The following is a 115343-nucleotide window of genomic DNA, read 5'->3' as shown; positions in this document are numbered from 1 at the left end:
TCAGCACGGTATGGTTCAATTGACCGGTCCAGAAATCAGCTTGCAACTGGTTATCAACGGCAAATTCACCGGTTGTCTGTCGCTCGATTTGCGGGCGACGGGTCATGGTGCGGTTATCGGCGAGTAAATCCATAAAGACCAGATATTTATAGTCTTGTTTGTTATAGCTGTAGCGCAGATTCTGGCGGAATTTTAAGGTGTCATTGATGTAATGCTCAAGCGAATAACCAACAGAAGTTTGTTCACGCTCAGACTGATCAAATGAGGGGTCACTGACATTAAAATCATAGGGAATTTTGCCGTAGGCAGTGCCAAACACTGTGCCCGTTGCGGGTAAGAAGTTACGCGAACCGGCTTTTGGCTCTTTCTGATAACTGGTCAGTAAAGTAAAGGTGGTGTCTTCGTTCGGGATAAAGGTTAACGCAGGCGCAATCGCAAAACGTTCCTGTTTAAAGGAATTAACCGCATCATCCTGAGTTCTGCCAATGCCATTCAGGCGATAAAGCACTTTGCCTTCATCATCCACTGCACCGCCAAAGTCGAAAGCGGCTTCTGCCAAGCTGTTATTACCCGCACCGACCTGAACTTTATGAATGCTTTCTGCGGTCGGGCGCTTGCTAACCATATTGATTAAACCGCCTGGGTTGACCTGACCGTACAGCACGGAGGCAGGGCCACGTACCACCTCAATCCGTTCCAACAACCAAGGGTCAATTTGCCCCCCACGACGTGCGCCACCCAATGAGTTATAGCTCAAACCATCAAGAAAACGCGGTGCGTAACCAAAACCACGAATGATAACTTCATCATTCATATTAGAGCCGCCCCGATACTCGGGTACGACGCCTGCGGTGTAGCGCAGAGCTTGTGCGACAGAGGTTGCACCTTGGTCTTGTATTTGCTGAGCGGTAATAACAGAAACTGACTGTGGTGTGCGGATTAGCGGGGTATCGGTCTTGGTGCCGGTGGAGCTATTTTTAGCAACGAAACCATCATCTTGTTGCCCGCTGCCCGTTTGGGCAACCACCACCAGCTTATCTTCTTTCGACGCAGTGGCTTCTTTAGCGGTGGTCGCTGCGGAAGCTTGAAGGGAAGGCAATAATATTAATGCTGAGGTGAATAATAAGGTCTTTGATTTGCAGCTTGCCCGAAATGGCAATTTTGTTGATCTCTTCTTGCCAGAAGTTTCAAACATGATTTATCCCTATCTAGAAACACAAAAATATACCCTCGGAAACTATTGGGTATAGGTCTGATTTAATGAGTTATATAAAAGATTTCTAGCCATTCAATCATTAGCCGCACCACACCGCGCCCATGCCAAATGCGACAAGAGAGTGACACCCCAGAAAGAATGCGCACTATGTTATTGCAAATAATAATTGTTCTCAATAGAATTCGTATTCTCATAAGAATCGCGTATGTATTAGCTTTCTTTTTAGTCGTTACGGGACAGGTATTCGCGCGAATAGCCGCGAATAGACTTGGGCAGTAAAATTAAGAGGGTTGAGTGTGGGCACGACAAATGAATATCCGGCGAGCCAGCGTCTGCTAGCGGATCCTTTAGCCGGTAGTGACTCATGGTGGCAGCAGGTCGCGCAGTGGGGGACACCGTTGGTGGAGCCGCTCGCGGCTGGCAATGTAAAACTGACTTTCCTTTGGCGCGACCGACAGGGAAAGGCGCACGACTCTGTTTACCGTCGGGTCTATATCGACGTCAATGGACTGACAGATCACCACAGCCCGAATCCTGAAACTCTCCAGCGCTTGGGCCAAACAGATGTTTGGTATTGGCAGGCGGAAGTGGAATCTGATTTTCGTGCCAGTTATTGCTTTATTCCCGCTACCGCAGCGCAATGCTTAAATTTGCCCGAAGGTAGTGCACCAGAGCGGCGTCAGGCGCAGCGCGATTGGTGGATATCAATGTTGGATCTGGCAGAAAACGATCCATTAAATCTCACCGCGGCTCATTGCAGTTATCGTGGCATGCCGCTTTCTGCGGTACATCTCGCCGATGCATTGCCACAGACGGCTTGGCAACAGGTTGATACGGGCAAAATGCTGCCTACCGACTCAAAACGGCTACAACGCATCACTTGGAACAGCCCGCGATTAGGTAACAGCCGCAATGTGTGGATTTATCACACTGTGGGTGATGAAAGTCTTGGCAATGCCCGTTTTGATGCGGACGCGGTAGCAGAAAGGCCGTTGGCTATTTTGCTCGATGGTCAGTATTGGGCGCAGGGGCAGACGGTGTTTGGCGTGTTGGATAAAGAAACGACCGCTGGCCGCTTACCCCCGAGTGTATATGTGTTGATTGATATCATTGATCAGCCCCATCGCTCGGCAGAATTGCCCTGCAATCAAGAATTTTGGCTCGCGCTGCAAACAGAATTACTGCCACAAGTTGCCTTGTTGCAACCCTTCACTGAAAAAGCCTCTCGCACGGTTGTTGCTGGGCAAAGCTATGGTGGTCTGGCTTCGTTATATGCCGGATTACATTGGCCTGCGCGTTTTGGCTGTGTATTAAGCCAATCCGGTTCTTTCTGGTGGCCAGACGTCGATAATTTCACCGCATTGTCGGCGGGGACGGCTGAACATCAGGGGTGGCTGACAGAGCAGGTATACCAAGGTTTGGGAGCGGGTCATCCATTGGCTATTTTTATGGAGGCCGGCCGCCGTGAAGATGTGATTTATCAAGTCAATGAAACCATGAGTGAGGCGCTGCGTCAGGCTGGGCATCGGTTGCACTATCGTATTTATTCCGGTGGTCACGATGCACTGTGTTGGCGTGGTGGATTGATTGATGGATTGCACTGTTTATTAGGTTCCACTCACTAAATACAAGGACGTCATCGCATGAGTCATGAAGCGCAAGTTAACCCCCTTTGATAACGAAGAATTACCCTTCTTAGTGCTGATCAACGAACAGCAGCAATACAGTTTGTGGCCACAAATTACGGCGATCCCAGCCGGGTGGACGAGTGTCTATGGCCCACAAAGCAGGGCGGACTGTGTGAAATATCTTGAGGCCAATTGGACCGATATGCGTCCGGCCAGCTTGATTCGCGCAGAGGCTGCCCTGCGATAACGCAGGTCATCGGCGAAAGGAATTATCGGAATATTGCGGCCCTACCGGTTGCGATAAGTCGTTTGTTGCCAAAAAAAGGAATACCCATCGTGTCAGAGGATTCAACCCCCATTTTTGCAGATGCCGCTATTATCGAGTTACCACTGGTTGCTGCACAACCCGGTATTTGGTTTGCCGACCAGCTCAGCCAGCAAAAGACCTTGTATACCGTGGCTCATTACATTGAACTGGCCGGTTCGTTGGACCGAATGCTCTTTAGCCGCGCCGTCAGCCAAGGGTTATCTGAGGCTGATACCTTGCATGCTCGCTTTTTCCACGGCGTTGATGGCCCGATGCAGCGTATTCCTCTCCAGTGTAAAGCAACTGACATTCCCAAGCTGGTTTGGCTCGATCTCAGTTCTCGTGCCGATGGTCGTCAGGCGGCACTGGCATTAATGCAAGATGATATTGATGCGGATTTACTGGCCGATGGTGACGAACCCCTTTATCGCCACTGGGTGATTCGTGTACCGGATGAACAAGGTAAACCGGTCTGGCTCTGGTATCAGCGTTATCATCATCTGGTGATCGATGGCTTTAGTTTCACCGCCATTACCCGCCGTATCGCTGATATTTACACTGCTCTCCAGCAGAATAAACCCATTGGCGAATCGCCCTTTACCCCTTTCAGTGATGTAGTCAGTGAATATTTAGCGTATGCCGGTTCTGAAACCGAGCAACGTGATAAGCAATTCTGGCTGCAACATACCGCGGATTTATCCGCAGCGATTTCTCTTTCAGCCATAAACTCGCCCGTTAGGGCAGAACACGCTGCGAGTCGCGTGTTGCGCCAGCGCATTGATATCGACTCAGCCTTGTTTAGCTGTTTGACACAACAGGGTGCAGAGCAACGTCTGACTGCCGCCGATATGGCGATGGCACTGCTGATGACATATTTTGCCCGAATGAGTGGTGAAATGGGTCTATCGGTAGGATGCCCGTTTATGCGCCGCTTAGGATCGGCCGCTTTATCGGCCACTGGGCCGGTGGTGAATGTTCTGCCATTGCAGGTGAATTTACAACCTGAAATGAACCTGCTGGATGTTGCTCGAGCGGTGGCGGGCGAGTTGAAAAGGGTACGGAAATATCAGCGCTATGAAGCGGATCAATTACGGCGCGATCTGGGGATGGTCGGTTCCCAACGGGCACTTTATGGCCCCGTGCTGAATTTCAAACTGTTTGATTTTGCGCTGAATCTAGGGGAAATCACGGGCGTCACTCACACGCTCGCCTCTGGCCCAGTAGATGATTTAGAAATTGATCTCTATCTCGAAAACGGCGAGCTAATGCTGGAAATCTTGGCGAATGCGGAGCGTTATGATCACGCCAGCCTCCGAGGGCACGGTGAACGGATATCGTATTTGTTGCAACAACTGGCGACTCAGGCCGCCATCCCGATTGGCAACCTCATACTGACCCCCGCGCAAGAATTGCAATCCATTGATAGCTGGGCGAAAGGCCCACAATTCAGTCTGCCTGCCGGCGTCGTTTCAGTGCTGGATATTTTCCAGCAACAAGTCAATGCACAACCGGATGCCATTGCGGTGAGATGTGGCGATCAAAGCCTCAGTTATCATCAGCTTTCTGCTCGTGTCGCTCAATTGGGGCGTGCGTTAATTGCCCGAGGTATTGGGGCCGAAGATGTGATTGCGATTGGTCTTCCCCGAACGGTGGATTCGCTAGTGGCGATTTTGGGGGTGTTATCCAGTGGTGCTGCCTATATGCCGCTGGATCTCGATTATCCGATGGAACGGCTGGCGTTAATGTGTGAAGACGCCACTCCGCGCATCCTGTTGGCCCACCAATCGACAGAAAGTGTGTTATCTCCGTTGAATGCGACGGGTGAGATGCCGATAGTCTGTCTGGATGACGCTCACTTCCAGCGTGAATGTGCGGCTTATGCTATCCAACCCATCAACAATATTGAACGTCGGCAGCCAATGCACGGCGACCATTTGGCTTACATGATTTACACCTCCGGCTCGACTGGGCGGCCCAAAGGGGTCATGAGCACCCATGGCGGGTTAGTGAACTTGTTGCTGGCGCATCGTACCTATCTGTATGGTCCGGCGATGGCGGCCTTCAAGCAACAAAATACGCGTCGAATGCGTGCTGGACACACCGCATCATTTTCCTTTGATTCCTCTTGGGAACCTCTGTTTTGGATGATGATGGGCTGTGAGATGGTGATTTTTGATGAGGAAATGCGCCGTGATGCTTATGCGCTGGTGCAGTTGATGGATCAGACACCCATCGACACGATGGATATTACGCCGTCTTTCTTCACTCAAATGATCGATAGCGGCTTATTGGAGCCTGGTCGCCATCGGCCTGCTTTCATTATGATTGGCGGAGAAGCGGCGACCCCGCGGTTATGGGATCTGCTGAAGCAGCATCCTGAGCTGAATGTGGTTAACTTCTATGGCCCTTCGGAATACACCATCGATACCCTTGGCGCACATACCGCGGTGTCGTCACAACCGGTGGTGGGCCGCCCAGTGGCTAACACCGAAGTTTATTTGCTGGATAGCCAACTGGCAAAAGTCCCGGTGGGGTCGGTCGGGGAGCTCTATATTGCTGGCCTAGGATTGGCGCGTGGTTATTTGAATCGACCTGACTTAACGGCCGCCCGTTTTGTCGCCAACCCATTCCGTCACGGCGAAGTGATGTACCGCAGTGGCGATTTGATGCGCTGGACAGCACAGGGGCAGTTAGATTTTGTTGGCCGAATTGACCATCAGATAAAAGTGCGTGGTTTTCGCGTCGAATTGGGCGAAGTAGAAAATGCGCTGGTGGCTTTACCCGAAGTCAGCAGTGCCGTGGTGATTGCACAAGCCATCGGCGCGACACACCGGCTGATTGGTTACTGCTCAGTGCCTGATGCACAACTGCGTGACAGCGAAGATCTCAATGCACGATTAATGCGTCAACTGGCGGTCACTTTACCGGATTATATGGTGCCCGCGCTGCTGATGGTGCTGGATGAAATGCCATTGACCGTGAATGGCAAAATAGATCGTCAGGCACTGCCCGCCCCACAACATCGGCAGCAGTCCACCCGTCTTGAACAGTCAACCCATCTTGAACAGCAAACCCCGCAGGAAACGCTCCTGTGCACGGCGATTGCCAGCTTGCTGCGTTTAGATTTCATCGGGGCAGAAGATGATTTCTTCCAACTGGGTGGCGACAGTATTTTAGCCATGGCGCTGGGGAGTGCTTTGCGCCGCGCGGGTTACCGCTTAACCCCGCGTGAAATTTTTGCTTTGCGTACACCGGCACGAATGGCGCAAGCATTACAGCCATTGATTGAGAAGGGGGCAGAGCCCGCGCTAGCGATGCCAACAGCCCATATTTTACCGGAAAAACTGTGGCAAGCCGCCAGTGAAAAATATGGTCCGATAGCGGATATTTTACCGGTTTTACCGCTGCAACAAGGGCTATTGTTCCATGCTCAGCTAGGGCAAGAAGCCAACAATTACAATGCGATTAGCCGTTTTGATCTTCAGGGTGAGCTTGATATCGAACGCTTACGTGATGCGCTGGAAAGCTTGCTACAACGCTATCCGCAATTGGGCGCTATTTTTGACAGTGAGCTACACCCTGAATCTTTGCAAATCCTGCCGCAAATTCATGGCAATGCCCGTCGCTGGCCTTGGCAGCAGCATGATCTCAGTGCACTGACGCCGCATCAGCAAATGGCCGAAACCAAGCGATTAGAGCGCGAAGGGCTGGCACGCGATCTGATGCGCGACACGGCGGGGACGCTGCAACCTTTGCTGGTGGCGACGTTGATCCGCTACAGCAGCGAGCGCCATTCCTTAGTGATCATAGCGCATCATTTGGTGGGTGATGGCTGGTCGTCGGCCATCTTGTTACATGACTTACTGCACCTGTATGGCAAGAGTGAAAAATCGGGTAATAGTGAAAAGTCGGGTAATAGTGAGAAATCTGGTAATAGTGAAAAACTGCCGCCGCTGAGTGTGAGCTATGGTGATTTAATTCGCCGCATGACAGCGCGGGACTTACGGCAAGAGCGCACGGTTTGGCAGCAAGCGCTGCAAGGGGCGACGCCGACAATTTTGTACCCCGAATCCAATGCCGCCGGTCCAGTATCCGAATGGGTGATTGAGCTGGACAGCAAACTGGAAAACGCATTGACCGCCTTGCAGCGGCGTGAAGGCATCACGCTGAATACCTTATTGCAAGGCGTTTGGGCGACCTTGTTGGGGGTACTCAGTGGCCGTGATGATGTGGTCTTCGGCTCGCCGGTTTCGGGTCGTTTTAGTGAGATAGAAGGCATCGAGCAGCATGTTGGCTTGTTCAGTAATACCCTCCCAGTGCGGGTAAAACTGCAACCTCAATTGCCACTGTTAACGCAACTGGCGGCCTTGCAGCAACAGCAAATCCAGCTATTGGAGCATGATGGCCTTGGCTTGGGCGAGATCCAGCGTCTGGCCGGCGCGAGCACCTTATTTGATACCTTATTGGTGGTCGAGAATTATCCAGAAAACAACCAATTACATCAGCAATCATTCAATGGCCTACGCTGTGATGCACTGAATAATCGCGGCTATACCCATTATCCACTGACGTTATTGGTGCTACCGGGTGAGAGGCTGCACCTGCAACTGGAATACCGTGATGCCGTCACCGATCCGCAGCAGTTAGCCCAGCGTTTGGTGATGTTGCTCGAGCACTTGGTTTGGCAGCCAGAGCTGCCTTTATCCGCACTGGATTTGCTGACTCGTGACGAAAAGGCCCTGATAGCGTCAGTCAATGACACCGCCATCGCTCTACCTAAACTCACGTTATGTGACTTGATGAACCAGCAGGCACAATCCACCCCGCAAGCGGTCGCGTTACTGGATATCGATGAAACGCTGACTTACCAACAAGTTAATCAACGGGTCAACACACTGGCGGCTATTTTACGCCAACAAGGTGTGCAACCGGGAGATCGGGTCGCTGTGGCACTGCCGCGCTCGGTCAATCTCAGTCTGGCTTTGATGGCTATTTTGTCGGCTGGCGCTGCTTATTTACCGCTAGATACCGGTTATCCTGCGGACCGTCTGGCTTATATGATAGGTGATGCCAAGCCACGGTTAATTATTACCGTTAGTGCATTGGCAGAGCGCTTTGTTGGTCAGGCCCCCTTATTGCTGCTCGATCAACAGGATTTACAGGTGACGGCGACATTGCCCGACGTCGTGATCGCGCCAGAGAGTCCGGCTTATCTCATCTATACCTCAGGCTCCACTGGCCGACCAAAAGGGGTGGTGATCTCGCACGGTGCCATCGTTAACCGCTTGTTGTGGATGCAAAATGAGTACCCATTGGGCGGTGATGATGTGGTATTACAAAAAACGCCGTGCAGTTTTGATGTTTCGGTGTGGGAGTTCTTCTGGCCGATGATAACCGGGGCTAGATTGGTCATGGCACCACCGGAGGCGCACCGTGATCCCGATGCATTACGCACCCTGATTGAAGATTATGGGGTGACCACCGCCCACTTTGTCCCCTCAATGCTGGCGGCTTTTGTCAGTGCCATGACTGCGCAAGATAAGCCCTGCCAGAGTTTGCGCCGAGTATTCTGTAGTGGTGAGGCATTGTCACGCGAGCTCTCGGTTCTCTATCAGGCGATTTTCTCTGCGCCATTACATAACTTATATGGCCCGACTGAGGCGGCGGTTGATGTGACTTATCAGCCAGCCTATGGCGATGCACTGGCGCAGGTGGTGGGCAACAGTGTGCCCATTGGTAAACCGGTCTGGAATACCCAACTGCGAATTCTCGACAGTATGCTGCGTCAAGTCCCCGTTGGTGTTGCGGGCGATCTGTATCTGTGTGGCGTGCAACTGGCGCAAGGCTACTATGGTCGTCCTGATCTCACGGCCAGCCGTTTTGTGGCTGATCCTTACGATCATGGCCAGCGAATGTATCTTACTGGCGATATTGCCCGCTGGCTGCCGGACGGCTCAGTCGAGTATCTGGGGCGCAGCGATTTTCAATTGAAGATCCGTGGACAGCGCATTGAATTGGGCGAGATAGAGTCTGCTTTGCTGGCACTGCCTCAGGTTCAACAAGCCGTTGTTCATGCTCGCACATTAGTCGGTGTCGAGGGGGCTTTGGCCGGTGCCGATAGCCGTCAATTAGTGGGTTATATCGTGCCGACTAACGGGGCTGAAAATAGCGACATGGAACTCTTGCGCCAGCAACTCAGTGAACAGTTGCCCGCGCATATGGTGCCGGCAGTTATCGTCAGTCTGAATGCATTTCCGCTGAGCGCCAATGGCAAACTGGATCGCAAAGCGTTACCCGCTCCAATCAATCAAGCAGGTCACGGTGGACGTGCGCCACACGCCGGTCTGGAAAGTGTGATCGCGGGGTTATTTGCCAACTTGCTGGGGGTTGAGTCGGTCAATGCTGACGATGATTTCTTTGCCTTAGGCGGGCACTCTTTGCTGGCAATGAGACTGGCGGCGGATTTACGTCGTGAGCTGCAACAACCGGTTGCGGTTGGGCAAGTGATGGTGGCCTCAACAGTGGCAACATTGGCAGCGGCATTGAGTCAGCCGCAATCAGAAATGTCTGCCGGAAAAGCGGGCTTCAGTGAAGTATTACCCTTGCGAAGTGGCCACGGTCATCCGCTATTTTGTCTCCATCCGGCCTCGGGTTTTGCTTGGCAATTCAGCCTATTACCCCGCTATTTGCCGGGCAACTGGCCAGTGTTAGGGATCCAGTCACCTCGCCCTGATGGGGCAATCGCCACCTGTCAGGATATGGATAGCCTCTGTGATCATCATCTGGCAACGCTACGTCAGGTTCAACCACAGGGGCCATATCATCTGATGGGTTATTCACTGGGCGGCACCGTGGCGCAGGCCATGGCGGTAAAATTGCGAGCACAGGGTGAGGAAGTCGCTTTCTTAGGGTTGTTGGATACCTATCCACCGGAAACTCAGGATTGGAATGCACCGATTGAGGCTGAGGCACTCGAAGAAGTCGAACGTGAGCGGGCATTATTTATGGCGGCGGCAGGTGACGAGCAAGAAGAGAAACGCGAGATGTTTGCACAGATTCAAGCCAACTACGACGATGCGGTTGGTTTGCTATCAGGGGCTAAAACGCCGATTTATGAGGGTGAAACCACGTTGTTTGTTGCCACTCAGACCTTGCCTGACGGTGAATCGCCAGAAGAAATTTGGCGACCTTATGCGAAACAATTGCAAACTTACAGTCTAGATTGTTCCCATATCACGATGATGTCACCGGAGACTTTAAAAGTGTTGGGGCCAATTTTGCAACGCGTGTTTAAGGGGATTCGATCGTTATCCTAGTAGTGGCAAGCGGTTGATGGTTGACGACTGATGTTGACGATTGATGTTGGCTAGGTGCGAGGTCAAACCCTCGCAGCGAGCCAACTTCAACCGAATCTATCTACTCTCTTAAGACATGGTGGGTCATGGTGACCCACATTAACGGATTAAATGAACATGGCAAAATCGCCTATTCTTCTAGATTTCAGCTTGTTAAAGAATAACGCCAACTTTCGCGCAGTATTTTTTGCTCGCCTGATTTCGATATTAGGGCTGGGAATGCTCACGGTCGCGGTACCGGTACAGATTCAACAGATGACGGGATCAACCTTACAAGTCGGATTGGCCGTCACCTTGGATGGGGCAGGGATGTTTATCGGCCTGCTACTGGGGGGCGTACTGGCAGACAGATTTGATCGGCGCACACTGATCTTATTTGCGCGTTTTACCTGTGGTTTAGGCTTTATTGGCTTAAGTTTCAATGCATTCTCGGCGACGCCCTCCTTATGGGTACTGTATGTCTTAGCCGCGTGGGATGGGTTCTTCGGGGCGCTGGGGATGACGGCATTGATGGCGGCAACACCGTCATTGGTTGGGCGCGAGAATTTGGCCGCTGCCGGTGGGTTAAGCATGCTCACTGTCCGTTTTGGCTCGGTCATCTCTCCCGCGATCGGGGGCTTGGTCATTGTGTACGGCGGGTTAGGCTGGAACTACGGCATTGCTGCGGTGGGGACCATGCTCACCTTATTACCGCTGCTGCGACTACCTGCCATGAAACCGGCGATAAGCCAGCATGAGCACCCGCTGCGGGCGCTTGCCACCGGGATTTCGTTCGTCTTTAGCCACAAAATTGTGGGGGCTGTGGTGTTGCTGGGGACGTTGGTCAGCATGATTGGCGCCATTCGTATTTTGTTTCCGGCGCTGGCGGAAAATACCTATCATGTCGGCGCCTCGCAGATTGGTTTGATGTATTCAATCGTGCCATTGGGAGCGACCATCGGGGCGTTTACCAGTGGATGGGTCAGTCAGGTCCGACGGCCTGGCGTGGTACTGATGTACAGCTCGATTGCCGCTTTTTTAGCCATCGGGACACTCGGCTTAACCCATAATGTCTATTTGGCGCTACCGGGCTTGTTGATGTACGGCTATCTGGGGTCGATTAGCGGCTTGCTGCAATATACATTGGTACAAACTCATACACCGGATGCGTTATTGGGGCGGGTGAACAGTCTGTGGAATGTCCAGTTTGTCGCGGGTGAATCATTCGGGGCATTGGGGCTAGGGGTATTAGCGAAAGTGATGGCTCCAGCACTCAGCGCCCTGACATTTGGCGTGGCAGCCGCGGCACTGGGGAGCCTCATTGCGCTCTTTGGTGGGACACTGCGTGAGGCCACCATGGCGGGCGATCAGCGTGGTTCAGAAGAGGATGAGGCGGTCGTTGAGTAATTTGATGGCTTTCTTGCCAGATGACGGTTAAGGCGGTGAAGATCAACTGGGTTGTGACACTTTATCAACCCAATTGATCACTTAGCCGAATATCCACCAAAACAACATTCGCCGCTAAGGCTTCGCCTTAAACATGCCCTCAATTCGGGTTAACAAATTACTCGCACTGTAATAATCCAACCGAAAGGTATCGTACCCTGCGGCATAAACTCGATTGTGTTCAATTGCCGGAATATGGGCTAAAAATTGATTACTTTTCAGTGCATCAATCGCCGGTTGGTCACCGGAAAAGAGCAAAATAGTTTCGCCATTCAAGCCTTCGGCCAACTTCTCACCACCCAGTTGGATGATATCTTTGCGATTCCCCATACTGGTGTTGCCCTTCACTGAATTCGGGATCTCCGCCAGCGTAAAGCCCAGTTCCTGCAATAATTTCCCCTGCGCTGAATTCTCTGTCCATAAATTCGCGGTGCTACTGGCGGCCTGATAGACGAATGCAGAAATGGGTTGCGGCGGCAGAGTAATATTCTGTCTTACCTCATTGAGCCGATTGGAGAATTCATCAATCACTCGTTTAGCGTCGCTTTCGTGTCCTGTCGCTTGCCCTAATACAAGGGCTAATTCTTGCCAGCTCTTATCATCGTAATTAATCACTAACGTTGGGGCGATGGCTGACAATTGCTCATATAACTTCAGCGCTGAATCACCGCCAGTGGCGGCAATGATAATTAAATCTGGATTCATGCCCGCAACGGCTTCGGCGTTGGGCTCGGTCTGGTACATCGGTGCCAATTTTCTCGATTGCGCAACATCTGACCATTGCGTAAAGAATCCTTGATGATCAGCCACTGTGGTATCGGGTACGGTCACGCCTGTGGCAATCACTGGTGCATTGATCGCCAGCAAGGTGCCGGTCATGGTGATACTGGTAGAGACAATCCGTGTTGGCTGATGTGTCAGTGTGACCGAACCTTTAGCCGTTTCCACTGTACGCGACCATGTAGTTGGGCTTTCACTGGCTGCTGAAGGGGTAGACTCACCTGTTGTTTCTTCGGCAGGTTTACAGCCTGATAAGCACAAAACAAGGCTCAAAAAACCAAAGCCAATCAAGCGTGAAAACCCTGTTTTATGCTGAATACCAAGGGACATAACGACGTTTTCTCTTCTTGTGAGTAGGCGCTAAGTTAGCGGGTTTATATTAGCAACGGTTAATAATAATATTTTTACATTTATTGACAATGCGAATACTTAGTCGTAATTTACCACGCATTAAAGGAAATGATAGTCATTATTATTATCATTAGTATTTACATCGCAATGGAGGTCTCTGTGCGATACAGCAACTCTGACGAACATGGTAGCTCTGAAGAAATGCCCGTTAATTCGCCGTTTTCAACCATACCCTCAACATTCTTATTCACCTCAGGACACCAGAGTATTAAAACTCGCGGTATCTTCGAGCGAATAAATCAAGCCGCGCAAAGTCGTACTGGAAGCAATGATTCACTGCAAAGTGCAATAAAACTGGCTTTCCAACGTGCGCATAAAGCGGGGCAACAAAAGCCTATCATTGTTGGCGCAATACCTTTTGATGTGAGTCACGCCTCCTGCTTATTTGTACCGGAGCATTATCAGGTTTGTGACCGACAAACGTTGGTCAATGCGGCAAAAATAGCGAATCGCAGCCCTGTCAGCGCGGGTTGTGTGCGTAGCTTGCCAGATGAAAATCAATTCAAACAATCCGTGACTGAGGCTATTTCTGCCTGTCAACGCGGAACCATTCATAAAGTTGTTCTGTCACGTGTTCTAGAAATTGAAACTGATAGCCCGCTTGATAGTGACCAAGTAATGAATCATTTGCTGGTGCAAAACAGCACTGCCTATCACTTTAGGGTGCCTTTGGCCGATGGAGGAGTCTTACTCGGTGCCAGCCCTGAATTATTGGTGCGTAAGCATTTATCTCAGGTTTATACCAATCCACTGGCAGGGTCGGCAAAACGTCAGGCGAATCAACAGGACGATCTGGATATCAGCCAAGCGCTACTGGATTCAGAAAAAGATCAATATGAGCATCGCTTAGTGGTTGATGAGATCCGCCGGTTACTGACACCCCATTGCCGCAGTCTGAATATCCCCTCACAGCCTTCATTGATTAGCACGGCGGCTTTATGGCACTTATCTTCTGCTATCCATGGTGAACTGGAAGACCCGGCGATGTCGGTACTGGAACTGGCTAATATATTGCACCCGACACCGGCTTTGTGTGGCTTACCGACAGCAAAAGCTCGGCAACTGATTAACCACTTGGAGCCTTTTGATCGCGGCTTATTCAGTGGGATTGTTGGCTGGTGTGATGAGCAGGGTAATGGTGAGTGGGCGGTCATTATCCGCTGCGCCACCTTGCATCCCACTCAAGTGCGATTATTTGCCGGTGCGGGCATTGTTGCCGCCTCACAACCGGCATTGGAATGGTTAGAAACCGAAGCCAAATTGGGCACCATGCTCAATGCGCTGGCAATTACCCCTTCAGGAGAGCAGCCATGAGCATCGAGTTCACTCGCTGGCCAGAGGAATTTGCACGTCGCTACCGCGAAAAAGGCTATTGGACCGATCAGCCGATGACAGAGATGTTATCTCGCCAGTGTCAGATTCGACCCGAAGCCACGGCCATCATTTGTGGTGAGCGCCATATTAGCTATCTTCAGTTTGATCAGGCCGCGCAGCGACTCGCCATTCACTTGACTCGGCAGGGCTTGGGTTGCGGTGATACGGCATTGGTCCAACTCCCTAATTGCGCCGAATTCTATCTCGTTTATTTCGCACTATTAAAAATCGGTGTCGCGCCAGTCAATGCATTATTTAGCCATAACCGGCTGGAATTAAATGCCTATATTGAACAGATTCAACCACGTTTATTGATCGCCCATGCCGGTCACAACCTGTTTGCTGATGGCCGTTATTGCGCCCAATTGCAGCAAAGAGTGCCGATGTTGGACGTGGTGCTGGTGGCGGGAGAGACGGATTATGCTCCATTGCTGGAAGCGGTGCTCTATGGATCAGAGTTGGAGGGTGACCTAGGCAATCAAACCGAGGAATTTCATCCTTCTGCCGCCGATGAAGTCGCCTTTTTTCAACTCTCCGGCGGCAGCACCGGTATGCCAAAACTGATCCCCCGTACCCACAATGACTATTACTACAGTGTGCGTGCCAGTGCGGAGATCTGTCAGCTTGACGAACACACGCGCTACTTATGTGCCTTACCCGCCGCCCATAATTACCCGCTAAGTTCACCGGGGGCATTAGGCGTCTTTTACGCTGGCGGCTGCGTCGTGCTGGCACCCGATCCCAGTGCCATGAGCTGTTTCCCACTCATTAAGCGCCATCAGATCACATTGACTTCCTTAGTTCCCCCCGCAGTAGCCCTATGGTTACAAGCCGCGGAACATTTTGCTGATGACCTGACCAGTTTGCAGGTATTACAAGTCGGTGGCGCGAAACTCAGTGAATCTCTGGCGCGACGTATACCGCAGGTATTGGGCTGTCAATTGCAGCAGGTATTGGGTATGGCGGAAGGACTGGTGAATTACACCCGCTTTGATGACAGTGACCATTTGGTGTTTACCACTCAAGGGCGACCCATCAGCGAAGACGATGAAATCAAGGTGGTTGATAGTGACGGGGTTCCCGTCGCGCAGGGGGAAGTTGGTGCGCTGGTAACCCGTGGCCCTTATACCTTCCGCGGCTATTACCGCAGCCCAACGCATAATGCCAATACCTTTGATAATGAAGGTTTTTACCATTCCGGTGATTTGGTCCAGATGACCGAAGAGGGCTATTTACGCGTCGTTGGGCGGGAAAAAGATCAGATTAATCGTGGCGGGGAAAAGATCGCCGCAGAAGAGATTGAAAACCTGCTGGTGTCCCATGACAACATTATTCATGCGGCGTTGGTCTCAATGCCCGACGAGATAATGGGGGAGAAAAGCTGCGCCTTTATTGTGAGTAATGACGCCAGTTTGCGGCCAGTCACTTTACGTAAATATCTGCGTGAGCAAGGGGTGGCTGACTTCAAATTACCCGATCGTTTTGAAATGGTGACCCATTTACCGGTTACGCCAGTCGGCAAAATAGATAAAAAGCGGTTACGTCAGGATATACAAGACCGCCTCAGTACGCTTAGCAAATAAGGATTTTATCATGGCTATCCCTGTTCTTTCTGCTTACGACCTCCCCAAACTTGGGCAATTTCCCGCGAATAAAGTGAATTGGCAGTTTAATCCGGCGCGTGCGGTATTGCTGATCCATGATATGCAGGACTATTTCGTCAGTTTTTATGGTGAAGATAACCCCTTGATACAGCAGGTTATCGCCAATATCGCCGCCCTACGACAGTACTGCAAACAGCAGGGCGTGCCGGTTATCTACACCGCGCAACCTAATCATCAAAGTGCAGAAGATAGGGCGCTGCTTAATGATATGTGGGGCGCAGGTTTAAATAATCATCCAGCCAAACAGCGAGTGGTATCAGAACTGACTCCGGATGCGGAAGATGAAGTCTTGGTCAAATGGCGATACAGCGCATTTTACCGTTCGCCTTTACGCCAAATCATGACGGATAAGGGCCGCGATCAACTGGTGATCTGCGGTATTTATGGGCACATCGGGTGTTTGACCACAGCAACAGATGCTTTTATGCAAGACATTCAGCCGTTTATGGTTGCTGATGCCATTGCCGATTTCTCGTTGGATGAGCATTTGATGGCACTTAAGTATGTGGCAACGCGGAGTGGACGCGTCATTTTTACCGAGGAAATTGTGACGAACGGAAATACAGCAAATTTCAGCAAAGATGAGCTTAAACAGCAATTATTGGCTCTGGTTGATGAAAGTGCCGAAGATTTCGATGAGAACGAAAATCTGATCAATTATGGCCTGAGCTCGGTGCATATCATGGCACTGGCAACCCAGTGGCGTCAGCAAGGCATTGAGCTGAACTTTGTTGATTTAGCGAAGAGTCCCAGCCTCAATAATTGGTGGATACTGCTGGAGCAACAGCTAGCCAATCAGACTGACCGTTCGGCTTTGGCAGGAGCAGAATAATGGCAGCTATGCAGATGGATTTTACCGGTAAACAAGTTTGGGTCACCGGTGCTGGGCAGGGAATTGGCTATCAGGTTGCCTGTCAATTGGCGGCATTGGGCGCTGATGTGGTGGGGCTGGATAAGGCATTTTCAACTGATAATACTTCGGCTACGCGAGACTATCCCTTCGCGACCGAATTTCTCGATATCAGCCATCCACAGCAAGTGGAAGGGGTGTGTCAGCGTTTATTGCGCCAAGTTCCGCGTATTGATGTTTTGGTGAATGGTGCTGGCATTCTGCGTATGGCCGACACGGAGGAACTCAGTTTGGAAGATTGGAAACAATGCTTTGATGTGAATGTTTCCGGCGCGTTTTACCTTCTGCGTCAATTAATCCCACAATTTAAGCAGCAGCGTTTTGGTGCAGTGGTCACCATTAGCTCCAATGCGGCCCATGTGCCGCGAATGCAAATGTCAGCTTATTGCGCGTCTAAAGCTGCATTAACCAGCTTTAGCCATTGTGTTGGATTGGAGTTGGCAGCTTACGGCGTGCGCTGCAATGTGGTCTCACCGGGTTCTACCGATACCCCGATGCAACGCAGTATGTGGCACAGTGAAGACGCGCAGCAGCAGACCATTGCCGGTTTTCCGCAACAATATAAGTTGGGAATTCCACTGGGGAAAATTGCGACGCCATCGGAAATAGCCAACACCGTAGCGTTTCTGGCCTCCGATTTGGCGAGCCATATTACCCTACAAGATATTGTGGTGGATGGCGGAGCAACGTTGTCGGCTTGATGCCGTATTGCCCGCCTGAATATGATTTCCGCTTAAGCTATTTTCCGCCTAAACATCCCATACGCCACACTCCCCGTTGTGGCGGTAATCACCAACAGCGGCCATAAACTGTGCCAAATAATATCGAAGCTCGCATCCTTGAGGTAAATCTGTTTGGTGATATCCGTAAAGTGGCGAATAGGGTTGATCCAAGTGATATTTTGCAACCAGACCGGCATGTTCTCGACCGGTGAAACATAGCCGGATAGCAAAATCGCGGGCATCATAAACACAAATACCCCGATAAACGCCTGTTGTTGCGTAGAGCATAATGACGAAATCAACAACCCAAACCCCACTAGCGACAAACCATAGAGCAGCATAGTGCCGTAAAACAGGGCTAACGAACCGGCAAACGGAATCTGATAGAAAAAGATACCGATAAACAACACGATACTGGCTTGGAAGGTGGCTACAATCAACGCTGGAACCGCTTTGCCGATAAAAATCTGCCAAGTGGTCAGCGGGGAAACCAGTAATTGCTCCAATGTGCCTTGCTCGCGCTCCCGCGCCACGGAAAGTGAGGTCACAATCAACACACCAATGGTCGTGATCATCGCGATCAATGATGGCACCACAAACCATTTATAGTCCAAATTGGGGTTATACCAATTTCGAATGACTAACTCGCTGTTATTGGGCTTAACTTGGCCTTGAGTTAACTCTAATTGGTAATTTTGCACAATTTGCTGAATGTAGTTCGCGGCAATCTGGGCGCTGTTAGAGTTGCGGCCATCCAGCACTAACTGGAGCTGAGTGGTTTTACCGTTAGCCAAATCGGCACTGAATTGTTCTGGAAAACGGATCAGCAGCAGCGCTTTCTGGTTATCAATCACCGGTTGGATCTCATGAGGGCTATGCAGCAATAGCACATGAGAAAACGCTTCTGCTTTCGCAAAACGCTGGGTGAGCTCAACAGAGGCTTTGCCGCTGTCCTCGCTGTAAATGGCGATAGTGGCGTTCGTCACTTCTAAGGTCGCGGCAAAGGGGAATAAAATCACCTGCAAAATAACGGGCATGATTAATATCGCACGGGTTTGCGGTTCGCGGAGTAGCGACTGCAACTCTTTGATAATCAATGTGTAGAGACGATGAAACATAGTTTGCTTCCTTGGGTTAATCTCATCGGGGTCAATCTAATCTGCGCTGTGTTTTCCATGCCGTGAGGCCGATAAATACCGCGGCGGAAGCCACCAGGAATAACAAATTAACCACTAATACGGTGCCAATATTCCCTGCGAGGAACAGCGTTTGTAAGCTGCTGACAAAGTAGCGGGCAGGAATGATATAGGTCACGGCACGTACGATGGCGGGCATGCTATCAATTTGGAAAATAAAGCCCGAGAGCATTACCGCAGGTAAAAAGGCGGCGTTTAATGCCACCATCGCGGCATTGAATTGATTTCGCGTGATGGTCGAAATTAATAGCCCCATCCCCAGCGTGCTGGCTAAGAAGAGGCTGGTCATGATGAACAGTATCCACAGCGATCCACGGAAGGGGACGCCCAGAACAAACACCGCCACCACCATACAGAGTGTCATGGCCACCATGCCGAGGACGTAATAAGGGATCAGCTTCGAGAGCAATAACTCACTGCGTGTCACCTGCGTCGACAGCAAGGCCTCCATGGTGCCGCGCTCCCATTCACGGGCGATGACCAGCGACGTCAGAATGGCACCAATCACCGTCATAATAATGGTTATCGCACCGGGAATAATAAAGTGCCGGCTGATGGCGGCGGGGTTAAACCAATAGCGCACCTGCACTTCAATCAGCGGGTCATTTTTTTGCCCCAGATTTTGCGCCTGTTGCTGTTGCCAGATTTGCCAGACGCCTTGCGCGTAACCTTGCACAAAGTTGGCGGTATTCGGCTCACTGCCATCCGTAATCACCTGAATCGGGGCTTTGCTTTCTGGTCGAGCAAGTTGTTCGGCGAAATCATTCGGAATAACGATTAAGCCACGAATTTTGCCTGCTTGCATGGCTTGAATCAGCGCCTGACGATTATCACTGATTTGCGGCATGATATAGGGCGAACTGGCAAACGCGTTCGCCAAATCTTGCGCAGGTTTACTCTGTTGCTCCATAAGAATACCAACATGTAGCTTGCTGGAATCCAGATTGATGCCGTAGCCAAAAATAAACAGCAGCAACAAGGGGATGACGAAGGCTATCAAGCCGCTGCTTGGATCACGCAGAATCTGCCGTGTCTCTTTACGGCATAAAGCCCGTAGGCGACGCCAAGAAAAACCGGTGTCCTGATAAGTTTCGTCCTCATTTACTGGCGTAGGATGTGCTGGCATAGCATGTGGATCAGTCATGACTGTTGCCCCTTATCATGTTGCTGGTCATAGCGCTGAACTAACCCGATAAAGGCTTCTTCCATGGAGGGGTTGAGCATTTCATCAGTGGCGACTTGCTGTTTGAGTTCATCCGGTGTGCCAGCAGCAATAATCTTGCCACGATAAACCAAGCCGATACGGTCGCAGTATTCGGCTTCATCCATAAAGTGTGTGGTCACCATCACCGTGACGCCTTTATCGACCATGCCATTGATATGTAGCCAGAACTCACGGCGGGTTAGCGGGTCGACGCCAGAGGTTGGCTCATCAAGAAATAAAATATCGGGTTCATGCATCAAAGCACAGGCCAGTGCTAGCCGCTGTTTAAAACCGAGTGGTAATGAATCAGGTGTCTGCTTGAGGATCGGCGTGAAATTAAATGCTGAGGTCATATCGGCGATTTTGTCACGCTGCGTTTTACCCCGCAGACCATAAACGCCAGAGAAAAACTTCAGGTTTTGTTCAACCGTTAAATTGCCATACAGCGAGAATTTCTGCGCCATATAGCCTAAATGCTGCCTCGCTTTGCCGGAGCTGGTTTTCAGATCCATCCCCAAAACCAATGCATTACCGGAACTGGGGACTAACAAGCCGCACATCATTTTAAAAGTGGTGGATTTACCGGCCCCATTTGGTCCCAGTAGGCCAAATATCTCGCCGCGTTTTACTTGGAAATTGACGTGGTCCGTGGCGGCAAAATCACCAAATTTTTTCGTTAACTCTTGCGCTTCAATCACCGTATCTTCATGACTACCAGCGACTTTAGGCATGATTTTCGCTAACGCGGATTCACTGGCAGGGCCGCCGCCCAACAAATCAATAAAAGCATCTTCAAAGCGCGGTTCCGCTTCGATGATTTCTGCGTTGGGCTGATTGAGCAGGGGTAATATTTGGCTGTGGTCAACATCTTGTTTCAGGATGAGCCGGACATATTTTCCCTGAATAACCCCGTCACTGACCTGCGGTAATGTCAGGGCATGCTGTAACAGTTTGCGGTGCGCGCCACTTTGGGCGGCAACCAGAATCGTGCGTCCACTCATGCGCTGGGTGAGATCTTGCGGCGCACCGCTGTACAGCAACTTACCTTCATTCAATAGCAACACTTCACGGCATTGCTCAGCTTCATCAAGATAGGAAGTGCTCCACAAAATGAGCATGCCATCGTTCGCCAACTCATGCACCATGCGCCATAACTCGCGGCGTGAGATAGGGTCAACCCCGACACCGGGCTCATCAAGTAATAGCACTTTGGGTTGGCCGACCAAGGTACAAGCCAAGCCCAGTTTTTGTTTCATCCCGCCAGACAGTTTCCCTGCTAAGCGTTCGGTAAAGCGGGTCAAATCGGTAAACGTCAGCAGGCGCTCAAAGGTCTGGCGGCGCTCTTCACCGATGACGCCACGTAGATCGGCATACAGCGTCAAATTCTCCATCACCGTCAGATCTTCATATAAACCAAACTTTTGTGGCATATATCCGAGGATGGAATGAAGCTGGCGATCGTTTTCCAGCGGATCAAGACCGACGACCTCTATTTTGCCTTGGCTGGGTTTGAGTAACCCAGCCAACATCCGTAGCAACGTGGTTTTACCGGCGCCATCCGGCCCCACTAAGCCGGTCACGGCACCACTGCGGATCTCGGTCGTCAGGCTGGCGACAGCGGGGTGATCCAGTTCAGGGAAGCGTTTCTCAACGCCATCCAGAGTAATGAGATGCTGGATTCCATTCATAACGTTGGCCGCCTTAAGGTTGGGCAAAACGAACGGTAACCGGCATGCCTTGTCGCAGTGATTCATCAGCATCTGTGATGATGATTCTCAAGCGATAAACTAAATCGGTCCGCAAGTCCGGCGTCTCAACACTCTTAGGCGTAAATTCGGCGGTCGGTGACACAAAACCAATTTTGCCGTGATAAGGCTTGTTAGGCCTGCCATCGGTGAAAACTTCAACTTGTGTACCCGGGATGGCCTTATCTAAATTGCGCTCACTGACATAAGCCCGTACCCAAACCGGATCTGTCAATGAAAGGGTAAAGACGGTATTGCTGGCGGATAAGATGGTGCCCGGTTCCACGGCGCGAGTGAGCACCGTTCCACTTGAGGGCGAAAGGAGCGTCGCGTCTTGCAGATTAAGCTGGGCTTGGGCGAGTTCTGCTTCCGCTTGGGCCAGATTTGCCTCTGCCTGCGCGATTTCTTGCGGACGGTTACCACTTAAATATTGCGCGAGCTTATCTTTAGATGCTTGCAGATTGGCCTGTGCTTGATTACGCGCGGTACGGGCATTTTCCAGTTCGTTAGCCGAGGTCGCCTTGCTAGCCCATAATCCTTGCTGCCGTTTGAGGAAGCTATCGGCATAACTAAATGCGGCTTCACGTTGGGAAACCTCTGATTTGACCTGTGCTATCTCTTCATCTCGGTATCCCGCTTTCAGTAGTGCGAGCTGTGCTTGCGCACTTTGCACATTGGCCTGCGCCTGTTTGAGCGCATTGATATAAGGGCCATCATCCAGTTTACCGAGCAGTTGCCCCGGCTTGATATCATCTCCTTCATCGACCGCTAATGATGCCAAGCGTCCACCGACTCGGAAGCCTAGATTGACCGTGCGGATATCCACATTACCGTATAGCGTCAATGTCGAGTCGTGCTGCTGCCGGTAATAGCTCCATCCATAACCTATCGCCGCCAACAGCGCGACAATAACGACGGCCACTACAATCTTTTTGCGATTCATAATGCTCCCTATCTGTTACTGGTATGTATCACCACAGTCATGATCTTTATGGAGATGGCTCGTATTTCGTCTTTCTAATTTCTTATTTCACATCTCACGCTGAAACTTGGCGCGTAGTCCGTAGAGAAGCAGATCAATATGCTCAACTAGCACTTCATTGATCATTTCACTTTCGGCCTGACCAATGTCTAGCCAACCGGCTTGTCGGCGAATCGTCTCGCGCCCCATTCGAAAAGCCAGAACCTCGCCAATCAATGCGTGGGTATGAAGAATCGTTTTTGTCGCGCTGGCATCCGCGCCAATAAACGCGGCCAGTAGCACATTCAACTTTTGATGCAAAGGTGCAATCGCTTGGGCGTGAATCAGCGGATAGGCATCGGTGGGCGAGAGCTGCTCACGCGCCATGATTTTGCTCATGTTCAGGGTTTCTGGCTGGGTCATCAAATGACTGAATTCCAGTAAGCCACGGCGAATGTAGTGCAACTGTTGTTCGGCCGTTTGGGCATGAAGGGGTTGCTGGAGGAAATGGTTAATTTCTTGCGCCAAGGGTGAAAACGCTTGCTGGATAAAGTCAGCAATTTGCTGAGCGACTGCCAAATACAACCCCTCTTTGGAGTTGAAATAGTAAGTAATGGCCGCAATATTTTGGCCCGCACGCTGCGCAATATCTCGGGTGGTCGCGCCTTTTAACCCCAACTCCCCGAAGAGTTCGGTCGCTGCCTGAATCAGTTGCTGACGCGCAAGTTCACCTCGGCTAGTGACCGGGGCTGATGTTGTTGAGCTATGAGGGTTGGAATGGGGCATGAGCTTCCTATTCGGTCAACAGAGTTTGCATTAACTTCATTTATGCCGATTTTAATAGATAGCTAAATAATAAATCAATCGTATGATTAACTTTAGGCGCCTGTGGTGGATCTGTAAAGTGATGGGGCAAATAAGCCCTATTTTTGTGAGCTGGGTTGGATGACAGGAGAGAAATTAATCAATTTTTTTCATGTTTTTCGCCATAAAAAATCGAATAAAAACGTAAAAATCCCTTTTCTTGCTAAACATCTGTTATAATCCGCCGCAATGGTGCACTGCAGTTTGTGCCAATCCTCGTGGTAATGCCTCAATTCATGCCTCGTCTGATAATCTTCCCTTGAAACTGCACCTGACGATATCGTTGGGATTGGGAAGGTCTGGAGCTTCTCGTAATATGTCATTTGATTCTCTCGGCTTAAATGCCGATATCCTGCGCGCTGTTGAAGAGCAGGGCTACCTTGTGCCGACACCGATTCAAAGTCAGGCAATCCCTGTTGTATTGGCAGGCCGTGATTTAATGGCCAGTGCACAAACTGGTACGGGCAAAACGGCCGGTTTTACCTTGCCGTTGTTGCAGTTGCTTAGCCAGAACCAAGCGCCGATTAAAGGCCGTCGTCCAGTGCGCGCGTTGATTCTAACGCCGACCCGTGAACTGGCCGCGCAGATTGATGAAAACGTACAGAGTTACAGTAAATATTTGAAGTTGCGTTCGCTGGTGGTATTTGGTGGCGTTAGCATCAATCCACAGATGATGAAATTACGCGGTGGCGTCGATATTTTGGTCGCGACCCCAGGTCGTTTACTGGATCTGGAACATCAGAACGCCGTTGACCTCTCCAAGATTGAGATTTTGGTGTTGGACGAAGCTGACCGCATGCTGGATATGGGCTTTATTCACGATATCCGCCGCGTGTTGGCGAAACTGCCTGCTAAGCGCCAGAACCTGCTGTTCTCCGCGACGTTCTCGGATGAGATTAAAGGTTTGGCCAGCAAGCTGTTGCATAATCCGGCATCGGTTGAAGTCGCTCGTCGCAATACTGCTTCGGAACAAATCGCTCAAAGCGTTCATTTTGTCGATAAAAATCGCAAACGCGAATTGTTGTCTCAGATGATCGGCGAAGGTGATTGGCAGCAAGTGTTAGTGTTTACCCGCACTAAACACGGTGCGAACCATTTGGCTGAACAGCTAAATAAAGACGGTATTACCGCGGCTGCCATTCACGGTAACAAGAGTCAGGGCGCGCGTACTCGTGCATTAGCTGATTTTAAAGACGGTAAAATTCGCGTATTGGTGGCGACGGATATCGCGGCTCGTGGCCTAGATATCGATCAGCTGCCGCATGTGGTTAACTATGAGTTGCCAAATGTGCCTGAAGATTACGTCCACCGCATTGGTCGTACTGGCCGTGCAGAACGCACAGGTGAAGCGATTTCACTGGTTTGCGTTGATGAGCATAAACTGCTGCGTGATATTGAGCGTTTGTTGAAGCGTGAAATTCCGCGTATTGCGTTGGAAGGCTATGAACCGGACCCAAGCATTAAAGCGGATCCGATTCAAAATGGTCGCCAAGGCCGTGGCGCACAACGTCCAGGTATGGGCCGTGGCAGCAATGCAGGGCGTTCACAAAATGGCGGTGGTGCAGCAGGTCGAGGCGATAGCCGTAACAGCCGCCCACGTAGCCAAGCAGATGGTCAACGTCGTCCAGCAGGTCCGTCTTCTCGCGGGCGCAGCCGTAATCCAGGCGAATAAGCTGTAAAGGCTATTTGCTTATGAAACCGAGATAGCTGACAACGTGCCGATGGTGGAGAGGACAAGCAGATCGTAAAGACGCCGTAAAATCATCCCTGATGGCGCGGACGCTTTACTCTTCTGCCTGTCCTCACCGTTCTAGATCGAATCATCGGTGTTTGTCAGCAGTCTGAAACCGCTTCTCTGGAGCGGTTTTTTTTCACCTGTTTTATCGGTACAAGGGGGAATCTCTTGTTTAACGCGGCTATTCCCCCGTATGATTGCCGGTCTTTTTGATGGCGATATTGGTTGTATTGACACTGGCGAGTGGCTGGGGACAGCCAAGCATCGATGAACCTGATGACGTGGATGATAAATGAGGCGGGATAAGTAGCATGCGGGTAATACTGGCACCGATGGAAGGTGTATTAGATTCACTGGTACGCGAATTACTCAGCGAAGTGAATGACTATGATCTTTGTATCACCGAGTTTCTCAGGGTGGTCGATCAGCTATTGCCTGCAAAGTCCTTCTATCGCCTATGCCCTGAATTGCACAATCAAAGTCGAACTCAGTCAGGCACCTTAGTGCGGATTCAACTGTTAGGCCAATACCCACAGTGGTTGGCAGAAAATGCTGCCCGTGCGATAGAACTGGGCTCATATGGTGTCGATCTCAATTGTGGTTGCCCTTCAAAGCTCGTCAATGGGAGTGGCGGTGGGGCCACATTGCTCAAAGATCCTGAGCTGATTTATCAGGGCGCTAAAGCAATGCGTGAAGCTGTACCTGCTCACCTGCCGGTCACGGTAAAAATACGTTTAGGCTGGGATTCTAGTGATCGCCAGTTTGAAATCGCTGATGCTGTGCAGCAGGCCGGTGCAACTGAGCTCGCGGTGCATGGCCGCACGAAAGAAGATGGCTATCAGGCCGAGCGCATTAACTGGCAGGCAATCGGTGAAATTCGCCAGCGTCTAACAATACCAGTGATCGCCAACGGTGAAATCTGGGATTATCAGAGCGCGCAAGCGTGCATGAATATGACTGGCTGTGATGCCGTGATGCTAGGGCGTGGCGCGCTGAATGTGCCAAATCTCAGCCGTGTGGTGAAATATAACGAACCGCGTGTGCCATGGTCGGAAGTGGTCAAACTCCTGAAGAAATATGTGCAGTTGGAAAAACAGGGCGATACAGGTTTGTACCATGTTGCGCGTATCAAACAGTGGTTGGGTTATCTGCGTAAGGAATATACTGAAGCAACAGATTTATTCAGCCAAATACGTGCGTTAAAAACCTCAAAAGATATCGCGCTGGCTATTCAACAAATCGCTGTCTATGTTGATGAAGAATAGGTTGAATGCTAAAGAGTATAAAGGCGTGTTTTACGCCTTTAGTTATCAATACGTTATGATTACTTCTTTTTGCGGCCAATAAATTTAGCGACCCCGAGTAGGAATATCGCACCAACAAAAATCAGCAACGCATCAACCCAAAATGTTAATGATGCAAGATTCTCATCATGAATATCAGCTAACCCTGCGGCTATCAAAAATACACCGAAAATAATTCCAACGATTGTTGTACCCATATTAATACCTATCAATCTGATTTAATAAAAATTATGCCGCTAATTATAGGTTAATAATGTAGCGAGTTGGTGATTTTTTACTATTATTGAGTATCTGTATAGGTTTTTAGGACTGATGCTTAATGCACGTCGCCGATATGAATTCACTCAATATGTTTACCGGTGAGCGGCAATTAGCCAGTTTTTAATCTTTGTAACAATCATTTAAGTAATGACTGATGCGCAGTGCATTACTGTAATTTATAATGCGGCGGAACAACTATCATCACTCCCAACAACCATCACTCCCAACAACCTATTTAAGCTGACGAACATGCATGTGAAAATCCGTTCTGCACTATTAAGTTTATTGCTTTTATCCACTGGTTTTAGTGTCGCACCTTTGGTTTTCGCCAAGGGGGGAGCGGCTGAAATAAAAGGGACGTCTCCGCTGGAATTAGCATCAGGGAGTGCAATGGTGGTTGATTTACAAACCAATAAAGTTGTTTACGCCAACAATGCAGATCACGTTGTACCCATTGCTTCGATTACTAAGCTGATGACCGCGATGGTGGTATTGGATGCAAAATTACCGCTAGATGAGATTATCTCCGTCGATATTCATCAAACTAAAGAAATGAAAGGTGTATTCTCGCGGGTCCGTGTCAACAGTGAAATTAGCCGTAAAGATATGCTACTGCTGGCGCTGATGTCTTCAGAAAACCGCGCAGCGGCTAGTTTGGCGCATCACTACCCAGGCGGATATAACGCCTTTATTAAGGCAATGAATGCCAAAGCTAAAGCATTGGGGATGACAAAAACGCGCTATGTCGAACCAACAGGTCTGTCGATTGATAATGTCTCGACAGCCCGTGACCTGACCAAGCTGCTAATCGCGACTAAGCAGTACCCGCTGATTGGGCAACTGAGTACCACGACAGAGAAAATGGCGACGTTCCGCGATCCTAACTATACGATTCCGTTCCGTAATACTAACCATTTGGTTTATAACGATAAGTGGAATATTCAATTGACCAAAACTGGTTTCACTAATCAGGCAGGGCATTGCTTGGCGATGCGTACCGTGATTGGTAATCGTCCTGTTGCGCTAGTGGTATTAGATGCTTTTGGTAAATATACCCATTTTGCCGATGCAAACCGTCTACGCAGTTGGATGGAAACCGGTAAAGCGACGCCAATTCCAGGCGCGGCGAAAAGTTATCGTCTGCAAAAAGATACGCAGGCACGTATCGCTCAGGTTTCAGAATAAAATCGGATGAATATCTGCGACAGAATTTGCAGCTAAGCCTGCAAATTCTGTCGGTGGCGAGCCTATCACTTCAGTAATATTATTATTCCTGCCAGAACTTAAGTTTTGACGTTTTACCTATCCCAGGATTAAAACTATTCGTTGGGTCTATCTGCCGATAAAACGCTTTCAATGCCGGTTTGGCGAAATAAAGATGCCCGACATTGTGTTCTGCTGGATACTCTGCCCCTTTATCGTTCAATAGTGCCAGCATTTTTTGTTTTAACGCTTGGGTATCCACGCCTTTCTTCACAATATAATCTTGATGGAAAACGTGGCACAAAAAATGGCCGTAATAGAGTTTGGCGACCAAACATTGATCTATTTCGGGTGGCAGAGTTTCAAACCAATTTTCTTCATTTCTTGGTAGGGCAATGTCTAACGGCAGAATATCCTCTACTTTGTCGGCATGCATGGCGTGATAGCGTACCGCTGCACCTGCGGCGGCAAAGCGGTGTAAAAAGGCTTTTTTACCTTCATCCGCAGTACAGGTTATAAAGTTCCCTTCCGCCGTCGCAAAGAAATCTTTCAAAAATTGCTGCGCCTCAGCAATACCTTCTCCTGACATTTTAAGTAATAAATGATGCTCATATTTATTCCGATACATTTTAAGGCGTTTCGGCAAATGATTAGGCAGTATTCGGCTAAAACCTTGCATTACCCGATCAGATAAATGATCGATTAGAAAAGGGACTTTGTTAAGACGAGCATCAATCTTGCCTTTCAATGTGAAGAAACGAGGCATGTTATTAGTGCCCATACTATTAATCATCACAAAAGTATCTTTCCCGTAAATCTCGGCGATATCAAAAATATCGCGGTGCATATATTCACCGGCGATCGGTAAATGCTTAAAATCACGTAAAATAGCGCGGCGCAACTCAGTCAATACTTGAGTTTGATTGGTGCCAATATAAAAAACTTGCTGCTTTTTCTCGCAGGGAAAGGTATCCAAGCGTACGGCAAATACCGCTAATTTACCTGCGCAGCCTGAAGCCTCAAATAAACGCCTCGGATCGGCATTAAAGCGAGACGGCGTGGGAGCATCAATATCTCTTACTCGAGTGGCATATTCGTGGTCTGAGGCTTGTTGCCCACCTTGCTCAACATCACTGGCTTGATAATTACCCTGTTCTAAGCGTCGTAAAATCTCTTCCGGAGTGTTGCCTAAATTAATGCCTAAATGATTTATTAACTGCAATTCACCTTGAGCATCAATTTGTGCATACAGTGCCATTTCAGTGTAGGCAGGCCCGCGTTGAACCAAGGATCCGCCCGAATTATTACAAATACCGCCCACGACTGAAGCACCAATACATGAGGAACCAATAACGGAATGGGGTTCACGATCATAAGGTTTCAGCATTTTTTCTAACTGATTTAAGGTACTGCCAGGGAAGCCAATGATTTGTTTGCCATCATTCAACAACTGAATCTTATTGAGGCGCAAAGTACTCAGTATCACAATCGGTCTGTCGTAATCATGGCCGCTAGGAGTAGACCCCTCTGTGAGTCCGGTATTGGCCGCCTGCATGATGACAATGGTATCGGCCGCGACACAGGCTTGTAGCAATTGCCATTGTTGCAATAACGTTGAAGGGAAGACCACCGCAAGCGCTGCGCCGCCGCCCGATCGAAAACCTGTACGATATCGCTCGGTTTGCCGCTCGCCAGTGAGTAGGCCACGAGCGCCCACAATCTGCTGCAATTTATTTAGCAAGATTTGCGTTTTATCATCATTGGATTGATTCATTCGTGCCGCTTCCCGTCATTGAATTGACTTTTTATCTCATCGAGCATGACACCCGAGTTCAGATCCCTATGAAACAGTCAAACTAGAGCTATGAAGTAAACATGAGGGAGAGAAGGCTTTCCTGTTAAAACCTATCTTTTGTGATGTATGTCACATTATTTGCGTTTGAGTTGCATTTTATCCCGTGACTATTCATGAAAAAATATTATGAATATTAATGAGTTGAAGTAAGAAATATCCGAATAATAAATGTCGAGAAAACTATTCGTTATCGCGATCATGATTGTGATTCATCTGACGATAAAGTATATGATCGAGCCCAATTTTTACATGGATTAGTAGGACATAGGATGAGCGAGCATTTTGTTGGTCAATTTGAAGTTGAGCTTAAGTTTAGGTTATCGGATATTGCACAGTTGCATGAACAATTGAAGCAACATGAAGCCATACCTTTTACATTGGATAATCATGAAAAAGACATCTATCTGGAAGCCAATGGCGAGGATTTAGCCAATCAAAAGATCAGCATGGTGCTGCGAGAGATGAACCCATCAGGCATTCGGTTATGGATAGTTAAAGGACCGGGAACCGAGCGTTGTGAAGCCTGCAATATTGAAGATATCGACAAAGTAAAAAGCATGTTAGGAACATTAGGATATCAACCTGCTTTTATACTAGAAAAAAGGCGCAGCATTTATTTTGTTGGTAAATTTCACGTCACTATCGATAGCTTAATTGGGCTGGGTGATTTTGCTGAAATAGCCATTATGACGGATGACGCCGCCGCAACTAGTGAGTTAGAGATAGAATGCTGGCAGTTAGCGAATAAATTGGGATTATTGCCAGAAAAACAAGAACATCGCTCATATCGGCAATTATTGGGATTTTAGTCACTTGAACGCGATAAAGCATCTGGCCGCTCTCAGGTAAGCGACCAGATTGATTTACTTCTTCATCATGGACTTTAGATTAGCGAATGGATTATGAGTTGCCACGCCCTGATCATTTTGAGCATCGTCACCCGCAATCACGGTTGAGCCATATTGATCCGCTTCGGTGTATTTAGAGTGTTCATGATCATGGCAAAACAGGCACAACATCTCCCAATTACTGCCATCTTCTGGATTATTGCTGTGGTCATGATCAATATGATGAACCGTCAGTTCTCGTAGGTTGGAATAAACAAACTCGCGTGAACATCTACCACAGACCCATGGGTAAATCTTTAATGCTTTCTCCCGATAACCACTTTCCAGACGGGTATAATTCTTAGGTATATATGCCATATGAACCTTCGGTGCTACGAAAATATTATCGCTATTTTAGCGTGAATCATGCTTATAAACTATCACCGATTGGCGATAGATCTCTCAATAATAGCCTATCATTATCACTGAATTTGTTAGTAACATATTGAATTAATGCGATAAGTTATCTTTATAAATTATTCATCTTAAGCAGCCGTTTTTTGAGACTTTTGCTGATGATTTATAGGAGTAGGGTGTTTTACACTACCTGTCGATTTTTAGTATGTCATGTTGATATCATCCACATGTTTTACATTATCAATACCAAGTTGTTAGCTTAAGAATATCAGCATAACGCTAATAGACTGATGTTACGGCAGGCATGCAAGATGTTTTGCCTGAAATCCTTTGCCGATACTGTTGAGGCGATATGAAAGAATCTGAAGTACTGGCTGAAGTCAGTAATGAAAACCAAACATTAGTCGCCGTGGTGCAGCAAGACCAGCGGGTCGTTTACTTTTATATTTATCCGCAGGAGGCATTTGAAGAGCGTTTTCCTGTTCGTGCCTGCTGGGTACGGAATTTGGTTGCAGCACCACAATCGGCAGATAATGCGGCTCTTGAACAAGGGCTTGCCCCCCGATTAGCCGCCGAATTCTGCCGTAATGTTGCTGGTGAGGAACAGTTGGATGCCCAATATATTACGGTCGTCTGGTCAGAAAGTGATGATGGTGCTGCTTTGTGGTATCAAGGGCAATTGTTAGCGATTATCCCTGGTTGGAGTTTATATATTGATCACTCCATTTGTTATTCTGCCAGTTGTATTAAAGATAATCCGTTGACGATGCCGCTTGGCTCAGCTTCAACCAATACTCAATATGCTAATGCACAAAATACGCGCCAATTTTGGCGAACTTGGCAACAGGAAGAAGGGAATCCGTGGCCAGCATTACAGGCCGAATATATTCAAAGCTACGAACAGCACTTTGGCCCGTCATTAAAATATTATGCTATCGACCAAGATACGTGGCCGCCGATGGCAATTTCGCAGCATGAGAAAGACGGCATATATTACTTCTTGACCTTAGGGGTCAGTATTCGCCCGCAACCCTGGGTCGAAATTCTCTTTAATGACGATGCGGCTAAATACCGCCGCTTGGAAATGGCTATCGCGATCGATGGTCAATATATGACTGAAGACAATGCAATTCAAATGGCCAGTGCTTTAGCCGGATTTGCTCATGTCCCTTGGCGTAAATTAACGTGGTTTGGGGAAGGGCATACATTAGCGTCGTCAGTCGCCCCTCAAGGCTACGAAGGCTATATTCTTTCGTCCGCGCTGTATGCTGACGCTGATAGCCTTACATTGCCTCTCCAGCAAGGTGACCCAGTTAATATCTATTGGGTCAGCCCCATCTTTACCAGTGAAAGTGAGTTTGCGCAAAGTGTGCCAAATGGCGGTACAGATTTACTGAAAAAATTGCAGGCGCAGGGTGTTAACCAGATTTTCATACCGCGCCAACCTGTTATTTGATTCGTGCTGATAATAGCTGGTCTGATTTGCGAATTTTGTTTTTTGGGTCTTAACTTAATATTGATGATGATGGTTGATTAGTAGATGGGTGGCTACATAGCCCAATCAACTATCAGCCAACTATCAGCGAAGATTAATTTAATGGAGGCGTTTATGGGCATACTATCTTGGATTATTTTTGGCCTTATTGCCGGTATCTTGGCTAAATGGATTATGCCCGGAGAGGATGGCGGCGGTTTTATTATGACCATCATTCTAGGTGTCGTCGGTGCGCTGGTCGGGGGATATATTAGTACCTTCTTTGGTATGGGCAGAGTAGACGGGTTCAATATTGGTAGCTTCGTTGTTGCTGTTATTGGTTCGTTGGTCGTCCTGTTTGTCTACCGAAAACTAAGAAGCTAGCACGGCTTAATCGCCAATAGTATGGCGTCAGAATATTAATATTCTCTTAAACTATTAAGAAAGGTGGCTATTTTTTTGTCACCTTTCTCTCATAAAACTATCATCAATATGCAATAGAAATATCCGTTAATGGCTCATGACGACAGGCAATCTGAGAGACATGATATGGGCCAGGCATTACGTAAATTCACTGTGGCTGATTATCCGGCTATGGTGCCAGAAGCGCGTAAGAAGGTACTTGCCGTTAAGGGATTAGTTAAAACCTATAAATCGCAGCATCGCGTTTTAGATGATATTAATTTTGAACTCTATGCAGGGGAATTCGTCGCCATTATTGGCCGTTCAGGTGCCGGTAAATCCACATTACTGCATGTATTAAATGGCACTATTCCCAGTAGCGCAGGCGAAATTATTAATTACCATGACAATGGTGATACGCAGAATATAGCGGCATTAACGGCGAAACAGATGCGTCAATGGCGTGCTAAATGCGGCATGATTTTCCAAGACTTTTGTTTAGTTCCCCGCCTTGATGTTATGACCAACGTTTTATTAGGCCGCCTCAGTTATACCTCAACACTAAAATCATTTTTCAAAATATTCGCCGAGCAAGATAGAGCTAGGGCGATTGAGTTATTACAATGGCTTAATATGTTGCCTCATGCTTTACAGCGGGCAGAAAACCTCTCTGGTGGACAAATGCAGCGAGTGGCTATTTGTCGTGCCATGATGCAAAACCCTAGCATATTATTGGCCGATGAACCGGTTGCCTCTTTAGATCCAAAAAATACAACGCGCATCATGAATACATTACAGAAAATAAGTGAAAACGATATTGCTGTCGTCGTGAATTTGCATTCTGTTGATTTAGTGAAAGATTACTGTACACGCGTTATTGGTATTGCACATGGACGAATTGTTTATGACGGGCCACCATCGCAACTGAATGACGCCATTATTCAAGATATATATAGCGATGAATCAACTGATCTTTTGCATTAATCCCTACTTATCCCTTTATCAGAATAGGTTATTTTAATGAAAAAAGTACTTTGTCTTACCTCAATTTTGGCCAGCATGATGATCTTTAATGCGACCGCAGCGGATGCACCAAAGGAAATTAATCTGGGTATACTTGGTGGGCAAAACGCCACGCAGCAAATTGGTGATAATATGTGCGTCAAAGAGTTCTTGGAAAAAGAACTCAATGTAAAAACAAATTTGCACAATGCATCTGATTATTCTGGTGTCATTCAAGGTTTATTGGGCGGCAAAATTGATTTGGTATTAAGTATGTCTCCCTCATCGTTCGCTTCTGTTTATATCAAAGACCCAAAGGCGGTTGATATTGTCGGCATCGCTATCGATGACACGGATAAATCACGGGGTTATCACTCCGTTGTTGTTGTGAAGGCAGATAGCCCTTATCAGAAAATTGAAGATTTGAAGGGGAAAGCATTTGGCTTTGCTGACCCAGATTCAACGTCAGGCTTCCTCATCCCTAATCAAAGCTTTAAACAGAAGTTTGGCGGGACGGTTGATAATAAATATAACGACTTCTTTTCTAGCGTGACTTTCTCCGGTGGTCATGAACAAGATATTCTTGGTGTTATTAATGGCCAGTTTGATGGTGCTGTGACTTGGGCTTCCATGATTGGTGATTATAATACGGGTTATACTAGTGGCGCATTTACTCGCATGATCCGTATGGACCATCCTGATTTAATGAAACAGATCCGTATTATCTGGGAATCTCCGCTGATTCCTAATGGCCCGATTTTAGTTCGTAATGGGTTACCACCTGAGTTTAAAGCGCAATTAGTGGCAGCGGTTAAAAAATTAGATAAAGAAGATCACAGTTGCTTTATTAAGGCAATGGGTGGGAAACAGCATATTGGCGAAACATCGCTTAGCGAGTATCAGAATATTATTGATATGAAGCGAGAGTTAACCAAAGGCGATCGTTAATTCGAACAATGGGTAATGAATATGACCCAACGTATTTGGTGTTGCAGGCGAGTGAGTGGATAACCTCTCTGGAACGTCAAGATATAGGGTATAGCTCTGGCTTGCCAGAGCTATTGCTTTTAGGTGGTAGCTCATTTTGAATACAGACTTTAACCGCTACTATCAGCAGATACGCGGTAAACAAAAACGTGAAACGTTAATATGGTCACTCGCCTTGGCGATAATCTACCTTGGCGCAGGCAGTATTGCAGAATTTAACCTGCATACTGTTTTTATTTCCATTCCCCATTTCTTCGATTATTTAGCCGAAACCATACCGGTACTCCATTTAAACTCATTATTTGCAGATGGTCGTACGGAAGGTTCTTTCGCTTATTGGGGCTATCGATTACACATCCAATTACCGCTGATTTGGGAAACGTTACAGCTAGCCATCGCTTCAACCATTTTATCCGTCATCGTCGCCACTGTTCTGGCGTTTATGGCCGCGAATAATACCCAAAGCCCAGCTTGGCTGCGTTTAATGATTCGAACTTTCGTTGCCTTTTTACGGACTATGCCGGAATTAGCGTGGGCGGTGATGTTTGTTATGGCCTTTGGCATCGGTGCGATACCCGGCTTTTTGGCATTGGCACTGCACACCATCGGTAGCTTAACCAAATTGTTCTATGAATCATTAGAAACGGCATCTGATAAGCCGGTTCGCGGTTTGGCTGCTTGTGGTGCCGGTAAATTGCAACGTATGCGTTTTGCGCTGTGGCCACAAGTCAAACCTATCTTCCTTTCTTACAGTTTTATGCGATTGGAAATTAATTTCCGGCAATCAACAATCTTAGGATTAGTGGGAGCGGGCGGGATAGGGCAGGAATTGATGACCTCAATCAAGCTGGATCGTTATGATCAAGTCAGCATGACATTATTACTCATCATCATCGTGGTTTCGTTACTGGATTATGCATCCGGTCAATTACGCAAACGAGTTGTGGAAGGGGCATCATAATGTTGACTTATCATCTCACCACAGAGCAAATATCGCTCCTCAAACAACAGCATCCTCAGCTTTTCACACAACAAAAACGTTATGTCAGGCTGATTACCGCCATTGCTGTTGGGATCATTTTATATTACCTTTTTTTCTTTAAATTTTTTGGTATCCCTTGGCAAACACTCGCTCATGGTAGCCAGCAAATAAGTCGCTACTTTTTACGTATGTTTGTTTGGCATGACTTCATTAACTGGCCATTTAAATACTATTTTAGTCAGATATTTATTACGTTAGCCATTGTCTTTGCTGGGACACTAACGGCAACACTGATTGCTTTGCCTTTATCATTTCTTGCCGCACGTAATGTTATGTCTACACCAGGCTTACGTATTATCTCCTTTATGATTCGCCGCTTCTTAGATATTTTCCGAGGGATTGATATGGCGATATGGGGGCTGATTTTTGTTCGAGCCGTAGGTATGGGGCCTCTGGCCGGCGTGCTGGCCATTATCATGCAAGATATGGGATTACTGGGAAAACTCTATGCCGAAGGCCATGAGGCAGTCGATAAATCCCCTAACCGTGGACTGACAGCCATGGGCGCTAACGCCTTACAAAAACATCGCTTTGGCATATTCACTCAATCCTTTCCGACTTTTTTGGCATTAAGCCTTTATCAAATAGAATCTAACACTCGTTCGGCAGCGGTATTAGGTTTTGTTGGCGCTGGCGGTATCGGCTTGGTTTATGCCGAGAATATGCGTTTATGGAACTGGGATGTCGTGATGTTTATCACGCTAATTATGGTCGTTATTGTCATGATAATGGATAAAATATCGGCAACGCTAAGGAGAAAATATATTCTTGGCGAAGAGATTTCTCTTTACCAACCTGAAAATAACAAAGTGACTAATTAATATCATTATGGCAATAAAAGATTAAGATAGGGAATTATTGATATGTTGTCTTAATCTTTTTATTGCCGCTTATATATAACAGTGATCTTATATGTATATGATGGCTAACCTTAATGCAGCCCCTATTTGAGGTGCTCTGGTTAATCAGATTTGCATTGAGAAGATCGACGTTGATCGATACAATACTGCCCGCTAGACGTTAAAGAAATGTTTCGTTTTCTTGCGATATTCGCTACGTCTAAACTAAATAATAGGAATAGGGCAGTAATATGATGAACAACGATGTACTCCGTAGTGTTCGCTACATGCTTAACGTGAATGATACTAAGATAACTGAAATCATTAAGTTGGCTGATTTTGATGTGAACAATGCGGATGTCGTTAATTTTCTTAAGAAAGAAGATGAAGCTGGTTATCAGGATTGTCCTGATCTGGTGATGGCGCATTTCCTGAATGGCCTTATCTTCTTTCGACGTGGCAAAGATGACAAATTCCCCGCACCTGCGATAGAAGCTGTTATTACCAACAATATCGTGTTGAAAAAACTGCGTGTTGCATTTGAGTTGAAAGATACTGACATGCACGATGTGTTTAATGCCGTTGACTTCCCAGTGTCAAAACCTGAGTTGAATGCCTTGTTCCGTAAAGAAGGCAGTAAAAACTTCCGTCCTTGTGGCGATCAAGTTCTGCGTTATTTCCTGAAAGGTTTGACGTTACGTGTACGTGGCCCGAAAAAGTAATATCAATAATATTGGGCAGCAGTTGCCGTCGCGGTAAAACACGTTTTATTCGTCATCACTTCTTCCTTCATCACAATACAGCAGGAATGGTCACTAACCATTCCTGCTTGTCGCTGAAATATTCGACCTTAGTTTGCCGTCAATTCATATCCGTTTTTATTCCGAATGTTTATTTATCACTTCCTATTCCCCTCTTGGTATTTTGCACTATCTAGGCTCATTCTTTGCGCATTAATGGTGCAGTCTATTTACTCCTAACCCCGAATAGTTGTCTGAAATAACTCTTTTTCTCAATGAAATTATCAAGATGTAAAATTGGCATGGCGATTGCGCAGAGTAATTCAATCTTGTGTGTTTAACTCAACGACCAGAGGTTAATACTATGCAACATCGTCAGTTAATTAAGGTTTTTGCACTGTCAGCTTCAGTTATTAGCATGGGTGTGGCTTTTGGTACACTGGCCGCCGACACGATTAAAGTGGGTATTTTGCACTCTTTGTCCGGCACTATGGCTATCTCTGAAACACCATTGAAAGATATGGCCTTAATGAGTATTGATGATATCAATGCCCATGGTGGTGTATTGGGTAAACAACTCGAGCCGGTTATTGTGGATCCTGCCTCTAACTGGCCATTATTTGCTGAAAAAGCACGGCAATTATTAACACAAGATAAAGTCGCGGTGGTATTTGGTGCCTGGACTTCTGTTTCCAGAAAATCTGTATTACCGGTATTTGAGGAATTAAATGGTTTACTGTTTTACCCCGTGCAATACGAAGGTGAGGAAATGTCACCGAATGTTTTCTATACCGGTGCTGCGCCTAACCAACAAGCTATCCCAGCAGTAGAATATTTATTAAGTGAAGATGGTGGTGGGGCAAAACGCTTTATTTTGTTGGGCACTGATTATGTCTATCCACGCACCACGAATAAAATACTGCGTGCCTTCCTGCACACAAAAGGTATTCAAGACAAAGATATTGAGGAAATTTATACCCCGTTTGGCTACAGCGATTATCAAACCATTGTGAGCAATATTAAGAAGTTCTCTGCTGATGGCAAAACGGCTGTTATCTCCACCATTAATGGCGATTCAAATGTCCCTTTCTATAAAGAACTCGCCAACCAAGGCATCAAAGCGACTGATGTCCCTGTTATTGCTTTCTCCGTCGGAGAGGAAGAATTGCGTGGCATCGATACGAAACCATTGGTCGGGAATCTGGCCGCCTGGAACTACTTCCAATCGGTAGAGAATCCAACTAACAAGCAGTTTGTCGAACAATGGAAAGCCTACGCTAAAGCGCACAAATTACCGAATGCAGATACTGCCGTCACCAATGATCCTATGGAGGCCACTTGGGTCGGTATGCATATGTGGGCGCAAGCCGTTGAAAAAGCCAAATCAACGGATGTGGATAAAGTACGCGAAGCCATGGCAGGACAGACTTACCCCGCGCCTTCTGGTTTTACCCTGACGATGGACAAAACGAATCATCATCTGCATAAACCGGTGATGATTGGTGAAATTGAGCCGAATGGGCAGTTCAATGTGGTTTGGCAGACTGATGCCCCCATTCGGGCACAGCCATGGAGCCCATTTATCGCCGGCAATGATAAAAAACCGGATCACCCCGTAAAAAGTACTCAATAGCCGTGACTTTCTGGAGTGAGTTCTGTTGATGTTAACAAACTGACTCCAGATATCTTTTGCAAAATCAGCAATGAGTGAGTGTATGAAATCATTAACTCCTGTGTGGGATAAAACGGCCAATCTTTTGCTCAGGCTGATGATAGGGCTAGTGTTGGGGATTTCGACATTCGCCGTCGCGGGGCCAGCCCATGATTTCGCTACAGCCAATCGTTCACAACAAGCCACGTTATTACAGCAATGGGCGACGGAACCTGATGCCAGTCGCTTGCCTTTATTGCAGGCACTGAAACAAGAAACATTGATGATTGACAGTGCGGGGCAAGCGTTCATTCAAAGTAACCAAGGTTTCACCCCATTAGAAGGGCAAGCACAACCTACCGGTATGCCTAAGAAAGTTTGGCTCAACAATCGGTTACGCATATTAATCGCCAATGCGTTAGCGGCCCAACGGCTGGTGAGTGACGATGAGTCTGTGCGGTTACAAGCTGCGTTGGCATTACAGCAACAGGCAAATAGTGACCAATTACCGCTCCTCAACCAACGCCTGAAATTAGAAACTGACAGTAAGGTCAAAGAAGCATTAGAGATTGCTCTAGCTAATTTACAACTGGCTGATAGCAACCCACAGGTACGCCTGAATGCCGTACAGCTATTAGGACAATCTGGTTCACCGCAAACCGTGTCACGGCTACAAGGCTTAACCGACCCCAATATCGAGCAAGATGCACAAGTCCGTGCGGCTGCGGCCAGTAGCTTAAAGCAAGTACAAAACCGATTATGGGTGGGGGATATTATCGGGCAAGTCTTCAGTGGATTATCACTGGGTTCTATCCTGCTGTTAGCCGCATTGGGATTGGCTATTACTTATGGTTTATTGGGCGTCATCAATATGGCTCATGGCGAAATGTTGATGCTGGGAGCCTATTCCGCTTATCTGGTACAAACCGCATTTCAGCAATTTGCGCCGCACTGGCTGGCTTTATATCCCTTGGTCGCCTTACCGATTGCTTTCTTTATCACCGCCGGTATAGGCATGGCATTGGAGCGTACAGTCATTCGGCACCTGTATGGACGCCCATTAGAAACTCTGCTGGCGACATGGGGGATCAGCCTAATGCTGATTCAGGGCGTCCGCATGATCTTTGGGGCGCAAAATTTAGAAGTAGCGAACCCTGCGTGGCTTTCTGGTGGGCTACAGGTGCTACCGAATTTGGTTTTACCTTGGAACCGTATTGCTGTGATTGTTTTCGTCATCATTGTTCTGCTGCTCACTTGGTTACTGCTGAATAAAACCCGCCTTGGGCTGCAAGTTCGGGCTGTGACGCAAAACCGTGCGATGGCTGCGTGTTGCGGTGTCGCGACAGGACGGGTGGATATGCTGGCCTTTGGACTTGGTTCGGGGATTGCCGGATTGGGCGGTGTTGCCCTATCACAATTGGGCAATGTCGGCCCAGAGTTAGGGCAGGGCTACATCATCGACTCCTTCCTCGTGGTGGTACTGGGCGGCGTTGGGCAATTAGCGGGGAGCGTTGTTGCCGCACTCGGACTGGGTATGCTGAACAAAATTTTGGAACCGCAGATTGGCGCAGTACTAGGCAAGATTTTGATTTTAGTGCTGATCATTTTGTTTATTCAGAAACGACCACAAGGTCTGTTTGCCCTCAAGGGCAGGGTGAGTGACTAATGAATCAACCTTTGGCAATTACCTTGACGCAAAAAGCCCCGACAATCAGCCTATCTCTGGGGGCTGTGGTGGTTGTAGCGCTGATTATTCTACCCTTTTTGGCTTTGCTGCCTGCGGATAATCCACTGGCAATTTCGACCTACACCTTAACGCTGGTCGGCAAGATTCTCTGTTATGCGATAGTCGCTATCGCACTGGATTTAGTCTGGGGATATGCCGGATTACTGTCACTTGGGCATGGTCTGTTTTTTGCTCTTGGTGGCTATGGGATGGGGATGTACCTGATGCGGCAAGCGGCAGGTGATGGACTGCCGGCGTTTATGTCTTTTCTGTCATGGTCGGAATTACCGTGGTTTTGGAGCGGCAGCCAATACTTTGTCTGGGCATTGTGCTTGATCGTGCTGGTACCTGGGCTCTTAGCCTTTATTTTTGGTTACTTTGCTTTTCGCTCCAAAATAAAAGGGGTCTACTTCTCTATTATGACCCAAGCGCTCACCTACGCTGGGATGCTGTTATTCTTTCGTAATGAGACCGGTTTTGGTGGCAACAACGGTTTTACGGGATTCACCACCATGCTGGGGTTTTCAGTTTCGGCAACCTCAACGCGCATTGCGTTATTCCTCGCAACACTCACCTTATTAATTGCCAGCCTAGCGATGGGATTTGCGCTGGCACGTACTAAGTTTGGCCGAGTTTTGACCGCTGTGCGCGATGCTGAGAATCGCCTGACATTTTGGGTTATGATCCGAAAGGCTTTAAGTATTTGTTTGGACACTTTCGGCCGTGCTGTGTGCCTTGGCTGGGGCGCTATATGTTCCTCAAGTCGGCATCATTAATCCCAGCGAAATGTCCCCGACCAACTCCATAGAAGCGGCAATTTGGGTCGCCCTTGGTGGCCGAGGAACCCTTATCGGCCCCGTCATTGGGGCGGGGATCGTCAACGGTGCAAAAAGCTGGTTCACCATGGCGATGCCGGAATATTGGCAATTCTTCCTCGGGCTAATATTTATTTTGGTGACGTTGTTCTTACCAAAAGGCGTGATTGGTTTGTTGAAACGAGGAAAAGATAAATGAGCCGATTTCAAATTACAGAGCAACTCATCTATCCCGAAATCCTGACTCAAGAACCGGGTGCGATTGAATATGCTGCTGACAAATATCGGCAGCAACGCGATCCGGTGCTGACGTTAGAAAATATCAATGTCAGTTTTGACGGTTTTCATGCGTTACGTGACCTTTCCTTGCAAATCGGCGTCGGGGAATTGCGTTGTGTTATTGGTCCGAATGGCGCAGGAAAAACAACGTTGATGGATGTGATCACGGGAAAAACACGGCCACAGACTGGCAAGATGATGTATGACCAACGCCATGACCTCTCCATGATGAATACCATTGAGATTGCTCAAGCGGGGATCGGGCGGAAGTTTCAGAAGCCGACCGTATTTGAAGCGTTGAGTGTGTTTGAAAATTTGGAACTGGCGCAAAAAAGCACTAAAACAGTTTGGGCTAGCTTACGTGCCAAATTAAACAGCGAACAGCGCGATCAAATTGATGAAACACTGGCGATGTTACGCCTCAGTGATATGCGGCAGCGGCAGGCTGGCTTGTTATCTCATGGGCAAAAGCAGTTTCTTGAAATTGGGATGTTATTGGTGCAAGACCCGCATTTGCTCTTGTTAGATGAACCTGCCGCAGGGATGACCGATGCCGAAACAGCCTATACCGCGGAATTGTTTAATCAATTGGCGGGAAAGCATTCACTGATGGTCGTCGAGCATGACATGGGGTTTGTCGAAACCATTGCTGATCATGTCACTGTGTTGCATCAAGGCCAGGTCTTGGCAGAAGGTTCCTTAGCTGAGGTGCAAGCCAATGAACAGGTGATAGAGGTCTATCTTGGCCGTTAGGCTGCTGTGACGCTGTTTAGGCTGTGCTTTTTAGGCGACGAAACGCGGTGTGGCGTAAGGGGTATATCGCTTTTAATGGGCAATGACGGTCGGATTATTTGAGGGTGAAAAATGCTGCAAGTAAATGAACTTGAACAATATTATGGCGGTAGTCATATCTTGCGTAGTTTATCATTTGAGGCCGAGGTGGGAGAGGTGACGTGTTTATTGGGCCGCAATGGCGTTGGTAAAACCACCTTGCTCAAGTGCCTGATGGGATTAGTCCCCCTTAAAAATGGCAGCATCACTTGGGAAGGTAAAAATATTAGCCATCAATCACCGCATCAACGGGTAAAAGGCGGGATCGCTTATGTACCACAGGGGCGAGAAATATTTCCTCGATTAACGGTAGAAGAAAACATTTTAATCGGGCTTTCTCGTTTCCCTAGCTCGCAGAGCAAGGCTGTACCGGAAAATATTTACCAACTCTTTCCTGTCTTGCAAGAAATGCAGCATCGCCGTGGTGGGGACTTATCCGGTGGGCAACAGCAACAATTGGCGATTGGTCGTGCATTGGCTTGCCAGCCTCGATTATTGATTCTGGATGAGCCTACCGAGGGAATTCAGCCTTCAGTTATCAAGGAGATCGGTGTCGTGATAAAAAAACTGGCAGCCCAAGGTGATATTGCTATTTTGTTGGTTGAGCAATTTTACGATTTTGCCGCAGAGCTGGCCGATAACTATTTAGTGATGTCTCGTGGCAAAATTGTTCAGCGAGGGCGTGGGGTTGATATGGAGCGAGATGGCGTCCGTGGATTGGTCGCCATCTGAGCTACGACTACGGGAGATGGGTATCATCAATTGGTAGAGCGTCCGATGCCCCCCATTCCGCCCAGGAGCCATCATAAAGTGAAACGGATGACGCATTCACTGCCGCTAAACCGAGCGCAACCACCGCGGCTGTTACGCCGGAGCCACAGCTAGTGATAATGGGCTTGGTCAAATCCACTCCTTGATCGGCAAAAATAGCGGCGAGTGCCTGTGGCGATTTCAAATTGCCATTTTCGACCATACTACCCCAAGGAATGTTGATGCTGCCGGGAATACGCCCGAGGCGTAAACCGGGGCGAGGCTCGGGTTCTTGCGCTTTATACCGTCCTGCAGGGCGAGCATCTAAAATCTGTATCTCATTATCGCCAAGTGCGGCGACAACCTCATCAACGTGTTTGACGGCGGTGTGATTAAAGTGAGCATTGAACGTCTGGCGGGCAGGCGCAGTCTGGCCGCTTTCTAATGCATAACCTGCCTGCTGCCATCCGCTAATCCCGCCTGCCAGAATATGCACGTTTTTGGCACCAAATATCCGGAACGTCCACCAAACTCGTGGGGCGGAAAAGAGATTACCATCATCGTAAATAACTAAAGTATGTTGCTCACTGATCCCCAACTGGCCGACCATTTCACTGAACTGTTGGGGGGAGGGCACCATATGAGGCAAGTTGGTGCTGTGATCGGCTATGGCATCTATATCAAAGTAAACAGCGCCAGGAATATGCCCCTGTTCAAACTCAGCCTGAATATCCCTTTTAGGTACCAATCCTGGCGGTGACATTCTGGCATCCAGAATAGCGATCTTTGCATCGTGCTTATGTTCTGCCAGCCATTGCGGCGTAACCATAAAAGGTGAGTTCATAGCGGTTTACCTATCAAAATGATCAAGAGGCGAATGTGTGATCGCATCAGCGTGTTGCCCACTATATAACGAAACTATGTGATTGAAACCCCGACTTATCAGTGATGCGTAACCTATCGCATTTTTTGGAATTTTATTTTCATCGATACCTTTAACCGAATTATTCGACCTTTAATTCATACTGAATGGCTGTTTTTGCGAGCTGAGTACAGAGTTTAAGTCCTTCCTAATGCAAATTTCATGGGAGATAAATTAAATCTAGTCGCACTTCGCAAAATGAGTTTTCTATTCCATTTCCATCTTGATGGTGAAATTTAAATTTCGTATAAACAGTGGCAAGTAAAACGCTTTATTAGGGCCATTATCTATAAACAGGCTGGAGGAGATAGGATGCAAAAGGTTCGAATTGGCCTCATTGGTACAGGGTATATTGGTCGCTGCCATGCCATTGCTTACGCACAGGTTGCGACTGTTTTCCCATTAAAAGGGCTGCCAGTATTGGAAATGCTAGCAGAGGTCACACCTGAATTGGCTCAACAGCGCGCCACAGAATTTGGGTTTTCCCGCTCTACCGCTAATTGGCGCGAACTCGTGGCTGATCCAAATATCGATGTGGTGGATATCTGCGCACCTAACTTCTTACATAAAGAAATGGCGTTGGCGGCGATCAGTCACGGCAAACATGTTTATTCTGAGAAGCCGCTGGCACTAAATGCCTCAGACGCCAAAGAAATGGTCGATGCCGCCCATGCGAAAGGGATAAAAACGCTGGTGGGATTTAATTATATGAAAAACCCGACCAGCCAATTAGCCAAAGAGATTATTGCCAACGGTGAAATTGGTGAGGTAGTGCATTTCTACGGTACACATAATGAAGATTATCTGGCTGACCCCCTCACACCTTTAGACTGGCACTGCACCAAAGCGCAGGCGGGACTTGGGGCGTTGGGCGATTTAGCGGCACACATTGTTAATATGGCCCACTATTTGGTCGGTGATATCACGAGCGTTTCGGGTGATATGCAAACCATCATAAAGGCGCGGCCCGATCCGAATAATCTATCATCACGCAGAGCGGTGGAAAATGAAGATCAAGCCAGTGCGTTGGTACGCTTCGCCAATGGCGCGATGGGGACTATCGAGACCTCACGAATCGCTTGTGGACGTAAAATGGGGCTGACCTATGTTGTCACTGGCACCAAAGGGACTATCAGCTACTCACAAGAACGTATGGCCGAGTTGCAGCTCTATCGCCATGATGATCCGCAAGCAAGGCAAGGGTTCAAAACAATACTCACTGGACCACAGCATCCAGATTATGCGGCATTTTGTGTCAGTGCAGGACATGGGATTGGCTTTAACGATCAAAAAACGGTCGAGATCCGCGATTTGATTAATGGTATTGCCGCTGGGGATCGTATGTGGCCTGATTTTGAAGAGGGTTGGAAAGTCTCTACAGTACTGGATGCTATTGCTGTCTCAGCACACGAAAAGCGCTGGAGAGAAGTTTAAATAGACATTTTTTAGCTATAGAAAGTGTTTTAAGTTGGTTAGCCATGGGCATAATTCAATGAATACTGGCGCTCATTATGCCATGTATGAGCTCAAAATATGCCAACTGTGGACCACCAATCTGACTATCGTTCTGCAAGCGTTGCTCACTACCTGAGTGAGCAACAGCGGGCACGAATACTGACATTATCGCGCTCTTGGGTATGGCGATTGGAGTTGCCGACTTGGTTACTCATCGGTGTCATTTACACTGGGTGGTTTAGCACCGTGATTCATTGGCAACAATTGGGTACGGTGATGGGGAGCGTGCTACTCATCTTGCTGAGTGCATGGTATATGTCATTGCAACATGAGTTGATCCATGGGCATCCCACGCCTTGGCGGCGCGTTAATCAACTCTTTGGGACGTTACCTCTCGCTGTCTGGTATCCCTATGGTCTCTATCGTGATTCACATATTCAGCACCACCGCGATGACGATTTGACTCATCCAGAAAAGGATCCTGAGAGTTACTATTATTCAACATCGCAGTGGAATCATTTTTCTTCATTTTTCAAACATATAGTGCGGATTAACAATACTTTCCTTGGCAGATTAATGCTCGGACCTGCATTGGATATCATTGGCACAATCCGTAGTGCTGGCCGTGCCTGCTATTCAGGTGATCGCCAAACCATCATCATGTGGGTGATCCATTTAGCATTACTTTTGTGCTTGTTTCAGTGGATGGCAAGCTATGGTATTTCGACGCTTTTTTATCTTCTGGTCGTGAGTTATCCCGCGCTAAGCTTAACCAAAATTAGGTCTTTTTTTGAACATCGCGCTGTTAAAAACAGTGCCGCACGCTCAACATTGAATGAGGCTGCATGGCCTTGGCGTCTGCTATTTCTCAACCTCAATTACCATCTCGTCCACCATGATTTACCCTCCTTGCCTTGGTATGGGCTGAGACAGATTTATCTCGAAAATCGTATTGAATACCAGCATCGCAGCGAGCAATTTGTTGTTCACGGCTATGCTCAGTGGCTTGAAGACTATGCGGTTACCGCGTTGGAAATCCAAGTACATCCATTTTACGCCAGCGTAGAGAATGCGCCGATAGAGCGAGAGCAGCCCAGAGGAATTGAAAGTGGTGCCCACCGCTCGCCTTCAATTGAAAACAGCTAATCAATGAGTTGTTTTGACTGCGATGCTTATCCCAATCTTGCTATTTATTTTAAATAAACTGTTGTTATATACAGTGTTTGGTGTCATCTTAACATGAACTTTATGATGATGAGTTACAGCTTAACTAATTAATAATTATAGTTTTATTTGTATTTTGGCTCGTGGTGGTGAGCCCATCTTGTACGAATAATATAATTGATATCAATTGGTTATTTGGTTTGTTTTAGACTAAATCTATTATGGTTACTGACATGTTAATGGTGGCTGTTCTCTTCAAATCGGGTAGATACCCACATTCGATAGACGCTAACAATTCAATTTTTACTCACCCTTGAGCATATAGAGGTAAACATGGCAAAGACCCTACCCCGTAGCGGGATTTTTGCGCTGCTTGCAGTGATGATAGCGGCATTTAGTGGCGTATCTCAGGCAGCGGACACGGTCCGTGTCGGTTCAAAAATTGATACTGAAGGCTCATTATTGGGCAATATTATTGTGCAGGTTCTCGATGCTAATGGGATAAAAACCACTAACAAATCACAGTTGGGCACGACTAAAGTTGTACGCAGCGCTATCACTGCGGGTGAGGTTGATATTTACCCTGAATACACTGGCAATGGTGCATTTTTCTTCTCTGATGAAAACGATCCCGCTTGGAAAGATAGCAAAGCCGGATACGAAAAAGTCAAAGCGCTCGATTACGAGAAAAATAAGTTGGTCTGGCTCCAGCCTGCACCAGCGAACAACACTTGGACCATTGCCGTGCGCCAAGATTTAGCCCAAGCAAACAATTTGAAAACGCTTGAAGATTTGGGTAAATGGATTAATGCAGGTGGGAAATTTAAGTTGGCAGCCTCGGCAGAATTTATCGAACGCCCTGATGCTTTACCTGCCTTCCAGCAAGCCTATAGTTTTAAATTGAACCAAGACCAACTGCTTTCATTGGCTGGCGGCGATACGGCTGTGACGATTAAAGCCGCTGCCGAGCAAACCTCTGGTGTGAATGCGGCCATGGCTTATGGCACCGATGGCCCTGTCGCGGCTTTGGGCTTACAAACACTGGAAGACACCAAAGGTGTGCAACCTATTTATGCACCTACCCCTATCATCCGCGAAGCTACATTAAAAGCGCATCCAACAATACCCGCTTTACTCAATCCGGTATTTGCCACTCTTGACGGGCCAACGCTACAAAAATTGAATGCTCGTATTGCGGTTGAAGGCCAAGATGCAAAAAAAGTTGCTGCTAATTATCTGAAAGAAAAAGGGTTCGTTAAAGGATAACGGTGGAAATTAAGGGATGGTGCTGTCGCAAGCAACGCGATAGCGCCATTAAATACACAGGTAATACTTTTCGACGATACTGATTACCTGTCATGGAGATGGATTTTTATGGCTGTTAAAAACCGAGTCCTGCTAACAATGGTGGTGATGTTGGTCCTGTCAGGAGGAGGACTTTCTTTTGTCAGTCACGCTCCAAATCGGTTGATTTCTGGGCAAGGAATTTCATTTACGTCGTTGCTAACGGGGCAAGTGTGGTGGTTGTTAATTCCGATAGTGATACTGTTCGCCTTCTCTTTCGTTAAACAAACTCTTTTGCTGCATTGGTCAACGGTTCTCGTTGCTGAAATGCTGTTATTTGGCCTATTGCTGCTGGCGGGACGTACTGCTCTTCAACTAACGGGAGGGGAAGAGAGCCTTGCTCGCACTTCACTCGGCGGTGGATTCTGGCTGATGAGCGGGTTTGGCCTATTGATTGCGGTCGATAGTTTGTCCCGTGCCATTGTTAACCCCGTTTGGCGGAGTCTGGCGAATGTCATGTTGGTATTGCCGGTTGTTGTCTTGTTAGCCACGGGGCAACTTGATCAACTGTCTTTAATGAAAGAGTACGTTAATCGACAAGATGTGTTTGATGATGCCCTATGGCAACACCTCCAGATTCTATTCGCTACGCTAGTCCCCGCCGTACTGATAGGCATTCCTTTGGGGTTACTCTGCTATCGCTCTGTTCGCTTTCAAAGTGCCATTTTTTCAACGTTGAATATTATTCAAACCATTCCCTCTATCGCTCTGTTTGGCTTGCTCATTGCACCTCTAGCAGGGCTAGCTGCCGCTATCCCATGGCTGGCAGAACAGGGTGTGAGTGGCATTGGTCTGGCTCCTGCTATTGTCGCACTGGTGCTTTATGCGCTCTTGCCATTAGTTCGCAGTGTGGTCGCAGGTCTAGAGTCTGTCCCTGACAGTGTGGTTGAATCAGCTCAAGGGATGGGGATGACCCGTAGCCAGCTTTTTTTTCGGGTACAAGTCCCTATCGCGATGCCACTTATTTTATCTGGCATTCGCATTATTGCTGTGCAAACGGTGGGCCTTGCTGTCGTGGCGGCACTGATTGGGGCGGGCGGTTTAGGTGCGATTATGTTTCAAGGGTTACTCAGCAGCGCATTGGATTTAGTGCTATTGGGCGTTATCCCCGTGATAGTGATGGCGGTCATGGTTGACTCACTGTTTAAATTCATTGTTATTTTTATGGATACTTCACATCGATGATTCATTTCCATCAGGTAAGCAAATATTTTGCCGGTAAGCGGGCGGTAGACAACCTGACGTTGCAGATTGCGAAGGGCGAGTTCACCGTACTGATTGGAACTTCAGGCTCCGGAAAGTCGACCACGCTGAAAATGATTAACCGGTTGATTGAACATGATGAAGGAGAAATCCATTTTGCCGGTGAAGAGATTCGTCGCTATAAACCAGAAGATATCCGGCGGCGGATGGGCTATGCCATTCAGTCAATAGGTCTGTTTCCGCACTGGACGGTAGAGCGTAACATCGCGACTGTCCCCCAGTTACTGAAGTGGCCACAAGACCGTATCCGCCACCGTGTTACCGAATTACTCGAGCTATTGCAGTTGGATCCGGAACAATTTCTTCATCGCTATCCTCATCAACTCTCTGGCGGTCAGCAACAGCGTGTCGGTGTTGCTCGAGCCTTGGCGGCTGATCCTGAAGTGCTATTAATGGACGAACCTTTTGGGGCGCTAGACCCAGTGACTCGTTCCGCCCTACAGTTCGAAATAACCCGCATCCATCAACTATCCGGTCGAACTATCGTTTTGGTCACCCATGATATTGATGAAGCGTTGAGCTTGGCTGATCGCATTGTTTTGATGGATGAAGGACGAGTGGTTCAACAAGGAACGCCGCTTGAAATGCTAACGAAGCCCGCCAATGATTTCGTTCGTGATTTTTTTGGCCGCAGCGATCTCGGTATTAAGTTGTTATCGCTTGGGCGGGCTGAACATCGGGTCAGACGCGGTGAAACCCTGATGGGCCAGCCGATATTGGGGACAACCAGCCTACGTGAAGCGCTCTCCCTGTTTGTGTCACGCCAGACCGATAAATTGCCTGTCGCTGACGAGCATGGGCAGCCATTGGGCGTGCTTTATTTTGCCGATTTGGTGGCTGATAACTTGGTGGCAGATAAGGAGAAGCTGTGAAATTGGGACCGACTAAAGTCAGCGACATAAAAAAGTCTGCCTCTAAACGCGAAATATCCAGGTTCGTGGGTTGGCTAACCGACCCTCTGTGCTGGGCAGTACTTTTGCTTGGGTGCTTGGTCTTTGGGATGACGTCGTTACACGGCTTTTTTGCCGCTTTATTCCCTGAACTCGATAGACCGATTTATGTACAAGACACATTTTGGTCACTGGTCGTTGCCCACATCTTGTTAGTGCTTATCTCAAGCATAATTGCCGTGTTAATCGGTGTCAGCGCGGGTATTGCAGTGACACGACCCGCAGGGAAAGAGTTTCGTTCTGTTGTCGAAACCGTTGTCGCGATGGGGCAGACTTTTCCCCCTGTTGCTGTTCTCGCCATTGCCGTTCCCGTGATGGGGTTTAGCGAGAAACCCGCCATTATTGCTTTAGTACTCTATGGTTTATTGCCTATCTTGCAGGGAACCATCACGGGTATTGAGTCTGTTTCCAGAGATATCCGAGAAGTCGCGCAAGGGGTCGGCATGAGTGCTCGGCAAATTTTGTGGCGAGTCGAATTACCACTGGCTGCACCTGTTATTGTGGCGGGCATCCGAACGTCGGTCATTATCAATATTGGAACAGCCGCAATCGCCTCAACGGTTGGAACGAAAACCTTGGGGTCTCCTATCATTATCGGTTTGAGTGGCTTTAATACCGCCTACGTTATTCAGGGTGCGGTTGTTGTGGCATTGCTAGCGATTATTACGGATATGATCCTTTCGCGTTTGAGCCGTCGATTATCACGTTGGCGAGAATTACAAATGCTCTCTGTAATAACGCGTAACTGACAGCCTTATTTTTATCACTCAGATAATTTTTTTCATTCAGATAAGTAGAGAGTGCCAATGTTGATCTCGCTTCCTATGTATGGTGTCCAACCACAGGACGTGCTGCCTTTTGGGCAACAGTTGCTGTACCAATTGCGCCGTGATGGTGTCGCGAAAACGGATGAACAATTAGTCTGGCCTTCAGATTTACTGCAACACTGGCGTGACCCTAAATTGCTTTTGAGCCAGACGTGTGGCTTCCCGCTGGTAACATTATTGCAGCAACATGTGCAGCTAGTGGGTGTATTTAGCTATCAATCACCTTATTGCTCAGGCGCCTATTATCGAAGTTTAGTTGTGGTGCGAGACGATGAAGCTGGGCAGGAATTGGCTGATTTTCGCCATCGGCGAGTGGCCTATAACAGCATAGATTCGCAGTCTGGTTACAATGCACTGCGGGCATTAATTACGCCGCTGGCTATCAATGGGCACTTTTTTTCCCAAAGTTTTGCTTCTGGGAGCCATAGCCAATCAATTGAAATGATTCGGCGACATCAAGCCGATATCGCTGCGATAGACTGTGTTAGCTTTGCGCTATTACAACGAGAGAACCCCTCAGCCGTAACGGGTTTAAAGATAATAGCGCAAACGCAGGCCGTGCCAGGGTTACCTCTCATTACCTCATTGTTGACATCTGAAGAGCAACTTATCCGATTACGGCAGGCTATTCGCGCCACAGTTGAGGCACCAGAGGCTAGGTCAGCCAAGGATAGGTTATTGATCAATTCATTTAGCGAAATACCGTGGTCAGCTTATGACGCTATTCGGCAGATGCAAGCAACTGCTTTTACATCAGGGGTAATAACACTTTAGAGTACATATTAACATTGCACTTATAATTCTATTGGATAATTATTTTTCATTTTAATTACTATCAATATTTTTAATTTATTAATTAATGTTATTGGATTAAATAAAAATACCTCAATAAAAAATAGAATTATTTATATCTTTACGTTGCTTTATTTATAGCTTATATCAGCTACCTTTATAGGTGCGGGAAATACTCATCATTATTTTTTATTCTTTTATAGACGTTTGTAAGGATTACCTATGTCTACAGATGATCAAAAAGTGGGCCTTATTCCTGTCACCTTAATGGTTGCAGGAAATATAATGGGCTCAGGTGTATTTTTGTTACCGGCAAATTTAGCCTCAACGGGGGGGATTGCAATATGGGGGTGGCTGGTCACCATTATAGGCGCATTAGCACTATCAATGGTTTATGCCAAGATGTCATCTCTAGATGATAGCCCTGGGGGATCTTATGCTTATGCACGGCGTGCGTTTGGTCCATTTTTAGGTTATCAAACTAACGTTCTTTACTGGCTAGCATGTTGGATTGGCAATATTGCGATGGTTGTTATTGGCGTGGGGTACCTCAGCTATTTCTTCCCAATATTGAAAGAGCCTATGGTATTAACGATTACCTGTATTGTTATTCTATGGATATTTGTTGGGCTTAATATTATCGGGCCTAAAATGATTACTCGCGTGCAGGCGGTCGCCACGTCACTGGCACTAATACCGATTGTAGGCGTTGCTTTATTTGGTTGGTTTTGGTTCAAAGGCGAAACCTATATGGCAGCATGGAATGTCAGCGGTTTGGGGTCGTTAGGGGCGATTCAAAGTACCTTAAACGTGACATTGTGGTCGTTTATCGGGGTAGAAACGGCTTCGGTGGCTGCTGGTGTCGTGAAAAATCCAAAGCGTAACGTGCCAATTGCCACTATTGGTGGCGTGTTGATTGCTGCCGTGTCCTACGTCCTTTCGAGCACCGTCATCATGGGTATGATCCCCAATGCGCAGTTGCGTGTTTCAGCATCGCCTTTTGGTGATGCTGCTCGCCTGGCTTTGGGCGACACTGCGGGGGCAATTGTTTCACTCTGCGCGGCGTTAGGGTGTTTAGGGTCGCTGGGTGGTTGGACATTAGTGGCAGGTCAAACCGCTAAAGCCGCTGCTGATGATAAATTGTTCCCGCCGATTTTCGGTAAGGTCAATAAGGCAGGGACACCTGTTGCTGGATTATTGATCATCGGCGTCCTGATGACAATTTTCCAAATTTGCAGTATTTCACCGAATGCCGCCAAAGAGTTTGGCCTTGTATCATCTGTTTCGGTTATTTTCACGTTGGTTCCCTATCTTTATACCTGCGCCGCTTTGCTGCTGGTTGGTCATGGTCATTTAGGAACACAATCAAGAACATATCTCTGCATTACACTGATCGCTTTTATCTATTGTATTTGGGCTGTGGTCGGTTCAGGAGCCGAACAGGTGATGTGGTCATTCGTTACTCTAATGATTATCACGGCTCTCTATACCTTCAATTATAACCGTACTCATAAAAACCCATTCCCGCTCGATTCATCTGCTAAAAATGCTCAGTAATTTCGGAACGGACCGATTACCAGTAGGTGATAAGTCATAGCGAATAAGGACAAAGACGATGATTGATTTAAGTAGTCACAGAAAGCGTAATATTTTGGTCGTCGACAGTAATATTTGTGATTTTAATACTGCCAATGGTCGCGCGGTTAATGAACTCATTATTGCATTAGATGATATCAATTTTAATGTCATTGCTGCCTCATCATTTGAAGACGGTAGGGCCACGGTGGCCTCTGATGCTTCACTGTGCTGTATTTTTGTCGATTGGACGGCTGGAGGAAATGATGATGAATCCCACAGTCAAGCATTTGCTCTGCTGCAAGATATTCGTCGCCGCAATAAATCTATCCCAGTGTTATTGATGGCAGAGCATTCCTGCATTGATAGCTTGAATTTAGATACCATGAAGCTGGTCAATGAGTTTGTGTGGATGCATGAAGATACGTCGGAGTTTATTGCTGCTCGAGCGAAAGCACTCATAAACAAATATTACCAACAGCTATTACCTCCCTTCACCAAAGCCCTATTGCAGTATACGGAAGACAACCCTGAATACTCGTGGGCAGCACCGGGGCATCAGGGGGGCGTAGCATTTAGCAAAAGTGCCGTGGGGCGAGAGTTTTTGGATTTCTTTGGCGAAAATTTATTTCGCTCAGATACCGGCATTGAGCGTGCGGCATTGGGATCGTTACTTGATCACAGTGGGCCAATAAAAGAGTCAGAGTCTTACGTGGCGCAAATTTTTGGCGCACACATCAGTTACTCAATGCTAAATGGGACTTCGGGTTCAAATCGCGCCATTATGACGGCGGTAGTGGGTGATAGACAGATTGCGCTGTGTGATCGAAATTGTCATAAATCCATCGAGCAGGGCTTGGTATTAACCGGTGCATTGCCGGTATTCTTTATCCCAACACGCAACCGCTACGGGATAATCGGTCCTATTCCCAAAGCACAATTTCAACCTGCCGCCATTACCAAGAAAATCACTCAAAATCCGTTAAGTGGGATGGCTTCGGGTCAAAAGCCTGTCTATGCGGTGATCACCAATTGTACCTATGACGGCATGTGTTACAACGCGAAGCAGGCTGAGGAACTGCTGGCGAAAAGTGTCGATCAAATCCATTTTGATGAGGCATGGTATGCCTATGCGCGCTTCAATCCTCTTTACCGCGATCGCTTTGCTATGCGTGGGTCGGCGGCTGACCATAGCCCGAAAGGGCCGACTGTCTTTGCCTCGCAATCGACACATAAATTGCTCGCAGCATTATCTCAGGCTTCCTATATCCATGTGAGGAATGGCAAGAAACCGATTGAACACTCACGCTTTAATGAGTCCTATATGCTGCAATCCACTACCTCGCCACTCTATGCCATTATCGCTGCCAATGAAGTCGGTGCGGCGATGATGGAGGGCGAACAAGGTGAGATGCTCACACAAGAGGTCATTGAAGAGGCGGTTGATTTCCGTTTAGCACTGGCGCGTGCACATGATGTTTTTGCTAAACAAGGTGAGTGGTTCTTTAAGCCTTGGAATCCGCCGGAAATCACTGAAAGTAAGAGCGGTAAAAAAATTCCTTTTGCGCAAGCGTCTAGAGAACAGCTTGCTACCGATCCAAGCTGTTGGGTGCTCAAACCGGGTGAGTTGTGGCATGGTTTTGATCAACTGGAGGATGACTGGTGCATGTTGGACCCTATCAAAGCCGGCATTATGGTCCCGGGAATGGGAGATGATGGCTCTTTAATGGATAAGGGGATTCCTGCCGCTATTGTGACTGAATTCCTCGGACAGAGAGGGATAGTTCCTTCACGAACGACTGATTTTATGGTGTTGTGCCTATTTTCAGTCGGGGTGACTAAAGGGAAGTGGGGGACGTTAATCAACGTGTTATTGGAGTTCAAGCAGCATTATGACAGCAATACACCCCTGTCAATTTGTCTGCCTAATCTCGCAAAAAATTATCCGCAACAATACGGACACTTGGGTCTGAAAACATTGTGTGACAGCATGTTTTCTTACATGAAAGTCAGTGAAATGGATAAGTTACAGGCGACAGCATTTAGTCAGTTACCCTCGCCAGAAACCTTGCCTCGACACGCTTTTCAAGCCCAAATGGCGGGGCGCTGTGAACTGCTGCCTCTGGATAAATTAGCAGGGCGTATTTCTGCTGTTGGGGTGATTCCCTACCCACCGGGTATTCCGATTGTGATGCCGGGAGAGAGCTTTGGCCGTGATGATGAGCCGTGGTTGTGTTATATCCGCAGCTTAGCTGATTGGGGACAGCACTTCCCAGGATTCGAAAAAATTCTGGAAGGTTCGGAACAGAAAGACGGGCAATACTATATATGGGTACTGAAGGAATAGATTTGGGTACTGAAAAAGTAGATTTGAATACTGAAGAAGTTGTCGCAGCGACCGTTTTACCATTAATCACACGGAGTAGACATTACTCCGTGTGATGGAATGGAGGTCTAAGGAGACTCGTGGCCATTGTTGGATAAGCCTTCAGGGCCAACATCAGGCACTGGGGAGGATTCTACGTTTTCAGTTTCCTGCGGGGTGGTTGAACGAGTGTAGATGTTCAGCCCAGCCAGAAAAACGCCACCTAATGAACTCAGAGCCATGACTGCAATCAGGATAATGAGTGCTTTTCTCAGCATAATTATTTTCACTTTTTATCTAACCAGCGGGAATTATAGCCTGTTCACTCAATGAAACAACTGTGTTGCATTCTTGATGCGAAAAGATTAACGCGGCTTAAACAGAAATTTCCCCAGCGTCACTAAGACGACGGCAGAGACAATCACGGCCAATGCACACCATTCGGTCACCGACAAGCTTTCGCCAGCAAAACCAATGCCTAGCAACACTGCAACGACGGGGTTCACATAGGCATAACTGGTGGCGACCGCTGGGCGAACATTTTTCAACAAAAACATATAAGCGCTGATTGCCAGCATCGAACCGAAAACAATCAAGTAAAGTAACGCGAGAATGCCACCCGTCGAGGGCATTTGTTCTAACTCTTCGCCACTAAAGGTACTGGCCAATAACAGTACAACCCCAGCAACTAACATCTGCGCTGCGCCTGACATGGCACCCGTTGGCAATGCTAGGCGTGAACTCCAAACGGAGCCAAAGGCCCAACTGGCGGAAGCGAGTAATATCAGCACGGCTCCCATAGGGTTACCCAATAAATTGCTACCTGTATTCAGTAATATGATGCCGACCAAACCGAGGGCAATCCCTGCCCATTCTAGTTTTGTATTGCGCATCCCCCACAACATGCTAAAGCAGAGTGTGAATAGTGGTACGGTGGCGACCATGACAGCAGCAATACCCGATGGGACATGCTGGTGCTCGGCGATGGTGACAAGCCCATTACCGATTGCCAATAATAAAATGCCAATTGCACTGGCTCCCATCCATTGGCGCAAAGTCGGCAGGGCATGGCCTCGGATGGCAAGGAAACTGAACAGCAGGACCCCTGCAATCAGATAGCGTAAGCCTGCCATCATCAACGGCGGCCAACTCTCCACACCGATACGAATGACCAGATAAGTTGAACCCCAAACGAAATATAAGGTGAACAGTGAACCGATCAGCAACCACAAATTACGGCTATTTTGCTTTAACATAGTTCTTCAACAAAGAAAGGGCGGTAAAACACAGAGGCATCAGTAAACATGAGAATAGCGATGGTTAGCAAAGGTTTTTATCATTTTTTTTTGTTTTAGTTTTTCGTCTAAATTTTGCACTAAAACAGAGGGTTATTCTTAAATATAAGCACCTAAAGGTACATGACCAGTGACATAATCTGTACTACATATGAAGCAAAAAAACACTTTAGGCATGATGTATCAAGCGCTGTCCAAGCTGGGTCCAGCAGGCAGATTTTTCATTCACGGATGGAAAACAAGAAGCGAAACGAAAAGGTGCGGTTGTTGAGGCATTACGTGATACGACGTTATTGGCGGTGACGGCTGCTCAATAGCTCGCCTATCGTGCTCTACGGTGAGTGCTTTTGGGTTATGTATCATAAAAAAAGCCGGGAAATATCCCGGCATAATGAAAGATAACTCATTAAATTCACAGATCACATTGAAGCATTTAAACAGTAAGACAATGAGGATAATACCGATATAACGTGATTAGAACTGATAAACCAAACCGACAGCAATAACGTTGTCTGTATTCAATTTCAGTTTGTTATCATCATTCAGTTGGTTGATTTTATAATCAACGTAAGTGGACATGTTCTTATTGAAGTAATAAGAAGCGCCGATATCAACATATTTAACTAAATCTGCATCACCGATACCTTCGATATCTTTGCCTTTAGATTGAATATAGGCCAATGAAGGTTTTAAGCCGAAATCGAACAGGTATTGTGCAACGATTTCTACGTTCTGTGTTTTATTAGCAAAACCACTGACGCTGGTTGATACGTTATTAATTACCGCAGTACCAGAAATCGGCGTCATATTACGGGTTTCAGCATACATTGCGGCCAGATAAACACCGTTATCATCATATTTCAGGCCAGTGGTCCAAGCGTCAGCTTTATCACCTTTACCGAAGTTACCGTTCTTTTGCGCGGTGGTACGGTTAGATGAAGCAAAGGCAGCGCCTACGCTCACACCTGCGCCAATCTCGTAACTGGAAGACATGCCGAAGCCGTCGCCATTTTGTTTGGTCATGTCAGCACGGCCGTTGTTGCTATCCGCCTCGCTGCCATTTTTACCTTGATATTGCAGGGAGAACTTCAGGCCATCAACCAAACCGAAGAAGTCGGTGTTGCGATACGTTGCCACGCCTGTTGTACGGCCAGTCATAAAGTTATCAGTTCGGGTGTAGCTGTCGTTACCGAACTCAGGCAGCATATCGGTCCAAGCGGCGACGTCATATAACACGCCGTAGTTACGACCATAGTCAATAGAGCCTAAATTACCGTAACGTAAACCAGCAAATGCTAAACGTGTTTTATTATCTTTTGTTTCTTGGCTTTCAGCGTAGTTAGCTGCAATGTTATATTCCCACTGGCCGTAACCGGTCAGTTGGTCAGTAATTTTTGTGGCACCTTTAAATCCAAAACGGACGTAAGATTTATCACCATCACTTTTATTATTGTCTGAGAAGTAATGCAGTGCTTTTACTTTTCCGTATAAATCAAGTTTGTTACCATCTTTATTATAAATTTCTGCTGCATGTGAAGTGGTGGCAACTAATAAAGCCGGTACTAGGATTGCCAGAATATTACGTTTCATATTTTGCCCTGTTTCTCTTATTTGAAAAAACGCGAATGGTAGAATTTTTTGCTGTATTCAATATCTGTCTGAATTCGTCCAGCGCAGAATTTTTACCGCATCTGTGTGATAGATTTATGACAAATCATAAATAACGGCAACATTCCGTAAATTTCATCTTACTGTCATTTGCGCAAGCAGCAGATTTCAGCTACAACGCTGCAAAATTCAACGGCGAACAAGCCGCCTTTCAGGCTGACGTAAGCCTTGTGGTATGGGACAATAGGGCAACATTCAGTTTAGATAAGATATGCATGGCGTTATCCCCAGCAGTAAAAGAACAAATAAGTCAGTGGTATAAGGCGCTTTCGCAGCAGATCCCCGATTTTATTTCTCGCGCACCACAGCGCCAGATGATAGCCGAAGTGGCAAAAACACTGGCGGGAGATGCTGGCCGCCATTTAGCCATTGAGGCGCCGACGGGCGTTGGCAAAACGTTGTCCTATCTGATTCCCGGTATTGCGGTTGGGCGAGCCGAAAGTAAGCCGTTGGTGGTCAGTACCGCGAACGTGGCATTACAGGACCAGATTTACAGCAAAGATCTGCCACTGCTAAAGAAGATTATTCCCGACCTTAAGTTCACCGGAGCCTTTGGGCGCGGGCGGTATGTCTGTCCGCGTAATTTGGCTGCGATGTGCACGGATGTTTCTGGGCAGGGTGACCTATCGTTGTTTCTCGGTGATGAACTTGCACCCGCTAATGGCGAAGAGCAAGCAACCTGCTTGGCACTCACTAAGTCATTGAACAGCCATGTTTGGGATGGGTTACGCGACCATCATCAGTTATCACTTAGTGATAGCTTGTGGGCAAAACTGAGTACCGATAAGGCCAACTGCCTCGGGCGTAATTGTCACTATTTTCGTGAATGCCCATTTTTTATTGCCCGTAAAGAGATTGAAAGTGCTGATGTTGTGGTCGCAAACCACGCTTTAGTGATGGCGGCATTGGAAACGGAATCTGTGTTGCCCAATCCCAAAGAGCTCTTGTTGGTGTTGGATGAAGGCCACCACTTGCCTGATGTGGCACGCGATGCTCTTGAAATCGAAGGTGAGATCACCGCTGTTTTCGCCAATATGCAGTTGGATATGATTGTACGGTTGGTGGATCAATGCATGGTGCAGTATCGGCCGAAGAATCCTCCCAGCTTATCGAATCCGGAGCGCTTGAAAGATCATTGCGAGCAACTACGCGAACTGATGTTGAGTGTGGAGCAGCAAGTGAGTCAACTGTTGCCTGCTGAAGGCAACCCCGCAGTGTACCGTTTCGAAATGGGTGAACTGCCCGATAGTTTGACGGAAGACTGCGCCAAGTTATTCAAGTTAACCGATGCGTTACGGGGCTTGGCTGAGTTTGTCCTCAATGATTTGAGTGAACAAACGGGTAAGCACGACATTGTCCGATTACACCGCGCGATTATCCAAATGAGTCGGACGCTGGGCTATCTTGAGGCGATGAGCAAACTGTGGCGTTTGGCCGCGATGGCTAAAGCGTCGAACGCCCCGATTTCAAAGTGGGTCACCCGCGAATATCGCGAGAATCAAACGCATCTCTATTTTCACTGTGTGGGCATCCGCGTCAGTGATCAGCTTGATAAAATGCTTTGGCGTAAAGTCCCCCATGTGATTGTGACTTCAGCGACGTTACGTTCACTGAACAGTTTTGGTCGCCTACAGGAACTCAGTGGTTTGAGCGAAAAGGGCGGCGACCGATTTGAAGCGCTATCGTCGCCATTCAATCATATTGATCAAGGGAAACTGGTCATCCCCAAAATGCGTTTTGAGCCAACCATGGCCAATGAAGCTGAGCATCTAACTGAGATGGCGTATTTCTTCCGCGCGCAGCAAGCCAGCGGGCGGCATAAGGGAATGCTGATTCTGTTCAGCAGCCACAGAGCGATGCAAACCTTCCTTAGCCATGTCACCGATTTACGGTTGATGCTGTTGGTGCAGGGGGATCAACCACGATATCGGCTGGTCGAAGAGCACCGAAAACGGGTGAAAAGTGGCACGGCTAGCGTATTGATTGGCCTGCAATCCTTCGCTGAAGGGTTGGATTTAAAAGGTGAATTACTGACTCAAGTCCATATTCACAAAATATCATTCCCACCGATTGATAGCCCAGTGATTCTTACGGAAGGCGAATGGTTAAAATCATTGAAACGCTACCCATTCGAAGTGCAAAGCTTGCCGAGCGCCTCGTTTAACTTGATCCAGCAAGTTGGACGGTTGATCCGAAGCCATAAATGCCATGGTGAAATTGTTATCTATGACCGACGATTAATAACCAAGGGTTATGGTTCGAGATTGTTGGCCGCATTGCCCATTTTCCCGATTGAGCAGCCGGATATGCCGGAGGGGGAAATACCCTCTACATCATTGAATTTAAAAGTAGTTAAGACCGTGGTGAAGAAAGGGCGTAAAAAGCGGGGGTAACATTAGGCAATGTTAATTTAGGTATCTATTCGGTCCAATAATTGCTCTGGTAAACCATTTAAGCTGAAATATATCCGAATATGATTAATTGTGACTAAAATTTAATCAGCCGCTGGGGAGCTGACCCTAACAAGTCGAGCCTGATCGTACCGTCGGTGTAAATTGCTGGTGATGAGTGAGTGAAGACGCTAGCGATTATCAACCTATTTATCGGGTAGGGGTGAGGCAGAATGAAACAGCTAATGGCAGAGTTTATTGGCACTTTCTGGTTGGTACTCGGCGGTTGTGGCAGTGCAGTATTAGCCGCTATGTTCCCTGTGGCGGGGATTGGCTTTCTTGGCGTGGCATTGGCATTTGGCCTGACGGTGGTCACGATGGCTTATGCATTAGGGCATATCTCCGGCGCACATTTTAATCCGGCGATATCGCTGGGTTTATGGGTCGGTGGCCGCTTTTCAGGGGCGCAACTTGTGCCCTATATTGTGGCGCAGGTGCTGGGTGGCTTGGTGGGGGCGGCCATTTTGTACATGATTGCTAGCGGTAAAGCGGGCTTTGATGTGAGTGCTGGATTCGCCACTAATGGTTTCGGTGTTCGTTCGCCAGGCGGCTATAGCTTACAAGCCGTATTGGTGGCTGAGGTCGTGTTAACCATGGGGTTTGTGATGGTGGTGATGGGGGCAACAGATAGCCGTTCTCATGCTGCGGCAGCACCTCTGGCCATCGGTTTATGTCTCACGCTGATTCATTTAATCAGTATCCCAGTGGATAATACCTCGGTAAATCCTGCACGGAGTACCGGTGTGGCTATTTTTTCCGGAGGTATTGCATTGCAACAATTGTGGGTGTTCTGGCTGGCGCCTTTGGTGGGTGGGGCTTTAGGTGGAGCAATCTACCGCGTGCTGTTTAGTCCACCAGAAGAGACAAAATAACGACCATCATCGACAGGCTGCAACGAGGTTGTATCTCAGCAGCCTGTTTCATGGCCCGTTCACGCCCAAGCGCCTATTCTGGCTTCGAATCGCTATTAATGATGATGACTGACTTCGTATTATCTAACCTTGATAACCATATTCTATTGTCCAAAGTATTCCTCTGTTAACTGCATTCTCCTCTTAGCCCCTCCCTAGGTGACAACATTTCATCTAACGCAACAATTTCGGGTATATCAATTACTATCAGTGATAAAGTTTCAGCAATATTTAGCCTGATGATAACCAACACGATGACAGGGGAAGCGGCGCACCATGGATTACAGCAAGATTATTAAAGAGATTGGGCGCGGTAAGAACCATGCCCGTGATTTGGATCAGCCGACGGCGTATGAGTTGTACAAGGCGATGCTGGCTGAGCAAGTACCGGCGCTCGAGTTAGGGGGCATCTTAATCGCCTTTCGCATCAAAGGTGAGTCTGAGCAGGAGATTTTAGGCTTCTATCAGGCGATGCAAGAGCAAGTGATGCCACTGCGCGCGCCTGCTGGCCGCTCATTACCGGTGGTGATCCCCAGTTATAACGGCGCGCGTAAACAGGCTAATCTCACGCCATTACTGGCATTGTTACTCTCACGGATGGGTCTGCCGGTCGTGGTACACGGTGTGACGCAAGACAGCAGCCGAGTGACCAGCGCTGAGATTTTCCAGCAGCTCAATATCCCATGGTCACTCACCGCCGACGAGGCGCAACAAAGACTGGATAACGGATTACCGGTGTTTATTCCCGTGTCCGCACTTTCCGCGCCATTGGATAATCAATTACAGTTGCGTTGGCGTATGGGGGTCAGAAATAGCAGCCATACATTGGCAAAACTGGCCACTCCCTTTACTCAAGATAAAGCGCTGCGACTTGCCAGTGTTTCTCACCCAGAATATATGCAAAAAGTCGGGGGATTCTTCCAAGCGATTAATGCGCCAGCACTGTTGCAGCAAGGTACTGAAGGGGAGGTTTATGCTAACCCATTGCGCTGTCCACCGATTCATTACATCAATGCTGGCGAGCAGCAAATTTTACATGATCGCCAGCCAGAGCCAGCAGCGCCGGAACTGCCTACTTCGAAAGAAGCCACAATAACGGCAGGTTGGATTGAGCGTTGCTTGGCAGGTGAAATCCCTATTCCTGATGCCATCGAAAAACAGCTCGCCTGTTGTTTAGTCGCCGTTGGGCGTGCTGATTCCATCGAACAGGCGCTAGAGCAGATTAGGGCTACAACAAATTAAGGCTACGACAAATTAAGGCTACGACAGAGTAAAGCTGCTACAACAGATTAACGCTACAGCAGACCCAAATAGTGTCACTTTTGTCGTTACTTATTGATTGGTCTCATGGTGCTAGGTTGAAGAGAATCCGTTGATTTTCTTCATTTCATCTTGCGGAGAAGGAATGTTATGCAACAGGCTTTGAGTTACTTTACCGAGCTGAATCGGGATTATCTGGCCGTCCATCAGACCAAAGAAGATCTTTTCTGGCAGAACTATATGGGGCTGGGCGGTGACGATATTGCGCAGCAATTTTCAGCGGCGCAAACGGCTTATAAGCGTTTTACTTCGCAAAGTCGCCGGTTAAAAGAACTCCGTGATCTGGTGGCCGGTCTTGAAAGTCAGCCTGTGACCGCAGAGCGTGATGCATTGCTGCATGGGTTACAGGGGTGGTATCGCTTTTTTGAATGCAATGCCATTGAAGATCCCAAGGCGCAAGCCTTGCTTGATGAGATTATTGCCGCTGAGTCGTCACTGTATCAGCAACGCATGGCTTTTACGTTGACCCATTTAGATGCAACAGGTGAGCGTGTTCCCGCCTCATTGGGGGAGTTGTTGACGAACCAAGGCACCAATGAAAACGAGAAGTACCGCCATAGCTCGCAGCTTGCTTTGCGTGAACTGGAGCAATGGTTGCTGCATAACGGCTTGCCAGAGTTGATTAATTTACGTAACCGATTTGCACGCCAAATGGGCTATCGCAATTATTTTGACTACAAAGTCAATCAAACCGAACGTATGACGCCAGAACAGCTTTTCGCGATTTTGGACCGCTTTGAAGCGCAAACCAGAGAGGCGAATCAGCGCAGTTTGCAGCAACTCGCCGCGCAAAAAGGTTCAGCAGCGCTGGAGCCTTGGAATATCCGTTTTGCCAGCGCGGGGGATGTTACCCGCCAACTCGATCCTTATTTCCCCTTTGCGGAATCACTCGATCGCTGGGTCAATAGCTTTAAGCGGTTGCATATCGACTTTCGTGGCGCGCAGATGAATCTCGACCTGCTGGTTCGGCAGGGCAAGTATGAGAATGGTTTTATGCATGGACCCGTGCCACCCTTTGTTGATCAAGGAAAATGGCGGCCCGCTCGGATCAACTTTACCAGTTTGGCAAAACCGGATCAGGTCGGCAGTGGTGCGTCGGGGCTAAACACCTTATTCCATGAAGGCGGGCATGCAGCTCACTTCTCCAATATCGTGCAAAATGCGCCCTGTTTCTCGCAAGAATTCCCGCCGACATCGATGGCGTATGCTGAAACTCAATCCATGTTTTGCGATAGCCTGCTAGATGATGCCGATTGGCTCAAGCGCTACGCGAAAAATAGCAAAGGTGAATCCCTGCCCGATACGCTGATTCAAGAGAGCATTCAGGCGCGTCAACCAATGCGGGCTTTTAATGAGCGACATATCTTGCTAGTGCCCTATTTTGAGTGGCAACTTTACCAGTGGGATGATGCACAGCGCACGCCACAGGCCATTACTCAATTGGCCAGAGACATCGAGTTGAAGATCCTCGGTATCACGGGGAGCCCGCGGCCAACATTGGCTATTCCTCACTTGTTATCGATGGAGTCAGCGTGCTCATACCAAGGCTATTTACTGGCGCTGATGGCCGTCGAGCAAACTCGAGCATTCTTCCTGCAACGAGATGGTTATCTCACGGATAATCCGGCTATCGGACCGGATCTTGCTGAACATTATTGGCGGCCTGGCAACAGTGTTAGCCATGATGAAACACTACGTAGCCTGACAGGCGAAGGGTTCAACCCCGATTATTTGGCTGCGGTCTGCAACCAAACGGTGGCAGAAGCGTGGCATGATGCGCAGAAAACGATGGTAGAAGCTGCCGCGCGAGAGCAACCGGCGGCTGATTTTGATTTAAACGTTAGCATACGGGTCGTGGATGGTGACCAGCTCTTGGCTGATAATCAGCAAGGGGATGAGGCAATGTGCCGTGCTTTTGCCCGAGCAATAAATGCGCTTTTACATTAGCGTTAACATTAGTGTTTGATGATCAAAACAAAGCCCATCAGTTTGGCTGATGGGCTTTGTCGGGAAGAATAAATCGCTTTATAACCTAGCAATGAGGTGCTGATTAGTTATAAATAACCGCAGAACCGTGCATCAAGTTATTACCTGTTACTGAAGTAATGGTGAAAGACTTAGCGCCAGCCGCATCTGCTTTCTCTGCTAGTTTCGCTTTCAGGCTACTCAGGTCAGTGGCACCACTGACGGTGATAACGCCAGCTTGTTCTAATTTAGCCGCATCTTGGCTGCTTACATATTCAGCGGCGAAGCTACCAAAAGATAAAGTAGACAGGGCGATAACTGCAACGAAATTTTTGATGCTTTTCATGATGTATTCCTATTCGGTTTTAAGGTTGAAAGGGCGTTCCCTTTCGATAGAAGCTATGTTACGCCCTTGTTGAATTTTTAAAACCGGATAACATTGAGTAATACATTCAAAATATTTGAATTAATCCCGGCGAGGATTGACATGAGCGGGCCTGAATAAATCAAAGCTTAAATCATCTGAGATTTGGTAATAAGTGCTAGGACCACCACCGCGCAAAATGGGCTGTGCGGCGGTTGTTTGATAAATCCCCTCAGCATTGATGAGGTCGCGATGAATATGGACGGCGATAACTTCCCCAAGTACCAGCCAGTTATCAATCAATGCCCCATCAGCATTTTTTAGCTGGATACATTGCGTCAGTTTACATTCAAAATTAACCGGGCTTTCGGCCACATAATCGACATTAACTCGCCGCCCTCGCTTAGGCGTCAATCCGGCAAACTGAAATTCATCTTGGTCCGCAGGTAGAGAGGCTGAGCTGTTATTCATCGCAGCGGCCAATTCATGGGTCGCCAGATTCCATGCAAACTCACCCGTTTCGGCGATATTAGCGACACTATCCTTCCAACCACTGCTAGAAAAACCAATAATCGGTGGCCGATCGCTGAAGCAGTTAAAGAAGCTATAAGGTGCAAGGTTACGTTGGCCGCTACTGCTGACGGAGGAGATCCAACCGATAGGGCGTGGGCTGATAATAGATTTCAGCGGATCATGCGCCAAGCCATGACCGGTTGCAGGTTCATAGTAATAATCGTTTTCAGTATGCATATATTCCTACGCTGCATAAAAGTGACATAAGGACAGAATGTCATTATTCAACTGGCATCATTGCCATAAATAAATTGGGTGACGAATTAGCGGGCTAAAAAATGAACTGCTCATGAGCCATCTCGTACTTGGCTGACCTGTTTAACATGAATTTATGCTATCTTACGCGCCAGAAAATGCCTATCAGAGAGTCTGTACGATGGAAAACAAAAAAATATTTCCCAAAGAAAAAAGCGGATTGCATCCCCGAAACCGTCATCGCTCGCGTTATGATTTTGATGCGCTTTCAGTGAGTTGCCCAGAATTAATCCCTTTTTTGGCACCAAATGCCTATGGTGATATTTCTGTCGACTTTGCTGACCCCTCGGCGGTAAAAATGCTGAATCGGGCATTACTGAAACATTTCTACGGCATTGAATATTGGGATATTCCCGCTGATTTTCTCTGCCCACCGATCCCCGGTCGTGCTGATTATATTCATCATTTGGCCGATTTATTGGCCAGTTGCAATGATGGGGTTATCCCAGAAGGGAAAAGTATTGCGTTACTGGATATTGGTGTCGGCGCGAATTGTATTTATCCAATCATTGGTCAGCGTGAATACGGCTGGCGTTTCACCGGTACTGACATTGACCCGCAAGCCTTGAGCGCGGCAAAAATGGTGGTATCCATGAACCCGACGCTGAGAAATACCCTGCGGTTAAAGCAGCAAAAAGATCCACAGGCTATTTTCGACGGGATTTTGGCAGTGAATGAGCGTTACGATGCCACGCTGTGTAACCCGCCGTTCCACGGCTCGGCAGAAGAAGCGGCAGCAACCACACGCCGTAAACTGCACAAGTTAGGGAAAGGTGAAGTTGCCACTAAACCGGTGCAAAATTTTGGCGGAAAAAATAGTGAGCTGTGGTGTGAAGGGGGCGAAGAAGGGTTTGTCAGCCGCATGGTGGCCGAAAGCGCAACCAAAGCAAAAAGTTGTTTTTGGTTTACCTCATTAGTTTCTAAGAAAACGACATTACCGGCTATCTACCATGCATTGCGTTACGCCAAGGCTGTAGAGGTACGTACCATCGACATGGCGCAAGGCCAGAAAGTCAGCCGGTTTGTGGCATGGACTTTCTTGACGCCGGAAGAGCAAGCGCGTTGGAAAGCGGAACGCTGGTCATCGACCCCTCAGGATTTGAAGCCGTAAGGAATGACCTTCCCGTTATCTTCTCGCTTCTTACTTCGCAGTATTTAAGCTATTCAACTGTTAAATACTGCGATAAACCTATTTCCCTCGGTTTTCATTAGACATTACCGAGCAACCTGCAAATCTCATTTCTATAGTCTAAGCTGATTAAGATAATTCTTAGCTTGGCAATATAGCCAGCAATGAAAAGTATTATTTTGATTTTTTGTCGTGTTTAGAACTCATCAGTTCAATGACCTCATCGTCCAGGGTGAAGAATAAAATCTCAAGAGAAGCCTAATCGATTCTCTGGGTTTTACCGTGCATGCACGTTGAAAGGCACATGATTCATTTGCTGCTCAATCATTCACCAGAAGGACTCAACTTATGTTGTTCAACTTCAGCTCATCTCATGCGTCTCCACGGGCAGAGCTAGCATCGATTGATAATGCTGTTCCAATGATAATCTTTAAGCCAGATGGCACGGTGAAACACGCTAATACACTCTTTTTACAGGCAATGGGTTATCAACAAAATGAGGTGATCGGCAAGCATCATAAATTATTTTGTGATCCACAATATGTACTCAGTGACGCTTATCGCCGCCATTGGAAATTGCTCAATGAGGGGCGTCCCATCACCGATAATATTAAGCGGATACGTAAAGACGGCAGCATTATTTGGTTGCAGGGGACGTATACACCGGTATTAGATAGCCAAGGGCGCGTCGTCGAAATAATTAAAATTGCCCATGACGTAACTGAACGAATACTGCAATCTCAAGAGCACCAAAGTTTATTGGAGGCGCTTAACCGTTCGATGGGGATGATTACGTTCTCCCCACAAGGGATTATTTTAGAGGCAAACGATAATCTGCTGCGTGTTATTGGTTATTCACTCTCAGATATTCAGCATAAATCCCATCAGATGTTATGTACGCCTGAATTTGCCCACTCGGATGATTATTATCAGCATTGGCAACGTCTGGCGCGCGGTGAATTTATTATTGGGCGCTTTGAACGTGTAAACAGTCGCGGCCAACGTGTCTGGCTGGAGGCCAGTTATAACCCGATTATGGATAATGAAGGGCAGGTGTTTAAAGTGGTGAAAATTGCTCAGGACATTACACAACTGATGTTGCAACAAGAGCATGAAGAAAACCTGATCCGTAATGTACACCACCTCTCACTCTCGACGGACCGTTCTGCCTCGCAAGGCGCTGAGATTGTTCAGCAAGCCGTTCGTGGCATGCAAGAAGTCGAGTCAATAGCGCGTGAAACGTCAGATGTGGTCAGCGATTTAGGTCGATGCTCGCAAGAGATCGGTACGATTGTCGAAGCTATCCGTAAAATCTCTTCACAAACGAATCTACTGGCCATCAATGCCTCGATTGAAGCGGCTCATGCGGGTGAGCATGGAAAGGGCTTTTCTGTCGTCGCCAGCGAGGTGCGCTTGCTGGCAGAGCATTCACGTAAGGCGGCGACCGAGATAGAGCAGATGACGAAGACCATTCAGCACGGCGTAATGGCGGCTATCAAAGGGATGGGAACCTGTGTTGAGCAAGCGGGTGGCGGGGTGACACTGACACAAGATGCGGGTGAGGTGATCAATCAGGTCAACATTGGTATGCAGGATGTGGTGAAACTGATGACAGCCTTTGCTCAGGTTAAAAATCAGCAAACACCTCTGTAAGCTATTCTGCATAAAAAACGGGCGGGGATCTAAGATACCCGCCCGTTTTGTTTTAGGCTAACGTTAAACCGCGTATTAGGAAACGTGTTGCAAGAATTCCCGTAAACGTTCACTTGGCGGGTTAGTGATTAAACTATCTGGCTCACCATCTTGCGCCACTCGGCCTTTATCGATAAAGATCAGGCGCGATGCCACTTTTTGGGCAAAGCCCACTTCGTGGGTGACGATAACCATGGTCATGCCTTCTTCGGCCAGATCTTTCATTACGGTCAATACTTCATGGCGTAATTCAGGGTCCAGCGCAGAGGTTGGCTCATCAAACAGCATTAGTTTTGGTTTAACGGCCAGCGCGCGGGCGATCGCCACACGTTGCTGTTGACCACCGGATAATTCTGCTGGGAAATGATGAGCGCGATCGGCTAGGCCAACTTTGGTCAATAACTCCATCGCGAGCTTATTGGCAGCATCTTTAGACGCCCCACGAACGCGGATAGGGCCAAAAGCCACGTTTTCCAGCGCAGTAAGATGTGGGAACAGATAAAATTGCTGGAACACCATTCCCGCTTCTTGGCGAATGAGACGTTCGTCAACTTTAGGGTCATTCACATCCAGACCATCGACGATTAATTGCCCACTGGTAATGACTTCCAGCTTATTGATACAACGCAGCAGAGTCGATTTACCTGAGCCGGAAGGACCAATAATCACCACCACTTCTCCCTTGGTGATGTTCAGATTGATGTCATGGAGCACCTGGGTTTTGCCAAAGTGTTTGGAGACGTTTTTAAATTCAATCATATTATTTTCAGCTTTCTTTCTAACCGGCGCAGAACAAAGCTCAGAGCCAAGGTGATTATCAGGTAGATCACCGCGACCGCACTCCATATTTCCATGGCGCGGAAGTTACCGGCGATAATTTCCTGACCCTGACGAGTCAGTTCTGCCACACCAATCACGATAAACAGTGAGGTATCTTTGATACTGACAATCCACTGGTTACCTAATGGTGGCAGCATGCGGCGCAAGGCGAGCGGGGCAATCACATAACGTAAGGTGTCACGTTTGGATAACCCCAGCGCCAGACCGGCTTCACGGAACCCGTTGTGGATTGACAGCACGGCACCGCGGGTGATTTCCGCGATATAAGCGCCTGAGTTAATGATGATCGTCACAACGGCGGCTGAGAAAGGATCGATGCGCACAGGCATCATCATCGGCAAGGCGAAGTAGATAAACATCACCTGTACCACAATCGGCGTACCACGGATCAGCTCAATAAAGACTAATGCGATATTCCGGCTTAACCAACCACCATAGGCACGGGCAAAACCGGCTATAACCCCAATTATCAGGCCGCCAAGCAACCCTAGGACCGAAATCCATAGGGTTAACTTGGCGCCTTCAAGCAGGATTGGGATGGCGGGCCAAATAGCGCTCCATTCAAACTGCATGGATATTCTCCTGGTCTAAAAACGGCAAAAATGAATTACTTAGGTTCTACGCCGAACCATTTTTTATAAATTGCAGCGTAAGTGCCGTCTTCTTTCAGAGATTTCAGAGCTACGTTAACTTTGTCACGCAGTTCGCTGCCTTGTGGGAAAGCAACACCGTACTGTTGTGCTTTGATAGAATCACCCACTGCTTTGAACTGGCCATTACCGGCAGTTTTGATGAAGTACAGGATGTTTGGCGTATCATGCAAAACAGCATCAGCACGGCCAGTGCCTAACTCCAAATAGGCGTTATCGATATTCGGGAATTGACGCAGGTCTTTGGTTTTGATGTTGGCTTTAGCGTAATCGACAGAGCCAGTACCGCTTTTAACGGCGACCACTTTGTCTTTCAGGTCAGCTTCGCTTTTGATGTCGTTGTTGTCTGCTTTCACCATGACCAACAGGCCACTGTTGTAATAGCCGTCAGAGAAATCGACCGCTTTTTTACGTTCATCGGTGATAGTGATACCCGCCAGTGCCAGATCAACGTTTTTGGTTTGCAACGCAGGAATGATGCCACTGAAATCCATCGGTTTCAGGGTATATTTCAGATCTAGTTTTTTCGCGATGGCATCCCATAAATCGATATCAAAACCTACGTATTTATCCCCTTGTTTGAATTCAAATGGGACGAAAGCGGTGTCTGTAGCAACAATCAATTCTTTTTCTGCGGCGTGGGAGCTAACGGCAAAGGCCAGCGCAAGTGCGGCCAATGAAACTTTGACAAGTGACTTCATAAGTGGGAGTTCCTTTGTGCTTTTGTGGACGTACCTTTTGCATCGACGCTGCAGTTAAACTGCAACACCAATTACTTGGGGCAAAGAGATCCATTTTTATATTTCAGGGAGCAATATGAAAAGATCGTGCCAGAAATGCAAGTTATTTAAAAATATGGCTTTTACCCTAAGTACTTAGCCTGAAACTAATTAGTTAGCGTTGATTGCACCATGCTGGCCCACCAAAATGGTGCGATAATCTCATTATGGTGCAATGGGCTATATATTTACTTATTATTAACTCTGCAATCAAGAATAAACAATCGATAAACAACATCAATGTAACAATATTGTTAACTGCATCGAGTTTTTGCATGAAAAAAGTGCAGGGTAGGGATGTGGACTGCGGGGGTTATCTGAGTTGACTATCTTTACTGCCGCGGCGGTTATAGCCAGCATGGTTGGCTTGATGCTTATCTAATTCGGTTTGGCAGGCGAGACAATACTTAACACCCGCCAATGCGTTACGGCGCGCTTCGGGGATTTCTTGCCCGCATTCGAGACAATAATTTTCACTCTTACCTTTGCCGAGTGCCTGTCTGGCACGTTGCACTGCGTCTTCAAGGGTCGAGTCAATTTGATCTTGTACTGCGCCGTCTCCGGCCCATCCACTTGCCATATAACCTCCGTTCAGAGGGCCGTTTGACCGACCCTCTCTGACGTTATTATTTAAATTGCAGGTGCATTTAATCAAATACGACGATTACTCAATATTGGCTTCGAGGAACCACAAGAATTTATCCAAATCGCGAGAAGCAGCAGTGAACATATCTGCGCTGGCTTCATCGTCAACTTCTGTAATCGCTTTGCGAATAAAGTTAGCGACGACGCCGTAACGGTCGGCCAACTCTTTGAGGTGTTCTTGTACACTATGGATATTCGTGGGGTAGCTTTTCAGTGGTGTTTTATCCGTCACCAACTGTGCAGTACCCAGTGCTACGCCACCTAATTGTACCGCGCGCTCTGCAAAGGTATCCAAGTGGTCGTTAATGGCGGTGCGGAAGCCATCAAGCATTTCATGGACTGCGATAAAATTACCGCCGCGCATATTCCAGTGAGCCTGTTTGGTGATCAGCGACAGATCGATAAACTGAATAACCAATTGGTTTAAGAGCTTAATCGTCAGTGCTTTTGCATGTTCATCAACATCATTACGTGTATAGATAAGTTCGGAAGATTTTGCTTTGACCAGTTTTGCTGTACTCATAATAGGTATCCCTTTATTGAGTTGATTACCAATTTCTTCACCGCAATAAGTATAACAAAGATATTTAATTTTGCAGTTTAGATATTGCCTATCAATTAAATAGCTGAAGGTTAAAAGTGTTTTGAAGTGTAATTTTATGTTTCGTATATAAAATAATTTCAATTGAATGTTATGGCTAATTGATAATGACTATCGCTGTGATTTATATCTATTTTTTATTTTAGCTGTTGGCAAGATACCTAAGTAGATATTTCACGGAAACCAAAGGTTGAAATATTGTTAACGTATAAATTGATTAGGTTGAAAGTCAGTTTTTAATAAAAATGAATAACAAATAAATAGTTCTTACGCAGGACTATTTATTTGTTGTTTTATCAATGCGATATACCGACCCTATTTATTGGCCGGTATATATTGCGGGATTATGCTCGGGCGTGAGCGATGATAAATAAGCGTGGAAATGCCAGCAAGCGCTGGCCATCGATGAGGGCTGGATAGGCAGCATCAATGATGGACAGATAATCTTGCAGGAAATCCACTTGCATCGCTTCTGGAAGTGGATCCAAAAATGGGCGTAAGCCGGTAGCACGTAACCAGTCAACAATCGCTTGGGCGGAGGCCATCGGATGATAGTAGGTCGTGCGCCATATATTCACCCGTTCCCCATGAGGCGCTAACAAATCATAGTATTGAGTCGCGCTGAGTACTTTTGCCCGTACCGCCCCAGCCTCTTGCAAGGTCTGCTGCCAGGGCCCATTTTCTGCGACTTTTCGCATGGCGCGATGACTGGGTTCATCCAAGTTATCCGGCATCTGAACAGCCAGTACGCCGTTGGGCGCGAGTTGAGAAAGCAAATGCGGAAACAGTTGTGAATGATCTGTCAGCCACTGCAATGAAGCATTGGCGTAGATAATATCCTGTGGTTCAGAAGGCTGCCATTGGCAAATATCTGCCTCAATAAAGTGGCAATCAGGGAGGCGTTTTTGCGCACTGGCTAACATGGTGGCCGAGTTATCAACCCCAACCAGTTGAGCGTCAGGAAAGCGCTGATAAAGCAATTCGGTGGAGTTGCCTGGCCCGCATCCTAAGTCACTAATGTAACGTGGTGCGGCGAGATCAATCTGAGCTAACAGATCCTGAGCAGGGCGAGTACGTTCTGCTTCAAATTGACGATATAAGTCAGGATTCCAGTCTTTCATGCAGGGCCTCCGAGGCAAAAACTCAGAAATACAACGGGATGGCGCGGCTTACACCGCGACCGCACCCAATAACATTAGCCTGTTACAAATTCTGTAGCCTATTACAAATTCTGTATTGGGCCGCTAAATAGCACTGATCCTGTTGGCTGTCCCGTTGGAGAGCCGCCGTGCGGTTCAAGGCTAATGGCTAGCAGCGAATGACCATCGAGTTGATTTTCAGCTAACTGCAATTGGGTGGGGCCACTGGCATTGAGTAGCCCAAGAGATTGCGGCTTTTTACCGTCAGGAATGCGCCATAATTCGAGGCTATTAGCGTTACTGACCTCAATGGGATTCAGTGGTGTTAGGGTCAAGTTACGGGTTGATTTTTCTAGGCTAACAACCCATTGGCTACTTTGCTGGCTATTGGACAGCACCGCAACTGGGATGGCGCTTGGCGGTTCTACCAATAGACGTGGCACGATTAAAACAGCCGCTAAACAAGCGGCTATCGCCCAACCTGCATACAGCCAACGATGACGATTGATATGGCGCACGTTAATCGGCGGTAATTCCAACACTAAGCGTTTCCAGACACGTTCTGGTGGGGCCAAGGGGGCCAACCGATTATCGAGTTGAGTGAACAAGCTCTGCCAGCTGGCAACATCTGCCGCCAGCCGAGGATCACGGCGAACCCTGCGTTCAAAACGCATTCGGGCCAATCCGCGCAGGGTGCCGAGTGCATACTCTGCGGCTAATGCTGAGTCATATTCACGTCTGTTTTTCATAAGCCTACACAGTCCTTTAGGTGGTCCAGTGCACGACGAATCCAGCTTTTTATCGTACCAAGGGGTTGTTGTAAATGAACCGATATTTCCCCATGAGAAAGCCCTTGATAATAGGCCAGCATAATACTTTGGCGTTGATCCGCAGGGAGATGTGTTAAACAGTCTGCCAGTTGTTTTGCCTCGCTGTCTTGCTGCAATTGCGCCAACGGCGTTAGCCTGTTGTCAGTCAGCATTTCGGTTTCATCGTCATCGAGTGCTTGCAAGCGATTATCGCTGCCGCGCATCAAATCTATTGCTCGATTACGAACAATGTGTGTCAACCAAGTCAGTGGCGCACTGAGTTGCGCGTTGTAATTATCAGCCCGATTCCAGACAGTGAGAAAGCTGTCATGTAAAACTTCTTCTGCACGGGCGTGGCTACGTAGCATTCGCACAGCAACGGCGAATAATCGGGGGGAGGTTAGACGGTAAAGCTGTTCAAACGCGGACTGATCGCCTTTAGCAATAGCCTCGATCAGTCCGACTTGTTGTTCCAAAGAACATTCATTCATGCGCCAATCCCTAAAAAATCCGTCAGGTGCAGTAAGACACTGCACCCAGTATAGACGGGATTTATTTAGGCATCAGGACAGTATCGATCACATCGATCACACCATTTTTCTGTTGTACATCATAGGTGCTGATGTTGGCGACGTTTCCTTTACCATCTTTCAACTGAATATTGTGCGGGCCATTATTCATAATCCAGAGTGATTGACCGTTAACAGTTTTCAGTTCCGCAGTTCCGCCACCGGCTTTGATTTTACTTTCTAGCTGTTTCATATCGTACTTACCCGGGACGACGTGATAGGTCAGGATCTGGGTGAGCATGGCTTTATTTTCTGGTTTGACCAAACTTTCAACCGTACCGGCGGGCAATTTTGCGAAGGCGGCATCGGTGGGCGCGAACACGGTAAAGGGCCCTGGACCTTGTAGGGTATCAACCAACCCCGCAGCTTTGACGGCTGCCACTAATGTGGTGTGATCTTTTGAATTCACCGCATTCTCAATAATGTTTTTGCTTGGGAACATGGATGCGCCACCGACCATGACGGTTTCGGACATCATCGCGGCCATAGAAACACTGCTGAATACCAAGGAAGCACAGATAGCGGTACGAATAAGCGTTTTCATAATGTATTCCTTTTGGGCTAGTTGAGGTGAAGTCTTGCCTCACATCTACCTATACGAACCAACCTGCGGTTTTGGATGCACAGAAAACGAAAAATAATGATAAAAAACGCCAACCCGCGAAATAGCTGGGCTGGCGTGCAATAAATTCAATCAAAATATTCTGTTTTGAGCGGGATCATCGGACGTTAGTTGAGCTAGCGGCCCTAAATAGAGGCGTTAGTCCGTACTTGGTACCAATACCCGATGCATGACGTAAGCATCGACATAACCTAATTGGCGGTGATTAAACGCGGCAGGTAGCGTGGCGATGATCTTGAAACCGAGCTTTTGCCATAACGCCACCGCCAGCGTATTGGTGCTGACCACAAAGTTAAACTGCATGGCTCGGTAGCCCAATGCGGTGGCCTGCTCAATGCAATGCAGGCCGAGTGCTTTACCAATCCCCAAACCTCGCGCTTGCCCATCCACCATAAAGGAAGCATTAGCCACATGAGCGCCAAGGTCACGCTGGTTATTGATGAGTTTATACATGCCCACAATACGTTGTTGGTGCACGGCGACAAAACAACGTACACCCGCACCAAACCAGTAATCATAAGCATCTTGCTTGGGCGTATCAGGGCTGAACACATAGGTATCGCCGCCACTGACGACAGCCTGAAATAGTGGCCATATCTCAGTAAAGTCTGCCGGTGTTGCCGCTCTAATTTCCACTCAATGCTCCCATTTTAAGTAATGCTATCAAGCTTTGGCTTAGGTCTGATGGTCAAGGTTGCACCGATAGAGGCGCAAATGATTGACGCCAATGCCAGCCATTGAATCAACGTTAAATGCTCATTCAAAAACACTAATCCCGAGATTGCTGCCAATGCAGGCTCTAGACTCATTAATGTGCCGAATGTCCGCGTAGGCAGATTGGTTAATGCCACCATTTCAAGTGAATAGGGCAAGGCCGTCGACAAAATCGCGACAGCCAGAGCGACCGGTAATATAGCGGGGGAGAACAGCGCCATACCGTTATAAGCCACCCCAATCGGGCAGAACACCAGGGCGGCAATCAGTGAGCCAACCGCAACTGTTCCCGGCCCGTGGTCACCACCGGCTTTTTGCCCAGAAACGATATAAAGCGCCCAGCAGACACCTGCACCCAATGCACAAACCGCGCCGAATAAATCGATGGTGCCAATGTTATGCCCCAATGGCAGTAGGAACCACAGCCCTAGAACGGCTAACCCGACCCAAATAAAGTCGACAGGGCGGCGGGATGACAGCATTGCCAAGGCCAGTGGGCCTGTGAACTCCAACGCAACAGCAATGCCTAGCGGCACCGTTTTCAGCGACAGGTAAAAGAGAAAGTTCATTCCACCGAGCGTTACCCCATAGATAAGCAGAGGCAAACGGCTACCCGCTTCAAATTTCATCCGCCAAGGCTTAAAAATGACAAACAGAATGAGCGTACCGATACCCAGTCGCAAAGAGGTTATCCCCTGTGCGCCAACCAGCGGGAACAAGCTTTTTGCCAATGATGCACCACTTTGGATGGAGATCATGGCGACTATCAACAGCAAAATAGGGACTAACGGAATTGAATGTTTGGATGGGGGAGACAAAGACATCCTTTTGAGCCTCAAGAATAAGTATTAGGTTTTCGTCTTTGCCAGTGTAAATGAAATGTCAGGGGAGTGTTTAAAAATCGCCAAACTGCTATCAAAAATAAAAAACCAGAGGATTTCTCTCGTGACGCTGTTTTTTAACGCTATTTCTGATGCTTATTTGAGCTTGAAAATTAAGAATAGTCTGGAATGGATTTTAGTGATGGGTATCACAATAAGGTGTAGGATAGCCGGAAATCGTAAGCGTATTAGTGAGATAGAAGATACTTGAAATTCTTTGTTACACCAAATAAATGATTAGACAATCATTAGTAGGCAGAGTTTCAAACTGTTTATTGTTATAATTTCATGGTGTTTTTGTTTCATCTATATTTTGCGTCTTTCGAGGTGGTTATGAATAAAATGACATGTCTTTCAGCGGTAGCAGCTTGTGTATTAGCAGTGACTGCAGGTTCAGCATTTGCAGGTCAAAGCACCGTTTCTGGTGGTTATGCCCAGAGCGATTACCAAGGTGTTGCGAACAAATCTTCAGGCTTCAACCTGAAATACCGTTACGAGTGGAGCGATTCCCAACTGGGCTACATCACTTCTTTCACTCACACTGAGAAAAGCAGCTTTGGTGACAGCGCATCTGTTTACAACAAAGCGCAGTACAACGCGATCACCGCAGGTCCTGCATACCGTATCAACGATTGGGCAAGCGTTTATGGCTTAGTCGGTGTGGGTTATGGCCGCTTCACCCAGAACTTCCCAACAGCTAACTCAGACAAAAACAGCACCAGCGATTACGGCTTCACCTATGGCGCAGGTATGCAGTTTAACCCCATGCAAAACGTTGCTTTGGACGTCTCTTACGAGCAGAGCCGTATCCGCAATGTTGACATCGGTACTTGGGTTGCTGGCGTAGGTTACACTTTCTAAGTTTTACTTAGGATGATCAGCATTCATCTTTAATGATGAATGACTGAATTGCATAAAATCCGCTCTCGGGCGGATTTTTTTCGTTTGTGGGTAAGAGAACCTTGTAAGGGCTTTGAGCTCTGCCGCAACTTCATTGAGTTGAGGGGTAACCGCGCTGATTATTTGACCGTGTTTGCGGCATCGGCAATCAAGGCAATGATCTGCTGTGGATGCGATAGAGGCGAGATATGACTGGCAGGTAACTCAATCACTTTTTGGGCCTGAATTCGCTCGGCAAACCCACGTTGTGTTTCAGCAGGCAACATTCTGTCTTCCATTGAAATTTGATACCAACAAGGCTTCACTCGCCAAGCTGGTTGGGCTGATCTATCCGTATAAGCCCGTGCCGCTAATGGTTTTTGCGATAACGCCAACACTAATGCTTCATTTTCATCGATGTCTTGGCACATATTCTCGTGGAATTTATCGGTATCGATCCACAAAAAGCCATTATCATCTGGGCGAATGTATGGTGCACCAATGGGGGATGGACGGAATGCGCCAGAAAGGCTTGATAGACTTTCACCTGCATCCGGTGCGAACGCGGCAAGATACACCATACCGACCACATTTTGCAGGTGCCCGACCTGAGTAATGACCATACCACCATATGCATGACCCACTAGTAGGGTAGGACCATATAGCGCAGTCGTGAGTTTGATTGTACGTTCTACATCATCCGCGAGTGATGTCAGTGGATTTTGGGTAGCAATAACTCGGTGACCCATCGCATGTAACGCGGGGATAATATGTCGCCATTGTGAACCATCAGCCCACGCGCCATGCACTAATAAGATATTAAGCTTAGCCGCCATATTCCCCCCTAAACAGGTATTACCCAAACACTGGATAATATCGTTCTGTAGAAAATGCATTCTTGACGAATAACAACTTCTACTCATTTACGATGTCGATTCTTTTTTCTAATCTCACTCGTTTGTTATGAGAATAAATAAAGTCTGTTATGAAGTATCAGTATAAAATTTTGCTGGTGGATGGCTTTAGGATAAAGATGAAAATAAAACATGTATTAATGCTATAAAGCGGTAAGTTAGCGATATAAAATATCCCATAACATAAGTGGTAAAACTTAAAACAAGTAAAAACAATAGATTAACAAGCATTCCTATTGACGGTAAAAGCGCAATTTACTGGTAAAAATTGAATAATATGACAAACTACTTTTAACGCTGATTGAGTCTCACACGCCTTGTTGTGATTTCTATCTGAAGCCGAATATTAAATAACAAATAATAGGTTGTAATAAAAACAGTTGCTTGCATTAGAAACACACAATGATAACCAAAATAATAGGGTGTAATCATGACGACACAGAGTGCAGCGGCTCCACTTATGCTACATGACACCAAGCTTGAACAGCAGATTTTACGGCGATCGATTTTTTTCACTTTATTTATCGCCACCATGGGGATCGTTTTCGGTATTGTTTGTGGTTCGATGTCGATCATCTTTGATGGCATGTTCTCCGCGTTAGATGCGGGCATGTGCAGTTTATCCTTGTTGGTTTCGCGATTGTTAGGTCAACCGAATAGCCGCCGCTTCCAATATGGCTTTTGGCATGTTGAACCGCTGGTTCTGGCATTTAATGGCAGTTTATTGGCTTTTCTCTGTTTGTATGCATTTGTTAATGCTATCAAAGGTATTATCGATGGCGGTCGTGAATTAGAACTTGGCTGGGCAATTGTTTATGCTCTGGTCGTCAGTATTTTCTGTTTTACAGTATTTTTAAAACAGCGCCGCTTAAATAAACGTGTTAAGTCTGAACTTATTGCACTAGATACCAAAAGCTGGTTGATGTCAGCCTGTATTAGTTCTGCTTTATTGGTGGCATTTTTGCTTTCTTGGAGCATGGAAGGCACGCGCTATGAGCATTTGATTGTCTATACTGACCCTAGCGTATTAGCTCTGTTAACACTGATATTGATACCAGTTCCAATAAAAACGGTCATTTCTGCTGTGCGTGAAGTATTGCAAATGACGCCAGATACGTTAGATACCTCCATGGAAAATTTGATGGATAGGCTAATGGAAAAATATCAATTTGTTGATTACTCGCATTACGCTACTCGCATTGGTCGAGGCTTATTTGTTGAAATTCATGTTGTTATTCCACCTGAAATGGAAAACAACGGGGTTCTTTATTTTGACAAGATACGTGATGAGATCTCCCATGCAATTGGTGATTCAGGTCCCCATCGCTGGTTAACTATCTCCTTTACCCGTGATGCTAAATGGTTATAACTCAATAGAAATAACCTAATAGAAATAACGGGATGCACACACTTAAATTAAATAATGGGGGTCGTGATTGTTATGGATAAGAACGTGGCTATGAATAAATCAGTGGCTAAGCGCCAAGTCAAGCTGGCCCCGATTGAGGCACCCGCACGATTTGAAGCCGTATCTAAGGTCGCCATTAGCGATAGCACTATTGCTGCTCGCCAAGCCAAACTCATTAACAATATGTCCCAAGCAGGCATCGACTATTTATTTGTGTATGCCGATAAAGAACATGGCGGCAATTTTGAATATTTAGCGGGGTTTATTCCTCGTTTTGAAGAAGCAGCGATGGTGTTACAGGCTACAGGTGAAATTTATCTGTTGCTGGGTAATGAAAACTTAAAATTATCGCAATATGCGCGAGTGAAAAATACGGGGATACATGTCCCCTATTTTTCACTGCCGAATCAGCCGATGGGAAACAGTAAAACCTTGGCTGAATTGTTGGCAGAAACGGGTATTCAACAATCGACAAAGGTCGGGGTAGCGGGGTGGAAACTCTTCACCAGTAAGCTGGATGATAATAGCCAGTTATTTGATATTCCCCATTTTGTGCTAGATGCCATAAAACAATCTGTTTCATCCACCACAGAGGTCATTAATGCCACGGCGCTATTTATAGGGAGTGAGACTGCGGCCAGAGTGACCAATAATGCAAATGAATTGGCGCACTATGAATATGGCGCAAATCTCGCATCGAATTGTATTCTTAATGCGCTAGCAGCTGTAGAAGTGGGTAAAACGGAAAAACAACTTGGCAGTTATCTGGCTGATGAAGGTCAACCGAATACGGTTGTCATGATTGCCGCAACCGGCCCCCGTTTTGAACAGGCGAATCTGTATCCCAGTGATAAAACAGTACAACTTGGCGATAAGCTCTCATTGACCACAGGGTTTAAAGGCGGCTTGAGCAGCCGAACGGGTTATGTTGTTCACCAAGCTGATGAATTGCCTGCGGCGGAAAGAGATTATCTCGACAAAGTGGCGATTCCTTATTACACCACGGTGGTCGCTTGGTTGGAAAACATCCGCATTGGGATGTCAGGCCAAGAGATGTATGCATTGGTTGAAAGGGTATTCCCTCAATCGCAATATCATTGGTCCTTAAATCCGGGCCACTTAGTCGCCGATGAAGAGTGGCTATGTTCGCCGATTTATCATGGCTCTAATGAGAAAATCAGCAGCGGCATGTTATTCCAAATTGACATTATTCCTTCGGTGAAAGGTTACGCTGGGGTAAGTGCAGAAGAGTGTATTGCACTCGCTGATGAGCCGCTACGCCAAGAACTTGCGGCGCATTATCCTGAGGTGTGGCAACGAATAATGCATCGCCGGCATTATATTTCTAATGTGCTGAATATTCGTCTTAGCGAAGAAGTGTTACCGATGTCTAATACCGTGGGTTATCTACGGCCTTACTTGTTGGATAAATACAGCGCATTACAGTGCGTAGCTGAGGTATAGCACTGATAGCTTAGGCGTTAATCAGGATGACTCTAGGGGCGATTTCGCCCCTTTTAACGTCCCAGAACAGGGTTGTTATCCTCGTGTATTTTCAGATTTAAGCCCCTGCTGAGATTTCGTGCAAAACTGGAGGCGATACTCTTGCCATCTTGTGGCATAATGCGCGCCGAATCACATTTTCTATCATTCTTGAATATCCCTATTCAGTAATACAATCGAGAGCGAGCTCTGTGCTAAGTACTAACAATATCACCATGCAATTCGGCAGCAAGCCGCTGTTTGAAAACATTTCAGTCAAATTTGGCGGCGGTAATCGCTACGGTCTGATTGGCGCAAATGGTTGTGGTAAATCCACATTCATGAAAATCCTTGGTGGCGATTTGGCACCAAGTGGTGGCAACGTCTTCCTTGATCCAAATGAGCGCTTGGGTAAATTGCGTCAGGATCAATTCGCCTTTGAAAACAACACTGTGCTGGACACCGTTATTATGGGGCACGGCGAGTTGTGGGAAGTCAAAGAAGAGCGTGACCGTATTTACGGCTTGCCTGAGATGAGCGAAGAAGACGGCTACAAAGTGGCTGATCTGGAAGTTGCCTATGGTGAGATGGATGGCTACAGCGCAGAAGCCCGTGCGGGTGAATTGCTGCTCGGTGTGGGTATTCCGGTTGAGCAACATTATGGTTTGATGAGCGAAATCGCCCCTGGCTTTAAATTGCGTGTATTGCTGGCACAGGCGTTGTTCTCAGACCCGGAAATTTTGTTACTCGACGAACCGACCAACAACTTGGATATCGATACAATCCGTTGGTTGGAGCAAGTTCTGAATGAACGTAGCAGCACCATGATCATCATTTCCCATGACCGTCACTTCCTGAATATGGTGTGCACACACATGGCAGATTTGGATTACGGTGAATTGCGTGTTTATCCGGGTAACTATGATGAGTACATGACGGCTGCGACTCAAGCTCGTGAGCGTCTGTTGTCCGATAATGCGAAGAAAAAAGCCCAGATCTCTGAGCTACAATCTTTCGTTAGCCGCTTTAGCGCCAACGCCTCTAAATCAAAACAGGCCACGTCGCGCGCCCGTCAAATTGATAAAATTCAGCTTGATGAAGTTAAAGCTTCTAGCCGCCAGAACCCGTTTATCCGCTTTGATCAGGATAAAAAGTTGTTCCGTAATGCGCTGGAAGTGGAATTACTGACCAAAGGTTTTGAAGACGGCCCATTGTTTAAAAAACTGAATCTGCGCTTAGAAGTTGGCGAGAAAGTGGCGATTCTTGGGCCGAACGGTATCGGTAAATCGACACTGCTGAAAACGCTGGTCGGGGACTACGAAGCAGACTCTGGTACGGTGAAATGGTCTGAAAACAGCAAAGTGGGTTACTACGCACAGGATCACGCCAGTGATTTTGAAATTGACCTGACTGTTTTCGACTGGATGAGCCAGTGGAAACAAGAAAAAGACGACGAGCAGGCTGTGCGCAGTGTGTTGGGTCGTTTGCTGTTTAGCCAAGACGATATCAAGAAAAAAGTTCAGGTCTTGTCGGGTGGTGAAAAAGGGCGGATGTTGTTTGGTAAGCTGATGATGCAGCGTCCTAACATTTTGGTCATGGATGAACCAACCAACCACTTGGACATGGAATCCATTGAAGCTCTTAACATGGCATTGGAAATGTACGAAGGGACATTGATCTTCGTTTCTCATGACCGTGAGTTCGTCAGTTCATTGGCGAGCCGAGTACTTGAAATGACCCCAACTAAGGTGATCGACTTCACCGGTAACTACGAAGATTATCTGCGTAGCCAAGGTATTCAGTCCTGATTATCTGATGGTGTCAAAATAAGAAAGCTGATGCATGGCATCAGCTTTTTTTTCGCCCCAAATTCGGCTAATCCTTGCTGCAAGCCTTTTAAGCCCTTTTAAACATGACTGCAAACCTCGCAGTGGGCGTCTTTTGCCAGTTTTAAACTGCGAAACTCTGCCGTCATAGCGTCATACATCAATATTCGCCCTGAAATAACCTGACCATAATGAGCCAATAATTTGATGGCTTCCATTGCTTGTAAATTACCAATAATCCCAACCAACGGGGCCATTACTCCAGCTTCGACGCAGGTCAGGGCATTTTCACCAAACAACCGACTAAGGCAGCGATAACAGGGTTGATTCTCCTGATAGGTAAAGACACTGACTTGCCCCTCCATGCGAATCGCAGCACCTGATACCAGTGGTTTGCGTTGTGCATAGCACAAGCGGTTCAACTGCTCACGGCTGACAACATTATCGGTGCAATCCAGCACGAGATTATGTTCCGTGATGGTGGCGGCGAGTTGTTCATCCTCTAGCTGAGCATCGATGGTGGTTAGCGCCAGATGGGGATTCAAATCTGACAATGCTAACGCCGCAGAGGTGACTTTAGACATCCCAATCCGACTATCACGGTGCAAAATTTGCCGTTGCAAGTTAGAGAGAGAAACCGTATCAAAATCCAGTAGGGTGAGATGCCCCACGCCCGCCACGGCCAGATATTGTGCGGCGGCGCAGCCAAGGCCGCCTAAGCCCACGATCAATACTTTCGCCGCGTTAAGCTTTTCCTGCCCGTCAAAATCAAACCCCCGCAGGACGATTTGCCGGTTGTACCGCAGAGCCTGTGCATCGGAAAGTTCAGGCAACATTTAGCCCCCTAGCAACGCATTAAATAACTCTATCTCAACAGTTTCACCGACCTCTACCGAACCGCGTTCACGCTCAAGTACGATGAAACAATTGCCTTGGCTAAATGAGCTGAAAATATGGGACCCTTGATGGCCGGTGGTGCGGACTTCCAGCTCGCCTTTGGCGTTGGACGCGAAAATGCCACGTTGGAAATCCAAACGGCCAGGGGATTTTTTCAATTTCGTCATGGCCGTGGCTTTGAGGCGTAACGGTGGTTGCCATTGAGAATGGCCCGACAGCTTGGCAATCAGAGGTTGTACGAGCTGATAGAAGGTGAGGGCAGCAGAGACTGGATTACCGGGTAAGCCACAGAACCAAGCGTGGGCCAATTTACCAAAAGCGAAAGGTTTGCCGGGTTTAATGGCTAATTTCCAGAAGCCGATATCGCCGAGTTCCTCTAGCATTTGTTTGGTGTAATCCGCTTCACCAACAGAGACGCCGCCGCTACTTATCACGAGATCTGCCACACTATCCGCTTGCTCAAAGGCTGTGCGCAAAGCTTGTTGATCATCGGGGATAACACCCAGATCGATGATTTGGCAGCCCAGTTGTTGCAGCATTAAGCGCACGGCAAAACGGTTAGTATCGTAAATCTGACCTTCGCCCAATGGCTGACCGATGGCCTGTAATTCATCACCGGTTGAGAAAATAGCGACTTTCAACGCACGAAAAACAGTCACGTCGGCAATCCCCAAGGATGCCAACAAGGGAAGCTGTGCCGCACCGAGTTTTACGCCAGCAGGGAACACCGCTGCACCTTGTTGAATATCTTCTCCGGCAAAACGGATGTTTTGCCTGATACGCACGCTGCCATTAAATGTGACACCCTGTTCACTGACTACAGCCTGTTCTTGCATGATGACAGCATCAGCGCCAGTCGGGATCGGGGCTCCGGTCATGATTCGAATACAAGTATTGGCAGGCCAAATATCATTAAAGGGGGCACCGGCAAAAGACTTACCAGCCACCGGTAAAGGCAGTCCACTGCTAAGCTCATTACTGCGCACCGCATAACCGTCCATGGCCGAATTGGCGAAAGGGGGAACAGCAATGGGGGACGTAATAGCACTGGCAGTGATACGTCCGGCAGCATCAGTTAACGGGATGAATTCTGTTGCTTGTAATGGGGTGACCTGCGACAGCATTGTAGTCAGTGCTTGTTCCAGAGAGATTAAATCCGAGGTATTACAGTGATCCATGCTGAACTCCGTGGTCTGTGTGCACCCCAACAAAGAAGTATTGTGGATGCAGAACTACCTATCAAGTAAGGTGGCTATTATGGCAGAGATTGCAAGGTGGGTGAATGGATGAAGGCCACAGACTGAGACTGTATTGGTCGGGGGCTAGGCTTTTTTATGAGTGTTTATTGTTGGCTGACGAAATAGGGGAAAAATATGGACTATCAAAAAATTCTTAATTTTTGGTTTAGCGAAATGGACTCAGCATTGTGGTTCAAAAAGGATGACGATTTTGATGCCTATTTGCGCCAGCATTTTGGCTCAGTCTGGCAGGCTGCATCCAAGGGAGAACTGGCAAATTGGCGGCAAAAGATCGAAGGGCGCTTAGCGGAAATATTGGTGCTCGATCAGTTCAGCCGGAATATGTTCCGTGATCTTCCCGCTTCCTTTTCCTGCGATGGTATGGCATTGGTGCTGGCTCAAGAGGCTATCAGCAGCGGTCAGACGGGACAGCTAACAGACACACAACGTGGTTTTCTCTATATGCCATTTATGCACTCGGAATCCCCATTCATTCATCAACAAGCACTGGTGCTTTATACCGAGCTAGGCAATGAGCTTCAACTCGATTATGAGTTGCGCCATAAAGCGATTATTGATCGTTTCGGCCGTTATCCGCACCGCAATCATATTCTTGGTCGGGTATCCAGCGCTGAAGAACAGGCATTTCTATTACAACCGGGTTCAGCATTTTAGGGCTAAGTCATAAACGCAATAATTGACCAGTGAAGCTCAAACACTGGTCAATTATTATCGATGCATTATTGTCTCTGATTGTTTTATCTGCGTTCTACTTCACGGAAATACATCTGCTATACATCGGTGCTACAAAATTATCTCGTTGAGATCACAAGGAAATATAAGTTTTTTCCTAAACTTCCAAACCAGAGATAACGTCAATTGAAACAATATTACTACCAATATATAACAATCTTACAATACATAAAGAGCGTTCATGCGGGTGTGAACATTCAACAAGGTGATGGATACATCAATATGACAGAAACAACATCAATCGAAGCAGTTTCGACAGAAAATTCAACACAATCAGCGCGTTTAACAGAGAGCGCAGATACTCGGCAGAGAATTCGCGCTATTGTTGGGGCTTCTTCTGGTAACTTAGTTGAATGGTTTGATTTTTATATTTATTCATTCTGCGCCCTCTATTTCGCCCCACTATTTTTCCCCAGTGATAATCCCACCACGCAATTAGTGCAAACCGCAGGTGTTTTTGCCGCCGGTTTTTTAATGCGACCAATAGGGGGTTGGCTATTTGGGTATATTGCGGATAAACATGGCCGTAAACTCTCCATGTTGATTTCCGTCTATATGATGTGCGCAGGCTCATTAATGATTGCTTGCCTGCCAACCTATGCTTCCATCGGCAATCTGGCCCCTATTTTGCTGTTAGTGGCTCGCTTATTCCAAGGGTTGTCTGTTGGGGGGGAATACGGCACCAGTGCAACCTATATGAGTGAAGTGGCAGTGAAAGGGCGGAAGGGTTTTTATGCCTCATTCCAGTACGTCACATTGATTGGGGGGCAATTACTGGCTTTATTAGTACTGGTTATTTTACAGCAAACTCTGCCATCAGATGTTCTGCATAGTTGGGGTTGGCGTATTCCGTTTGTACTGGGCGCATTATTGGCGGTGGTGGCACTTTATTTGCGCCGTTCGCTGAATGAAACCTCAGATGAAAAGACGCGTAATAAGAAAGATGCCGGTAGCTTAAAAGGACTGTGGAAGAATCGCCGCGCATTTATAATGGTGCTAGGTTTTACTGCGGGTGGGTCACTCTCTTTTTATACCTACACCACTTATATGCAAAAGTATTTGGTCAATACTGCCGGAATGGATGTGAAAACAGCCAGTTTAGTGATGACGGCCGCGCTCTTTATTTTCATGATTATGCAGCCATTATTTGGTGCATTGTCCGACCGAATTAGCCGCCGCACTTCCATGCTTATTTTTGGTCTATTATCGATGCTGCTAACGGTGCCTATCTTGCATGCATTAAAAGGGGTGACTAGCCCTTATATTGCTTTTGCGTTGATTGTGACGGCACTGATTATACTCAGTTTCTACACCTCAATTGGTGGGTTACTTAAAGCTGAAATGTTCCCGCCGGAAGTGAGAGCGTTAGGGGTCGGCTTATCCTATGCCGTCGCAAATGCCATGTTTGGTGGCAGCGCTGAATATGTGGCACTGTCTCTCAAGTCGTTTGATCTGGAAAATAGCTTCTTTTGGTATGTCTCAGCCATGTGTTTCCTCACCTTCTTAGTATCCTTACGGTTGCATCGTAAAGGGCAAGAGGTTGATTTATAGCTCGAGAAGCTAATAGCTGAAGCCGTTTCTATATGGCTTCAGTTGAAGCTAGCTAAGTAATGACGGATTGTTGAAAGTAATTTTCCTGTACCGCAACAAGTATCATCATAGCCTTCGGTATGTCGGCGATTGATGACTCTATCGTGAGGGCAACCGCCGTGGCAGATGGAAAACCATTCACAGTGGCTCATTTTTTCTGTCGCGGTTATTTCCTCATCAATAGCTTGTCGATTGTGAGAGGAAAAGGCCAACAAATCAGCTAAGTCATCGTACAACAGGGAACCGTAGATACTGTTGGCATCACCGACATATTTATCACAAGGAGATACATCACCGTTAGGTTCCAAAGTAATAATCTCTTGTGAACAATTACCAGACCAATAACATGCAGAAAGTTCTTTATCTGGATTCTTCAGTACTCGGATGAAATCCTCAAAAACAGAGATGCGTATCTTTTCCCTATAGCCAGTTATCCAAACATTAAAAAGGGAGGATAGAAAATAAATAAATTCATCATAGCTAATAAAATCATTCCCAATGTCCTGTCCGGAAACTAGTCTATTATCAGGAACGATATTCAAGAATTCAATATTTGTTAATTCGATTGAAATAAAATAGTCTAGCATTTCTGTTTTGTCAGTCTGATAGACTTCGCGATCAACAACAATGAGTGCACCATATAGTATTTGATATTTTAGAAGTTTTTTTATGCCTTTTGCTACCCGCTCAGATGTCCCTCTTCCTCGATAATCGATACGCCTCTTATCATTTATAGTTGGAATGCCATCAAGGCTAATGCCGACATTCATGCCAATCCCCTTAATAAATGTTAACCATTCATCCGATATATTGACTAAGTTCGATTGCATCGTGTTTGTAATATATTGTTCTGGCCGTTTGAATTGTTGCTGTAACCAAATTAGCTTCTTGAAAAAAAGTGGTTTTAACAGAGTTATTTCTCCGCCATGCCAAACAAATTCAAATCTACTAATATTCGGAATTGCAAGGATTTTCCGTACAACGCGGACAAGTGTATCAAATGAAACCGTTTGATTCGGACCTTCAGCCCATGAGTGACAGTAAGTGCAACGAAGATTGCATAGGCGGGTCGCTTTCAGGACAATAACTAATTTTTCTGCATTAATTTCTTTTACTAACAGTTCACGGTCAATCTCTTGATTATAAGTATCGAGTTCATCACTTGTTAATAAGTCTTCAGCAGGTATTCTGCCAATTAAATACGCGGATAATGATTTATACTCACACGCATCTATCTCTTTCAGTTCTTGTATATCAATATTATTTATTTTGGCACAATCAATGTACTTAACTGGTATTATATTATCCATAATATGTCCTAATATCCCTTAAATAAAACTACCGTCTTTCATTGTGATTATTCTACTACCATATTTTGAGGCTTCTTCTGAGTGAGTGACCATGATAATAGTTGTACCTTTCTTATTGATATAATTTAGTTGTTGAAGCACGCCTCGGCTATTTTTGCTATCCAGATTACCAGTAGGTTCATCGGCGAGCAGTAACACAGGTTCAGAAACCATGGCCCTAGCAATAGCGACGCGCTGTTGCTGGCCACCAGATAGCTGCATTGGCTTATGATCTCTTCTGTTATCAATACCAAAGAGATTTAATACTTGATTAACTCGCTCTGCACGCTCATTTTTGGCCACGCCACGATACTTTAAAGGTAAGGCGACATTATCGAAAATAGATAAATGAGGGATAAGATTAAATGATTGAAATATATATCCTATAAGTTCTCGACGTAGCGAGATTTTTTGTGAATAGCTTAGATTTGTTACCTCTCTTCCGGCCAAGTTCAGTGAACCACTATCAAGGGAATCAAACATACCGATAATATTCAGTAGTGTTGATTTGCCTGATCCAGATGGCCCCATGATTGAAACAAAATCCCCTTTGTTGACTGAAAAATTCAGATGACTAATCGCCTTGGTTTTAACGGTTTTGGTTATGTGAAACTTCTCTGCATTCAGCATGGTTAACATATTATTTGAATCCGATGATTGTGTGTTCAGTGTTTTTGATTTCGGGGAGTATAACAATACGATCCCCGACAGTGAGCCCTGATATGATCTCTGCTTTTATTGTATTCTTGCGTTTCACTTCAACCTTTGTCTTAATTGCATGGTCAGATTTTTCTTGGTAGATATATAAAAAACTATTCCCATATTTGTCCTTAACAATACTATCAATAGGAACTGTCAGTACAGGGGTGTTACTTTCTTGTAACGGGATCTTTATTTCAATAGATTGCCCTCTTTTTAGTGGCTCAACACTATATTCAATCGGAATGAGTTTTGCTTTGAATTTTCCATTTTCAACGAGTGTCGAAACTGATTCAATCAATAAACGTGTATCCTTTCCATTTATATTTGAGTAAATGTGACTTTTTGGTTTTATTTTATCAAGATAATATTCACTGAAGTCGACATTGAAATAATATGATTTAAGATTATCTATCGTTGCAATATTTGCTCCAGGTTTTAATTGCTGGCCTAATTCAATGTCTAACATCGATATCGTTCCATCAATAGGTGCAGTTATTACAAGTTGTCCCGTACCACTATCAATAAAACTCAATAGCTCTTCAAGTCGAGTAATGGTGTTTTCTATACTTTTAAATTGAGAGGGGGCAGAAATGTCGTTATTATTGTTATAATTATTAAATATCTCTTGCTTAACTTTCCAGTGCTTTAACAGATCCAATTGGGTTTCTACTTCTGATCTTGCGATCAGTGATTTTTTATCAAGAGACTGATATCTGGCAAGATTCTTAGTAATAATATCTATATTATGCTGTGCTTCTTGTAAGCTTATTTTCGCATCTCGATTATTCTGTTCTATATGCATTCTCATGTTGCGTAAATTGTTTATTTGTTCTGTAATTTCAGCTATTCGCGATGTTTTTTTTAGCATCAAATCGTAGTTTGATAATCGGGCAATAACATCCCCTTTTAATACTTGTTCAAAAACTGGCTTAACGATTTCAATGACTTTCCCTCCATACTCACTCGATACTATAATGCTTTCTTGGGGAACGGAAACGGCTCGAGTAAATAGTGTGTCCTGATAAATTTCTGGTTCTATAACATAAAAGGTAACATTGTTTCGTGAAACCAATAAGGATGTCTCCGTTGTGGATAATCGATATATAAAAAGTAGACATGTTGTGAGAATACATAGCACACAAAATATAATTACTTTAGTATGATTTCTAATAACTGGCTTGTTCTCTATTTTAATATCCATAATGGCTATTTTTTATTTCCGATAATAATTGAGTGTTGATTAATGATTAACGTAATGCTCATGACAAAAATTAAACTCATGAATAAGATCAAAAGTGCTGCCGTAGCATAGATATAGGATAGACTGTTGATCATATCATATTGATTTAACCATAAGTCTAATAGTAAAAATCCGATAGGAATGGCTATCACTGTAGCGATAGCAATAGGTAAGATGTTTTGTTGTATGAAATATAGGATGTGAGTGTAAATTGATCCACCAATGGCGTCCATTATCATTAATGTTTTCTTTATTCTTCTTGTCTCTGATATGCCAATAATTATTGTGCTTATTGTTATCAATAAAATTGCAATAAAAGTTACCGTATTGACGGTTTTATTTATTAATTGACTATTGCTGAAATAGTCTTCATGTAAATGTTCAACTGTTTTTATTTTTTCTGGAGCAACATGATGCCGCTCTAGTAGGCTTTTTACTATAGTCATGTCTGTTATCTGGTTAACTTTCAAAGCACCGTATTTTTGCACTTTATTTTCAATGAGTATGAGAAGTGGAGCAAAATCTTCATTTGGTTCTGAGAGATAAAAATCATTTATGACTCGGAGAAGGCGTACTTTTTTATCCATACCATGATGATTAATATAAAAATCAGTATTGAGGATTTTATCGAAAGACGAAAACCCCATAGTAGCCATAAAGGATTTTGTCACTATGGCATGACCAACATCATCGTCATCACTAGCCAAAATGAGATTTTCACGCCCCGCGATTGTTTTTAATCCCCATGTTTCAATGAAATTTTTATTTGCCTGAATAATATTAACCGAGGCTAGTTTATCTTTCTCTTGCTGATTATGATGAAATATTGAGATGCTATGTTTCGAATGGTCAAAAGGCAGCCAACTACTGAGCGAAAGAGTTCCACCTCCAGTACTGTTTTTCATTTCATCTTGCAGGTTATTTAATGATGCGGGCTGTTTCAATTGTTCACTTAGAGGAAATGTTATTACATTTGCTTTTTCATAGCCAAAATGATGATGTTGCATAAAGTCATTCTGTGTCATGATGCCAGCCCATAAAAAAATGATGACACTGGCAACGATTATCTGTAGGCATAATAAAGACTGATGCAGGTTACGTGACAAAGATTGTTCATTATACGTATTACTGTGGTTAGTATGATTGGGGAAAACCACAGTACTGAGATAAATTAGATGAGAGAGTAATACTGCTAGATAGATAAAGGTGAGAACAGTAATGAACGAAGAGTATATCTGGCTTATCTCTGTCATTAGTATTAGCTCTTTGAAGCCAACAGAGAAATACATCAAGGCTGCCAAAAATATTATTGCCAACCCAAAAACAAGAATTAACTGAACCGTTGCAATAGTTAGTGATTCAACTAACAGTTGAATGTGTGATGCACCTATCGATTTCTTTATCTGAAAGCTACTTTTTTTATGACTATTAATGACATTATTTAAATTAAAAAAATTCATGATGGTCACTAGAGAAATAAAGATTCCTGCAGCATATACAGTATATATATATGCTTTTGATATTACTTTGCTCATTTCATCCGGCAATTCATGATCATAATGGATGTCTGTGATAGGACGAGCAGATAACTGTATGAATTCTTCGGGGCTAAAAGGGGCACCTGGAAGTTGAGGTGCATATTGGGTAACGAGTGCATTCAGCCGATCATTGCTTGGCTTCCCGCTGGGTTTCATTGTGATATAAGCGTAGGCATGCATATCGTACCAATCATGCCGCTTATCATGATAATCCTCGATTAACTCTGGAGAGAAAGCGATAACAGCCTGTACATTTAATCGGTTGGTGTTAACGAATTCGACGACCTCTTTTATAACGTATTGGCCTTTGTCTCCCAATGTAATGATATGCCCTCTAGGGTTATCTAATTGAAGATACTGGTCATTAAACTCTGGCGTGATGATGATTTCATTTTGGGTCAGATTGGGGATTTTCCCTTTGTAAGGTGTGATGACATTGAAGAAGTTTGGACTCACTACGAAGATATCGACTTGAGTATGCGTCTGTCCTTTGGCATGTAAATTCATGAATAAGCGCAGCGCAAAAGCCGTCTCCTTAATATCATTTTCATTTTGTAATACAGAAAGGAGCGGTAAGGGGACTTGAGCTGATTTAACGCTATCACCGCTCGGTAAATTGAATTGAGTTTCTATACGATAAGTTTGCTCGTAATTAACATGATGCTTTTCAATTCCGCTATCTGTCACATAAAGTAGAACGACTAAAAATGATGAAACCATCCCCAGCGCAGTTATTGCGAGGGCCAATATAGTTGTCATTGGACTTAACTTTACATCATTTAGAAATTCACTCATAAACATGCAGTATATCTCGTGTTTTAATTATTTTAGCGCGGATGAGATAGTGAGTTAAAATTAGACCACAATGACTTGTTGGCCTAATTGGTTTTTTAACCGTTTTTATCACTTAGTTTTCGGTGAAACTCTTTGACCAGTTCCATGCTGTTATTTTTGTCTTTGCAAGACTATTTCTTATTTTATCTAATTCGCTATTGCTAATATATAATGAGTGATGACTGAATGACTCTCCTAACGATTGCAGTTTACTTTTTAATGCCAACAAATTTTGATCATTGTTCTTTCTTTGATGCTGAAATGAAATAGACATATAAAGCTCCATTGTATTGATGAAATTAATAGCTTGTCCATAATGAGTGTTCTCGGTGCCATTTATTTGTAATTCTTTTTGACTTGATTATCAAATTTTTTAAGCTTAATTTAAGCTAATTTTTATAATATTCAATTGTGTTAATTATTATTGAATTCTGTAGTCGCTATTTATTAATTATTAATGTAACAGCTATCACTCATTATATAACGCATAAAAAAAGCCCCCGTAGGAGCTTGAGATGACATTAATTGAGAGCGACATTATTAATTAGCGTTACGCGTGCAAATACTCAGCATGGAAACGTAAATGATCTTCAATAAAGGTCGCTATGGTGAAATAGCTATGGTCATAACCGGGTTGAATCCGAAGCGTCAGTGGCCAATCACGCTGACGCGCCAATTCGGCTAATTTTGCTGGCTGCAACTGCTCCGCGAGGAACTGATCACCATCACCTTGATCGACCAACATTGGTAGCGGAACTTGTGCATGAGTCAATAAATGGCAACTATCATATTGCAGCCATTGGCTTTCGTCATTGCCCAAATAGGCCGTAAAAGCTTTGCGGCCCCAAGGCACTTGGCATGGATTAACGATTGGTGCGAAGGCAGATGCTGATTGATATTGCTGAGGGTTACGCAATGCCAACATCAATGCACCATGACCGCCCATTGAATGCCCGCAGATAGATTGACGACCACTGACACTAAAATGCTCGCGGATTAAGGCGGGCAATTCTTGGCTGATATAGTCGTACATCCGAAAATGCGTCGACCAAGGCGCTTGCGTTGCATTCAGATAGAACCCCGCGCCTTGACCCAAATCATAGCCTTCATCGTTCGGTACATCCTCTCCGCGCGGGCTGGTATCAGGCATCACTAGCACAATACCCAGTTCAGCAGCAATCCGCTGCGCGCCCGCTTTTAACGTAAAGTTTTCATCATTACATGTCAGCCCTGACAGCCAATACAGTACCGGTGGCGGGTTATCATCCCGTGGTGGTGGCAGATAGATGCTGAACGTCATATTGCAATTCAGGCTGCTAGCGGCATGGCGATAGCGTTGCTGCCATCCACCAAACATCCGGTGCTCTTCGAGAAGTTCAAGTGACATATTCATGCGGCGTCTGCCTCCTTGGTCGACTTATTTTATGAAGTACGATTTTATAAAGTCCGATTTTATGAATGACGATCTTGTGAAGATTGATCGAAATGAATCACGGTACGAATAGATTTACCTTCATGCATCAAGTCAAAAGCTTCATTGATTTGATCCAAGCCCATTGTGTGGGTGATGAAATCGTTCAATGCGAATTTGCCATCCAGATATTGCTGCACAATACCCGGCAATTCTGAGCGGCCTTTGACGCCACCGAAGGCAGAACCACGCCAAACTCGGCCTGTCACCAGTTGGAATGGGCGTGTCGAGATCTCTTCACCGGCACCGGCAACACCAATGATCACGGATTCGCCCCAGCCTTTGTGGCAACACTCAAGCGCAGAGCGCATGACATTGACGTTACCAATGCATTCGAAGGAGAAATCAACCCCGCCATCGGTCAGCTCGACAATCACATCTTGGATAGGTTTATCATAGTCTTTCGGGTTGATCAGGTCAGTCGCGCCGAGTTTGCGGGCCAGCTCGAATTTACTGGTATTCAGATCGATGCCGATAATACGGCTCGCGCCGGCCATTTGTGCGCCAATCACCGCGGAAAGACCGATGCCACCCAAACCGAAGATAGCGACAGTGTCACCAGGCTTCACTTTGGCGGTATTGATCACAGCACCCATACCGGTCGTGACGCCGCAACCGAGCAAACAAACTTCTTCTAATGGCGCTTCTTTATTGATTTTTGCCAGTGATATCTCTGGCACGACGGTCAGCTCAGAGAACGTAGAGGTACCCATATAATGGAAGATGGGTTGGCCATTTTTTGAGAAGCGAGTCGTGCCATCTGGCATCAAGCCTTTGCCTTGTGTGCTCCGGATCGCCTGACATAAATTGGTTTTACCTGAACGACAGAATTTACACTCGCCGCATTCAGGTGTGTACAGAGGGATCACGTGATCACCTACTCCCACGCTGGTAACGCCTTCGCCAACCGCTTCGACAATCCCGCCGCCTTCATGGCCCAGAATGGCTGGGAATACTCCCTCAGGATCTTTACCCGATAGGGTGTAAGCGTCAGTGTGGCAAACCCCACTGGCGACAATCCGTACAAGCACTTCGCCTTTCTGTGGTGGCATCAAATCCACTTCTTCGACGGATAGTGGCTGGTTTGGCCCCCATGCGACAGCGGCGCGGGTTTTAATCATCTCCATGGTGTTGCTCCTATAGCTTCTTTGTGATGAGTGTTATATAAATATATTCTTTATGTATCATATATGTTGCATTGGGTTTTTGACTGAGTCGCAACATTTTCTTGTATAGATTATGACCGGAAAATGCAGTGCCGTTCGCTTAATCATCAATATCAAATTGCTCGATGATCAACTCTTTTAGCGCGCGGACATTGGGACTAAAGGCGTCTTTACGCCAGATGAGCCAAGTGGCTGTATCGGCAATCTCGCTGGGTAATAGATGGACTAGCACCCGTTCATGGCCGGGCAATAGCGCTAATACGGAATGTGGGATCAGTGCTAATCCGGCTCCGCTGGCGACACACGCCAGCATGGCATGATAGGACTGAATCTCCATGATAGGCCCCGGTAAGATACCTGCTTGATGGAACCAACCTTCTAAGCGTAGCCGGTATGAACAACTGGTGCGAAAGGCAAACAATGTCTCATCGACGGCATCGCGGGCTTGCCGAATGGGCGGATGGTCCAAACATGAAATCAGCACCAGTTGCTCTTCGAAAGAGCGACAGCCGTGCAGTTCATCGTGTTGGACTGGGCCATCAACCAGCGCCGTTGCCAATGTCCCCGCACGGACTTGTTCAATGATTTCGCCTGACGTGCCGGTGGTGAGTGACAGCGTGACGTTGGGAAAGCGTTGATGATAAGCCGCCAGCAAGCTAGGCAAGCGGGTAGCGGCCGTGCTTTCCATCGATCCGATGGGGAAGTTACCGGCAGGTTCGCCTGCATGGGTAATGCGCATCGCTTCATCGCTCAATGCCAGAATTCGGTGGGCATAACACAAAAAGTTATGTCCCATTGGAGAAAGGCGTAGGCGCTGCTTTTCACGGATAAACAGATCCGCACCTAACTCAATTTCGAGTTGGCGTAGGCGAGTGGTGAGATTTGAAGGTACGCGGTGCATCTGCTCCGCTGCTCGAGCAACGGAACCGGTTTCTGCCACGCAACAAAACATGCGTAGCTGGGTCAGATCCATAAGTGTTCTCTTTTCGTGATGAACTTGGTAATTATTATTCATTTTTTGTGATTCTAATGCTCAGGCATGATATTGGCAACTTTCTTTTAACCCACTGGCAGATTTCTCAACTGACAGCGCAACAAATAGGTGAGATGAATGGCTTTAAGAATTGCACTAAGTGGCTTTCTAGCCTTAGTGGTCGCCATGGGCATTGGACGCTTTGCTTTTACGCCGCAAGTGCCATTGATGATTGCAGAACATCAATTCACATTGACCGGTGCGGGGTTGGTTGCCGCCTTTAATTATCTGGGCTACTTATTTGGTGCCTTTGACGCCATGCGTGCCAGTCGTCATGTGGAACGGCGCTTATGGCTGGGGCTCTGGGGAGCAGTGGCACTCACACTGCTCTCGGCAGTCGTTGAAGGCGCATGGTGGCATGGCACTGTGCGCTTTGCGATTGGTTGGGCCAGTGGTTGGTCAATGGTGCTGATCGCGGCGTGGACCAATGAACGCTTGGCGCATTATGGCCGTCCGGCACTCAGCGCTGCGGTCTTTGCTGGGCCAGGGGCCGGTATCTTCATCAGCGGTATGCTTGCGGTGCTGATTCATAGCTATGGGTTATCTGCAGCGCAAGCGTGGACAGTGTATGGCACATTGGCGCTGATTATTATTGCCGCGATAAGCATCAATCTGCCACGTGGCGGTGAATTACATCGCCCACACATTGCAGCAGTGCCATTGACCTTAACACCGGCGCTAAAACGCTTGGTGTGGAGCTATAGTTTGGCGGGGTTTGGCTATATTCTACCGGCGACTTTTCTGTCACAAATGGCCACTGCTCGTTTCCCTGATAGTCTGTTTGCTCAATTTGTTTGGCCGGTATTCGGTGGGGCTGCGGTCATCGGCATCACCATTGGCATTTTGACTCGTCATTGCCTAACCTCGCAGACGCGTCTAGCGTTGACGTTGTGGATTCAGGCGCTTGGCGTGCTTTGTGCTGAGTTAGTCCCCGGTGTTAGCGGGCTGGCATTGGGGGCATTATTGACCGGCGGCGGGTTCCTCAGTGTGGTGCAGCTTTCATTGCAGCATGGCCGTGAACTCGCGCCCGATCATACGCGCTATATGGCGGGGTTACTCACCACGGGGTATGCCATCGGGCAGTTAGTTGGCCCGATATTATCGGCGATTTCGACGACGCTCACCCATCGGTTGGAACCCGCACTTTATGTGGCGGTTGTCGCGCTGATCGTTGCAGGCGCGCTGGTGATTAAAACGCCAGCCCGCGCTCGAGAAGGGGTGGTGGAGCAATCAGTTTAAAGGCGTGAGCTGAAGCTCTATATCCATCATGATAGATAGAACAATTGGATATGAATAACAATCACTGGATAATCATTTTGCTCTCAACTACAGTGGGGAGCAAAATCCGGGTGTGATCTGCATCATGTTTATTTCGTCCGGACGCGTAGCCTGTTGGAGAAAAGAATGTCATCGCTAAGTAAAGAAGCTGAGCTCGTTCATGAAGCGCTGCTGGCTCGTGGGCTCGAAACCCCGTTGCGTAAGCAAGAGTTAGATGCCAAAACGCGCAAGACCCAGATTGAAGCGCATATGACGCAAGTCATGCAGTTATTGAATCTTGATTTAACGGACGATAGTTTGGCGGATACGCCAAGACGTATTGCCAAGATGTATGTTGATGAGATTTTCTCCGGACTGGATTACGAAAATTTCCCTAAAATTACCTTGATTGAAAACAAAATGAAGGTCGATGAAATGGTCACGGTACGGGATATCACCCTGACCAGCACTTGCGAGCACCATTTTGTGACGATCGATGGTAAAGCCACCGTGGCGTATATTCCTAAAGAGAGCGTGATTGGGTTGTCCAAAATCAACCGCATCGTGCAGTTCTTTGCTCAGCGCCCGCAAGTGCAAGAGCGCTTAACCCAGCAAATATTGTTGGCGTTACAGACGTTACTGGGTACTAATAATGTCGCGGTTTCGATTGATGCGGTGCATTATTGCGTCAAAGCACGCGGTATCCGTGATGCAACCAGTGCGACCACCACCACGTCATTGGGTGGGTTATTCAAATCCAGCCAGAATACCCGTCAGGAATTCCTGCGCGCGGTACGTCATCACGGCTAAATAGCCTTTTGCCAGAAGAGGGCACCAATGGGTGCCCGTACACAGGATGTCGGGTATGCGTCAACGCATCGCAACGTTAGACAGTGCGCGAGGGCTGGCCATTCTTGGCATTCTGCTGCTCAATATCAGCGCATTTGGCCTGCCAAAGGCTGCTTACCTAAACCCCGCCTATATGGGGCTTCCCTCGCTGTCAGATAGCTGGACTTGGGCCATACTCGATATCGTGGCGCAAGCGAAGTTTCTCTTCATCTTTGCCATCCTGTTTGGTGCAGGGCTTGAACTGCTGCTTAAGCGGGGCAAAAGCTGGATACGGGCGCGTTTATCCCTCTTGCTTTTGCTTGGATTGATTCATGGCATCTTTTTCTGGGATGGGGACATTCTATTTGCTTATGGTCTGATTGGTCTGGTGTGTTGGCGAATGATCCGTGATGCCAAAGATGCCGCCAGTTTAATGCGCACTGGTGTGGTGCTGTATCTGATTGGGGTCGCTGTGTTGTTGCTACTGGGGTTTATTACCCAGGGGGAACCGGGCCGTTTTTGGCTGCCGGGTTTGGCTGACCTGCAATATGAACAATTCTGGAAGTTACAAGGTGGCATGGAAGCATGGAAAAACCGGCTGGATCTGTTTTCATCCAATTTGATTGCGATCGGTGCCCAGTACGGGTGGGAACTGGCGGGCTCCATGCTCTTTGGTGCAGGTTTAATGCGTTGTGGCTGGTTGCGCGGCGAGTTTAGTTTGCGCCATTATCGGTTGATGGCGGCCTGTTTGATACCGCTTTCATTGGTGATCCAAATTCCAGGCGTGGCACTGCAATGGGCAGTGGGCTGGGATTACCGTTGGACAGGCTTTTTACTGCAAGTTCCCCGCGAGTTAGGCGCGCCGTTACAGGCGGTGGGGTATCTGGCGCTACTCTATGGCTATTGGCCTACGTTATCTGGCTGGCGTGCGAGTCATTGGCTGGCAAAAGTGGGCAGAATGGCGCTCAGTAATTATTTGCTACAAACATTGCTGTGCACATTAATCTTCTATCACTTTGGTCTCTATCAACAGTTGGACCGCTTACAATTGCTCGCGGTGGTGCCTTTTATCTGGCTCTGTAACATCCTTTTCTCGCTGTTTTGGCTACGTTATTTTGCTCAAGGTCCCGTCGAATGGCTCTGGCGTAAATTAACGGCATATGCCTGCGGCCAATCGTTACAACCTCGCAACACCAAGCCCTGAATCCGCCCAACAGAGGAAAATGTTTGAGCGGGTTGCAAATTTGTATGTAAACGTTTTCTTTCTTGTGACGTATTTCACGTGGCAAACTCAACAAACTGGGTAGGATAGGCCACCTGCCATGCCCAGTTGATTCCAATGTGCGCATGGTGACTTATTGATGAAGTAATATTCACAGGATAAGGCCATGACCGCACTGCATTCATCTGGTCACAATATTACGATCCGCGATGTGGCCTCACGGGCTGGCGTTTCGCTGGCGACCGTCTCTCGCGTCCTTAACAACAGCGCTGCCATCCGGCCGGAAACCCGTGCTGCGGTCCTTAAAGCGGTATCAGAGCTGGGCTATCGCCCGAATGCCAATGCCCAAGCACTGGCGACACAAAGCAGTGACACTGTGGGTGTAGTGGTGATGGATGTCTCTGATCCCTTTTTTGGTGCCTTAGTGAAAGCGGTAGACACTGTGGCGCAACGGCATAAAAAATACGTCCTGATTGGCAATAGTTATCATCAGGCAGACAAAGAACGCCATGCTATTGAGGTGCTGTTGCGCCAGCGCTGTAATTCATTGGTTGTACACGCTAAGGCATTGAGTGATAGAGAGTTAATTGGATTTTTAGAGCAAGTTCCTGGCATGGTGCTCATTAATCGAATTATTCCTGGATTTGAGCATCGCTGCGTAGGATTAGACAATGTTAGCGGTGCGCAAATGGCATGTCGTTTGCTGCTCAAGCAAGGTCACCAACGCATTGGCTTTCTCGGATCAAATCACCCCATTGATGATGTGATGCAGCGCCAGACGGGTTACCTCAATGCACTTGAGGCCGCTGGTATCACTGCTCTCGACAGTTGGCGAGCATTTGGCACCCCAGACTTGGCAGGGGGAGAGCGTGCCATGATTGACTTGCTGGGGCGTAATTTACAGCTTAGTGCGGTGTTCGCCTACAATGATTCAATGGCAGCGGGTGCATTAGCGGCACTGAAAGAGAACGGTATCAGTGTGCCTGAACAGTTCTCGGTCGTCGGCTTTGATGATATCCCCATTGCTCGTTACACCAGCCCTAAATTGAGCACTATCCGCTATCCGATTGTTTCTATGGCAACTTTAGCCACCGAGCTAGCACTTGATGGGGCGTTGCGTGCACCTGATCCTCAAGCGACCTATTGTTTTAAACCTACCTTAGTGCCGCGGCACTCTGTCGCAATTTGTGGGGTTGCTCACTAGTTACGAATTTATTCTTGTGTAACCGTTTTCAATCTGTGAGAAAATTCACAGATTCTTAACAACGAGCCGTCTATGCTCTAGCTGTTTTCTACCTGAATGTATCAATATGTCATCGGCTACCGGATAAAAAATAAGCGGTAGCAGGTTTTTAAAATAGCGATTTATCAACGTGTGTTCCGCAAACAATACGTTGGTAAATGACATGGTTTATGACGACTCAGGCGGCCTTTTCGGAGTGGAGTGCGGTCAAGGACGATAAATTTAAGTGTCAGCCGCTTTACGATGGTTTTTTTCTCGTTAGGCGATGGTGTTATCACCCTGTACTACCCTACATAAACCCGGAGATACAAATGAATAAGAAGGTTTTCACATTAGCGGCTCTGGCTGCCAGCATGATGTTTGGCGCAGCTGCTCAAGCTGATACCCGTATTGGTGTCACCATCTATAAGTATGATGACAACTTTATGTCCGTGGTCCGTAAAGCTATCGAGAAAGATGCCAAAGCATCTCCTGACGTTACCTTACTGATGAATGACTCCCAGAACGACCAGTCCAAGCAAAACGATCAAATTGACGTGTTGCTGGCTAAGGGTGTCAAAGCACTGGCGATTAACTTGGTTGACCCAGCAGCAGCACCGGTGGTTATCGATAAAGCTCGCGCCAACGATGTGCCGGTTGTGTTCTATAACAAAGAGCCTTCACGTAAAGCCTTGGACAGCTATGACAAAGCTTACTATGTCGGGACTGACTCTAAAGAGTCTGGTGTGATTCAGGGTGAGCTGATAGCGAAACACTGGCAAGCGAATCCAGCATGGGATCTGAATAAAGACGGCAAAATTCAATTTGTATTGCTCAAAGGCGAACCGGGTCATCCAGATGCGGAAGCACGTACCACTTACGTGATTAAGACGCTGAATGAAAAAGGCATTCCAACGCAACAATTGCAGTTAGATACCGCAATGTGGGATACCGCACAGGCTAAAGATAAAATGGATGCGTGGTTATCCGGTCCTAACGCCAACAAGATCGAAGTGGTTATTGCCAACAACGATGCGATGGCGATGGGTGCAGTAGAAGCGCTGAAAGCACACAACAAAACCAGCATTCCTGTGTTCGGTGTTGATGCCTTGCCAGAAGCGTTAGCGATGGTGAAATCAGGTCAAATGGCCGGTACGGTGTTGAACGATGCGAACAATCAGGCCAAAGCGACGTTCGATCTGGCGAAAAACTTGGCTGATGGTAAACCTGCGGCTGAAGGGACAACCTGGAAAATCGACAACAAAATCGTACGTATTCCGTATGTAGGCGTCGATAAAGATAACTTGGCTGAATTTACTAAGTAACAGTCGAAGACGTTTTACACCCAAGCACGACGGGTAGAAAGTCATTAACCTTCTGGCCTCGGTACTGATTATTCGGTATAGGGAGTCGGGCACTGAGGCTGAAGGTTTTTTGTTGCATTGATCCTTATTTTAGAGTGCGCACTTAATGGCGGATATTAATATATCCAACAATAAGTGGCGGTTCTTAGCCAGGTACAACTATGGCCGATATTAATACAGCACAACCCCGCGAGTGGTTGCTGGAAATGAGCAATATCAATAAATCATTTCCGGGTGTAAAGGCGTTAGATAATGTTAATCTTAAAGTGCGGCCTAATTCTATCCATGCATTAATGGGCGAGAATGGTGCAGGTAAGTCAACGCTATTAAAATGCCTTTTCGGTATCTATAAAAAAGACTCCGGGAGTATCATCTTTCAGGGGCAAGAAATAGAGTTTAAAAGCTCAAAAGAAGCATTAGAGCATGGTGTTTCTATGGTGCATCAAGAATTAAACTTGGTGCTACAGCGTACAGTGATGGACAATATGTGGCTGGGTCGTTACCCAACTAAAGGCTTTTTTGTCGATCAAGATAAAATGTACAACGATACCAAAGCTATTTTCGATGAGTTGGATATTGATATTGACCCACGCGATAAAGTCGCCACGTTATCCGTATCCCAAATGCAGATGATCGAAATAGCCAAAGCATTCTCTTATAACGCCAAAATCGTCATTATGGACGAGCCAACATCGTCATTAACAGAGAAAGAAGTTAATCATCTCTTTACCATCATCCGAAAATTAAAAGATCGTGGCTGCGGAATTGTTTATATCTCCCATAAAATGGAAGAGATATTCCAACTGTGTGATGAAATCACGATATTACGTGATGGCCAATGGATCGCCACCCAACCGCTGGAAGGGCTGACCATGGACCAGATTATCTCCATGATGGTCGGGCGCTCACTGAGCCAGCGTTTCCCTGATCGCCTGAATACGCCGGGTGAAGTCATTTTAGAGGTGAAGAATTTAACCTCACTACGCCAACCATCAATCCGTGACATTTCCTTTGATTTGCATAAAGGCGAGATTTTGGGGATTGCCGGTTTGGTCGGGGCTAAGCGTACCGATATCGTGGAAACCTTATTTGGTATTCGCGAAAAAGTGGCTGGCACCATTAAATTACACGGCAAAATAATTAATAATCACAGCGCGAATGAAGCCATTAATCATGGGTTCGCACTGGTGACTGAAGAGCGCCGCTCAACCGGGATTTACGCTTATCTTGATGTTGGTTTTAATTCCCTGATCTCTAATATCCGTAATTATAAAAATAAGCTTGGGCTGCTGGATAATACCCGCATGAAGAGCGATACCCAATGGGTTATCGATGCGATGCGAGTTAAAACACCGGGTCACCGTACCAGTATTGGTTCATTATCAGGTGGTAATCAGCAGAAAGTCATTATTGGCCGTTGGCTACTCACTCAGCCAGAAATATTAATGTTGGATGAACCGACTCGGGGTATTGATGTCGGTGCTAAGTTTGAAATCTATCAGTTAATGACTGAACTAGCGAAGAAAGACAAAGGAATTATTATTATTTCCTCTGAAATGCCTGAGCTATTAGGGATCACTGACAGAATTTTGGTAATGAGTAATGGTCAGGTTGCGGGAATTGTTGAAACCAAACATACCACGCAAAATGAAATATTACGTCTTGCATCCTTGCATCTCTAATCTAGTCGAAGGTTCTTATTATGAATGCGTTAAATAAGAAAAGTATGCTCACTTACCTTAAAGAGGGCGGGATTTATGTCGTATTATTCGTATTGCTGGCCATTATTATCGTCAAGGACCCGACATTTTTAAGTCTGATGAACTTAAGTAACATTCTGACCCAATCGTCGGTGCGTATTATTATCGCGCTCGGTGTGGCGGGCCTGATTGTCACTCAAGGGACTGACTTGTCAGCCGGTCGTCAGGTGGGCTTAGCTGCGGTCGTGGCCGCGACCATGCTGCAATCTATGGATAACGTGAATAAAGTTTTCCCTGATTTGCAGACTGTCCCTATCCCTGTCGTTATCTTAACGGTTTGCCTGATTGGTGCAGTTATTGGTTTGGTCAACGGTATTATCATTGCTTATCTGAATGTGACGCCTTTTATTACCACATTGGGTACGATGATTATCGTTTACGGTATTAACTCACTGTATTACGACTATGTTGGTGCATCACCGATTGCCGGCTTTGACCCTGCATTCTCCACCTTTGCGCAAGGGTTCTTAAGGTTTGGTGATTTCAAACTCTCTTACATTACCTTCTATGCGTTAATTGCGATCGGCTTTGTCTGGGTGCTGTGGAACAAAACACGCTTCGGTAAAAATATCTTTGCCATCGGTGGTAACCCAGAAGCAGCAAAAGTTTCTGGTGTGAACGTGCCACTGAACCTGATCATGATCTATGCGCTGTCTGGCGTGTTCTATGCCTTCGGCGGGATGTTAGAAGCGGGCCGTATCGGCAGCGCCACCAACAACCTCGGGTTTATGTATGAGTTAGATGCTATCGCAGCCTGTGTGGTGGGCGGCGTGTCCTTCAGTGGCGGGGTCGGTACGGTTATCGGCGTTGTCACTGGGGTTATCATCTTTACCGTCATTAACTACGGGCTGACGTATATCGGTGTGAACCCTTACTGGCAGTACATTATTAAGGGCGCGATCATTATCTTTGCGGTTGCTTTGGACTCACTGAAATACGCGAAGAAAAAATAATCGAATATTGGTCATGACGTTGCCATAAATAAAAGCCAGTTAGGATCCTTCTGACTGGCTTTGTGCATTTTTACGTCACTTCGTCATAATTGACGACATTACCAGACGTTCATTGCCATCAATCATTCCGCACATTCGCGCTAATGAGCTGGGTTGCGCAGATAGATAATCCAATAGGTCAACCCGACCAATAATCCGCCACCAATAATATTGCCAATAGTGACTGGAATAAGATTATCGATAATAAAGTTAGACATCGTCAGGGCAGGGAATTGATCCGGTGTGGCATTAATGGCATGCCAGAATTCAGGCGAGGCAAAATCTCGAATCACAATGGCTAAAGGAATCAAAAACATATTGGCGATGCTGTGTTCAAAGCCGCTGGCGACAAACATGCCAATAGGCAATAGCATGACCACGATTTTATCGGTCAAAGTATGGCCGGAATAGCTCATCCACACCGCGAGGCAGACCATCAAATTTGCCAAAATCCCCAAACAGACAGCCTCGACAAAAGTGTGATGCAACTTGTGATCGGCTGTTTGTAGCACATTTAAGCCCCATAGCCCGTTTGCTGCTGTATGTTGGCTGGCAAACCAAATCAAGCCGACAAAAAATAATGCGCCAATCAAATTACCGAAATACACGTTGATCCAATTACAAATTAATTGCCGCCAACTGATCTTGCCGCTGGCTTTTGCCACCACAATTAACACCGTAGAAGTAAATAAATCAGCACCACAGATAATCACTAAGATGAGGCCGAGAGAAAAACAGAGGCCACCCACCAACTTAGCTAATCCGAATGCGACACCTGCCGTGCCGGTTGTGGCGGTAATGTAAAAAACAAAAGCAATTGAGATAAATACGCCAGCCGTCATGGCTAAATAAAAAGTTGTTGCTGGATTTTTGGTGGCTTTATATATGCCGACTTGCTCGGCAAGTTTCGCCATATCAACCGGTAAGCGTAGGTCAAAGGGATTTTCAATACTCATTGTTAACTCCTATTGCTTATTTTAATGCTGAAGGGAGTGATAAGATGAAAATTAAATCGTTCTTGTTTTGGCATAACATTATTGCTCTGGCATCGTATTCATGCATTTTTCATACCATGCGTTATGTTGAGAATATTCTTTACTTTTTAGGCTTGATGTCGATATATCTTCAAGAATCGATATGCATTGAATTATATAGCGATGAGTGAAATGAACGGAAAAACACTAAGATGTAACGGCATGTAACTTGATGTTTTTTTTGATTTTTGATGTAAATGAGACTTGATTTCAACCGAGGGGGTAATTTATTAATCCAGATGAAATTGTTTATTAACCCAGATCAAGCTTATCGCGGGTTAATATATATTTGTTTATTTCAATACTTTAAAGTAGTCATCATCCATTTTTGGGCTTAATTACGTTGGGCTTAATGACATTGGGAATATGATGGATAGCACAAAAAAACTACCCCGTCCCACTTTGGCTCAGGTTTGGCAAGATACGTTGTTCAGGGTATCGAAAGAGTTATTATTGATTCGGGATATCCCTGAATTGGTTAATCAACTCAGAAAGATTTCTTTTTCTTTAGTCCGTTTTCAACGTGTTAATTTATTGCTGCTCAACCCGCTGTATAACCAAATCACGCTATATACCCATGATGATGCCACTAGCACCGTCTTGGGCACGCAAAATATTCTGTTTGCCGAAGGCCCCGGCGGTTTGGCCTGGCAGCAACAAACGCTGTTGCAGACTGACCACCCGCGTATGCAACGGGAGTTTTCCGCGGTGTGTGATTTGGCACCTTATCAGGCACTGGATGCTGGCTGCCATTTCCCCTTGGGCCATGATAACCATTGGCCGGGGTGTGTTGAGTTTATTAAAACCGATGGCAGTGACTTTGATGAGCAAGCGATCACTTTTTTGGGATTGCTGGCTGACGTTGTGGCTATCGCGGTCGATAATATCTCTCATATTCATCGTGCTGAAACTGAGCGTGAAAAACTCCGTTTCGAACGCGATCACTACCGCATACTCGTGGACGTCACCAATACGGTTATCTCTAAGCTGGAGCTAGATGTCTTAGCGGCAGAAGTGTCGAAAGAGATACACCGCTTTTTCAATATTGATTACATCAGTTTGGCGCTGTGTGGTTCTCAAGACGATAAAGATAAACTGCATGTTTTTTCAACGCGCTATCAAACCGGTAAAGCGGTACAGCACCAGCAAACGTGGGTCGATATCGCGGGGACTTTAGCTGGGCAGGTTTTACACAGCCGAGAATTATTGCTGGTTGACCTGGCTGATATTGCCCTCTTGGCACCTGAAGATAAACAACTGGCCAATATGCTGGATGAGGGATTACAGGTGGTTTGCCTGCTACCGCTCTTTTTCGGCCATAAGATGTTGGGCGTATTAAAACTGGCGCAATGTCAGCGCGACCTTTTTACGGACAGCAACCTCAAATTATTGCGACAAATCGCGGCCCGTATTGCCATCGCAGTGGATAATGCCTTAGCTTACGCGGAAATTACCCGCCTCAAAGATTCATTGGTGAATGAAAATCTGTATCTGACGGATCAGATTATTCATAACGAGGAATTTGGCGAAATAATTGGTCATAGTGCCGGTATTAAAGCGGTATTAGAACAAGTCGAAATGGTCGCGGCCAGCGACTGTACCGTTTTGATCCTCGGCGAAACGGGAACCGGTAAAGAGTTAATTGCCCGCGCTATCCATAATTTAAGCCTGCGTAAGAAAAAGCGCATGGTGAAAATGAACTGTGCTGCCATCCCTTCGGGCTTAATGGAAAGTGATCTGTTTGGTCATGAAAAGGGTGCTTATACCGGTGCGGCCACCCAGCGGATTGGCCGATTTGAAATGGCCGATGGTGGAACACTCTTTCTTGATGAGGTGGGGGATATTCCCCTTGAACTGCAACCCAAACTATTACGGGTATTACAAGAACGAGAAATAGAACGCTTGGGCGGCAGTAAAATTATTCCGGTCGATGTTCGCCTTATTGCGGCCACGAACCGCGATTTAAAATTAATGATGGTTAACCGCGAATACCGCAGCGATCTTTATTATCGACTCAATGTTTTTCCTATTGTCATTCCGCCATTACGGGAACGCCCCGAAGATATTCCCTTATTGGTGAAATTCTTCACTCAGAAAATAGCCAAACGTATGAACCGCATTATCGATACCATCCCCAGCGAAACATTGCGTTTGCTCAGTCGCTTACCTTGGCCGGGAAATATTCGCGAACTGGAAAATGTGATTGAGCGAGCGGTGATCCTCAGCCGAGGCACCACGTTGAATTTGCAGTTACAAGAGTTGGAATATCACTTATCGCCCCTTGAGGCGGCCAAACCGACACCGGAAAAACCGGTCCGCAAACCCTTGTTACCGGAAAGTGAAGAGCCAGAGTTTTCAGAATCTGAACGTGCGCGCATTATTCGTGTATTACGTGAAACGAATGGCGTAGTCGCTGGGGCAAAAGGGGCCGCTATCAAACTGGGGCTAAAACGCACCACTTTGCTATCCCGCATGCAACGATTAGGAATATCAGTAAAAAGTATCGAAGAAGAAGAGAGTTTGGATTAGATGATGGTTTGTATTAGGTGAGAACTTGGATTAGATGACGGTTTGGCTACTGAACACAATAAGGCGTCCAGTAGCCATTGATTCGACTAAACCACTTCAGCCTCTCTACGTAACCGCGCCTTCAACTGACTATATTCCTGCTGCACATAATTCTCTGCCCAAATCTGATCAGGAATAGCCTCCAGCTTAACCGCGCAATACTTATACTCTGGCGTTTTGGAAATCGGATCCAGATGGTCAAGTGTCAGCTCATTACAGGCCCCAATCCACCATTGGTAGGTCATATACACCGCACCGACATTGATACGCTCACTGACGGAAACGCGAGTAATCACCTTGCCGCGCCGTGATGCCACCCAAACCAACTGTTGATCCCGCAACTGCATTTTATCGGCATCTTGTGGGCTGATCTGCACGTAACCTGGTTCATCGGCCAATGTTTGCAACGCTGAACAGTTACCCGTCATCGAACGGCAAGAATAGTGACCTACTTCGCGCACCGTACAGAGCACTAACGGATAATCCGCATCGACCTGCTCCATTGGCGCACGCCATTCACTGGCAAACAGCAATCCTTTACCACCAGGGCGGTCAAATTTATTACCGGCATACAACCACGGCGTACCGGGGCTGTCTTCTGTAGTACAGGGCCATGGTACATAACCCAACCCCGCCATTTTCTCGTAGGTCGCACCGTAGTACAGCGGGCACAGCTCGCGCAGCTCATCCCAAATCTCTTTGGTATTGTGATACTTCATCGGATAACCGAGAGCAGTTGCCATCAGACTGATGATTTCCCAATCCGGCTTCACATCACCTTGTGCATCAACGGCTTTTTCGAAACGCTGGAAACCTCGGTCAGCGGCAGAATAAACCCCTTCATGCTCACCCCAAGAGGTGGCAGGGAAAATCACATCCGCTTCGGCAGCGGTTTTGGTCATGAAAATATCCTGCACAATCAGCAGTTCTAACTCACTGAACGCTTCCCGCATCATCGAAAGATCGGGTTCTGTTTGCAGCGGATCTTCGCCCATCACGTAGTTGGCTTTGATTTTGCCTTCTTTCACTTTGTGTGGGACGTCGGTCAGGGAGTAGCCAATTTTGTTGGATAACGAAGGCACACCCCATGCTTTAGCAAATTTTTCCAGCGTCGCGGGATCGACCACCGGCTGGTAGCCGGGATACATATTAGGCAAAGCTCCCATATCGCAAGCGCCTTGCACGTTGTTTTGCCCACGAACCGGACCGACACCGACATTCGGGCGACCAAGATTACCGGTCAACAAGGCTAAGCCGGATAACCCTTTCACGACATCCACACCTTGGCCCCACTGGGTGACGCCCATGCCCCACAAAATTGTGGCAGAAGGGGCGGCGGCATAGATACGCATGGCTTCACGGATAGTTTGCGCGGGCAAGCCAGTGATATCTTCGACATACTCCGGCGTGTACTTGGCGACGATGGCACGATACTCATCGAAACCTTCGGTATAGCGTGAAACATAGTCTTTATCGTAGAGTTCTTCGGTGATCAACACGTTAGCAAAAGCATTGACCAACGCCATATTCGAACCATTTTTCAGTGGCAACCACAGGTCTGAAATACGGGCTGTTTCAATATGGCGCGGATCGCAGACAATCACTTTTGCGCCTTTTTCTTTGGCTTTCAGGATACGGCGGGCCACGATCGGGTGTGAATCGGCGGCGTTGTAGCCAAATACCAAAATACATTTGGTGTCTTCAATCTCGCAGATTGAGTTGCTCATGGCGCCATTGCCCAGCGTCACTTGCAGACCGGCCACAGATGGGCCGTGGCAAACACGGGCGCAGCAGTCAATATTGTTGCTACCGGTGACGGCGCGGGCAAATTTTTGCATCACATAATTGGTTTCATTGCCTGGTCCACGGGAAGAGCCGGTGTGCATAATGGCTTCGGGGCCATATTTTTCTTTGATTGCCCGTAATTTGCTACTGGCAAACTCGATAGCTTCATCCCAAGACACCGCTTCCAGCTTGCCGCCTTTTTGCCGACGGATCATGGGCTGTTTCAGGCGCGGCGTGAGCAGCTTGGTATCGTTAAGGAAATCCCAGCCGTAATAGCCTTTCAGGCAAAGTTCACCCTGATTAGTGACACCATTAGCGCCTTCTGCGCCAACAACTTTGCCGTTTTCAACCAGCAAATTAATTTTGCAGCCAGAGCCGCAGTAGGGACAAACCGTGAGTGCTTTATGCATGATTATTATCCTTCGTTCTTGCAGCCGTTTCGGCTTAGAAATTCATCTCGTTGGCTTCATCTAATGCCGCACGCATTTGTTTTTTACGCAGCATGGCTTGCATGGTGTCGCGTCCAATCATATGCAGTGCATGTGTTGGGCAAACGGCAATACAGGCTGGGCCAGCCGCGCGCCCGATACACAGGTCGCATTTTTGCGCTTCAGCTTTGAGACAAAAACCCTGCGAGAGGCCGTTAAACATCACTTCGACCTGTTTAGTCACCACGTTCATGGCACCGTATGGGCAAGCAACGACACAGGTTTTGCAGCCAATGCATTTCTCTTGCAACACTTGAATGCTGTCGGCCGCGCGAACAATGGCCCCGTTCGGGCAGACATTGGCACAAGGTGCGTCTTCACAGTGACGGCACATAATGGTGGTGCTGACATTCAACCCTTTGACGACTTGCAATCGCGGGGCGAAATTAGCCTTATTCACGGCATCCAACCTGCCACCATTGTGTGCCAGCACGCAGGCAACCTCGCAGGTGCGGCAGCCAATACATTTCTTTGGATCTGCAATAATGAACCGGTTCATTGCTTAATCTCCTTACGGTCCTGTCCCCGTCGTCTCTCAACTTGCAAGGGACGGCTGTTCTGATGTCCCCATGATTCAACTCATCGGGATTCATTTATTCACCTACACATCTATTCACCTACACATCTATTCACCCACATATTGCATGGTTTATGCCAACTTGAATAAGTGAAGTTAAGTGGAGTTAATCTCATTGTTTTAACAGGGTTTTATGGTTTTTTTCTGCGATGGGTAGGGCGGGGGAATACTGTCGGTAGCGGTGACGTCGGCAAATTTGACGACGCCACACCGTCACTCAGTCACAGATGCGCAAAGCCGCCGTCACCCTGCCACTGGGGCAACTGCTGATACAGTGTTTCTACTGCGTGTTTCACGATATCGGTCATGGGGAAGTAGAACGCCACAAGGGTGGGTTGGATACCCACGAAAACCACCTCGGGGATATCCTCTTTTAGCTGATCAATCAGAAAATTGAGCGGCATATTATGGGTGCTCATGATGAACATCTCAGCAATCCGATCAGGGTCAATGATTCGAATCTCCCCCGGCGCGAGTTCCATGTCGGCCGCATCAACAATAATCAGCCGAGAAGGTTGCATGGCACGAATGCGATGCACCACGTTTTCTGGCGCAGAGCCGCCATCAATCACCTGCCAATCCGCTAAGGGTTGCTCCGTCATGCGCTCAGCCAACAATGGCCCTGCGCCGTCATCGCCCATCATGCTATTGCCCACGGTTAAAACTAAATTTGTCACGGTATTGGGCTGATTCATAGGCGGTTTTCACTATTTTCTTTTTTAGCCATAACGCGTTTAACCATTAAATAAATGGCGGGTTCTTGCTCGATATCGTACAGCGTTTGCAGTAACTGCTGGCTCCAAGGCCGATGCAGTGACGCAGGATCTTCAGCCAGTGGTGCAAAGGCTTTTGCCAGCAACTGGGTGTGGGTGCTGTCGATGGTGATTTCACCAAATTTCAACAGGCCAGCCATTTTGCGGTGAGCCTCGCCTGCGGGTAACTGACTGAACCATTGCTCATATTCGGCCAATGGGCATGTCATGATGGCTTTCAGGCAGTCAATCACCCCGACATGGTGGCCAATGGCTAAGGAGTAATACATCACCTGTTGCGCCTGTGCGGGCATGTCGTCATCACTGTCGAGGAACTTTTGGTTTAGTGCGTAAAAAACGACGTTAGCGCCCATCAACATGTCCTCCCGCTAACTGCATTAACGTTATCTGCTGCAAGCAAGCAAAAATCTCGCTCAAGCGTGGATCATCTTGCTGATTGAGGTAAATCTGGCAGCGCTGCTCCAGTCCCTGTAAGGGCTGATTGACCAGCAGTGACAAAAAGCGATCAGTAATTTCTCGTCCTTGCCGATAACCGGCCATGCGGCGAGCTTCACGCTCCAATAACACCCGCAGCGTTAAAGGGGCATCAGGATGGATCAGCGCCACTCGTTCGTCAGCGGCCTCTTGGTGGTCTTGGCCTTTCAGCTTCTGCTCCAGCAGGCCAAGCGCCACCGCAAAACCATAAATGGTGGCCGCAGGGGTCGGTGGGCAGCCAGGAATGTA

96 protein-coding genes and 1 pseudogene (2 of these 97 cut by a window edge) are annotated in these 115343 nt (G+C 46.9%); 53 read left to right on the top strand and 44 right to left on the bottom strand.

Annotated elements, in window-relative coordinates; all coding sequences use genetic code 11:
• Positions 1–1195, bottom strand: partial view of a TonB-dependent siderophore receptor gene (locus tag BN68_RS08075; RefSeq protein ID WP_019210661.1) — the 5' portion only. 1022 nt of this gene lie to the left of the window's left edge; only the first 1195 of its 2217 coding nucleotides appear in the window; the start codon lies at positions 1193–1195; its stop codon lies off the left edge, out of view.
• A gap of 317 nt (positions 1196–1512) precedes the next feature.
• Here BN68_RS08075 and fes point away from each other — a divergent pair, with 317 nt between their 5' ends.
• From fes to entS, 4 genes are all read left to right on the top strand, one after another.
• Positions 1513–2841 (top strand): enterochelin esterase, encoded by a 1329-nt coding sequence (gene fes, locus BN68_RS08070; protein ID WP_019210660.1) that lies wholly within the window; start codon positions 1513–1515, stop codon positions 2839–2841.
• A gap of 25 nt (positions 2842–2866) precedes the next feature.
• Entirely contained in the window at positions 2867–3091 is a 225-nt protein-coding gene (locus BN68_RS08065) for an MbtH family protein (RefSeq protein WP_019210659.1), read from the top strand.
• An 89-nt stretch (positions 3092–3180) separates the two neighbouring features.
• Positions 3181–10467 carry a non-ribosomal peptide synthetase gene (locus tag BN68_RS08060; RefSeq protein ID WP_019210658.1) on the top strand — a complete coding sequence of 2429 codons (7287 nt, stop codon included), beginning with the start codon at positions 3181–3183 and terminating at the stop codon, positions 10465–10467.
• 156 nt (positions 10468–10623) lie between these two features.
• Positions 10624–11892, top strand: coding sequence for an enterobactin transporter EntS (gene entS / locus BN68_RS08055; protein ID WP_019210657.1), 1269 nt, complete (start codon positions 10624–10626; stop codon positions 11890–11892).
• 114 nt (positions 11893–12006) lie between these two features.
• Here entS and fepB read toward each other — a convergent pair whose 3' ends face one another.
• On the bottom strand, positions 12007–13041 hold the full coding sequence (gene fepB, locus BN68_RS08050; RefSeq protein WP_019210656.1) for a Fe2+-enterobactin ABC transporter substrate-binding protein: 1035 nt from the start codon (positions 13039–13041) through the stop codon (positions 12007–12009).
• A gap of 222 nt (positions 13042–13263) precedes the next feature.
• On the opposite strand from fepB, the gene BN68_RS08045 reads away from it, so the two are divergent.
• The 4 genes from BN68_RS08045 to dhbA are packed head-to-tail and all read left to right on the top strand — an operon-like array spanning position 13264 to position 17771.
• A complete protein-coding gene (locus tag BN68_RS08045; protein ID WP_042806566.1) occupies positions 13264–14436 on the top strand; it encodes an isochorismate synthase in 1173 nt (390 codons plus the stop codon).
• The gene (locus BN68_RS08040) at positions 14433–16079 is read left to right on the top strand and encodes a (2,3-dihydroxybenzoyl)adenylate synthase (protein WP_019210654.1); all 1647 of its coding nucleotides are present in this window, start codon (positions 14433–14435) and stop codon (positions 16077–16079) included. Before BN68_RS08045 ends, BN68_RS08040 begins: the two co-directional genes overlap by 4 nt.
• Before the next feature lie 10 nt (positions 16080–16089).
• Positions 16090–16992 carry an isochorismatase family protein gene (locus BN68_RS08035; RefSeq protein ID WP_019210653.1) on the top strand — a complete coding sequence of 301 codons (903 nt, stop codon included), beginning with the start codon at positions 16090–16092 and terminating at the stop codon, positions 16990–16992.
• Positions 16992–17771 carry a 2,3-dihydro-2,3-dihydroxybenzoate dehydrogenase gene (gene dhbA / locus BN68_RS08030; protein ID WP_019210652.1) on the top strand — a complete coding sequence of 260 codons (780 nt, stop codon included), beginning with the start codon at positions 16992–16994 and terminating at the stop codon, positions 17769–17771. The genes BN68_RS08035 and dhbA overlap by 1 nt, the downstream gene beginning before the upstream one ends.
• Positions 17772–17803: 32 nt before the next feature.
• Here dhbA and BN68_RS08025 read toward each other — a convergent pair whose 3' ends face one another.
• From BN68_RS08025 to cecR, 5 genes are all read right to left on the bottom strand, one after another.
• On the bottom strand, positions 17804–18910 hold the full coding sequence (locus BN68_RS08025; protein WP_019210651.1) for an ABC transporter permease: 1107 nt from the start codon (positions 18908–18910) through the stop codon (positions 17804–17806).
• A 31-nt stretch (positions 18911–18941) separates the two neighbouring features.
• Positions 18942–20114, bottom strand: coding sequence for an ABC transporter permease (locus BN68_RS08020; protein ID WP_391592562.1), 1173 nt, complete (start codon positions 20112–20114; stop codon positions 18942–18944).
• A gap of 14 nt (positions 20115–20128) precedes the next feature.
• Positions 20129–21880: an ATP-binding cassette domain-containing protein gene (locus BN68_RS08015; protein ID WP_019210649.1), complete on the bottom strand. Its 1752-nt coding sequence runs from the start codon at positions 21878–21880 to the stop codon at positions 20129–20131.
• A 13-nt stretch (positions 21881–21893) separates the two neighbouring features.
• Positions 21894–22880, bottom strand: a complete 987-nt coding sequence (hlyD, locus tag BN68_RS08010) for a secretion protein HlyD (RefSeq protein ID WP_019210648.1) — start codon at positions 22878–22880, stop codon at positions 21894–21896.
• Positions 22881–22967: 87 nt separating this feature from the next.
• Positions 22968–23684 carry a transcriptional regulator CecR gene (gene cecR / locus BN68_RS08005; RefSeq protein ID WP_019210647.1) on the bottom strand — a complete coding sequence of 239 codons (717 nt, stop codon included), beginning with the start codon at positions 23682–23684 and terminating at the stop codon, positions 22968–22970.
• A gap of 394 nt (positions 23685–24078) precedes the next feature.
• Here cecR and rhlE point away from each other — a divergent pair, with 394 nt between their 5' ends.
• The gene (rhlE, locus tag BN68_RS08000) at positions 24079–25434 is read left to right on the top strand and encodes an ATP-dependent RNA helicase RhlE (RefSeq protein WP_019210646.1); all 1356 of its coding nucleotides are present in this window, start codon (positions 24079–24081) and stop codon (positions 25432–25434) included.
• 374 nt (positions 25435–25808) lie between these two features.
• Positions 25809–26762, top strand: a complete 954-nt coding sequence (gene dusC / locus BN68_RS07995; protein ID WP_019210645.1) for a tRNA dihydrouridine(16) synthase DusC — start codon at positions 25809–25811, stop codon at positions 26760–26762.
• 59 nt (positions 26763–26821) lie between these two features.
• Here the strand turns inward: dusC and BN68_RS23635 are convergent, their stop codons facing one another.
• The gene (locus tag BN68_RS23635; protein ID WP_019210644.1) at positions 26822–26998 is read right to left on the bottom strand and encodes a hypothetical protein; all 177 of its coding nucleotides are present in this window, start codon (positions 26996–26998) and stop codon (positions 26822–26824) included.
• A gap of 313 nt (positions 26999–27311) precedes the next feature.
• On the opposite strand from BN68_RS23635, the gene pbpG reads away from it, so the two are divergent.
• Positions 27312–28247 carry a D-alanyl-D-alanine endopeptidase gene (gene pbpG / locus BN68_RS07985; RefSeq protein ID WP_042806564.1) on the top strand — a complete coding sequence of 312 codons (936 nt, stop codon included), beginning with the start codon at positions 27312–27314 and terminating at the stop codon, positions 28245–28247.
• Positions 28248–28329: 82 nt separating this feature from the next.
• Here pbpG and dld read toward each other — a convergent pair whose 3' ends face one another.
• Positions 28330–30039, bottom strand: coding sequence for a D-lactate dehydrogenase (dld, locus tag BN68_RS07980; protein ID WP_019210642.1), 1710 nt, complete (start codon positions 30037–30039; stop codon positions 28330–28332).
• 350 nt (positions 30040–30389) lie between these two features.
• On the opposite strand from dld, the gene cyaB reads away from it, so the two are divergent.
• A complete protein-coding gene (cyaB, locus tag BN68_RS07975; protein ID WP_019210641.1) occupies positions 30390–30929 on the top strand; it encodes a class IV adenylate cyclase in 540 nt (179 codons plus the stop codon).
• A 54-nt stretch (positions 30930–30983) separates the two neighbouring features.
• On the opposite strand, the gene yajD is transcribed toward cyaB, so the two are convergent.
• Positions 30984–31325 (bottom strand): HNH nuclease YajD, encoded by a 342-nt coding sequence (gene yajD, locus BN68_RS07970; RefSeq protein WP_019210640.1) that lies wholly within the window; start codon positions 31323–31325, stop codon positions 30984–30986.
• Between the two features lie 391 nt (positions 31326–31716).
• Between yajD and BN68_RS07965 the strand changes: the two genes are divergently transcribed.
• From BN68_RS07965 to urtE, 12 genes and pseudogenes are all read left to right on the top strand, one after another.
• Positions 31717–32820, top strand: coding sequence for a suppressor of fused domain protein (locus BN68_RS07965; RefSeq protein ID WP_019210639.1), 1104 nt, complete (start codon positions 31717–31719; stop codon positions 32818–32820).
• A gap of 153 nt (positions 32821–32973) precedes the next feature.
• Complete coding sequence (locus BN68_RS07960) at positions 32974–33222, top strand: GlsB/YeaQ/YmgE family stress response membrane protein (RefSeq protein WP_032815356.1); 249 nt, start codon at positions 32974–32976, stop codon at positions 33220–33222.
• A gap of 165 nt (positions 33223–33387) precedes the next feature.
• On the top strand, positions 33388–34224 hold the full coding sequence (phnC, locus tag BN68_RS07955) for a phosphonate ABC transporter ATP-binding protein (protein WP_019210637.1): 837 nt from the start codon (positions 33388–33390) through the stop codon (positions 34222–34224).
• A gap of 36 nt (positions 34225–34260) precedes the next feature.
• Positions 34261–35190, top strand: a complete 930-nt coding sequence (gene phnD, locus BN68_RS07950) for a phosphonate ABC transporter substrate-binding protein (protein WP_019210636.1) — start codon at positions 34261–34263, stop codon at positions 35188–35190.
• A 136-nt stretch (positions 35191–35326) separates the two neighbouring features.
• Positions 35327–36190 (top strand): phosphonate ABC transporter, permease protein PhnE, encoded by an 864-nt coding sequence (phnE, locus tag BN68_RS07945; RefSeq protein ID WP_019210634.1) that lies wholly within the window; start codon positions 35327–35329, stop codon positions 36188–36190.
• The gene (phnE, locus tag BN68_RS07940; RefSeq protein ID WP_019210633.1) at positions 36190–37092 is read left to right on the top strand and encodes a phosphonate ABC transporter, permease protein PhnE; all 903 of its coding nucleotides are present in this window, start codon (positions 36190–36192) and stop codon (positions 37090–37092) included. The genes phnE (BN68_RS07945) and phnE (BN68_RS07940) overlap by 1 nt, the downstream gene beginning before the upstream one ends.
• 269 nt (positions 37093–37361) lie before the next feature.
• Positions 37362–37832 (top strand): YehS family protein, encoded by a 471-nt coding sequence (locus tag BN68_RS07935; protein WP_019210632.1) that lies wholly within the window; start codon positions 37362–37364, stop codon positions 37830–37832.
• A 382-nt stretch (positions 37833–38214) separates the two neighbouring features.
• On the top strand, positions 38215–39483 hold the full coding sequence (gene urtA, locus BN68_RS07930; protein WP_019210631.1) for an urea ABC transporter substrate-binding protein: 1269 nt from the start codon (positions 38215–38217) through the stop codon (positions 39481–39483).
• 82 nt (positions 39484–39565) lie between these two features.
• On the top strand, positions 39566–41167 hold the full coding sequence (urtB, locus tag BN68_RS07925) for an urea ABC transporter permease subunit UrtB (RefSeq protein WP_019210630.1): 1602 nt from the start codon (positions 39566–39568) through the stop codon (positions 41165–41167).
• Positions 41167–42241: pseudogene (gene urtC / locus BN68_RS07920) on the top strand (urea ABC transporter permease subunit UrtC). The gene urtB and the pseudogene urtC overlap by 1 nt, the downstream one beginning before the upstream one ends.
• Complete coding sequence (gene urtD / locus BN68_RS07915; protein WP_019210628.1) at positions 42238–43074, top strand: urea ABC transporter ATP-binding protein UrtD; 837 nt, start codon at positions 42238–42240, stop codon at positions 43072–43074. The pseudogene urtC and the gene urtD overlap by 4 nt, the downstream one beginning before the upstream one ends.
• Positions 43075–43185: 111 nt before the next feature.
• Positions 43186–43884, top strand: coding sequence for an urea ABC transporter ATP-binding subunit UrtE (gene urtE, locus BN68_RS07910; RefSeq protein WP_019210627.1), 699 nt, complete (start codon positions 43186–43188; stop codon positions 43882–43884).
• 7 nt (positions 43885–43891) lie between these two features.
• Here the strand turns inward: urtE and sseA are convergent, their stop codons facing one another.
• On the bottom strand, positions 43892–44746 hold the full coding sequence (gene sseA / locus BN68_RS07905) for a 3-mercaptopyruvate sulfurtransferase (RefSeq protein ID WP_019210626.1): 855 nt from the start codon (positions 44744–44746) through the stop codon (positions 43892–43894).
• A 390-nt stretch (positions 44747–45136) separates the two neighbouring features.
• Between sseA and BN68_RS07900 the strand changes: the two genes are divergently transcribed.
• From BN68_RS07900 to BN68_RS07860, 9 genes are all read left to right on the top strand, one after another.
• Positions 45137–46258, top strand: a complete 1122-nt coding sequence (locus BN68_RS07900; RefSeq protein ID WP_019210625.1) for a Gfo/Idh/MocA family protein — start codon at positions 45137–45139, stop codon at positions 46256–46258.
• 99 nt (positions 46259–46357) lie between these two features.
• The gene (locus BN68_RS07895) at positions 46358–47425 is read left to right on the top strand and encodes a fatty acid desaturase (protein ID WP_019210624.1); all 1068 of its coding nucleotides are present in this window, start codon (positions 46358–46360) and stop codon (positions 47423–47425) included.
• A gap of 351 nt (positions 47426–47776) precedes the next feature.
• The gene (gene osmF / locus BN68_RS07890) at positions 47777–48709 is read left to right on the top strand and encodes a glycine betaine ABC transporter substrate-binding protein OsmF (RefSeq protein ID WP_042806430.1); all 933 of its coding nucleotides are present in this window, start codon (positions 47777–47779) and stop codon (positions 48707–48709) included.
• A 108-nt stretch (positions 48710–48817) separates the two neighbouring features.
• Positions 48818–49972 (top strand): ABC transporter permease, encoded by a 1155-nt coding sequence (locus tag BN68_RS07885; protein ID WP_019210623.1) that lies wholly within the window; start codon positions 48818–48820, stop codon positions 49970–49972.
• Positions 49969–50922 (top strand): ABC transporter ATP-binding protein, encoded by a 954-nt coding sequence (locus BN68_RS07880; RefSeq protein WP_019210622.1) that lies wholly within the window; start codon positions 49969–49971, stop codon positions 50920–50922. The genes BN68_RS07885 and BN68_RS07880 overlap by 4 nt, the downstream gene beginning before the upstream one ends.
• 128 nt (positions 50923–51050) lie before the next feature.
• Entirely contained in the window at positions 51051–51749 is a 699-nt protein-coding gene (locus BN68_RS07875) for an ABC transporter permease (RefSeq protein ID WP_081578797.1), read from the top strand.
• Positions 51750–51806: 57 nt separating this feature from the next.
• Positions 51807–52601, top strand: coding sequence for a phosphate/phosphite/phosphonate ABC transporter substrate-binding protein (locus BN68_RS07870; protein ID WP_019210620.1), 795 nt, complete (start codon positions 51807–51809; stop codon positions 52599–52601).
• 240 nt (positions 52602–52841) lie between these two features.
• Positions 52842–54176, top strand: coding sequence for an arginine/agmatine antiporter (adiC, locus tag BN68_RS07865; RefSeq protein ID WP_019210619.1), 1335 nt, complete (start codon positions 52842–52844; stop codon positions 54174–54176).
• A 58-nt stretch (positions 54177–54234) separates the two neighbouring features.
• Positions 54235–56541 carry an Orn/Lys/Arg family decarboxylase gene (locus BN68_RS07860; RefSeq protein WP_019210618.1) on the top strand — a complete coding sequence of 769 codons (2307 nt, stop codon included), beginning with the start codon at positions 54235–54237 and terminating at the stop codon, positions 56539–56541.
• A gap of 107 nt (positions 56542–56648) precedes the next feature.
• Here BN68_RS07860 and BN68_RS07855 read toward each other — a convergent pair whose 3' ends face one another.
• From BN68_RS07855 to ompF2, 3 genes are all read right to left on the bottom strand, one after another.
• A complete protein-coding gene (locus tag BN68_RS07855) occupies positions 56649–56837 on the bottom strand; it encodes a hypothetical protein (RefSeq protein ID WP_019210617.1) in 189 nt (62 codons plus the stop codon).
• 87 nt (positions 56838–56924) lie between these two features.
• Positions 56925–57815: a drug/metabolite exporter YedA gene (gene yedA / locus BN68_RS07850; protein WP_019210616.1), complete on the bottom strand. Its 891-nt coding sequence runs from the start codon at positions 57813–57815 to the stop codon at positions 56925–56927.
• Positions 57816–58328: 513 nt separating this feature from the next.
• Complete coding sequence (gene ompF2 / locus BN68_RS07845) at positions 58329–59444, bottom strand: porin OmpF2 (RefSeq protein WP_019210615.1); 1116 nt, start codon at positions 59442–59444, stop codon at positions 58329–58331.
• 293 nt (positions 59445–59737) lie between these two features.
• Between ompF2 and dinG the strand changes: the two genes are divergently transcribed.
• The 4 genes from dinG to BN68_RS07825 all read left to right on the top strand — a co-directional run bounded on the left by dinG (position 59738) and on the right by BN68_RS07825 (position 66150).
• Complete coding sequence (gene dinG, locus BN68_RS07840; protein ID WP_019210614.1) at positions 59738–61915, top strand: ATP-dependent DNA helicase DinG; 2178 nt, start codon at positions 59738–59740, stop codon at positions 61913–61915.
• Positions 61916–62145: 230 nt separating this feature from the next.
• Entirely contained in the window at positions 62146–62844 is a 699-nt protein-coding gene (gene aqpZ, locus BN68_RS07835; protein ID WP_019210613.1) for an aquaporin Z, read from the top strand.
• Positions 62845–63159: 315 nt separating this feature from the next.
• Positions 63160–64125 (top strand): DNA-binding protein YbiB, encoded by a 966-nt coding sequence (gene ybiB, locus BN68_RS07830; RefSeq protein ID WP_019210612.1) that lies wholly within the window; start codon positions 63160–63162, stop codon positions 64123–64125.
• 168 nt (positions 64126–64293) lie between these two features.
• Positions 64294–66150, top strand: a complete 1857-nt coding sequence (locus BN68_RS07825) for a M3 family metallopeptidase (protein ID WP_019210611.1) — start codon at positions 64294–64296, stop codon at positions 66148–66150.
• 103 nt (positions 66151–66253) lie between these two features.
• Here the strand turns inward: BN68_RS07825 and bhsA are convergent, their stop codons facing one another.
• Together bhsA and BN68_RS07815 are read right to left on the bottom strand one after the other, a co-directional pair.
• Positions 66254–66514 carry a multiple stress resistance protein BhsA gene (gene bhsA, locus BN68_RS07820; protein ID WP_019210610.1) on the bottom strand — a complete coding sequence of 87 codons (261 nt, stop codon included), beginning with the start codon at positions 66512–66514 and terminating at the stop codon, positions 66254–66256.
• Positions 66515–66634: 120 nt separating this feature from the next.
• The gene (locus BN68_RS07815; protein ID WP_019210609.1) at positions 66635–67282 is read right to left on the bottom strand and encodes a flavin reductase family protein; all 648 of its coding nucleotides are present in this window, start codon (positions 67280–67282) and stop codon (positions 66635–66637) included.
• Positions 67283–67481: 199 nt separating this feature from the next.
• Here BN68_RS07815 and rlmF point away from each other — a divergent pair, with 199 nt between their 5' ends.
• Entirely contained in the window at positions 67482–68471 is a 990-nt protein-coding gene (rlmF, locus tag BN68_RS07810; protein ID WP_186375660.1) for a 23S rRNA (adenine(1618)-N(6))-methyltransferase RlmF, read from the top strand.
• A 366-nt stretch (positions 68472–68837) separates the two neighbouring features.
• Positions 68838–70142, top strand: coding sequence for a methyl-accepting chemotaxis protein (locus BN68_RS07805; RefSeq protein ID WP_019210607.1), 1305 nt, complete (start codon positions 68838–68840; stop codon positions 70140–70142).
• A gap of 75 nt (positions 70143–70217) precedes the next feature.
• Here the strand turns inward: BN68_RS07805 and glnQ are convergent, their stop codons facing one another.
• From glnQ to rhtA, 11 genes are all read right to left on the bottom strand, one after another.
• On the bottom strand, positions 70218–70940 hold the full coding sequence (gene glnQ / locus BN68_RS07800; RefSeq protein ID WP_019210606.1) for a glutamine ABC transporter ATP-binding protein GlnQ: 723 nt from the start codon (positions 70938–70940) through the stop codon (positions 70218–70220).
• A complete protein-coding gene (gene glnP, locus BN68_RS07795; protein ID WP_004709093.1) occupies positions 70937–71593 on the bottom strand; it encodes a glutamine ABC transporter permease GlnP in 657 nt (218 codons plus the stop codon). Before glnP ends, glnQ begins: the two co-directional genes overlap by 4 nt.
• 35 nt (positions 71594–71628) lie before the next feature.
• Positions 71629–72372, bottom strand: coding sequence for a glutamine ABC transporter substrate-binding protein GlnH (glnH, locus tag BN68_RS07790; RefSeq protein ID WP_019210605.1), 744 nt, complete (start codon positions 72370–72372; stop codon positions 71629–71631).
• Positions 72373–72763: 391 nt separating this feature from the next.
• Positions 72764–73030 carry a DksA/TraR family C4-type zinc finger protein gene (locus BN68_RS07785; RefSeq protein ID WP_019210604.1) on the bottom strand — a complete coding sequence of 89 codons (267 nt, stop codon included), beginning with the start codon at positions 73028–73030 and terminating at the stop codon, positions 72764–72766.
• A gap of 84 nt (positions 73031–73114) precedes the next feature.
• On the bottom strand, positions 73115–73618 hold the full coding sequence (gene dps / locus BN68_RS07780) for a DNA starvation/stationary phase protection protein Dps (protein ID WP_042806428.1): 504 nt from the start codon (positions 73616–73618) through the stop codon (positions 73115–73117).
• 422 nt (positions 73619–74040) lie between these two features.
• Positions 74041–74817 (bottom strand): trans-aconitate 2-methyltransferase, encoded by a 777-nt coding sequence (gene tam / locus BN68_RS07775; RefSeq protein WP_019210602.1) that lies wholly within the window; start codon positions 74815–74817, stop codon positions 74041–74043.
• A 101-nt stretch (positions 74818–74918) separates the two neighbouring features.
• On the bottom strand, positions 74919–75584 hold the full coding sequence (locus BN68_RS07770; protein ID WP_019210600.1) for an anti-sigma factor: 666 nt from the start codon (positions 75582–75584) through the stop codon (positions 74919–74921).
• Positions 75581–76135, bottom strand: a complete 555-nt coding sequence (locus BN68_RS07765) for an RNA polymerase sigma factor (protein WP_019210599.1) — start codon at positions 76133–76135, stop codon at positions 75581–75583. The genes BN68_RS07770 and BN68_RS07765 overlap by 4 nt, the downstream gene beginning before the upstream one ends.
• Before the next feature lie 61 nt (positions 76136–76196).
• A complete protein-coding gene (locus BN68_RS07760) occupies positions 76197–76757 on the bottom strand; it encodes a fasciclin domain-containing protein (RefSeq protein WP_019210598.1) in 561 nt (186 codons plus the stop codon).
• A 216-nt stretch (positions 76758–76973) separates the two neighbouring features.
• The gene (locus BN68_RS07755; protein ID WP_019210597.1) at positions 76974–77471 is read right to left on the bottom strand and encodes a GNAT family N-acetyltransferase; all 498 of its coding nucleotides are present in this window, start codon (positions 77469–77471) and stop codon (positions 76974–76976) included.
• A 14-nt stretch (positions 77472–77485) separates the two neighbouring features.
• Positions 77486–78373: a threonine/homoserine exporter RhtA gene (gene rhtA / locus BN68_RS07750; protein ID WP_019210596.1), complete on the bottom strand. Its 888-nt coding sequence runs from the start codon at positions 78371–78373 to the stop codon at positions 77486–77488.
• Between the two features lie 390 nt (positions 78374–78763).
• On the opposite strand from rhtA, the gene ompX reads away from it, so the two are divergent.
• Complete coding sequence (gene ompX, locus BN68_RS07740; protein ID WP_042806560.1) at positions 78764–79291, top strand: outer membrane protein OmpX; 528 nt, start codon at positions 78764–78766, stop codon at positions 79289–79291.
• A gap of 158 nt (positions 79292–79449) precedes the next feature.
• On the opposite strand, the gene BN68_RS07735 is transcribed toward ompX, so the two are convergent.
• On the bottom strand, positions 79450–80145 hold the full coding sequence (locus tag BN68_RS07735) for an alpha/beta fold hydrolase (protein ID WP_019210593.1): 696 nt from the start codon (positions 80143–80145) through the stop codon (positions 79450–79452).
• A 508-nt stretch (positions 80146–80653) separates the two neighbouring features.
• Here BN68_RS07735 and BN68_RS07730 point away from each other — a divergent pair.
• The 3 genes from BN68_RS07730 (at position 80654) to BN68_RS07720 (ending at position 84921) form a co-directional block, all read left to right on the top strand.
• On the top strand, positions 80654–81592 hold the full coding sequence (locus BN68_RS07730; RefSeq protein WP_019210592.1) for a cation diffusion facilitator family transporter: 939 nt from the start codon (positions 80654–80656) through the stop codon (positions 81590–81592).
• A gap of 90 nt (positions 81593–81682) precedes the next feature.
• Positions 81683–83095 (top strand): M24 family metallopeptidase, encoded by a 1413-nt coding sequence (locus tag BN68_RS07725; protein WP_042806559.1) that lies wholly within the window; start codon positions 81683–81685, stop codon positions 83093–83095.
• Between the two features lie 230 nt (positions 83096–83325).
• Positions 83326–84921: an ABC-F family ATPase gene (locus tag BN68_RS07720; RefSeq protein ID WP_071822395.1), complete on the top strand. Its 1596-nt coding sequence runs from the start codon at positions 83326–83328 to the stop codon at positions 84919–84921.
• A gap of 98 nt (positions 84922–85019) precedes the next feature.
• Here BN68_RS07720 and moeB read toward each other — a convergent pair whose 3' ends face one another.
• Both moeB and moeA read right to left on the bottom strand, forming a co-directional pair.
• Positions 85020–85775, bottom strand: a complete 756-nt coding sequence (gene moeB, locus BN68_RS07715; protein ID WP_019210589.1) for a molybdopterin-synthase adenylyltransferase MoeB — start codon at positions 85773–85775, stop codon at positions 85020–85022.
• Positions 85776–87014 (bottom strand): molybdopterin molybdotransferase MoeA, encoded by a 1239-nt coding sequence (moeA, locus tag BN68_RS07710; RefSeq protein ID WP_019210588.1) that lies wholly within the window; start codon positions 87012–87014, stop codon positions 85776–85778.
• Positions 87015–87209: 195 nt separating this feature from the next.
• Between moeA and BN68_RS07705 the strand changes: the two genes are divergently transcribed.
• Both BN68_RS07705 and BN68_RS07700 read left to right on the top strand, forming a co-directional pair.
• Entirely contained in the window at positions 87210–87749 is a 540-nt protein-coding gene (locus BN68_RS07705; RefSeq protein ID WP_019210587.1) for a DUF924 family protein, read from the top strand.
• A gap of 300 nt (positions 87750–88049) precedes the next feature.
• Positions 88050–89378, top strand: a complete 1329-nt coding sequence (locus BN68_RS07700) for an MFS family transporter (protein ID WP_019210586.1) — start codon at positions 88050–88052, stop codon at positions 89376–89378.
• A gap of 38 nt (positions 89379–89416) precedes the next feature.
• On the opposite strand, the gene darE is transcribed toward BN68_RS07700, so the two are convergent.
• The 8 genes from darE to ptrR form a co-directional block, all read right to left on the bottom strand.
• Positions 89417–90727, bottom strand: coding sequence for a darobactin maturation radical SAM/SPASM protein DarE (gene darE / locus BN68_RS07695; RefSeq protein WP_019210585.1), 1311 nt, complete (start codon positions 90725–90727; stop codon positions 89417–89419).
• 18 nt (positions 90728–90745) lie between these two features.
• On the bottom strand, positions 90746–91405 hold the full coding sequence (gene darD / locus BN68_RS07690) for a darobactin export ABC transporter ATP-binding protein (protein ID WP_019210584.1): 660 nt from the start codon (positions 91403–91405) through the stop codon (positions 90746–90748).
• Between the two features lies 1 nt (position 91406).
• Positions 91407–92669, bottom strand: coding sequence for a darobactin export ABC transporter periplasmic adaptor subunit (gene darC / locus BN68_RS07685; protein ID WP_019210583.1), 1263 nt, complete (start codon positions 92667–92669; stop codon positions 91407–91409).
• Positions 92670–92674: 5 nt separating this feature from the next.
• Complete coding sequence (darB, locus tag BN68_RS07680) at positions 92675–95047, bottom strand: darobactin export ABC transporter permease subunit (RefSeq protein ID WP_019210582.1); 2373 nt, start codon at positions 95045–95047, stop codon at positions 92675–92677.
• A 106-nt stretch (positions 95048–95153) separates the two neighbouring features.
• Positions 95154–95354, bottom strand: coding sequence for a darobactin family peptide antibiotic (gene darA, locus BN68_RS24115; RefSeq protein WP_042806427.1), 201 nt, complete (start codon positions 95352–95354; stop codon positions 95154–95156).
• 276 nt (positions 95355–95630) lie between these two features.
• A complete protein-coding gene (fghA, locus tag BN68_RS07670) occupies positions 95631–96473 on the bottom strand; it encodes an S-formylglutathione hydrolase (protein ID WP_019210581.1) in 843 nt (280 codons plus the stop codon).
• A gap of 59 nt (positions 96474–96532) precedes the next feature.
• The gene (locus BN68_RS07665; protein ID WP_019210580.1) at positions 96533–97678 is read right to left on the bottom strand and encodes an S-(hydroxymethyl)glutathione dehydrogenase/class III alcohol dehydrogenase; all 1146 of its coding nucleotides are present in this window, start codon (positions 97676–97678) and stop codon (positions 96533–96535) included.
• A gap of 139 nt (positions 97679–97817) precedes the next feature.
• Complete coding sequence (ptrR, locus tag BN68_RS07660) at positions 97818–98690, bottom strand: putrescine utilization regulator PtrR (RefSeq protein ID WP_019210579.1); 873 nt, start codon at positions 98688–98690, stop codon at positions 97818–97820.
• A gap of 138 nt (positions 98691–98828) precedes the next feature.
• Between ptrR and BN68_RS07655 the strand changes: the two genes are divergently transcribed.
• From BN68_RS07655 to mglC, 7 genes are all read left to right on the top strand, one after another.
• Positions 98829–99989, top strand: coding sequence for a YbfB/YjiJ family MFS transporter (locus tag BN68_RS07655; protein WP_019210578.1), 1161 nt, complete (start codon positions 98829–98831; stop codon positions 99987–99989).
• A gap of 165 nt (positions 99990–100154) precedes the next feature.
• On the top strand, positions 100155–100817 hold the full coding sequence (folE, locus tag BN68_RS07650) for a GTP cyclohydrolase I FolE (protein ID WP_019210577.1): 663 nt from the start codon (positions 100155–100157) through the stop codon (positions 100815–100817).
• 55 nt (positions 100818–100872) lie between these two features.
• On the top strand, positions 100873–102039 hold the full coding sequence (yeiB, locus tag BN68_RS07645) for a DUF418 domain-containing protein YeiB (protein WP_019210576.1): 1167 nt from the start codon (positions 100873–100875) through the stop codon (positions 102037–102039).
• Between the two features lie 184 nt (positions 102040–102223).
• On the top strand, positions 102224–103261 hold the full coding sequence (galS, locus tag BN68_RS07640) for an HTH-type transcriptional regulator GalS (RefSeq protein WP_019210575.1): 1038 nt from the start codon (positions 102224–102226) through the stop codon (positions 103259–103261).
• 350 nt (positions 103262–103611) lie between these two features.
• Positions 103612–104604 (top strand): galactose/glucose ABC transporter substrate-binding protein MglB, encoded by a 993-nt coding sequence (gene mglB, locus BN68_RS07635; RefSeq protein ID WP_019210574.1) that lies wholly within the window; start codon positions 103612–103614, stop codon positions 104602–104604.
• Between the two features lie 200 nt (positions 104605–104804).
• The gene (gene mglA, locus BN68_RS07630) at positions 104805–106325 is read left to right on the top strand and encodes a galactose/methyl galactoside ABC transporter ATP-binding protein MglA (RefSeq protein WP_019210573.1); all 1521 of its coding nucleotides are present in this window, start codon (positions 104805–104807) and stop codon (positions 106323–106325) included.
• 20 nt (positions 106326–106345) lie between these two features.
• Positions 106346–107356, top strand: a complete 1011-nt coding sequence (gene mglC, locus BN68_RS07625) for a galactose/methyl galactoside ABC transporter permease MglC (RefSeq protein WP_019210572.1) — start codon at positions 106346–106348, stop codon at positions 107354–107356.
• A 140-nt stretch (positions 107357–107496) separates the two neighbouring features.
• Here mglC and focA read toward each other — a convergent pair whose 3' ends face one another.
• Complete coding sequence (gene focA / locus BN68_RS07620; RefSeq protein WP_019210571.1) at positions 107497–108351, bottom strand: formate transporter FocA; 855 nt, start codon at positions 108349–108351, stop codon at positions 107497–107499.
• 447 nt (positions 108352–108798) lie between these two features.
• On the opposite strand from focA, the gene flhA reads away from it, so the two are divergent.
• Entirely contained in the window at positions 108799–110958 is a 2160-nt protein-coding gene (gene flhA / locus BN68_RS07615; RefSeq protein WP_019210570.1) for a formate hydrogenlyase transcriptional activator FlhA, read from the top strand.
• A gap of 86 nt (positions 110959–111044) precedes the next feature.
• On the opposite strand, the gene fdhF is transcribed toward flhA, so the two are convergent.
• The 5 genes from fdhF to nuoB form a co-directional block, all read right to left on the bottom strand.
• Entirely contained in the window at positions 111045–113192 is a 2148-nt protein-coding gene (gene fdhF, locus BN68_RS07610; protein ID WP_019210569.1) for a formate dehydrogenase subunit alpha, read from the bottom strand.
• 34 nt (positions 113193–113226) lie between these two features.
• Positions 113227–113769, bottom strand: coding sequence for a 4Fe-4S binding protein (locus BN68_RS07605; protein WP_019210568.1), 543 nt, complete (start codon positions 113767–113769; stop codon positions 113227–113229).
• Positions 113770–114068: 299 nt separating this feature from the next.
• Positions 114069–114542 (bottom strand): hydrogenase maturation peptidase HycI, encoded by a 474-nt coding sequence (gene hycI / locus BN68_RS07600; protein ID WP_019210567.1) that lies wholly within the window; start codon positions 114540–114542, stop codon positions 114069–114071.
• A complete protein-coding gene (locus BN68_RS07595; protein WP_019210566.1) occupies positions 114539–114973 on the bottom strand; it encodes a formate hydrogenlyase maturation HycH family protein in 435 nt (144 codons plus the stop codon). Before BN68_RS07595 ends, hycI begins: the two co-directional genes overlap by 4 nt.
• Positions 114963–115343: the 3' portion of an NADH-quinone oxidoreductase subunit B family protein gene (gene nuoB, locus BN68_RS07590; protein WP_019210565.1), read on the bottom strand. 426 nt of this gene lie beyond the right edge of the window; only the last 381 of its 807 coding nucleotides appear in the window; its start codon lies off the right edge, out of view — the gene reads right to left on this strand; it ends in the stop codon at positions 114963–114965. Before nuoB ends, BN68_RS07595 begins: the two co-directional genes overlap by 11 nt.

It is taken from the genome of Yersinia massiliensis CCUG 53443, assembly GCF_000312485.1.
Lineage (GTDB): Bacteria > Pseudomonadota > Gammaproteobacteria > Enterobacterales > Enterobacteriaceae > Yersinia > Yersinia massiliensis.
This window is presented reverse-complemented; position numbering and strand designations above follow the sequence as displayed.

Excerpts from the sequence above, each read along its gene's own strand:
- mglB (WP_019210574.1), top strand. The coding sequence starts at position 103,612 with ATGAATAAGAAGGTTTTCACATTAGCGGCTCTGGCTGCCAGCATGATG.
- BN68_RS07875 (WP_081578797.1), top strand. The coding sequence starts at position 51,051 with ATGACGTCGTTACACGGCTTTTTTGCCGCTTTATTCCCTGAACTCGAT.
- cecR (WP_019210647.1), bottom strand. The coding sequence starts at position 23,684 with ATGCCCCATTCCAACCCTCATAGCTCAACAACATCAGCCCCGGTCACT.
- sseA (WP_019210626.1), bottom strand. The coding sequence starts at position 44,746 with ATGAACTCACCTTTTATGGTTACGCCGCAATGGCTGGCAGAACATAAG.
- BN68_RS07770 (WP_019210600.1), bottom strand. The coding sequence starts at position 75,584 with ATGAAAAACAGACGTGAATATGACTCAGCATTAGCCGCAGAGTATGCA.
- urtE (WP_019210627.1), top strand. The coding sequence starts at position 43,186 with ATGCTGCAAGTAAATGAACTTGAACAATATTATGGCGGTAGTCATATC.
- glnQ (WP_019210606.1), bottom strand. The coding sequence starts at position 70,940 with ATGATTGAATTTAAAAACGTCTCCAAACACTTTGGCAAAACCCAGGTG.
- dusC (WP_019210645.1), top strand. The coding sequence starts at position 25,809 with ATGCGGGTAATACTGGCACCGATGGAAGGTGTATTAGATTCACTGGTA.
- mglA (WP_019210573.1), top strand. The coding sequence starts at position 104,805 with ATGGCCGATATTAATACAGCACAACCCCGCGAGTGGTTGCTGGAAATG.
- BN68_RS07880 (WP_019210622.1), top strand. The coding sequence starts at position 49,969 with ATGATTCATTTCCATCAGGTAAGCAAATATTTTGCCGGTAAGCGGGCG.
- galS (WP_019210575.1), top strand. The coding sequence starts at position 102,224 with ATGACCGCACTGCATTCATCTGGTCACAATATTACGATCCGCGATGTG.
- BN68_RS08045 (WP_042806566.1), top strand. The coding sequence starts at position 13,264 with ATGCCCGTTAATTCGCCGTTTTCAACCATACCCTCAACATTCTTATTC.
- entS (WP_019210657.1), top strand. The coding sequence starts at position 10,624 with ATGGCAAAATCGCCTATTCTTCTAGATTTCAGCTTGTTAAAGAATAAC.
- BN68_RS07730 (WP_019210592.1), top strand. The coding sequence starts at position 80,654 with ATGACGACACAGAGTGCAGCGGCTCCACTTATGCTACATGACACCAAG.
- BN68_RS23635 (WP_019210644.1), bottom strand. The coding sequence starts at position 26,998 with ATGGGTACAACAATCGTTGGAATTATTTTCGGTGTATTTTTGATAGCC.
- rlmF (WP_186375660.1), top strand. The coding sequence starts at position 67,482 with ATGGAAAACAAAAAAATATTTCCCAAAGAAAAAAGCGGATTGCATCCC.
- BN68_RS07595 (WP_019210566.1), bottom strand. The coding sequence starts at position 114,973 with ATGGGCGCTAACGTCGTTTTTTACGCACTAAACCAAAAGTTCCTCGAC.
- fepB (WP_019210656.1), bottom strand. The coding sequence starts at position 13,041 with ATGTCCCTTGGTATTCAGCATAAAACAGGGTTTTCACGCTTGATTGGC.
- phnD (WP_019210636.1), top strand. The coding sequence starts at position 34,261 with ATGAAAAAAGTACTTTGTCTTACCTCAATTTTGGCCAGCATGATGATC.
- BN68_RS07785 (WP_019210604.1), bottom strand. The coding sequence starts at position 73,030 with ATGGCAAGTGGATGGGCCGGAGACGGCGCAGTACAAGATCAAATTGAC.
- moeB (WP_019210589.1), bottom strand. The coding sequence starts at position 85,775 with ATGTTGCCTGAACTTTCCGATGCACAGGCTCTGCGGTACAACCGGCAA.
- urtA (WP_019210631.1), top strand. The coding sequence starts at position 38,215 with ATGCAACATCGTCAGTTAATTAAGGTTTTTGCACTGTCAGCTTCAGTT.
- mglC (WP_019210572.1), top strand. The coding sequence starts at position 106,346 with ATGAATGCGTTAAATAAGAAAAGTATGCTCACTTACCTTAAAGAGGGC.
- darE (WP_019210585.1), bottom strand. The coding sequence starts at position 90,727 with ATGGATAATATAATACCAGTTAAGTACATTGATTGTGCCAAAATAAAT.
- bhsA (WP_019210610.1), bottom strand. The coding sequence starts at position 66,514 with ATGAAAAGCATCAAAAATTTCGTTGCAGTTATCGCCCTGTCTACTTTA.
- BN68_RS07870 (WP_019210620.1), top strand. The coding sequence starts at position 51,807 with ATGTTGATCTCGCTTCCTATGTATGGTGTCCAACCACAGGACGTGCTG.
- ompF2 (WP_019210615.1), bottom strand. The coding sequence starts at position 59,444 with ATGAAACGTAATATTCTGGCAATCCTAGTACCGGCTTTATTAGTTGCC.
- ompX (WP_042806560.1), top strand. The coding sequence starts at position 78,764 with ATGAATAAAATGACATGTCTTTCAGCGGTAGCAGCTTGTGTATTAGCA.
- darC (WP_019210583.1), bottom strand. The coding sequence starts at position 92,669 with ATGGATATTAAAATAGAGAACAAGCCAGTTATTAGAAATCATACTAAA.
- fdhF (WP_019210569.1), bottom strand. The coding sequence starts at position 113,192 with ATGCATAAAGCACTCACGGTTTGTCCCTACTGCGGCTCTGGCTGCAAA.
- cyaB (WP_019210641.1), top strand. The coding sequence starts at position 30,390 with ATGAGCGAGCATTTTGTTGGTCAATTTGAAGTTGAGCTTAAGTTTAGG.
- urtB (WP_019210630.1), top strand. The coding sequence starts at position 39,566 with ATGAAATCATTAACTCCTGTGTGGGATAAAACGGCCAATCTTTTGCTC.
- aqpZ (WP_019210613.1), top strand. The coding sequence starts at position 62,146 with ATGAAACAGCTAATGGCAGAGTTTATTGGCACTTTCTGGTTGGTACTC.
- BN68_RS07765 (WP_019210599.1), bottom strand. The coding sequence starts at position 76,135 with ATGAATGAATGTTCTTTGGAACAACAAGTCGGACTGATCGAGGCTATT.
- darB (WP_019210582.1), bottom strand. The coding sequence starts at position 95,047 with ATGTTTATGAGTGAATTTCTAAATGATGTAAAGTTAAGTCCAATGACA.
- osmF (WP_042806430.1), top strand. The coding sequence starts at position 47,777 with ATGGCAAAGACCCTACCCCGTAGCGGGATTTTTGCGCTGCTTGCAGTG.
- BN68_RS07705 (WP_019210587.1), top strand. The coding sequence starts at position 87,210 with ATGGACTATCAAAAAATTCTTAATTTTTGGTTTAGCGAAATGGACTCA.
- yajD (WP_019210640.1), bottom strand. The coding sequence starts at position 31,325 with ATGGCATATATACCTAAGAATTATACCCGTCTGGAAAGTGGTTATCGG.
- rhlE (WP_019210646.1), top strand. The coding sequence starts at position 24,079 with ATGTCATTTGATTCTCTCGGCTTAAATGCCGATATCCTGCGCGCTGTT.
- BN68_RS07665 (WP_019210580.1), bottom strand. The coding sequence starts at position 97,678 with ATGGAGATGATTAAAACCCGCGCCGCTGTCGCATGGGGGCCAAACCAG.
- dps (WP_042806428.1), bottom strand. The coding sequence starts at position 73,618 with ATGAGTACAGCAAAACTGGTCAAAGCAAAATCTTCCGAACTTATCTAT.
- dhbA (WP_019210652.1), top strand. The coding sequence starts at position 16,992 with ATGGCAGCTATGCAGATGGATTTTACCGGTAAACAAGTTTGGGTCACC.
- pbpG (WP_042806564.1), top strand. The coding sequence starts at position 27,312 with ATGCATGTGAAAATCCGTTCTGCACTATTAAGTTTATTGCTTTTATCC.
- phnE (WP_019210633.1), top strand. The coding sequence starts at position 36,190 with ATGTTGACTTATCATCTCACCACAGAGCAAATATCGCTCCTCAAACAA.
- flhA (WP_019210570.1), top strand. The coding sequence starts at position 108,799 with ATGGATAGCACAAAAAAACTACCCCGTCCCACTTTGGCTCAGGTTTGG.
- glnH (WP_019210605.1), bottom strand. The coding sequence starts at position 72,372 with ATGAAGTCACTTGTCAAAGTTTCATTGGCCGCACTTGCGCTGGCCTTT.
- focA (WP_019210571.1), bottom strand. The coding sequence starts at position 108,351 with ATGAGTATTGAAAATCCCTTTGACCTACGCTTACCGGTTGATATGGCG.
- BN68_RS07825 (WP_019210611.1), top strand. The coding sequence starts at position 64,294 with ATGCAACAGGCTTTGAGTTACTTTACCGAGCTGAATCGGGATTATCTG.
- BN68_RS08065 (WP_019210659.1), top strand. The coding sequence starts at position 2,867 with ATGAAGCGCAAGTTAACCCCCTTTGATAACGAAGAATTACCCTTCTTA.
- BN68_RS07885 (WP_019210623.1), top strand. The coding sequence starts at position 48,818 with ATGGCTGTTAAAAACCGAGTCCTGCTAACAATGGTGGTGATGTTGGTC.
- BN68_RS07960 (WP_032815356.1), top strand. The coding sequence starts at position 32,974 with ATGGGCATACTATCTTGGATTATTTTTGGCCTTATTGCCGGTATCTTG.
- BN68_RS08040 (WP_019210654.1), top strand. The coding sequence starts at position 14,433 with ATGAGCATCGAGTTCACTCGCTGGCCAGAGGAATTTGCACGTCGCTAC.
- BN68_RS07700 (WP_019210586.1), top strand. The coding sequence starts at position 88,050 with ATGACAGAAACAACATCAATCGAAGCAGTTTCGACAGAAAATTCAACA.
- hycI (WP_019210567.1), bottom strand. The coding sequence starts at position 114,542 with ATGAATCAGCCCAATACCGTGACAAATTTAGTTTTAACCGTGGGCAAT.
- BN68_RS07605 (WP_019210568.1), bottom strand. The coding sequence starts at position 113,769 with ATGAACCGGTTCATTATTGCAGATCCAAAGAAATGTATTGGCTGCCGC.
- yedA (WP_019210616.1), bottom strand. The coding sequence starts at position 57,815 with ATGTTAAAGCAAAATAGCCGTAATTTGTGGTTGCTGATCGGTTCACTG.
- BN68_RS07900 (WP_019210625.1), top strand. The coding sequence starts at position 45,137 with ATGCAAAAGGTTCGAATTGGCCTCATTGGTACAGGGTATATTGGTCGC.
- moeA (WP_019210588.1), bottom strand. The coding sequence starts at position 87,014 with ATGGATCACTGTAATACCTCGGATTTAATCTCTCTGGAACAAGCACTG.
- tam (WP_019210602.1), bottom strand. The coding sequence starts at position 74,817 with ATGAAAGACTGGAATCCTGACTTATATCGTCAATTTGAAGCAGAACGT.
- adiC (WP_019210619.1), top strand. The coding sequence starts at position 52,842 with ATGTCTACAGATGATCAAAAAGTGGGCCTTATTCCTGTCACCTTAATG.
- BN68_RS07815 (WP_019210609.1), bottom strand. The coding sequence starts at position 67,282 with ATGCATACTGAAAACGATTATTACTATGAACCTGCAACCGGTCATGGC.
- phnC (WP_019210637.1), top strand. The coding sequence starts at position 33,388 with ATGGGCCAGGCATTACGTAAATTCACTGTGGCTGATTATCCGGCTATG.
- dinG (WP_019210614.1), top strand. The coding sequence starts at position 59,738 with ATGGCGTTATCCCCAGCAGTAAAAGAACAAATAAGTCAGTGGTATAAG.
- darD (WP_019210584.1), bottom strand. The coding sequence starts at position 91,405 with ATGTTAACCATGCTGAATGCAGAGAAGTTTCACATAACCAAAACCGTT.
- fghA (WP_019210581.1), bottom strand. The coding sequence starts at position 96,473 with ATGAATATGTCACTTGAACTTCTCGAAGAGCACCGGATGTTTGGTGGA.
- BN68_RS07735 (WP_019210593.1), bottom strand. The coding sequence starts at position 80,145 with ATGGCGGCTAAGCTTAATATCTTATTAGTGCATGGCGCGTGGGCTGAT.
- BN68_RS07805 (WP_019210607.1), top strand. The coding sequence starts at position 68,838 with ATGTTGTTCAACTTCAGCTCATCTCATGCGTCTCCACGGGCAGAGCTA.
- BN68_RS07965 (WP_019210639.1), top strand. The coding sequence starts at position 31,717 with ATGAAAGAATCTGAAGTACTGGCTGAAGTCAGTAATGAAAACCAAACA.
- hlyD (WP_019210648.1), bottom strand. The coding sequence starts at position 22,880 with ATGAATCGCAAAAAGATTGTAGTGGCCGTCGTTATTGTCGCGCTGTTG.
- BN68_RS08025 (WP_019210651.1), bottom strand. The coding sequence starts at position 18,910 with ATGTTTCATCGTCTCTACACATTGATTATCAAAGAGTTGCAGTCGCTA.
- BN68_RS07655 (WP_019210578.1), top strand. The coding sequence starts at position 98,829 with ATGGCTTTAAGAATTGCACTAAGTGGCTTTCTAGCCTTAGTGGTCGCC.
- ybiB (WP_019210612.1), top strand. The coding sequence starts at position 63,160 with ATGGATTACAGCAAGATTATTAAAGAGATTGGGCGCGGTAAGAACCAT.
- BN68_RS08015 (WP_019210649.1), bottom strand. The coding sequence starts at position 21,880 with ATGAATGGAATCCAGCATCTCATTACTCTGGATGGCGTTGAGAAACGC.
- BN68_RS07725 (WP_042806559.1), top strand. The coding sequence starts at position 81,683 with ATGAATAAATCAGTGGCTAAGCGCCAAGTCAAGCTGGCCCCGATTGAG.
- BN68_RS07860 (WP_019210618.1), top strand. The coding sequence starts at position 54,235 with ATGATTGATTTAAGTAGTCACAGAAAGCGTAATATTTTGGTCGTCGAC.
- dld (WP_019210642.1), bottom strand. The coding sequence starts at position 30,039 with ATGAATCAATCCAATGATGATAAAACGCAAATCTTGCTAAATAAATTG.
- yeiB (WP_019210576.1), top strand. The coding sequence starts at position 100,873 with ATGCGTCAACGCATCGCAACGTTAGACAGTGCGCGAGGGCTGGCCATT.
- BN68_RS07855 (WP_019210617.1), bottom strand. The coding sequence starts at position 56,837 with ATGCTGAGAAAAGCACTCATTATCCTGATTGCAGTCATGGCTCTGAGT.
- BN68_RS08020 (WP_391592562.1), bottom strand. The coding sequence starts at position 20,114 with ATGCCAGCACATCCTACGCCAGTAAATGAGGACGAAACTTATCAGGAC.
- BN68_RS07760 (WP_019210598.1), bottom strand. The coding sequence starts at position 76,757 with ATGAAAACGCTTATTCGTACCGCTATCTGTGCTTCCTTGGTATTCAGC.
- darA (WP_042806427.1), bottom strand. The coding sequence starts at position 95,354 with ATGTCTATTTCATTTCAGCATCAAAGAAAGAACAATGATCAAAATTTG.
- BN68_RS07935 (WP_019210632.1), top strand. The coding sequence starts at position 37,362 with ATGATGAACAACGATGTACTCCGTAGTGTTCGCTACATGCTTAACGTG.
- folE (WP_019210577.1), top strand. The coding sequence starts at position 100,155 with ATGTCATCGCTAAGTAAAGAAGCTGAGCTCGTTCATGAAGCGCTGCTG.
- ptrR (WP_019210579.1), bottom strand. The coding sequence starts at position 98,690 with ATGGATCTGACCCAGCTACGCATGTTTTGTTGCGTGGCAGAAACCGGT.
- rhtA (WP_019210596.1), bottom strand. The coding sequence starts at position 78,373 with ATGTCTTTGTCTCCCCCATCCAAACATTCAATTCCGTTAGTCCCTATT.
- BN68_RS08035 (WP_019210653.1), top strand. The coding sequence starts at position 16,090 with ATGGCTATCCCTGTTCTTTCTGCTTACGACCTCCCCAAACTTGGGCAA.
- BN68_RS07895 (WP_019210624.1), top strand. The coding sequence starts at position 46,358 with ATGCCAACTGTGGACCACCAATCTGACTATCGTTCTGCAAGCGTTGCT.
- glnP (WP_004709093.1), bottom strand. The coding sequence starts at position 71,593 with ATGCAGTTTGAATGGAGCGCTATTTGGCCCGCCATCCCAATCCTGCTT.
- urtD (WP_019210628.1), top strand. The coding sequence starts at position 42,238 with ATGAGCCGATTTCAAATTACAGAGCAACTCATCTATCCCGAAATCCTG.